A 113,954-nucleotide genomic window follows, 5' to 3' on the forward strand; every position below is an offset into this window, starting at 1 on the left:
GGTATCCTGGAGAACCTGGGCGACCCCTCGACCAACCGCTGGGGCTTCGGCCCGCAGATCAGCTGGAGCATCCCCACCAACGGCACCCGTGCCCGCATCCGCGAAGCCGAAGCGTCGACCCAGGCGGCGCTGGCCCATTTCGATGGCGTGGTGCTCAACGCCATCCGCGAGACCCAGACCCGCCTGGCACAGTACAGCGCCTTGCTGGACCGTCGCGATGCCCTGGCCGACGCCGAGCGCTCGGCGAAGGAATCGGCCGAGCAGGTCCACCTGCGCTACCAGGCCGGGCGCGAGTCGTTCCTGGCCGACCTGCAGGCTACTCGGGCCTACACCGATGTCCGTGCGCAGCTGGCGGCGGCCAACAGCCAGGTGGCCATGGGGCAGATCGGTGTGTTCCTGGCGCTGGGTGGTGGTTGGAAGCCATCCGCAGAAAAATGACCCCCAGGTAAAGGCGCCACCTCCGGGCCATGCTGCCCCCTGTAGGAGCGGCCTTGTGCCGCGAATCGAGGGCAAAGCCCTCGCCCATCTTCCAAAATTTGTCACAAGATTTTTCATGAAATCCGTCCGCGAGCCTTGAGCGAAAGGGAGTGGAAGTGAACAATGTTCTCTTTCGCATTTACTTCGAGACTGGCCATGACTTCCCGCCCCCGTCCGTTCGCCTGGCTGCCGGCCCTGTTGCTGGCGCCAGTGTTGGCGCTGTGCAGCACTTCGGCACTCGCCGAATCCCCCGCCGAGGCTGCCAAAGCGTTGCACCTGCTCGATTACATCGGTGCCGACTACCCTCCGACCGTGCACGACGGCAAGGTGGTGGACGAAGGTGAGTACCGCGAGCAGCAGGAGTTCAGCACTGTACTGGCCGACTTGCTCGAGGGCCTGCCGGAAAATGCCGAGCGCCCGGGGTTGGAGCAGGGCGTCGCGGCGCTGCGCCAGGCCATCGACCAGCGCCAGGACGGTGCGCTGGTCGCCAAGCAGGCTCGCCAACTGGGCGCACGCCTGGCGGTTGCCTATGAAGTCAGCCAGGCACCGGTCATCACCCCTGATCCGGCCCGCGGCGCCGCGTTGTACGCGCAGAACTGCGCGATCTGCCATGGCGACAGCGGCTCCGGCGACGGTCCTGCCGGGGTCGGGCTCGAGCCACCGCCTGCCAACCTGCGCAGTGTCGAACGGCTCGACCAGCTGAGCCTGTTCGACCTCTACAACACCCTGGCCCTGGGGATAGATGGCACCGAGATGCCGTCGTTCGCCGATCAACTCGACGAGCGCCAGCGCTGGGACGTGGCGGCCTATGTGGCCAGCCTGACCGCCGATCCGCAGGCCGCCAAGGCGGACGCGGCCTGGAACCTGGCTGACCTGGCGCGCCAGACGCCGGCCGAAGTCGCGGCCAGCGAAGGCGCCGGTGCCGTGGCCGCCTTCCGCGCCCAGCGGGCCCAGCCTCCGCAGGTCCAGCGGGGGCCGGCGCAGTTGCTCGAGTACACCGCCAGTACCTTGGACAAGAGCCTTGCCGCCTACCGCGATGGCGATCATGACCAAGCCTATGACCTGTCGGTGGCCGCCTATCTGGAAGGTTTCGAACTGGTCGAAAGCTCGCTGGACAACATCGATACCCAGGCCCGCAAGGACACCGAAAAGGCCCTGATGGCGTACCGTCAGGCGCTGCAGGACGGCCTGCCGGTCGCCCAGGCCGAACGACGCCTGGCCGAGGCCAAGGCCAAGCTCGATGGCGCGGCCAAGTTGCTGGGCAGCGATGGGCTGAGCTTGTCCCTGAGCTTCGTTTCCGGCCTGCTGATCCTGTTGCGCGAAGGGCTCGAGGCGATCCTGGTGCTGGCGGCGATCCTGGCCTTCCTGCGCAATACCGGCCAGCAGTCGGCGGTGCGCAGCGTCAATATCGGCTGGGGTCTGGCGCTGGTCGCAGGCTTTGCCACCTGGGCCCTGGCCGCTTATGTGATCGACGTCGGCGGCGCCCAGCGCGAGCTGCTGGAAGGCTGCACGGCACTGTTCGCCGCAGTGATGGTGCTGTGGCTCGGTGTGTGGATGCATGATCGGCGCCATGCCGCGGCCTGGCAGGACTACATCAAGAGCAGCCTGGTCAGCGGCGGGGGGCGCTTTGGCTTTGCCGTGCTGGCGTTCTTCTCGGTGTATCGCGAGCTGTTCGAGGTGATCCTGTTCTACGAAACCCTGTGGCTGCAGGCAGGCCCAGCTGGCCACAACGCCGTGCTGGCCGGTGGCGCCACGGCGTTGGTGCTGCTGGTGGGCCTGGCCTGGGTGATCCTGCGCGGGTCGGCCAAGCTGCCGCTGGCGCTGTTCTTCAGCATCAACGCGGCGCTGCTGTGCGCGTTGTCGGTGGTGTTCGCCGGGCATGGCGTCAAGGCGCTGCAGGAAGCCGGCGTGCTGGGGACCCGGCCGGTGCCCTTCTTCGAGTTCGATTGGCTGGGCATCCATGCCGACGCCTACTCGCTGGGCGCACAGGTGGTGGCGTTGCTGGCTATCGTCGTGCTGTACGGGCGCAGCCGTCTGGCCGAAAAGCGCCGGCCCGCGGCGAGCTGAAGGCGTACTATGGGCACTTTCAGCCCCAGTTTCCAAGGAATACCCATGCGTGTATGGATCGACGCCGACGCCTGCCCCAAGGCAGCCAAGGACCTGATCGTCAAATTCGCCCTCAAGCGCAAGTTCGAGGTCGTCCTGGTGGCCGGCCAGGCCCAGGTCAAGCCCGCGTTCGCCTGTGTACGGTTGATCGTGGTTCCCAGCGGCATGGATGCGGCTGATGACTACTTGGTGGAGAACGCTGTGCCGGGCGAGTTGGTGATCTGCAGCGACGTGCCGTTGGCCGACCGGCTGATCAAGAAAGGTGTGGCAGCGCTGGACCCGCGCGGGCGCGAGTTCGACGAGCGCAACATGGGCGAGCGGCTGGCGGTGCGCAACCTGTTCACCGAACTGCGCGAGCAGGGGCAGGTCGGGGGAGGGCAGGCGCCTTATGGCGAGCGGGAGAAACAGGCGTTCGCCAATTCGCTGGACCGGATACTGACTCGGCTATCCAAGGGGTGAGTGCTGCAGCACCCTGTGGGAGCGGCGCACCGTCGCTCCCACAGGGTGTCAGGCGCCTATTACTGCTCACCTTCGTGAGTCAGCTCCAGCACCCTATCCACCAGCTTGTAGATCCCACTGGCCGCCTCGCTGATCGATTTGGCGAGCATGTAGGCTGGGGTGGTCACCAGCTTGCGCTGGGTATCTTCGACGATGTCATGTACATCACAGTCTTCGTGGGTACCGCCCATTTTCACCACCGCTGCGCTGGTATCGGCATCGTTGCCGATGGTGCAGACCACGCCTGGGCCATAGATCTTCGCCGCCAGCGCCGGGGAAATGCAGATCAGGCCAACCGGCTTGCCGGCTTCGGCAAACGCTTCAGCCAGGGCCAGCACGTCCGGGTTCACCGTGCAGTTGGCGCCTTCGACCGCAAAGTTGGACAGGTTCTTCGCCGCGCCGAAGCCACCCGGGACGATCAAGGCGTCGAAGTCCTCGGCCTTGGCCTCGCGGATATCCTTGATGTCACCGCGGGCGATGCGCGCCGATTCCACCAGCACGTTGCGCGATTCCGGCATTTCCTGGCCGGTCAGATGGTCGATCACGTGCATCTGCGCAATGTTCGGCGCAAAGCACTGCACCTGTGCGCCGCGTTGATCCAGGCGCAGCAGGGTGATCACGCTTTCATGGATCTCGGCGCCATCGTAGACGCCGCAGCCAGACAGAATCACCGCAACTTTTTTTTGCATGCTCATTACTCCAGTGTCGAGGCGCTAACTGTCCTCTAGTTTGGCAGAACTCGTCACAGGGTTTCCCGCGCAGAGGCCGAAATCCTGTCTATTTGGAGTGCAGCGGCGGGGGCATGTTCCACGCCTGAACAGCGCATTGGCTGGCGCGAGGGGCGCTAGTGTTGGTCTGGGCCCTGTTCCTGGGAAACCGCCTCCGAGGCTTGGCCTGCAGCCGCCGCCTTGCGCTCGGCACGCAGGGTGCGGAAGCGTCGGCGCAGCCAGAGCAGGCCACCCAGCAGCAACAGGCCGCCGAGTACCCAGAGTTCATATTTCTTGACGTTGCCCAGCATGCCTTCGAGGATGGCGCCGAAGTGGTAGGCCGCCGCGCCCAAGGCCAGGGCCCAGACCGCCGCGCCGATGCCGTTGAGCAGCAGGTAGCGGCGTGGCGGATAGCCGGACAGGCCGATGGCAACCGGCATCACCGTGCGCAGGCCATAGACGAAGCGGAAGCTCAGTACCCAGATGTCCGGGTGGCGCCGAATGTGGTCCAAGGCCCGGTCGCCCATCGCTTGCCAGCGCGGCTTGCGTGCCAGGATCGCGCGGCCATGGCGACGGCCCATGAAGTACCACAGCTGGTCGCCGGCGTAGCTGCCGAAGAATGCCGTGAGCACCACCAGATTGATGTCCATGTAACCGCGGAACGCAAGGAAGCCCGCAAGAACCAGGATGGTCTCGCCTTCAAAAAACGTGCCGAGAAAAAGGGCAAAATAGCCGAAATCCTGCAGGAATTGTTGAAGCATTTTCTGGGGTGCTAGCGAAATGAACGCGAAGCCTACCCCTTCGCGCGCGTTCGGGAAAGTGTCCAACTGTGTCTCGGCGTGAACATTTCCTACAAGAAAGGCGACTTCGGCCGTCAGTCACAAGGTGCCTTCGGCTGTCATCCAGGCGTCATAATGGCTGCTTATAACTGTCGCGCCAGCCCGCCAGCGCGGGTTCAGGAGCCTTATCGTGAGCTTGCCTCGCTACCCATTCGTCCCAGGTCGCCTTCTTGCGCCGCGACGTTCGGTCCCATTCCCCGCCCGGCGGGCCCGCAAAAATGACAAAGCGGTCTTTTCGCGTCGCAATGGACTTCAAACCAGCGAACACCGATGGCATCCTGACTCATTTCACCGCGCGTGCCGCTCAATTATCGAGAGGGTCGTAACGCCCTCCAGGAACGTCAGATGAATAACGAAGTGCTAACACCTGTCGCGATCAAGGATGCCCAGGCGGTTCCCGAAGAAATGGTACAGACCCCGCCGGACCTGCCGGAGGCTGCACAACCTGAAGCTGCGGCTCCAGCGCCTGCTCCGGCCCCGGCGGTCACCATTCCAAGCCTGGACGACAGCAGCCTGTACATTCATCGCGAGCTTTCGCAACTACAGTTCAACATCCGTGTGCTGGAGCAGGCACTGGACGAGTCCTATCCACTGCTCGAGCGCCTGAAATTCCTGCTGATCTTCTCCAGCAACCTGGACGAGTTCTTCGAGATCCGCGTGGCTGGCCTGAAGAAGCAGATCACCTTCGCCCGTGAACAGGCCGGGGCCGACGGCCTGCAGCCGCACCAGGCCTTGGCGCGTATCAGCGAGCTGGTGCACAGCGAGGTGGAGCGCCAGTATGCGATTCTCAACGATGTGCTGCTGCCGGAGCTGGAAAAGCACCAGATCCGCTTCATCCGCCGTCGCCACTGGAACACCAAGCTCAAGACCTGGGTGCGCCGTTTCTTCCGCGACGAGATCGCGCCGATCATCACCCCCATCGGCCTCGACCCGACCCACCCGTTCCCGCTGCTGGTCAACAAGAGCCTGAACTTCATCGTCGAGCTCGAGGGCGTCGATGCCTTTGGCCGTGACTCGGGCCTGGCCATCATCCCGGCACCTCGCCTGCTGCCCCGGGTTATCCGCGTGCCGGAGGAAGTCGGTGGCAGCGGCGACAATTTCGTGTTCCTGTCGTCGATGATCCACGCCCACGCCGATGACCTGTTCCAGGGTATGAAGGTCAAGGGCTGCTATCAGTTCCGCCTGACCCGCAATGCGGACCTGGCGCTCGATTCCGAAGATGTCGAAGACCTGGCCCGCGCCTTGCGCGGTGAGCTGTTCTCGCGTCGTTATGGTGACGGCGTGCGCCTGGAAGTGGCCGACAATTGCCCGAAACACCTGTCCGACTACCTGCTCAAGCAGTTCAGCCTGAGCGAAAGCGAGCTGTACCAGGTCAACGGCCCGGTCAACCTGACCCGCCTGTTCAGCATCACCGGCCTGGACAGCCACCCGGAGCTGCAATACACGCCATTCACCCCGGCCATTCCGAAAATCCTGCAAAACGCCGACAACATCTTCAGCGTGGTCGGCAAGCAGGACGTCTTGCTGATGCACCCGTTCGAATCCTTCACCCCGGTGGTCGACCTGCTGCGCCAGGCCGCCAAGGATCCGCATGTGCTCGCCGTGCGCCAGACCTTGTACCGCAGTGGTGCCAACTCCGAGATCGTCGATGCGCTGGTGGATGCCGCGCGTAACGGCAAGGAAGTCACGGCAGTGATCGAGCTGCGTGCGCGTTTCGACGAAGAGTCCAACCTGCAGATGGCCAGCCGCCTGCAGGCCGCGGGCGCGGTGGTGATCTATGGCGTGGTCGGTTTCAAGACCCACGCCAAGATGATGCTGATCCTGCGCCGCGAGCAGGGCGAGATCGTGCGCTATGCCCATCTGGGGACCGGCAACTACCACGCCGGCAACGCCCGTCTGTATACCGACTACAGCCTGCTGACTTCCGACGATGCCCTGTGCGAAGACGTCGGCAAGCTGTTCAGCCAGCTGATCGGCATGGGCAAGACCCTGCGCATGAAGAAGCTGCTCCATGCACCCTTCACACTGAAGAAGGGCATGCTCGACATGATCGCGCGGGAAACCCAGTTCGCAGTCGAGGGCAAACCGGCGCACATCATCGCCAAGTTCAACTCGCTGACAGACGCCAAGGTGATCCGCGCGCTGTACAAGGCCAGCCAGGCCGGTGTGCGCATCGACCTGGTGGTGCGTGGCATGTGCTGCCTGCGCCCTGGCATCCCGGGGGTTTCGCACAACATCCAGGTGCGCTCGATCATCGGCCGCTTCCTGGAACACACGCGGGTGTTCTACTTCCTCAATGGGGGCGAGGAGCAGATGTTCCTGTCCAGCGCCGACTGGATGGAGCGCAACCTCGACAAGCGTGTCGAGACCTGCTTCCCGGTGGAGGGCAAGAAGTTGATCCTGCGGGTGAAGAAGGAACTCGAAGGCTACCTCACCGACAACACCCACGCGTGGATCCTGCAGCCGGACGGCCGCTATGTGCGCAGTACGCCGACCGGTAACCAGAACCCGCGCAATGCCCAGGCGGCCTTGCTCGAGCGCCTGAGCAACCCGGTGCTCAACGTTCGATAGCGGGGGCCGCGTTGCGGCCCTTTCGCGGCACAAGGCCGCTCCAGAGAACGCAACACCCTGTAGGAGCGGCCTTGTGCCGCGAAGGGGGGCGAAGCCCCCCTTGCTAAACTCAGGTCAAACCGACTTCGAACCTAACGCACGCTAAGCACGAAATTGACCCGCGCCAGCCACTGCGCCTCGTTGGCGAAGTCGGCCTGGGTCAGCTGGTTCTCTTCCAGCCAGCCGTCGGGGAACACCACCTCAAGGCTTTCGTCGCCAGCATGCAGCTCCACTTTCGGCATCTGCTGGTTGCCACGGATGTGGTGGAACAAGATGGCGAAGCGCAGCAGTACGCACAGGCGGATCAGCTGGATGCCTTCGTCGCCGAATTCAGCGAACTTGTCTTTGGGAATGTTGCGCCGGTGGCCGCGCACCAGCAGGGCGAGCATCTGTTGGTCTTCGCGGGAGAAGCCGGCCAGGTCGGAGTGCTCGATCAGGTAGGCGCCGTGCTTGTGGTAGTGATAATGCGCGATATCCAGGCCTATTTCATGCACCTTGGCTGCCCAACTCAGTAGATCGCGCCAGTTCCCTTCCTCGAGGTTCCATGCCTTGGCCACCTGGTCGAAGGCATGCAATGCCTTGCGCTCGACCCGTGCCGCCTGGCCGTTGTCCACGTGGTAGCGTTCCATCAGCGAGTTCAAGGTGCGCTCGCGCACGTCCTCGTGGTGATGGCGGCCCAGCAGGTCATACAACACACCTTCGCGCAGGGCGCCGTCGCAGTGATCCATGCGCTGCAGTTCCAGGGCATCGAAGATAGCCTCGAGGATCGCGAGGCCTGCCGGGAAGATGGCGCGGCGGTCCGGCTTGACGCCCTCGAAGTCGATCTTGTCGGTTTCGCCCAGCTTGAACAGCTTGCGTTTGAGCGCGGCCAGGCCGTCGGCGTTGACCTCGCCGCTGCCCATGCCGTTGGCCTTGATGGCCGCACCGATGGCGCGGATAGTGCCCGAGGAGCCAATGGCCTCGTCCCAGGTCAGGCGGTGCAGGGCATTCTCGATGCTCATCAGCTCCAGGCGCGCGGCAGTATAGGCCTGGGCGTAGCGCGCCGGGGTGATCTTGCCGTCGCGGAAGTAGCGCTGGGTGAAGCTGACGCAGCCCATCTGCAGGCTCTCGCGCAGCAGGGGTTCGAAGCGTTGGCCGATGATGAACTCGGTGCTGCCGCCGCCGATGTCGGCGACCAGGCGTTTGCCAGGGGTGTCGGCCAGGGTATGGGAGACGCCCAGGTAGATCAGGCGCGCTTCCTCGCGGCCGGAAATCACTTCGACCGGGTGGCCGAGGATGGCTTCGGCGCGCTGGATGAATTCGTTGCGGTTGCGGGCTTCGCGCAGGGCGTTGGTGCCGACGATGCGCACGGCGCCCGCGGGCATGCCGTTGATCAGTTGGGCGAAGCGCTTGAGGCAGTCCAGGCCCCGTTGCATGGCTTCTTCGCTGAGCTGGCGTTCTTCGTTGATGCCGGCGGCCAGCTGCACTTTTTCCCCGAGCCGCTCGAGAATGCGGATTTCGCTGAGGTGGGCCTTGGCCACGACCATATGGAAGCTGTTGGAGCCAAGGTCGATGGCGGCGATCAGAGACAGGTTCTTCGCGTTGGTATGCGGCATGATCTCGATGTTCTCGGTCGATAACCCAGCAATCCTGCCATGATCCATGGCTGGCGCCAACGCATTACAATGCCGGGTCTTGATGCAGGGCAAGGTGCCACGTACTGCCAAGACATTCATGTGTCTGCTTCGATACGTGGCGTCTTGCACAACTATAGTTACCCTCAATCGCCAACGACTTCCTGTAGGGCGTGGCTGCGGCTATGATGGGCAACGTTTTTTATTGCTTACGACCTTGGAGATTTCCATGAGCGACAAAATCAAACACGTCACCGACGCCAGCTTCGAAGCCGAGGTACTGCAGGCTCAAGGCCCGGTGCTGGTCGACTACTGGGCCGAATGGTGCGGCCCATGCAAGATGATCGCTCCGGTCCTGGACGACATCGCTGCCACCTACGAAGGCAAACTGACCGTCGCCAAGCTGAACATCGACGAAAACCAGGAAACTCCGGCCAAGCACGGCGTGCGCGGCATCCCGACGCTGATGCTGTTCAAGAACGGCAACGTCGAGGCGACCAAGGTCGGCGCCCTGTCCAAGTCCCAGCTGGCTGCGTTCCTCGACGCCCACCTGTAAGACGAGAAGGCCCCGGAAATCCCGGGGCTTTTCTTTTTTCACCCACTAGACGTCGAAAAAAGCAAGTGTTACATTCGGCCTCGCACTGCTTCTCCAGTGCCCTCTGCACGCCGTCGCCGAAGCATCCCTAATTCGAATCAGTACGCGATCCTGTCGCCATCTTGCGGCGCGGCCTCATTAAGCCAACGCTTAATTTCTCCCTTCTTACATGATTACGTCACTCCCCTTATGAACCTGACAGAACTCAAGCAAAAGCCGATTACCGATCTGCTGGAAATGGCCGAACAGATGGGCATCGAAAACATGGCCCGTTCGCGCAAGCAGGACGTGATTTTCGCCCTGTTGAAGAAGCACGCGAAAAGCGGCGAAGAGATCTCGGGTGACGGCGTGCTGGAAATTCTCCAGGATGGTTTCGGTTTCCTGCGTTCGGCAGATGCGTCCTATCTGGCCGGCCCTGACGACATCTATGTCTCGCCCAGCCAGATCCGTCGCTTCAACCTGCGCACCGGCGACACCATCGTCGGCAAGATCCGCCCACCGAAGGAAGGGGAGCGTTACTTCGCCCTGCTGAAGGTCGACACCATCAACTTCGACCGTCCGGAAAACGCGAAGAACAAGATCCTGTTCGAGAACCTGACGCCGCTGTTCCCCAACGAGCGCCTGAAGATGGAGGCCGGCAACGGCTCCACCGAAGACCTCACCGGCCGCGTCATCGACCTGTGTGCCCCGATCGGCAAGGGCCAGCGTGGCCTGATCGTCGCCCCGCCGAAGGCGGGCAAGACCATCATGCTGCAGAACATCGCGGCCAACATCACCCGTAACAACCCCGAGTGCCACCTGATCGTCCTGCTGATCGACGAGCGCCCGGAAGAAGTGACCGAGATGCAACGCACCGTGCGTGGCGAAGTGGTCGCTTCCACCTTCGACGAGCCGCCGACCCGCCACGTGCAGGTAGCCGAGATGGTCATCGAGAAGGCCAAGCGCCTGGTCGAGCACAAGAAGGACGTGGTCATCCTGCTCGACTCCATCACCCGTCTGGCCCGTGCCTACAACACCGTGATCCCGAGCTCCGGCAAAGTGCTGACCGGTGGTGTCGATGCCCATGCCCTGGAAAAGCCAAAACGCTTCTTCGGTGCCGCCCGTAACATCGAGGAAGGCGGTTCGCTGACCATCATCGCCACCGCGCTGGTCGAAACCGGCTCGAAGATGGACGAGGTGATCTACGAAGAATTCAAGGGTACCGGCAACATGGAACTGCCGCTGGATCGCCGCATCGCCGAGAAGCGCGTGTTCCCGGCTATCAACATCAACAAGTCCGGTACCCGCCGCGAAGAGCTGCTGACCGCCGACGACGAACTGCAGCGCATGTGGATCCTGCGCAAGCTGCTGCACCCGATGGATGAAGTCGCGGCCATCGAGTTCCTGGTCGACAAGCTCAAGCAGACCAAGACCAACGACGAGTTCTTCCTGTCGATGAAGCGCAAGTAAGCGTTTCAAGCTGGAATTGATTGGGGCTGCTTTGCAGCCCATCGCGGGACAAGCCCGCTCCTACAGGTATCACACCGATCCTGTAGGAGCGGGCTTGTCCCGCGATGGGGCGCGAAGCGGCCCCGATTCATTTTCGCCCCAACAAAACGCCGAACGGCGCTACACTCAGCACCCCAACCGATACGGCCAACCACGAGGCACATGCATGCAGTATCGCGACTTGCGCGACTTCATCCGTGGCCTGGAACAGCGCGGTGAACTCAAGCGCATCCAGGTTCCGATCTCCCCTGTCCTGGAAATGACCGAAGTCTGCGACCGCACGCTGCGCGCCAAGGGCCCGGCGCTGCTGTTCGAAAAGCCCACCGGCTTCGACATGCCGGTGCTGGGCAACCTGTTCGGTACGCCGGAGCGCGTGGCCATGGGCATGGGGGCCGAATCGGTCGACGAACTGCGTGAAATCGGCAAGCTGCTGGCCTTCCTCAAGGAGCCAGAGCCGCCGAAGGGTCTGAAGGACGCCTGGTCCAAGCTGCCGATCTTCAAGAAAGTCGTGTCGATGGCCCCGAAGGTGGTCAAGGATGCGGTGTGCCAGGAGGTGGTGGTCGAAGGCGAGGACGTCGACCTCACCCAACTGCCCATCCAGCACTGCTGGCCGGGCGACGTAGCGCCGCTGATCACCTGGGGGCTGACCGTCACCCGTGGCCCCAACAAGGACCGCCAGAACCTCGGCATCTACCGTCAGCAGCTGATCGGCCGCAACAAGGTGATCATGCGGTGGCTGAGCCACCGGGGCGGTGCCCTGGACTACCGTGAGTGGTGCGAAAAGCACCCCGGCCAACCGTTCCCGGTGGCCGTGGCCCTGGGCGCGGACCCGGCGACCATCCTCGGCGCCGTGACGCCGGTGCCGGATACGCTATCGGAATATGCCTTCGCCGGCCTGCTGCGCGGTAACCGCACCGAGCTGGTCAAGTGTCGGGGCAGCGACCTGCAAGTGCCGGCCACCGCCGAGATCATTCTCGAAGGCGTGATCCACCCGGGCGAAATGGCCCCGGAAGGCCCTTATGGCGACCATACCGGCTACTACAACGAAGTGGACAGCTTCCCGGTGTTCACCGTCGAACGCATCACCCACCGCCAGAAGCCGATCTACCACAGCACCTACACCGGCCGTCCGCCGGATGAACCGGCGATCCTGGGCGTGGCGCTGAACGAAGTGTTCGTGCCGATCCTGCAGAAGCAGTTCCCGGAAATCGTCGACTTCTACCTGCCGCCTGAAGGGTGCTCGTACCGCATGGCGGTGGTGACCATGAAAAAGCAGTACCCGGGGCACGCCAAGCGCGTGATGCTGGGTGTCTGGTCGTTCCTGCGACAGTTCATGTACACCAAATTCGTTATCGTCACCGACGACGACATCAACGCCCGCGACTGGAACGACGTGATCTGGGCCATCACCACGCGCATGGACCCCAAGCGTGATACGGTGATGATCGACAACACGCCGATCGACTACCTGGACTTCGCGTCACCGGTATCGGGCCTGGGGTCGAAGATGGGCCTGGACGCCACGCACAAGTGGCCGGGCGAGACTACACGCGAATGGGGCCGTGCCATCGTCAAGGACGAGGCCGTCACCCGCCGTATCGATGAGCTGTGGGATCAGTTGGGAATAGATTGATGCAGGTAACCTTGCAGCCGTCCGGGGCGGTATTGGCAATCAAGCCCGGGGAGAGAATTCTGGACGCCGCGCGGCGCCTGGGCTACGACTGCCCGAACAGCTGCCGCAACGGCAACTGCCATGTCTGTGCCGCCTTGCTGGTGGAAGGGCGGGTGCGCCAGGAAGGTGAAGTGCGCGACCACGGCGAGCTGTTCACCTGCATCGCCGAGCCGCTGGAAGATTGCGTATTGCTCTGGGACGGCGTATTGGCCCTGGGTGAGCTGCCGGTGCGCAAGCTGGCCTGCACCGTGAGCGAATGCGTAGAGGTCGGTGGCGACGTCTGGCGTGTTCGCCTGCGTGCACCGGCCGGCAAGCCGCCCCGCTACCATGCCGGGCAATACCTGATGATCGAGCGCGACGGCGCCGACAAGGCCGCCTTCTCCCTGGCCTCGGCGCCCCATGGCGGGAGGGACTTGGAGCTGCACGTGCTGGCGCGGGAAAACAGCGCTCTGCAACTGTTGGCCCAATTGCAGCGCGACGGTGTCGCGCGCATCGAAATGCCGTTCGGCGACACTCATCTGGCTGAACTGCCGGACGGGCCACTGGTGCTGATCGCCGCCGGTACCGGTATGGGCCAGATGCACAGCCTGGTCGAGCATTGCCGTGCCCAAGGGTTCAAGCATCCGGTGCACCTCTATTGGGGTGTGCGCCGGCCCGAGGATTTCTACCAGATCGAGCACTGGGCCGAATGGCAACGCCTGCCCAACCTGTTCCTGCACAAGGTGGTGAGCGACCTGTGCAGTTGGGAGGGGCGCTGCGGGTTGCTGCATGAGGCGGTCTGCGAAGACATCGCCGACCTGAACCAGGTGCATGTCTATGCCAGTGGTTCGCCGAACATGGTCTACGCCACTCTGGATGCCCTGGTCGAGGCGGGCATGGACGCGCATCGCATGCGTGCCGATGTGTTTGCCTACGCCCCCCGAGGCTGAACGTGCACGGCACACTGCAACGGTGTGCCGTTCTTTATAACTCGTGTTACCCCAAAGGATTATAAGGCGCTTATTGTTACTGGCGCCGTTAATAACTTTCATCCTTCACGGAACAATACCTGTCTATATTGATTTCATGGCAGTCAAGTACGGGGCACAGGCGGTGCAAAGGGCTTGAATGCTCAGTGCTTTCTGCCGTACGGTAAGTCCAGCGAAGCGCCATTGCGTTACAGTGATGGCCTTCGGAAGTTTACGGGGAATCATGGCGGCAGCATCATGTCGACACTTGAAAGTTCGTCCTGGCAGGTAACTTATCCTCCTTCGCTGGATTTCGGCCAGCAACTGACCCGCGACCAATTGCACCATTCAATGAAACTGACCATGTCGCGCCATGAAGGCGGGCCGGTGTGGTTGTTCGCCTATGGGTCATTGATCTGGCGGCCAGAGTGCAATTCGGTCGAGCGTCAGCGGGCCCGGGTACATGGCTATCACCGAGGGCTGTATTTGTGGTCCCACGAGCACCGTGGCACACCGGAGTGTCCAGGGTTGGTGTTCGGGCTGGACCGAGGTGGTTCGTGCAGCGGCTTTGCCTACCGCCTGGATGAACGCAACCTGGACGATTCGTTGATGGCCCTGTGGCAGCGGGAGATGCCTTACCCCGCCTACCGACCGCACTGGCTCAGCTGCCGGTTGGGTGATGGCAGCAAGGTCCAGGCGCTGGGCTTCGTGTTGGAGCGTCACCTGCCGTGCTATGCGGGGAACCTGCCGGACACCCTGCTCAGCCAGATCCTGGCCAGCGCCAAGGGGCGTTATGGCAGCACCCGCGACTATGTCGAGCAGACACTAAATGCCTTGCGCAGCCACCAGATGCCGGATCGCAACCTAGAGGCGCGCTTCCACCGGTGCCATAACCTGCGTGAGGTATAGGCAGGCCTGACCCATCGCGGGACAAGCCCGCTCCCACAAGGGCTGCAAAGCCGCCCTGTGCCTAGCGAGCCACCACCACCAACTTGCCCATCGCCTGGCGCTGCGCCAACCGCTCGATGGCCACTCCAGCCTCGGCCAATGGATAGGTCTGCGACACCAGCGGCTTGAGCTTGCCCTCGGCATGCCAGGCAAACAGCTGACGGAAGTTGGCCGCATTGTCCTCGGGCTGGCGCTGGGCAAAGGCACCCCAGAAGACGCCCACCACCGCAGCACCCTTGAGCAATGTCAGGTTAACCGGCAGCTGCGGGATGGACCCGCTGGCAAAGCCCACCACCAGCAACCGCCCGTTCCAGGCCAGGCCGCGCACCGCCTGTTCGAACAGCTCGCCACCTACAGGGTCGTAGACCACGTCCACGCCCTGGCCGCTGGTCAGGCGCTTGATCTCGTCCCGCAGGCTGGCCTGGCGGTAGTCGATCAGCTCGTCGGCCCCTGCTGCCTTGGCGATCGCGAGCTTTTCGGCGCTGCTGGCAGCGGCAATCACACGGGCGCCCATGGCCTTGCCGATCTCCACCGCTGCCAGGCCAACGCCTCCGGATGCACCCAGTACCAACAAGGTCTCGCCGGCCTTGAGCTGGCCACGTTGGGCCAGTGCGTGCATCGAGGTGCCGTAGGCCATGCCGAAGGCCGCAGCGGTGGTGAAATCCATGGTGGTGGGAATCGGCAACACATTGTAGAAGGGCACGGCCACCTGCTCGGCGAAGGCCCCCCAGCCGGTCAGGGCCATGACCCGGTCGCCGACCTTGAAATCGCCTGCCTTCTCGCCGATAGCAGCCACCACGCCCGCCGCCTCGCCGCCTGGCGAGAAGGGCAGAGGCGGTTGGAACTGGTACTTGCCTTCGATGATCAAGGTGTCGGGGAAGTTGACGCCTGCGGCGTGCACGTCCAGCACGATCTCGTTGCGCTTGGGGGCCGGGCTCGCCACCTCTTCGAGCACCAGGTCGCTCGCCGGGCCGAGGGTCTTGCACAACACTGCTTTCATCGGGGCTATTCCTTTGCGTGCGTTGGCCGATAAGTGTAGGAGGGGGGCAGGCCAGGTCAACGAGCATGGCCCGCCCTGATGGGGCGGCATAAGCCCGGGCTTGGGTTTGAGCGGTGTGCTGGGTAAGCTGGCGCCAATTGTATTGAGGAGCGAATTCGTGAAAGCGTGGATCTTGATGATGCTGGCCCTGCTGCTGCCGACCATGGCGATGGCCGAGGAAGGCAAGGACGGTGAGCCCAAGGTTTCCTACATCAACCTCAGCCCACCTTTCGTTGGCAACTACGCCCTTGATGGCGGCCCCAAGCTGCGCGTGTACAAGGCCGACGTGGCCTTGCGTGTGACCGGTGACGCTGCGGCTGCCGCGGTCAAGCACCACGAGCCGCTGATTCGCAACCAGCTGGTGGCACTGTTCACCCAGCAGGGGTTGGAGAACATGAGCAATGTCGAGGCCAAGGAGAAGCTGCGCCAGGAAGCGCTCAAGCAGGTGCAGCAGGTGATGGAAACCGAGGAAGGCAAGCCGATCGTCGAAGACCTGTTGTTCAACAACCTGATCGTGCAGTGAATGGCTTCAGAGATTTGTGAGCCGTGCGATTGCGCGCCGCGCGGGCGGCGCTCGGTCGAAAGCGCGGCGCAACACTCAAGCCAAGCTCAGCGCGCCAGCGCAACAATCGCCGCCCACTGCTCGGCAGTCACCGGCATCACCGACAACCGGCTGCCCTTTTGCACCAGCGGCAATTCGGCAAGCGCGGCTTGTTGCTTGAGCTGCCCAAGCCCCAGTACCTGCTTGAACGTTTTCACGTGAGTGACGTCGACCGCGCTCCAAGGGTTCTTCTCGGCGTTGGCCTTGGCGTCGAAGTAGTGGCTTTCGGGATCCAGGGCGGTTGGGTCGGGGTAGGCCGCTGCGCTGATGCGGGCGATCCCGGCGATCCCGGGCTGTGGGCAGCTGGAGTGATAGAAGAAGAACTCGTCACCGACGTTCATGGCACGCAGGAAGTTGCGCGCCTGGTAGTTGCGCACCCCGTCCCAGCGCGCCTGACCAAGGCGTGCCAGGGCATCGATGGAAAGCTCGTCGGGCTCGGATTTCATCAGCCAATAGGCCATGGAGACGGCTCCTGAAAAAATTTGAAATAACATGTTGCATGAAACCGACAGTCGGTTGACGTCAAGGTTTGCGTGTCGCCTCACGTTGTCGGAAAATGCGCCGATTTTAAAGCTCGATGCTCCGGCAGCACCAAGAAGGTTGCCGAGCCTGACTGTTTGCCTTAGGGGGGCATTCATCCATGAACCAACGCAAACCGGACTTGCTCTGGATCCTGGTCTTCATCTTCGGCCTGGGTGTCGTCACCACGGGCTATGCGCAGAGTTTCTGGGAGCGTAAGGCTGACGCTGCCTATCAAATGCCGGTCGAGCCTATCCAGCAGCAGCGCTGATTCCGTCGCGGGCACCGGTCAAGCCGGTGCCAGGTACCAACCGCGGTCCGAGACCGTCCCCTTGAGCGGTACATCCCAACTGGCCTGGGCCAGGCGTTCCACCTTCTGGCATTCGTGGGCAAGGCCCAGCAGCAGCGGTTTCTTCCACGCCTTGCGTCGTGCCTGGTAGGCCAGGCTACGGTCATAGAAGCCGCCACCCATGCCCAGGCGCCCACCGATTTCATCGAAGCCGACCAATGGCAACAGGATCAGGTCCAGCGACCAGATCGGCCGTTGGCGCTTGCGCTCGATCAGCGGCTCTGGAATGCGGAAACGGTTGGGCCGCAGCTTCTCGCCTTGCTCGAAGCGCTGGAAGACCATGCGCGTGCGTGGCCAGGCATGCAGCACCGGCAGATAGGTGTGCTTGCCGCGTCGCTGGGCCTCGCGCAGTAGCAGGCGCGGGTCTATCTCGCCGTCATTGGGAAGGTACAGGGCGATGTGCCGGGCGCGGCGAAACAGGGGATGCTGGGCCAGCTGACGATACAGGCCGAGCGAAGCCTGGCGTTGCTGGGCAGGTGTCAGCGCGCGGCGGGCATTGCGAAGCAGGCGGCGGAGTTGAGGGCGGGTGAGCGGCGCGGTGTCGGTCATGGCACGTGCGTTCCCAGGTGTACCGGCCGCCATGGCGGCCAGACGAAATTGCCCGCCGGGGGCGGCGGGCAAGCAAGAATTCAGGCTCCCCGATGGAACCGCTATCGGTGTAGCCCTTGAACCCGAAAGTTCAAGGTGGAGATTGCAGGGGGCGTTAAGGCTTTCCGTCGGGCGGACATGCACACCGGCCCCAGCGTGCAACCCCCGTGGTTGTGCGTATCGGCTCAGGGACATAACCGACTGGCGCATCCCCCAGGGAGTGGCGCCAGTATACCAATCTCAGCCGATTTTGGTATCCGCGTCGTCGGACAGTGCCTGGTCGACCCGCTCCAGCAAGTCGCGCACCTGCTCGCGGGTGGTACCGCTGGCAGCGACATCCGGGCGCTCCTGGCGATGCAGCAGTTCGTGGGTGATGTTCAGCGCGGCCATGACCGCGATACGGTCGGCGCCGATCACCTTGCCGCTGCTGCGGATCTCGCGCATCTTGCCGTCCAGGTAGCGCGCGGCGCTGACCAGGTTGTTGCGTTCTTCCGGCGGGCAGATGATCGAGTATTCCTTGTCGAGGATCTGGACGGTGACGCTATTGCTTGAACTCATGAGTCTTGCTCCAGGGCCTTGAGGCGTAAAATCATCGACTCGACCTTGCGCCTTGCGATCTCGTTCTTTTCGATGAGGTGGGCGCGCTCCTCGCGCCAGGATTTTTCCTGAGCTACTAGGAGTGCATTTTGGCGTTTTAGTTGCTCGACACGCTCGATGAGCGATTCGAATCGGCTCATCAGTGCCTGCAGGTCGTTCTCTGGCATGGGTTGCACTCGATTCGCTCCCTCGTTGGCTGCCCGGCGATCATGCCTGTTCCGGGGGCGGTACGGCCAGTGCTGATGGTCTTGGCGCGCCTGCCGGTGCTAGGATACAAGGTCTTCATTCTAGTCATTGCGCCGCTTGGCGCCTAGCTGCCCATGCCCAATACCCAATCGCCCTACACCGCCTTCGCCTCGCTGCTCGCCAGCAACGGCCACACTGTTTCCCCAGCCGAACTGCACGGCCTGCTGATCGGCCGCAGCTGCGCCGGCGCAGGTTTCGATGCCGACGCCTGGCTGGCCGATGCCGCCGGCGCGCTGGAAAACGAGCCTGAAGACAATGTGCGCGCCGCACTGATCGGCCTGCAGGAAATGGTCAAGGCCGAGCTCACCGGCGAAGACGTCGCCATCGTCCTGCTGCTGCCCAGCGACGAGGCTCCGCTCGCCGAGCGTGCCACTGCGCTGGGCCAATGGTGCCAGGGCTTCATCACCGGCTTCGGCTTGAACGCTGGTGGCAAGGACTTGTCCACCGATGCGAAGGAGGTGCTCCAGGACCTGGTGGCCATTTCGCAGGTCCAGGAAGCGCTGGAGGAGTCCGAAGACGGCGAGAGCGACTACATGGAAGTCATGGAGTACCTGCGTGTCGCGCCCCTGCTGCTGTACACGGAGCTGGCCAAGCCGGCCGCGCCCGCGCCCAAGCCATCGCTGCACTGATATCCCGGGGGTTGTCGTGCCCATGAGCCGTATTCCGAAGGCCGAGTATGCCCGTCGGCGCAAGGCGCTGATGGCGCAGATGGTCCCCAACAGTATCGCCATCCTGCCCGCCGCCGCGGTTGCCATCCGCAACCGCGACGTCGAGCATGTGTATCGCCAGGACAGCGACTTCCAGTACCTCAGCGGCTTCCCCGAGCCCGAGGCGGTGATCGCCCTGATTCCGGGGCGTGAACATGGCGAGTACGTGCTGTTCTGCCGCGAGCGCAACCCTGAGCGCGAACTGTGGGATGGCCTGCGTGCCGGCCAGGAAGGCGCGATCCGCGACTTTGGCGCGGACGATGCGTTTCCCATCACCGATATCGACGAGATCCTCCCGGGCCTGATCGAAGGCCGCGACCGGGTCTACACCGCCATGGGCAGCAACCCGGAGTTCGATCGCCGCCTGATGGAGTGGATCAACGTGATCCGCTCCAAGGCGCGCCTGGGCGCCCAGCCACCGAACGAATTCGTTGCCCTGGATCATCTGCTGCACGACATGCGCCTGTATAAATCGGCGGCGGAGGTGAAGGTGATGCGCACGGCGGCGGACATTTCTGCGCGTGCCCATGTACGGGCCATGCAGGCCTGTCGAGCGGGTTTGCACGAATTCAGCCTGGAAGCCGAGCTCGACTACGAGTTCCGCAAGGGCGGCGCGAAGATGCCGGCCTACGGCTCGATCGTCGCGGCGGGGCGCAACGCCTGTATCCTGCATTACCAGCAGAACGATGCGCCGCTCAAGGATGGCGACCTGGTGTTGATCGACGCGGGCTGCGAGATCGATTGCTACGCCAGCGACATCACCCGCACCTTTCCGGTCAGCGGGCGTTTCTCGCCAGAGCAGAAGGCCATCTACGAGTTGGTGCTCAAGGCCCAGGCGGCCGCCTTCGCCGAGATCGCCCCGGGCAAGCACTGGAACCACGCCCACGAGGCGACCGTGCGGGTCATCACCGAAGGGCTGGTGGAACTGGGGCTGCTCAAGGGTGATGTGCAGGCCCTGATCGACAGCGAGGCCCACCGTGCGTTCTACATGCACCGCGCCGGCCATTGGCTGGGCATGGATGTGCACGATGTGGGCGAATACAAGGTCGGTGGCCAGTGGCGCGTGCTCGAGCCGGGCATGGCGCTGACGGTCGAGCCGGGTATCTACATTGCAGCCGACAACCCGAACGTCGCGAAGAAATGGCGCGGCATCGGCGTACGAATCGAGGACGACGTAGTGGTGACCAGGCAAGGCTGTGAAATCCTGACCAACGGTGTGCCGCGCACGGTCGCCGAGATCGAGGCGCTGATGGCCGACGCCCGCAGGGGCGTGGCATGAACCGGGTCAACCTGGCGATCGTCGGTGGCGGCCTGGTCGGCGCCAGCCTGGCTCTGGCCCTGCAGGCAGGCGCCAAGGCGCGGGGCTGGAAGATCCTGCTGATCGAACCATTCGCCCCGGGCGACAGCTTCCAGCCCAGCTATGACGCCCGCTCCTCCGCGCTGTCCTACGGCACCCGGCAGATCTACGAACAGCTTGGCCTGTGGCAGGTCATCAGCCGCCGCGCCGAGCCCATCAGCCAGATCCAGGTGTCCGACCGTGGTCGCTTCGGCGCCACCCGCCTGGATGCCATCGAGGAAGGTGTACCAGCCCTCGGCTACGTGGTGGAGAACGCCTGGCTCGGCCAATGCCTGTGGCAGGGCCTGGATACCGAGGTGGTGAGCTGGCGCTGCCCGGCCGAGGTCAAGGCCCTGCAGGCTATCGCCGGCGGCTATCGCCTGCAACTGGACGACGACACCAGTCTGGAGTGCGACCTGGCGGTGCTGGCCGACGGCGGCCGCTCCGGCCTGCGCGAGCAGTTGGGCATCCATGTGCGCCGTACCCCCTACGAGCAGAGCGCACTGATCGCCAATATCACCCCGGGCGAGGCCCATCGCGGCCAGGCCTTCGAACGCTTCACCGAGCAGGGCCCGATGGCGCTGCTGCCCTTGCCGGAGAACCGCTGCGCGCTGGTCTGGACCCGCCAGGGGATGGATGCCCAGCGCCTGGCGGACATCGACGAGCGCAGTTTCCTGCGCGAGCTGCAGGGCGCCTTCGGCTATCGCCTGGGGGCCCTGCGCCAGGTAGGGGTGCGCCACCTGTACCCGCTTGCGCTGGTCGAGGCCGAGGAGCAGGTACGCCCGCACCTGGTGGTGCTGGGCAATGCCGCCCATAGCCTGCACCCGATCGCCGGGCAAGGGTTCAACCTGTCCCTGCGTGATGTGCAGTCCCTGGCCGATGCCTTGCTGGCCGGGCCGCAGCAGCCCGGCGACCTGGCGACGCTCCAGGCCTACCACCAACGGCAACAGTTGGACCAGGCCCTGACCATCGGTTTCTCCGACCAGGTCACCCGGCTGTTCGGCAGCAGCCAGCCGCTACTGGCCGCCGGGCGCAACATCGGCCTGCTGGGGCTCGACCTGCTACCGCCGGCCAAGCGCTGGTTCGCCCGCCAGGCCATGGGCCTGGGCACCCGACCCGATCCGCGGGGGCGGGCATGAGCCACTCACCTCGACTGGCCCGCAGGGCGCGCCTGCTGCGCTGGGTACTGAATCTCTACCCCCCTTACCTGGGCGCAGGCATCCGGGTGCAGCACATCAGCCCGGACATGCGCAGCATCAAGGTACGCATGAACCTGACCCGCTGGAACCGCAACTACGTCGGCACCCAGTTCGGCGGCAGCCTGTACTCGATGGTCGATCCGTTCTACATGTTGTTGCTGATCGAGCGGCTCGGGCGTGACTACATCGTCTGGGACAAGGCTGCCAGCATCGATTTCATCGCACCGGGCAAGGGCCCTGTATTCGCCGAGTTCCACGTCGATGACGCGTTGCTGGAAGACATTCGCCAGCAGACCGCCGGCGGCAAGAAGTACCTGCCCCGTTTGCAGGTCGATATCCGCGACGGCGCCGGCGAGCTGGTGGCGCGGGTCGATAAAACCCTTTATGTGCGGCTCAAGCCGCAAGCGAGGCAGGCGTAAGGCATGGAAATGCGCGCAGATCTGTTGATTGTCGGTGCCGGTATGGTCGGCAGCGCCCTGGCCCTGGCGCTGCACCACAGCGGCCTGGAAATCCTCCTGCTCGATGGCGGCCCGCTGTCGGTAAGACCCTTCGATGCCCAGGCGCCTTTCGAACCGCGGGTCAGCGCCTTGTCGGCGGCCAGCCAGCGCATCCTCGAGCGCCTGGGGGCCTGGGAAGGCATCGCCGGCCGGCGCGTCTCTCCGTATTCGGACATGCACGTCTGGGACGGCAGCGGCACCGGGCAGATCCACTTCTCGGCGGCCAGCGTGCATGCTCAGGTGCTTGGCCATATCGTCGAGAACAGGGTGGTGCAGGACGGCCTGCTGGAGCGCTTGCACGACAGCGATGTGGGGCTGCTGCCCAATGCCCGGCTGGAGCAGATGCGCCGTTCCGGCGATGAGTGGCTGCTGACCCTGGCCGATGGCCGGCGCCTGCGCGCACCGCTGGTGGTGGCTGCCGACGGCGCCAACTCCGCGGTGCGCAAACTGACCGGCTGCGAAACCCGTGAGTGGGATTACCTGCATCACGCCATCGTCACCAGCGTGCGCTGCAGCCAGGCGCACCAGGCCACGGCCTGGCAGCGTTTCACCGATGAAGGGCCGTTGGCGTTCCTGCCGCTGGATCGCGGGGACGGGCAGGTTTGGTGCTCGATCGTCTGGTCGACCACGCCGGAGCAGGCCGACAAGCTCATGGCGCTGGATGACGTGGCTTTCTGCGAAGCCTTGGGCCGCGCCTTCGAAGGGCGCCTGGGCGAGGTGCTGGGAGCCGACCCGCGGGTGTGTGTGCCGCTGCGCCAGCGTCATGCCAAGCGTTATGTCGACGAAGGGTTGGCGTTGATCGGCGATGCCGCCCATACCATCCACCCGCTGGCTGGGCAGGGCGTCAACCTGGGCTTCCTGGATGCCGCGGTGCTGGCCGAGGAGCTGGAGCGTGCCTGCGGGCGAGGTGAGCGGCTGGCGGATGTGAAGGTGCTGAGTCGCTTCGAGCGTCGGCGCATGCCGCACAACCTGGCATTGATGGCGGCGATGGAAGGCTTCGAGCGCCTGTTCCAGGCCAATCCGCTGCCGCTGCGCTGGTTGCGCAACAGCGGGCTGAAGCTGGTGGAGCAGGTGCCAGAAGCCAAGGCACTGTTCGTGCGCCAGGCGCTGGGGCTTTCCGGAGACCTGCCTGAGTTGGCGAAGGCCTGAGGGCCCAATCGCGGGACAAGCCCGCTCCCACAGAAGTGCACAAAGGGCCCTGAGGGAGCGAGCTTGTCCCGCGATTGGGCTGCGAAGCAATATCTTTGGCAACATTCGGTAACGTCTGCGTAGGTGAGAGGCAAAATGGGATTCACTACCATTTGCACCTCCCAACTCAGCGAGGAATACCCGATGTTGCCACGCAAGCCCCTACTGGCCGCCCTGGCCCTGACCCTGTTCGGCGGCACCGCCCAGGCGGCGGACGAAGTGGTGGTGTATTCCTCGCGCATCGACGAGCTGATCAAGCCGGTGTTCGACGCCTACACCGCCAAGACCGGCGTGAAGATCAAGTTCATCACCGACAAGGAAGCCCCGCTGATGCAGCGCATCAAGGCCGAGGGCGAGAACGGCGTCGCCGACCTGCTGCTCACCGTCGATGCCGGCAACCTCTGGCAGGCCGAGCAGATGGGCATCCTGCAGCCGATCAAGTCGGACGTCATCGATAACAACATCCCGCCACAGTACCGCGCCTCGTCCCATGACTGGACCGGCCTGAGCCTGCGCGCGCGGACCATCGCCTACTCCACCGACCGGGTCAAACCCGAGGAGCTGACCACCTACGAGGCCCTGGCCGACAAGCAGTGGGAAGGCCGCCTATGCCTGCGCACGGCGAAGAAGGTCTACAACCAGTCGCTGACCGCCACCCTGATCGAGACCCACGGCGAAGCCAAGACCGAGGAAATCATCAAGGGCTGGGTCAACAACCTGTCCACCGACGTGTTCTCCGACGACACCGCCGTGCTCCAGGCCATCGAGGCCGGCCAGTGCGACGTGGGCATCGTCAACACCTACTACTACGGCCGCCTGCACAAGGAAAAGCCCAGTCTGCCGGTCAAGCTGTTCTGGCCTAACCAGGGCGACCGTGGCGTGCACGTGAACCTCTCCGGCATCGGCCTGACCAAGCATGCGCCTCACCCGGAGGCCGCCAAGAAGCTGGTGGAATGGATGACCGGCGACGAAGCGCAAAAGCTGTTCGCCGATATCAACCAGGAGTTTCCGGCCAACCCGAAGGTCAAGCCATCGGACGAAGTGGCGGCCTGGGGTAGCTTCAAGGCCGACAGCATCCCGGTGGAAGTGGCTGGCAAGCGCCAGGCCGAGGCCATCCGCTTGATGGACCGGGCTGGCTGGAACTAAGCGCCAGGCTTTATCCTTCTGGGCCTGCGAAGGCCCTTTCGCGGGTAAACCCGCTCCCACAGCATTAGCCTGCCGCCAGACTCTGTGGGAGCGGGTTTACCCGCGAACGACCGCGCAGCGGTCGCCATCAGTACAGAGACATTTGCCTTGTCCCACGCCCCCCAACGCCGCTGGTACCTCCCGGTTTCCCTGGTTGCCGCCCTGGTGCTGCTGCCCCTGAGCGTCCTGCTGCTGTCCTGGCAGTCGATCGACATGCAGATCTGGTCGCACCTGCTCGACACCCAAATGAGCCGCCTGCTGGGCAATACGCTCACGCTGGTGCTGGGCGTCGGTGCCGGTGTGACCGTGCTGGGCGTGAGCCTGGCTTGGCTCACCAGCCTGTGCGAGTTCCCTGGCCGGCGCTGGCTCGACTGGGCGCTGATGCTGCCCTTTGCCATTCCCGCCTATGTGCTGGCGTTCGTTTTCGTCGGCCTGCTGGACTTCGCAGGCCCGGTGCAGACGGCCCTGCGTGAGGTGTTCGGGCCCATGCGCCTGCCACGGGTGCGCTCCACCGGCGGGGTGATCACGGTCTTGGTGCTGGTGTTCTATCCCTATGTCTACCTGCTGGCGCGCAGTGCGTTCCTGGCCCAGGGCAAAGGCCTGATGGAAGCGGCGCGGGTGCTGGGCCTGTCGCCGCTGCAGGCGTTCTGGCGGGTGGCCTTGCCCATGGCCCGGCCGGCCATTGGCGCGGGGATCGCCTTGGCACTGATGGAGACCCTGGCGGATTTCGGCGCTGTGGCCGTGTTCAATTTCGATACCTTCACCACTGCCATCTACAAGACCTGGTACGGGTTCTTCAGCCTTTCCAGCGCTGCCCAGCTGGCCAGCCTGCTGTTGCTGGTGGTGATGCTGGTGTTGTACGGCGAGCGTCGCGCCCGCGGTGCCTCCCGCAGCGCCAGCGAGCGCCCGCGGGGGCAGGCGCTCTACCACCTGCGTGGGGCCAAGGCAGTGGCGGCCACCGGGTGGTGCCTGCTGGTGTTCGCCTGTGCCTTCGTCATCCCCGTATTGCAGCTGCTGGCGTGGTTCTGGCAGCGCGGTCGACATGACTTGGACGAACGCTATGTCGGGCTGGTCCTGCACACCCTCTACCTGGGCGGCATGGCCGCGCTGGTCACGGTCTGCGTGGCGCTGATGCTGGCGTTCGCCCGGCGCCAGGCGCCGACCGGTGGCATCCGCGCCGGGGTGGGCCTGGCCAACCTGGGGTATGCCTTGCCTGGCTCGGTACTGGCCGTGTCGATCATGCTGGCCTTCAGTTACCTGGACAACCAGCTGGTGGTGCCGCTTTCCCAATGGCTTGGGGGCGCGGGCAGGCCTTTACTGCTGGGTAGCCTGTCGGCCTTGCTGCTGGCGTACCTGGTGCGCTTCATGGCCGTGGCCTATGGCCCGCTGGAAAGCAGCCTGGAGCGTATCCGGCCGTCGTTGCCGGAAGCCTCGCGTAGCCTGGGCGTGGGCGGTGCAGGGTTGTTTTTCAAGGTTTACCTGCCTTTGCTGGTTCCCGGAGCGCTGAGCGCCGCCTTGCTGGTATTCGTCGATGTGCTCAAGGAAATGCCGGCTACCCTGCTGATGCGACCGTTCGGCTGGGATACCTTGGCCGTGAGGGTGTTCGAGATGACCAGCGAGGGTGAGTGGGCGCGGGCCTCGCTGCCTGCGTTGACACTGGTCCTGGTGGGCTTGCTGCCGGTCATCGGTTTGATCCGGCGTTCGGCACGGCGCCCCGGCCATCGCCACTGAGGGTGCCAGGGCTCGTCCTTGCGGCTACAATGCGCGGCATTCGCTGCGGTGGGTCTACAAGATCAGGTGACGAGCAAACGTCGCCGACCGCCGCCGCTTCGCCACGCCCGGAAGGAGAAACCCATGGGACAGCGTACGCCTCTGTATGACCTGCACCTGGCGCTTGGTGCCAAGATGGTCGATTTCGGTGGCTGGGACATGCCCCTGCACTATGGCTCGCAAGTCGAGGAGCACCACCAGGTGCGCAGTGACTGCGGGGTCTTCGATGTATCCCACATGACCGTGATCGACGTTGCCGGCGATGCGGCCACGCCTTGGCTGCAGCGCTTGCTGGCCAACGACGTGGCCCGCCTGGACAGCCTCGGCAAGGCACTGTACAGCCCGCTGCTCAACGCCGACGGCGGGGTCATCGATGACCTGATCGCCTACCGCACCGAAAGCGGCTATCGCCTGGTGGCCAACGCCGCCACCCGCGACAAGGTTCTGGCTTGGCTGCAGGCGCAGAGCGCCGGCTTTGCCATCAACTTCGTCGAGCGCTCCGAGCTTGCCATCCTCGCCATCCAGGGCCCTCATGCCCGGGAAAAGGTCGCCCAGTTGCTCAGTGCCTCGCGCGCCGCGCTGGTCCGCGAGTTGCGCCCGTTCGAAGGCGTCGCTGAAGGTGACTGGTTCATCGCTCGCACTGGTTACACCGGTGAAGACGGCCTGGAAATCATCTTCCCCGGGCAACAGGCCCCAGCCTTCTTCAACGACCTGGTCGGCGCGGGTATCGCGCCCAGCGGCCTGGGGGCGCGCGACACCCTGCGCCTGGAAGCCGGGATGAACCTCTACGGGCAGGATATCGACGAAACCCATACCCCCCTGACCTCCAACCTGGGCTGGAGCATCGCCTGGGAGCCGGCCGAGCGCGACTTCATCGGCCGGGCTGGCCTGCTGGCGGAAATCGAGCAGGGCGTGCAGGAAAAACTGGTCGGCCTGGTGCTGGAGGAACGTGGCGTGCTGCGGGCCCACCAGGTGGTGCGGGTTGCCGGGATTGGCGAAGGAGAGATCACCAGTGGTAGTTTCTCGCCTACGCTGAGCAAGTCCATTGCCTTGGCGCGCGTACCCATGGCCACGGGCGATCGTGCCGAAGTGGAAATCCGTGGCAAGTGGTACCCGGTGCGGGTGGTCAAGCCGACCTTCGTGCGCCATGGCAAGATCCTGATCTGAATACCCAACGGCGGGCCGACCGCTGACCCTAACGAGGAATACAAGACAATGAGCCATATCCCCGCCGACCTGCGTTTTGCCGAGAGCCACGAGTGGGCTCGCCTGGAAGCCGACGGCAGCGTGACCGTAGGTATCAGCGACCATGCCCAGCAAGCCCTGGGTGACGTGGTGTTCGTCGAACTGGCCGAAGTCGGCAAGGTGTTCGCTGCCGGCGACGCCGCGGGCGTGGTCGAGTCGGTCAAGGCCGCTTCGGACATCTATGCACCGGTGGCCGGTGAGGTGATCGCGGTCAACGAAGAGCTGACCGACAGCCCGGAACTGCTTAACGAAGCGCCTTACGACGCCTGGATCTTCAAGCTCAAGCCAAGCAACCCTGCCGAGCTGGACAAGCTGCTGGATGCTGCTGGCTACCAGGCTGCCATCGGCGAGTAAGCGTCCTTGCCATACCTACCCATTGGCGGGTAAACCCGCCAATGCATGAAGTGGGTGAAACAAGTTTTCCCGCAGCATCGGCAATCCCTTCCTAGACTTGTAAGTTTCCAAGAGAACGGGTCCAGGAAGAGATCGTCGCCATGTCCCAGTCGCCATCGCTGAGTCAACTGCAAGAGCTCAACCCCTTCCTGCGTCGTCACCTGGGGCCTGATGCCTCGGAGCAGAAGGCCATGCTCGACGCCCTGGGCGTCGCCAGCCGCACCGAGTTGATCGAGCAGACCGTGCCACCCGGCATTCGCCTCGGGCGCCCACTCGACCTGCCGCCTGCGCTGGACGAACAGGCCGCCCTGGCCAAGCTCGCCGGCTATGCCGAGCAGAACCAGGTGTGGACCAGCCTGATCGGCATGGGCTACCACGCCACCCTCACGCCAACCGTCATCCTGCGCAATGTGCTGGAGAATCCCGGCTGGTACACCGCCTACACGCCCTACCAGCCGGAAATCGCCCAAGGTCGCCTGGAGGCGCTGCTGAACTTCCAGCAGATGGTCATCGACCTCACGGGCCTGGCCCTGGCCAACGCGTCGCTGCTCGACGAAGCCACTGCGGCAGCCGAGGCCATGGCGCTGGCCAAGCGGGTGGCCAAGAACAAGAGCAATGTCTTCTTCGCCGACGAGCACTGCCACCCGCAGACGCTCTCGGTGCTGCGCACGCGTGCCGAAGGCTTCGGCTTCGAGTTGGTCGTCGACTCAGTGGACAACCTGGGCAAGCACCAGGTGTTCGGCGCCCTGCTGCAATACCCGGATACCCACGGCGAGGTGCGCGACCTGCGCCCGCTGATCGACCAGTTGCACGGCCAGCATGCCCTGGCCTGCGTAGCCGCGGACATCCTCAGCCTGGTGGTGCTCACGCCGCCCGGCGAGCTGGGCGCCGATGTGGTGCTGGGCTCGACCCAACGCTTTGGCGTGCCTATGGGGTATGGCGGCCCCCATGCCGCCTACTTTGCCTGCCGCGACGAGTACAAGCGGGCCATGCCCGGGCGCATCATCGGTGTGTCGCGCGACGCCCGGGGCAACACGGCCCTGCGCATGGCCTTGCAGACCCGCGAGCAGCATATCCGCCGCGAGAAGGCCAACTCGAACATCTGCACGGCCCAGGTGCTGTTGGCCAATATCGCCGGTTTCTATGCCGTCTATCACGGCCCGGAGGGGCTGCGACGCATCGCACAGCGGGTGCATAGGCTGACCTTCATCCTGGCCGCAGGCCTGCAAGCCAAAGGCATCAAGCGCTTGAACCAGCACTTCTTCGATACCCTGACCCTCGAGGTCGGTGGCGCCCAGGCGGCGATCATCGAGAGCGCCGAGGACGCACGCATCAACTTGCGGATTCTCGGGCGCGGGCATCTGGGCGTGAGCCTGGACGAAACCTGCACCGAGGCCACGGTGCTGCGCCTGTTCGATATCTTCCTGGGCGTCGACCACGGCCTGAGCATCGCCGAGCTGGATGGCCAGGCCCTGCCCGAAGGCATCCCTGGTGCGCTGGTGCGGCGCACGCCGTTGCTCACCCACCCGGTGTTCAACCTGCACCACAGCGAAACCGAGATGCTGCGCTACCTCAAGCAGCTGGAGAACAAGGATTTGGCGCTGAACCAGTCGATGATCCCGCTGGGTTCCTGCACCATGAAGCTCAACGCCACCAGCGAGATGATCCCCATCACCTGGCCTGGCTTCGCCCTGTTGCACCCGTTCGTTCCGGCGGCCCAGGCCCAGGGCTACAAGGCCATGATCGACGAACTGGAAAGCTGGTTGTGCGCCATCACCGGCTTCGATGCGATCTGCATGCAGCCCAATTCCGGCGCCCAGGGCGAATATGCCGGCCTGATGGCGATCACCCGCTATCACCACAGCCGGCACCAGCCGCAGCGAACCTTGTGCCTGATCCCTTCATCCGCCCACGGCACCAACCCGGCCTCGGCACAGATGGCCGGCATGGAAGTGGTGATCGTCGAGTGCGACGACGCTGGCAACGTCGACCTCGAGGACCTCAAGACCAAGGCCCATGCGGCCGGCACGCGGCTGTCATGCCTGATGATCACCTATCCCTCGACCCACGGGGTTTACGAAGAAGGTATCCGCGAGATCTGCGACGTGATCCACCAGCACGGTGGCCAGGTGTACATGGATGGCGCCAACCTCAACGCCCAGGTCGGCCTGGCGCGGCCGGCGGACATCGGTGCCGACGTCTCGCACATGAACTTGCACAAGACGTTCTGCATCCCCCACGGCGGGGGCGGTCCGGGCATGGGGCCGATCGGTGTGCGCGCCCACCTCAAACCATTCGTTGCCAGCCACCCTGTGGTGCCGGTACCAGGGCTCGATCCGAACAACAGTGCCGTCAGCGCAGCCCCGTGGGGCAGTGCCAGTATCCTGCCGATCAGCTGGATGTACATCGCCATGATGGGGCCGCAACTGGCCGACGCCAGCGAGGTGGCGATTCTTTCGGCCAACTACCTGGCCCGCCGGCTCGAAGGGGTCTTCCCGGTGCTCTACCGTGGACGCAACGAGCGCGTGGCCCATGAGTGCATCCTCGACCTGCGCCCCCTCAAGGCCCTGACTGGTATCACCGAGGAAGATGTCGCCAAGCGCCTGATGGACTACGGCTTCCACGCGCCGACCATGTCGTTCCCGGTGCCGGGCACGCTGATGGTCGAACCGACGGAGAGCGAATCCAAGGCCGAGCTGGACCGTTTCGTCGAGGCGATGCTGGCGATTCGTGCGGAAATAGATCAAGTGCAGGAGGGCAACTGGCCGGCCGATGACAACCCGCTCAAGCATGCGCCGCATACCTTGGCCGATGTATTGGCGCCATGGACGCGACCGTACAGCCTGGAGCAGGCGGTTGCCCCCAGTGCCCACGTTCGGCAGCACAAGTACTGGCCGGCGGTGAACCGGGTCGACAACGTGTATGGCGACAGGAACCTGTTTTGCGCGTGTGTGCCGGTGGAGGCGTACCGCTGAGTGCGGGAGATTCTCTTCGGCCCTGTGGGAGCGGATTTATCCGCGAAGAAAGAGACACTGTGTGTCGGCTTTCGCGGGTAAACCACTCCCACACCGACCTGCGAAGCCTGATAGGCCGGCGGTGGGGTTATTCGACGACGGCGTTCTTGGCCAGGATCGCGTTGGCCAGTTCCATGTCGCTCGCCTTCATGCCTGGGTTGTCGGCGCGTACCTTGCGGATCGCAGCTTCCAGGTAAGGGCCGCGGATTGCACCTTCGCTGGCAACGAAGCTGCCGGCGTCGTCCTGGGCGGCCAGGACCATCTTGTGGTCGGCTGAGGTCAGGTAGCTCGATGCGGTGGTCGCGCCGGAAGAAATAACGTTGCGCCAGAAGGTTTCATCATCGGCCATGGCGGAGCCGAGGGGCAGCGAGAGCAGGGCAGCGGCTGCGATGGCGGTTTTGAGACGCATGATGCATTCACCTCGAATGGTGAGGGTTGTGGGATGGCCGCTTTGATCTTGCCCAGGTGACGCAAGTTCCCTGAATACAAGGGTTTTTCCTCAGGAGCAGACGCGTAGCACCTCCGCCAGGCTGGTTGTGCCGGCATCGACTTTCGCCTCGCCGCAACGACGCAGATCCTGCAGCCCTTCGGCAAGCGCCTGTTGTCGCAAGGTGGCCAGGTCGCAGCTCGGGCCGATGCTGGCGCGCAGCTGTGCACTGGGCGCCAACAGTTCGAACAGGCCCGTGCGACCGTGGTACCCGGTGCCGCGGCAGGTGCGGCAGGGCAGGGCTTCGTGGGCCGCTGCACCCCGGCAGTCGACACATAGCGTGCGTACCAGGCGCTGGGCCATGACGCCGAGCAGCGTGGCCTTGATCAGGTAGTCGGCCACACCTAGCTCTTGCAGACGGGTGATCGCGCTGCAGGCGTCGTCGGTGTGCAGCGTGGAAAGCACCAGGTGTCCGGTCAGTGCGGCCTGGACCGCGACCTGTGCGGTTTCGCGGTCTCGTATTTCGCCGATCATGATGATATCCGGGTCCTGGCGCAGCAGGGCCCGCACGCCGTTGGCAAAGCCCAGGTCCAGGCCCGGCTGGACCTGCAACTGGTTGAACGCCGGCTCCAGGCGCTCGATAGGGTCTTCGATGGTGCACAGGTTGACCTGGGGCGTGGCCAGTTGCCGAAGGCTGGCGTAGAGCGTGCTGGTCTTGCCCGACCCGGTGGGGCCTGTGACCAGCAGGATGCCCTGGCGGTGGCCCAGCAGGGTTTGCCACTGCTGCAGTTGCTCACCCTCCAGGCCCAGGCGGTCGAAGTCCTGGTGCAACTGTTGCGGGTCGAACAGGCGCAGCACGAGTTTCTCGCCGAAGGGCGTGGGCAGGGTGGACAGACGCAGCTCCACTTCGTCACCACTGGGCAGGCGGCTTTTCAGGCGACCGTCCTGGGGGCGGCGTTTTTCAGCTACGTCCATACGCCCCAGGTGCTTCAGGCGGCTGACCAGGGCCAGGGTGACACCTGCGGGAAAGGCATAGACCCCATGCAGCAGGCCGTCGATGCGATACCGCAGCTGCCCCTGCTCGCGGCGCGGTTCGAGGTGGATATCGCTGGCCCTTTGCTCGATGGCGTACTGCAGCATCCAGTCGACGATATGCACGATATGCGCATCGTCGGCACTGGCTTCGGTATGGCGCTGGCCCAGTTCGAGCAACTGTTCCAGCTCTCCCAGGCCGGTGGGCTGCTGGTGCTGGGCGCCTTGGACCGAGTGGGCCAGGCGAAAGAAGGTCTGGGCCAATTGACGGATCTGCACCGGGCTTGCCAGTACCCGCCGTACCGGCTTGCCCAGGCTTCGGGTGAGGTCTGCCTCCCATTCGCGTTGGTAGGGCTGGGCGCTGGCCACCGTGACGCCGTTGTCGTCCACGGCCACGGCAAGGATGCCATGGCGCTGGGCGAAAGCCGGGGACATCAACCCACTGACCTTCTGCACGTCGACCTGCAGCGGGTCGATGCGCAGGAACGGCTGGTTGGCCTTGTTGGCGAGCCACTGGCAGAGGGTGTCCAAGTCCAGACGCCTGCCAGGGCGCTGGCGATCCTCGAGGGCCAGGCTGGCGATACGTTCCAGTGGGTGGAGGCTTGGCTGGCCGCTGGGCTGTTCGAGGACGCGCAGGGTATCGCTGGCGTCCAGGCGCTGGTCGAGCAGCAGGGTATCGAGCAGCCGGCCCAGATCGAGGGCGTGGGTATCGTCGGTGTACATGTTTGGCTTCCTTGCCAGGTAGGTCGGTGCTGGTAAGGCTAGCCGGCAGGACAAGGTGCAGGCGGGTTAAAGGGTTTCGGGATCTTGCCGACTTCATCGCGGGGCAAGCCCGCTCCCACAGACCCAGTCCAGCCGTGAAGCTACGCAGTCCTTGTGGGCTTGTCCCGTGATGAGGCGGCAGCTCAACCCGCCGCCAGGCCAGTTATGCGCGGTAGGCTCTCCAAGCTGACTTCGCCGACGCACACCAGGTTGCGCAGCTTCTGGGCGATGACCTCGGCCCGGTGCCAGCTCAGGCCACCCACGCCAACCTCGATGCCCAGCACGTCATCCTGCTGTTGCACATGCACGCTGTGCGGTGTGAGGAACTGCAGCGCGAACAGGTTGAGCACGCGGCACAGGCTGTCCGGCTCGGCCTCGGCTTGCAGGCGATAGCGCACGGTGGCGTGGGCGGCATTGGCGGCCCAGGTGTCGATGCGTTGCGGGGTGTCGGGCCGTTCGAGTGCGTTCATGCCGGTCTCCATCTGTGAGAGGGAAATTCTTGCAGGTCGACCGGGGTATTTCTTCGCTATGATTCGATAAATTCCCCTCTGGGGCGAATTGAGCAATTCAAATTCAAATAGGTAAAGGAATTATTCATGCAAGGCGAACTGGACGCCTATGACCGGCGCATCCTGGCGTTGCTGCAAGAAGACGCTTCGTTGTCCAGCGCGCAGATCGCCGAACGCGTCGGGCTGTCGCAATCGCCCTGCTGGCGGCGCATTCAGCGGTTGAAGGACGAAGGGGTGATCCGCGGGCAGGTGACCCTGCTTGACCGCAAGAAGGTCGGCCTGAACACGCAGATCTTCGCTGAGGTCAAGCTCAATGCGCACGGGCGCTCGAACTTCACCGAGTTCACCGAGGCGATCCGCGGTTTTCCGGAGGTGCTGGAGTGTTACGTGCTGATGGGCTCGGTGGACTTCCTGCTGCGCATCGTTACCTCGGACATCGAAGCCTACGAGCGATTCTTCTTCGAGAAGCTGTCGAATGTGCCGGGCATCCAGGAGGTCAATTCGATCGTGGCCTTGTCCGAGATCAAGTCCACGACCAGCTTGCCCTTGGTCTAGACAGCAGGGGCCGCACCTACAAGGGCGGCGTCACGCGGGGGTCATGTAGGAACGGCCTTGTGCCGCGAAAGGGCTGCAAAGCAGCCCCGTTGGCCACTGGGTCAACGCGTGGACGCAGACTTGAGCAGGTACTTCCAGGCGCGGTTCTGGTCCACCGCGCGAGCCTGCTCGACGCGGGCTTCCAGCAACTCGTCCGACAACGGTTGCTCGGCCAGCTGGTGAAGCTTGTTCAGCTCGCCATAGAGGCGGTCGAGTTGCGGTACGTCCAGCACCTGGCGGGCATGGTGCAGCCAGGCTTGCAGGCGCTCGATGCGCGGCAGCTGTTCGGCCAGGTCCTCGGGGCGCTGCTTGTACAACGGCAACTGCAGTGCCCGGGCTTCCTCGCCGAGCAGGTGCACCAGCCAGCTGGCCAGGTGCGCCTTACCTTGGCGTTCGCCACGGCCTTTGCGCTCTTCGGTCCAGGCGCGAGCCAACAGCCAGCGCGAGGTTTCCAGGGAGAACTGGCCCCAACGGGTATCTTCCAGTTCTTCGGCGAACTGCTCGGGGGCGACGCGGCGAACATCTTCGTCGTCGTTGCCGGCCTGCACCAGTGGGCGCCAATCTTCCAGGAGTGCATCCAGGCGGCTGCGCAGTTCACGGGTAGTGGCCCGAGGTGCAGCCTGGCCGAGGGTGCTGACCAGGGCGCGCAGTTCTGCCAGGCACTGCACCCACGCCTGCAGCAGGCTCCAATGGCCATTATGGCGGTACTGCTCGGCCAGGCGCTGGCTGCTGCCCAGCAACTGCCAGGCGAGGGCGGCGAAGGCGTCGTCCAGTGCGGTTTCGGCTTCAAGCTGGGAGGTCGGCAGGCTCAGCTCATAGCTGTCGGGCTCGAGCAGGCGATAGCCACGCTCGGCCTTGCTGATGTCGCACGGCATCAGGGGCAGGCTGGCGGCCAGTTCGGCGGCGAGCTCGAGCAGCGCCTCGGGCGCGCCTTCGCGTAGCTCCAGTTCCAGCTCGCAGATTTCTTCCTTGCGCTTGCCGGCAATGACGAAGCCCTGGTCCAGGGCGGCTTCGATCACCACCTTGGCTTTGCCACGGCCCCAGGCGATCTCGGCGTATTCGCGGGTAAAATCAGTGGTGAACAGCGGTTTGATGGTCTTTTTGTCCAGCCCCGCCAGTTGCGCCGGCCAGCAGGTGTCGTCGAGCTTCTTCAGGTCGAGCTTGACCTTGTCCAGGTGCCATTCGTACTCGTTGCGCTCGGACAGGCCGGCCACGCTCTGGCCACGGCACTTGAGGGTCTGGATGACGTCCTCGCCATCGCGGCGCAGGCGCAGGGCGACCCGGGCTGCAGAGAGTTCACGCTCCGGCGTGTCGAAGTACTGGTTGAGCAGCTCGCGGGTCTGCCAGCCGGACTTGTTGCGCTTTTTCAGCAGGGGGTGCTCGCGCAGGGCGGCCAGGGTCTGGCGGCTGGCGCGGAGCTTGAGTTCGGTTTCTTTGTGCATCGCAGGCTCGAAGGAGGGCATCTTTGGCGTGCAGTCTACAGGAGTCGGCTCTCGGCTGTTGGGTTGCGGAGGCTTCTTCGCGGGTAAACCCGCTCCCACGGCAATACGTGGTTGTTCTGGGGTTGGGATGCGTTGTTATGATGGGCCTCGAGCCCGAGGAGAGCGCCTATGCCGTTGCCGTCGCTGAAAGACCAGTTCACCGCCTTGATCGCCGCGCCCTCGGTCAGCTGCACACAGCCTGCGCTGGACCAATCCAACCGCCAGGTCATCGAACTGTTGGCCGGCTGGCTGGGCGACCTTGGCTTTGCCTGCGAAATTCGCCAGGTGACCCCCGGCAAGTTCAACCTGCTGGCCAGCCGTGGCAGCGGCCCGGGCGGGCTGGTCCTGGCCGGCCACAGCGACACCGTGCCCTATGATGAACAGCTGTGGACCAGCGACCCGCTCAAGCTGACCGAGGTCGACGGCCGTTGGGTGGGCCTCGGCAGTTGCGACATGAAAGGCTTCTTCGCCCTGGTCATCGAGGCGGTCTTGCCGTTGCTGGAGCATGACTTCAAGCAACCCTTGCTGATCCTCGCCACCTGCGATGAAGAAAGCTCGATGTCGGGTGCACGCGCCCTGGCCGAGGCTGGCCAGCCCCTGGGCCGCGCGGCGGTGATCGGCGAGCCCACCGGGCTGCGGCCGATCCGCATGCACAAGGGCATCCTCATGGACCGTATCGACATCCTCGGGCGCAGCGGCCATTCGTCGGACCCCAGCCTTGGGCACAGTGCCCTGGAGGCCATGCACGCGGTGATGGGCGAGCTGATGGGCTTGCGCCGGCAATGGCAGCAGGCCTACCGCAACCCGCAGTTCAGCGTGCCGACCCCGACCCTGAACTTCGGCTGCATCCATGGCGGTGACAACCCCAACCGCATCTGCGGCCAGTGCGCCCTGGAGTTCGACTTGCGCCCCTTGCCGGGCATGGACGTCGCCCAGTTGCGCGCGGCCATCCGCGAGAAGCTGGTACCGGTGGCCGAGCGCCTGGAGGTGCGTATCGACTACGCGCCACTGTTCCCGGAGGTGCCGCCCTTCGAGCAGCCGGCCGATACCGAGCTGGTGCAACTGGCCGAGCGTCTTACCGGGCATCGTGCCGAAGCGGTGGCCTTTGGCACCGAAGCACCTTATCTTCAGCAGCTGGGTTGCCAGACCATCGTGCTCGGCCCTGGCGACATTGCCTGTGCGCACCAACCCGGCGAATACCTTGAAATGTCACGAATCGAGCCTACCGTGCGTCTATTGCGTGACCTGATCCGGCACTATTGCCTGAGCTAAACGTCCATTGACCTGATTCGTTCCTGCCTAGAGGAGACCGCGCGTGACCGCAAGCCTGTTCCGACGATGATTTTGAACGCCGCCGTTTGCTTCGCCGTTCTCCGTTCACTTATCCACAGGCCCTGTCATGCCCGAATACGTCAACTGGCTACGCCATGCGTCCCCCTATATCAATGCCCATCGCGATTGCACCTTCGTGGTCATGCTTCCCGGCGATGGCGTGGAACACCCCAATTTCGGCAACATCGTCCATGACCTGGTGCTGTTGCACAGCCTGGGTGTGCGGCTGGTGCTTGTGCATGGCTCGCGCCCGCAGATCGAAAGCCGCCTGGCCACCCGTGGGCTGACGCCGCACTATCACCGTGGCATGCGCATCACCGATGCAGCGACCCTTGATTGCGTGATCGATGCCGTCGGTGCCTTGCGCCTGGCCATCGAAGCGCGGTTGTCCATGGACATCGCCGCTTCGCCGATGCAGGGCTCGCGGCTGCGGGTGGCGTCCGGCAACCTGGTCACCGCCCGCCCGATCGGCGTGCTCGAAGGCATCGACTACCACCATACCGGTGAGGTGCGGCGTATCGACCGCAAGGGTATCAACCGTCTGCTCGACGAACGCTCCATCGTGCTGCTTTCGCCCCTGGGCTACTCGCCTACCGGCGAGATCTTCAACCTGGCCTGCGAAGACGTCGCCACCCGCGCCGCCATCGAGCTGGGGGCCGACAAGCTGCTGCTGTTCGGTGCAGAGCCGGGCCTTCTGGATGAGCACGGCAAGCTGGTGCGCGAGTTGCGGCCGCAGCAGGTCGCACCGCACCTGCTGCGCCTGGGCAGCGACTACCAGGCCGAGCTGCTCGATGCTGCCGCCGAGGCCTGCAAGGGCGGCGTGGCGCGTAGTCATATTGTCAGCTATGCCGAGGACGGCGCGCTGCTTACCGAGCTGTTCACCCGCGAGGGTGGCGGCACGTTGGTGTCCCAGGAGCAGTTCGAGGTCGTGCGCGAGGCGACCATCGACGATGTCGGCGGTCTGTTGGAGCTGATCAGCCCGCTGGAAGAGCAGGGCATTCTGGTGCGGCGTTCGCGCGAGGTACTGGAGCGGGAGATCGAGCAGTTCAGCGTGGTCGAGCGCGAGGGCATGATCATCGCCTGCGCCGCGCTGTACCCGATCGCTGACTCCGACGCCGGGGAACTAGCGTGCCTGGCGGTGAATCCGGAGTATCGCCATGGTGGGCGGGGGGACGAGCTGCTCGAGCGCATCGAAAGCCGGGCGCGCCAGCAGGGGCTCAGCACTTTGTTCGTACTGACGACCCGTACCGCGCACTGGTTCCGTGAACGGGGCTTTGCGCCCAGCGGTGTGGAGCGTCTGCCTGCCGCAAGGGCTTCGCTGTACAACTACCAGCGTAATTCGAAGATCTTCGAGAAACCGTTGTAGTAGGTACCTGCCAGCCTTGCGCTCCTACAGGGGATCGAGGCTGGCGCCAATGAAAAACGCCGCCCCTGAGGGCGGCGTTTTCGTTTACACGGTATGCAGGTACCAGTTGTACTCGAGGTCGGAGATCGAGTGCTCGAACTCCTCCAGCTCGCTTTCCTTGCACGCGACGAAGATGTCGATGTACTTCGGATCGATGTACTTGTTCAGGATTTCGCTGTCGTCCAGCTCACGCAGTGCGTCGCGCAGGTTGTTCGGCAGGCTCTGCTCCAGTTGCTCGTACGAGTTGCCTTCGATCGGCTCGCCCGGCTCGATCTGGTTGGTCAGGCCATGGTGCACACCGGCCAGCACGGCAGCCATCATCAGGTACGGGTTGGCGTCGGCGCCAGCCACGCGGTGCTCGATGCGCACGGCATCCGGCGAGCCGGTCGGCACGCGCAGGGCCACGGTGCGGTTGTCCAGGCCCCAGCTCGGTGCGTTCGGCACATAGAACTGCGCACCGAAACGGCGGTACGAGTTGACGTTCGGGCAGAGGAAAGCCATGGACGCGGGCAGGGTCTCGAGCACACCGCCGACCGCGTGACGTAGCGCGGCGTTCTGCTCGGGATCCTCGCTGGTGAAGATGTTGTTGCCATCTTTGTCCAGCACGGAGATATGCACATGCAGGCCGTTGCCAGCCTGGCCCGGGTAGGGCTTGGCCATGAACGTGGTGTCCATTTCATGGTCGTAGGCGATGTTCTTGATCAAGCGCTTGAGCAGCACCGCATAGTCACAGGCCTTGAGCGGGTCGGCGACGTGATGCAGGTTGACCTCGAACTGGGCCGGGGCGCTTTCCTTGACGATGGCGTCGGCCGGGATGCCTTGCTCCTTGGCGCCTTCGAGGATGTCCTGCAGGCAGTCGGCGTATTCGTCCAGGTCGTCGATCAGGTACACCTGGGTCGACTGCGGGCGCTTGCCTGAAATCGGCGAGCGAGGCGGCTGCGGACGACCGTTCACGTTCTCCTGGTCGATGAGGTAGAACTCCAGCTCGAACGCCGCGCAGATGGTCAGGCCCATCTCGGTGAACTTGCTGACCACCTGGCGCAGGACCTCGCGCGGGTCGGCGAAGAACGGCTCGCCTTCCAGCTCGTGCATGGTCATCAGCAACTGGGCAGTGGGGCGCTTTTGCCAGGGTTCGTTGGAAAGGGTGCCGGGAATTGGGTAACAGATGCGGTCGGCATCGCCGATGTCCAGGCCGAGCCCGGTGCTTTCGACGGTGGAACCGTTGATATCCAGGGCGAAGAGGGAGGCGGGCAGGTTGATGCCTTTCTCGTAAACCTTGTGGAGGCTGGTGCGCTCGATGCGCTTACCGCGCACCACACCATTCATATCTGCAATCAGAAGGTCAACGTAGAGAACCTCAGGATGTTCCTTAAGGAACGCGTTCGCTTCGTTAAGCTGAACGGCACGCGGGGGTACCGACATGATGCAACACCTTTGTTGTTAAAAATATCAATCAAGGGGGGCTTGCAAGCCCAGTCAATCCGAAAGACCTGGCGAAGTCAAGCCAACCCCATGATGCCCCTAAATGGCACAGCAACGGCAGAAATGCTGCATCTGGGGGCGAATCATTATCCGCTATTTTGGGCTCAAAGAGCTATCTCGCGCTGAGCGTGTTTTATTTTTTACGGAGGTGTTGTGTAAAAAAATGAACAAGGCTAAGCTCGGCCACAACCCAGAACACAATAATACGAGGGTCATATGGTCCGCTTGCCGCGACCTGCAAGCGCTGCCCGCGCCGCGCTGTCAGGTACCCCCAGCATTCGTCGCGAGGGCATGGCCCGCTTTGGAGCCGGTGCGCGTGCGCTGCTCGCAATAATTGACGGCTGGCCCGGATCATCCTCCTTTCGTAGCAGTTTCCTGCACGACTTTTCGCTTTTCTGCCCTTCATTCGCTTCACGGACAACCTTGTTTCGAGTGTATCCGCTGCCGTCCCGTGCATGGGCTTTTGCTTTAGCCAAGCACTGCATCCAGAATCAAGGCGCGGGTCTGCCAAGGCACTTGCAGCCAGGCAGCGCCCGCCTTGATCGACGCCAGACGTCAGCGGCGCCCGACCTTCATCAGCCGGGCCACATTACCTCCTGAGGTATTTATGAGTAACAACCTCGACCAGCTCACCGATTGGTTGAAAGAGCACAAGATCACCGAAGTGGAATGCCTGATCAGCGACCTGACCGGCATCACCCGCGGCAAGATTTCGCCGACCAACAAGTTCATCGCCGAAAAAGGCATGCGCCTGCCCGAGAGCGTGCTGCTGCAGACGGTCACCGGCGACTATGTCGACGACGACATCTATTACGAACTGCTCGACCCGGCCGACATCGACATGATCTGCCGCCCCGACGAGAACGCGGTGTTCCTCGTCCCTTGGGCGATCGAGCCGACCGCCCAGGTGATCCACGACACCTACGACAAGAAGGGCAACCCGGTCGAGCTGTCGCCGCGCAACGTGCTCAAGAAGGTCCTCAAGCTATACGCCGACAAAGGCTGGCAGCCGATCGTCGCGCCGGAAATGGAGTTCTACCTGACCAAGCGCAGCGAAGACCCGGACTTCCCGTTGCAGCCACCGGTAGGCCGCTCCGGCCGCCCGGAAACCGGTCGCCAGTCGTTCTCCATCGAGGCCGCCAACGAATTCGACCCACTGTTCGAGGATGTCTACGACTGGTGCGAACTGCAGCAGTTGGACCTGGATACATTGATCCACGAGGACGGCACGGCGCAGATGGAGATCAACTTCCGTCACGGCAGCGCCCTGCACCTGGCCGACCAGATCCTGGTGTTCAAGCGCACCATGCGCGAGGCGGCGCTCAAGCACAACGTGGCCGCGACCTTCATGGCCAAGCCCATGACCGGCGAGCCGGGCAGCGCCATGCACCTGCACCAGAGCGTGATCGACGTGGCCACCGGCAAGAACATCTTTTCCAACGATGACGGCAGCATGAGCGAGCTGTTCCTGCACCACATCGGTGGGTTGCAGAAGTTCATCCCCGAAGCGCTGCCGCTGTTCGCCCCCAACGTCAACTCGTTCCGCCGCTTCCTGCCGGATACCTCGGCACCGGTGAACGTCGAATGGGGCGAGGAAAACCGCACCGTAGGCCTGCGCGTGCCGGATGCCGGCCCGCAGAACCGCCGCGTGGAGAACCGCCTGCCAGGCGCCGACGCCAACCCCTACCTGGCCATCGCCGCGAGCCTCCTGTGCGGCTATATCGGCATGGTCGAGGGGATCGGCGCCAGCGCGCCGGTCCAGGGGCGCGGCTATGAGCGGCGCAACCTGCGCCTGCCGCTGACCATCGAGGATGCCCTGGAGCGGATGGAGAACTGCCGCGCCCTGGACCAGTACCTGGGCAAGAAATTCATCACCGGCTACGTCGCCACCAAGCGTGCCGAACACGAGAACTTCAAACGGGTAATCAGCTCCTGGGAACGCGAGTTCCTGCTGTTTGCCGTCTGATCAACCCTGGGGCCGCTGGAGCGCGGCTGTCGGATAACGGAGAAGCCCATGAGCGTCAACAACCCGCAAACCCGTGAATGGCAAACCTTGAGCGGTGAGCACCACCTGGCTCCCTTCAGCGACTACAAGCAGCTGAAGGAAAAAGGGCCGCGCATCATCACCAAGGCCCAGGGCGTGCACTTGTGGGACAGCGAGGGGCACAAGATCCTCGACGGCATGGCGGGCCTGTGGTGCGTGGCGGTCGGCTATGGTCGCGAGGAACTGGTGCAGGCGGCGGAAAAACAGATGCGTGAACTGCCGTACTACAACCTGTTCTTCCAGACCGCCCACCCACCGGCGCTGGAGCTGGCCAAAGCGATCACCGACGTGGCGCCCAAGGGCATGACCCATGTGTTCTTCACCGGCTCCGGCTCCGAAGGCAATGACACCGTGCTGCGCATGGTGCGCCATTACTGGGCGCTCAAGGGCAAGCCCGGCAAGCAGACCATCATCGGTCGCATCAATGGCTACCATGGCTCCACCGTCGCCGGCGCCAGCCTCGGCGGCATGAGCGGCATGCACGAGCAGGGCGGCCTGCCGATCCCCGGCATCGTGCATATTCCCCAGCCGTACTGGTTCGGTGAAGGTGGCGACATGACGCCGGACGAGTTCGGCGTCTGGGCCGCCGAGCAGCTGGAGAAGAAGATCCTGGAAGTCGGCGAGGACAACGTCGCCGCCTTCATCGCCGAGCCGATCCAGGGTGCAGGTGGGGTGATCATCCCGCCTGAGACCTACTGGCCGAAGATCAAGGAAATCCTCGCCAAGTACGACATCCTGTTCGTCGCCGACGAAGTGATCTGCGGCTTCGGTCGCACCGGCGAATGGTTCGGCTCCGACTACTACGGCCTTGCGCCCGACCTGATGACCATCGCCAAGGGCTTGACCTCCGGTTACATCCCCATGGGGGGTGTGATCGTTCGTGACGAAGTGGCCAAGGTGCTCGCCGAAGGCGGTGACTTCAACCACGGCTTCACCTACTCCGGCCACCCGGTCGCGGCTGCCGTGGGCCTGGAAAACCTGCGCATCCTGCGTGACGAGAAAATTATCGAGCGCGCCAAGGCAGACACGGCACCCTATTTGCAAAAGCGTCTGCGTGAGCTTCTGGATCACCCGCTGGTGGGCGAGGTTCGCGGCCTGGGCCTGCTCGGCGCGATCGAGCTGGTCAAGGACAAGGCCACCCGCAGCCGCTTCGAGGGCAAGGGCGTTGGCATGATCTGCCGCCAGCATTGCTTCGACAACGGTCTGGTGATGCGTGCAGTGGGCGACACCATGATCATCGCGCCACCTTTGGTGATCAGCCGCGACGAGATCGATGAACTGGTGGAAAAGGCGCGCAAGTGCCTGGACCTGACCTATGAAGCGGTGCGCTAGCCGTTTGCTAGGCTAGCGATGTGACATTAAGCGGTTACAAGGCCCTGCTTTTCTTGAAACAGCGCCTTGTAACTTGCCAGACTAGCGACTGTTTCAGTCGCCCAGCGCTGTACCGTGGGATCTTGGCTGCTGAACAGATGGCTTGATAATAAATTCTGGAGCATTTCGCATGAAGAAATTGGGCAAGACGTTGCTGGCCACGGCCCTGATGGGTGCCATGGCAACCGCTGTTCAGGCTGAAGACAAGGTATTGAACGTCTACAACTGGTCGGACTACATCGCACCGGACACCATCGCCAAGTTCGAGAAACAAAGCGGCATCAAGGTCAAGTACGACGTCTTCGACAGCAACGAAACCCTGGAAGCCAAGTTGCTGGCCGGCAAGTCGGGTTATGACGTGGTCGTGCCGTCCAACAACTTCCTGGCCAAGCAGATCAAAGCGGGCGTCTACGAGGAACTGGACCGTTCCAAGTTGCCGAACTGGAAGAACCTGGACGAGGACCTGCTCAAGGCCGTGGGCGATGCCAGCGATCCGGGCAACAAGCATGCCTTCCCGTACATGTGGGGCTCCATCGGCATCGGCTATAACCCGGAGAAGGTCAAGGCCGCGCTGGGCGTGGACAAGATCGACTCCTGGGATGCCGTGTTCAAGCCTGAGAACATCGCCAAGCTCAAGAGCTGCGGTGTGAGCTTCCTCGACGCCCCGACCGAAATGATCCCGGCGGCGCTGCACTACCTCGGCCTGCCGAGCAACAGCACCAAGAAAGAAGACCTGAAGAAGGCCGAGGAACTGTTCCTGAGCGTTCGTCCTTCGATCACCTACTTCCACTCCTCCAAGTACATCGGCGACATGGCCAACGGCAACATCTGCGTAGCCGTCGGTTACTCGGGCGACCTGGAGCAGTCCAAGGCCCGCGCCCACGAAGCAGGCGACAAGGTCAAGGTCGACTACATCATTCCGAAGGAAGGTGCCGGTACCTTCTACGACATGGTCGCCATCCCTAAGGATGCCGAGCACAAGGATGCAGCCTACAAGTTCATGGACTTCCTGATGCAGCCGGAGGTCATGGCCGAGATCACCAACGCCGTACGCTTCCCGAACGGCAACAAGGCGGCCACCCCGTTCGTGGACAAGGAAATCACCAGCGATCCGAGCATCTATCCGCCTGCCGAGGTGAAGAAGCAGCTGTATGCGATCGCTGCACCTGAAGCCAGCGCACAGCGCTTGATCACCCGCAGCTGGACCAAGATCAAGTCGGGCAAGTAAGCCCGTCTCGAAGCCTTCTGGGCCGGGCTTCCCCGGCCCAGAAGGCATGCAAGGCAATTTAGTTTGCGGCATCGATGCAGCGAAGGTAAGTTGCGCGCCGGTTTTGCGTGTACGGCGGCGTCGCGCCGGCACCTGGAGGCACTGATCGTGAGGACCACCCACTTGTCTATTTCCTTATTTCGCAAGGCCATGATGGCTGGAGCGGGTCTGACGCTGGCATTCGGCGTCCAAGCAGCGCCGACGGTGCATATCTACAACTGGTCGGACTACATCGGGCCGACGACCCTTGCCGATTTCCACAAGGAAACTGGTATCGAGGCCAAGTACGACGTCTTCGATTCCAACGAAACCCTGGAAGGCAAGCTGCTGGCCGGTCGCACCGGCTATGACGTGGTGGTGCCGTCCAACCATTTCCTCGGCAAGCAGATCAAGGCGGGCGCTTTCCAGAAGCTCGACCGCAGCCTGCTGCCCAATTATTCCAACCTGGATCCTGCGCTGATGAAGCGCCTCGAGAAGAACGATCCGGGCAATCAGTACGCCGTGCCCTACCTGTGGGGTACCAACGGCATCGGCTACAACGTCGAGAAGGTCAAGGCCGCCTTGGGCACCGACACGATCGATTCCTGGGCCGTGCTGTTCGAGCCCGAGAACATGAAGAAGCTCTCCACGTGTGGTGTGGCCTTCCTCGACTCGGCCGACGAAATGCTGCCGGCGGTGCTCAACTACATGGGCCTGGACCCCAACAGCACCAACGCCAAGGACTACCAGAAGGCCGAGCAGAAGCTGCAGGCCGTACGTCCCTACGTGACCTACTTCCATTCCTCGAAATACATCACCGACCTTGCCAACGGCGATATCTGCGTCGCCGCCGGCTTCTCCGGCGATGTATTCCAGGCCAAGGCCCGTGCCGAAGAAGCCGGCAAGGGTGTGAAGCTGGCCTACGCCATCCCCAAGGAGGGCGGCAACCTCTGGTTCGACGTGCTGGCGATCCCCAAGGACGCCAACAACGTCAAGGAGGCCCACGCCTTCATCAACTATCTGCTGAAACCTGAGGTCATCGCCCAGGTCAGCGATTATGTCGGTTACGCCAACCCGAACCCCAAGGCTGGCGACCTGATGGACCAGGCCGTGAGGACTGACGCCGCGGTTTACCCACCGCAGGAAGTGCTGGACAAGATGTTCGTCAATGCCGAGTTGCCACCCAAGGTGCAACGTCTGATGACCCGCAGCTGGACCAAGGTCAAGTCGGGCAAATAACTATCCAGACCCGCCACGCCGGTTGCGAAAGCCGTGCGTGCGGGCATAAAAAATCTTGTTGGGAGTTTCACTCATGGCAGTTGCCTCCGGTGCCTATAAAAAAGCCCTCGAGGGTGGCCAGCAACCCAAGCAGGTGCTGGTCAAGATCGACCGGGTCACGAAAAAGTTCGACGAAACGGTAGCCGTGGACGATGTGTCCCTGGAAATCCGCAAGGGCGAGATCTTCGCCCTGCTCGGTGGCTCCGGCTCCGGCAAGTCGACCTTGCTGCGCATGCTGGCCGGCTTCGAGCGTCCGACCGAAGGGCGGATCTTCCTCGATGGTGTCGACATCACCGACATGCCGCCCTACGAGCGGCCGATCAACATGATGTTCCAGTCCTACGCGCTGTTCCCGCACATGACCGTGGCGCAGAACATCGCCTTCGGCCTGCAGCAGGACAAGATGCCCAAGGCCGAGATCGAGGCCCGCGTGGCCGAGATGCTCAAGCTGGTGCACATGACCCAGTACGCCAAGCGTAAGCCGCACCAGCTCTCCGGCGGCCAGCGCCAGCGCGTGGCCCTGGCCCGCTCCCTGGCCAAGCGCCCCAAGCTGTTGCTGCTCGACGAGCCGATGGGCGCCCTGGACAAGAAGCTGCGTTCGCAGATGCAACTGGAACTGGTGGAAATCATCGAGCGCGTGGGCGTGACCTGCGTGATGGTGACCCACGACCAGGAAGAGGCCATGACCATGGCCGAGCGCATCGCCATCATGCACCTGGGTTGGATCGCCCAGATCGGCAGCCCGGTGGACGTCTACGAGACCCCGACCAGCCGCCTGGTCTGCGAGTTCATCGGCAACGTCAACCTGTTCGACGGCGAAGTGGTCGACGATGCCGAGGGCCACGCCTTGATCGCCAGCCCGGAGCTCGAGCGCAATATCTATGTCGGCCACGGTGTCACGACCTCGGTCGAAGACAAGCACATCACCTATGCCCTGCGCCCCGAAAAGCTGCTGGTGACCACCGAGCAGCCGACCTGCCAGTACAACTGGTCGCGTGGCAAAGTCCACGACATCGCCTACCTGGGTGGCCACTCGGTGTTCTACGTCGAGCTGCCCAGCGGCAAGGTCGTGCAGTCGTTCGTCGCCAACGCCGAGCGTCAGGGCACCCGCCCGACCTGGGGTGACGACGTGTACGTGTGGTGGGAAGACGACAGCGGCGTGGTACTGCGCTCATGAACATCCGCAAGCTCAAGCGAGCGCTCAACAAGGTCACCCCGGAGGGGCGCCACCTGGTGATCGGCGTGCCGTTCATCTGGCTGTTCCTGTTCTTCATGCTGCCGTTCTTCATCGTGTTGAAGATCAGCTTCGCCGAAGCCGACGTGGCGATCCCGCCTTACACGGAGATCTACAGCTACGTCGAGGACAAGATCCAGCTGGTGCTCAACATGGCCAACTACGGCCTGTTGACCGAGGACGAGCTGTACATCTCGGCCTACCTCGGCTCGCTGAAGATGGCGTTCTTCAGCACCCTGCTATGCCTGCTGATCGGCTACCCGATGGCCTACGCCATCGCCAACGCACGCAAGGAGACGCAAACCGTCCTGCTGCTGCTGATCATGATGCCCACCTGGACTGCGATCCTGATCCGCGTCTACGCGTGGATGGGCATCCTCAGCAACAACGGCCTGCTCAATGGCTTCCTGCTGTGGACCGGCCTGATCGACCAGCCCTTGCAGATCCTCAATACCAACCTGGCGGTATACATCGGCGTGGTCTATTCGTACTTGCCGTTCATGATCCTTCCGCTGTACGCCAACCTGGTCAAGCACGACGCGAGCCTGCTCGAGGCGGCCAGCGACCTGGGTTCGAGCACATTCAATAGCTTCTGGAAGATCACCGTACCGTTGTCGAAGAACGGCATCATCGCCGGCTGCATGCTGGTGTTCATCCCGGTGGTGGGCGAGTTCGTGATCCCGGAACTGCTCGGCGGCCCGGAAACCCTGATGATCGGCAAGGTGCTGTGGCAGGAATTCTTCAACAACCGTGACTGGCCGGTGGCATCCGCCCTGGCGGTGGTGATGCTGGCGATCCTGATCGTGCCCATCCTGCTGTTCAACCGCAGCCAGGCCAAAGAAATGGAGGGCAGGGCATGAAGCGCTTCAGTTTCTCCAAGCTGATGCTGGTGCTCGGCTTGCTGTTCATCTACTTGCCGATGCTGATCCTGGTGATCTATTCGTTCAACGCCTCGAAGCTGGTGACGGTGTGGGGCGGCTGGTCGGTGAAGTGGTACGTCGGCCTGCTCGACAACGCCCAGCTGATGGGCTCGGTGATGCGCTCGCTGGAGATCGCCTGCTATACCGCGGTCGCTGCTGTGGCGCTGGGCACCCTGGCAGCCTTCGTGCTGACCCGGGTGACCCGCTTCAAGGGGCGCACGCTGTTCGGTGGCCTGGTCACCGCGCCGCTGGTGATGCCCGAGGTGATCACCGGCCTGTCGCTGCTGCTGCTGTTCGTGGCCATGGCGCAGATGATCGGCTGGCCGCAGGAGCGCGGCATCGTCACCATCTGGATCGCCCATACCACCTTCTGTGCTGCCTATGTGGCGGTGGTGGTGTCGGCGCGCCTGCGCGAGCTGGACCTGTCCATCGAAGAGGCTGCCATGGACCTGGGCGCCAAGCCGTGGAAGGTGTTCTTCCTGATCACCATCCCGATGATCGCGCCGTCGCTGGCGGCGGGCGGCATGATGTCCTTCGCCCTGTCGCTGGACGACCTGGTGTTGGCCAGCTTCGTATCCGGGCCAGGCTCGACCACCTTGCCGATGGAAGTGTTCTCCGCCGTACGCCTGGGCGTGAAGCCGGAGATCAACGCCGTGGCCAGCCTGATCCTGCTGTCGGTGTCGCTGATGACCTTCCTGATCTGGTACTTCAGCCGCCGCGCCGAAGAACGCCGTCGCCGCGCTATCCAGCAGGCAATCGAGGAAGGCGCCGCCGCCAATGTCCAGTCGACCCAGGTGAAACGCCCGACCCAGGTCGCAGCGTCCGCCTGAGCCATCCTGGGGCCGCTACGCGGTCCATCGCGGGGCAAGCCCGCTCCTACAGGTACAGCGCCTGTGAGAGCGGGCTTGCCCCGCGATTGCGTCAGGTGTCCTTGTGATTCAATCCGGCCAGTTCCAGGCCGGTTCGTCAAGCATCCCCTGCCCGACGATCGCTGTCTGCCCCAGCTCCTTGTGCAGACGGATCGAATTGCATGTCTCGTCTTCCTCCAGCGCCGCCACCAACCGTGGGGCATGGGACACCACCCAGACCTGGCACTGTTGCGATGCTCGCCGGATCAGCCGCGCCAGGGCGGGCAGCAGGTCCGGGTGCAGGCTGGTCTCCGGTTCGTTGAGCACCATCAGGCTGGGTGGCCTGGGGGTCAGCAGCGCGGCTATCAGCAGCAAGTAGCGCAGGGTGCCGTCGGACAGCTCCGCCGCACTCAAGGGGCGCAGTAGCCCCGCCTGCTGGAAGTGCAGGCTGAACAGGCCGCCGGGCGTGGCATCGATGCCGATGTACGAGCCGGGGAAGGCATCGCTGATCGCTGCCTGCAGGGCCTCGAAGTCGCCGATCTCCTTGATGGTCTGCAATGCTGCTGCCAGGTCTTTGCCGTCGTGATGCAGCACCGGCGTGCGGGTACCCAGACGGGCATGGCGGGCAGGGGCTTCGGCATCGGTGCGGAAGTGGTCATAGAAACGCCAACTGCGGATGCGCTCGCGCAGGTGCAGTACCTCAGGCGAGTCCTGCAAGCTGCCTACCTGGTCGAACAGGCTGTCGAACTCGGTCATATGTTGGCTCCTCACCTGCCACTGGCGCCCTGCGCGGGCGCGGCACATGGCAGCGCTACGCTCCACCAGCAAACTGGCGGGGCGGCATACCGGGCCTGCCCATATCGCTTCATGCTTGATCTGTGGATCGAGGGCGAACTTCGAGCGGCTTGGCTCCGGCAGCCCGAGGCCGATGGCATAGCCGAAGTCCTCGTCGCAAAAGCCCAATTTCAAACGCCGTACATGCTGGCGCGGCCCGCCCTGCACGGGTACCTCGCCGCGGAGCATACGCCGACTGATCTTCTCCGGCCCGGCCCAGAATGTCGATTCCAGCCCGCCTTCGGCGGCCAGTGCGTTGACCACCCCGCCTCGCGCTGTTTCCGCCAACAGGCGCAGGGCCTTGTAGAGGTTGGACTTGCCGCTGCCGTTGGCGCCGGTGATCACGTTCAACCGACCTAGGGGCATGACCACCTGGTTGATGGAGCGGTAGTTGGCGATGGCCAGGGTAGTGAGCATGGGCATTGTCCTTGTCCAAGTGAGTGGAAAGTATCCCCGATTCGATTACGAATGTTTTGATGGATCTGTATCAGTGCCAGTTACAAAACCCTGATCTACGCTTCACTGGCGTCCCTCAATCCATTTGGCACAAGCAAGGAGCCTGCATGACGGTAGCGCGTCCGCTGATGGTCGTTTGCCTGGGGCTGCTGTCCATGCTGTCGGGCTGTGGCAAGGAAGAATCCGCCGCCGAGTTGCCCAGGGTCGGCGTGCTGCAGGTACAACCCACCGATTTCGCCGCCCGGGTCACCCTCACCGGTGATGTCCAGGCACGGGTCCAGACTGACCTGTCGTTCCGCGTGGGTGGCAAGATCATTTCCCGCAGTGTCGATGTGGGTGACCACGTCAAGGCCAACCAGGTGCTGGCGCGCCTGGACCCCAAGGACCTGCAGAACACCGTCGACTCGGCCAAGGCCGAGGTGTTCGCCGAGCAGGCCCGGGTGACCCAGGCCAGCGCCGCCTTCGTACGTCAGCAGAAGCTGCTGCCCAAGGGCTATACCAGCCAGAGCGAGTACGACTCCGCCGAAGCGGCCCTGCGCAGCAGCCAGAGTGCACTCAAGGCAGCCCAGGCACAGCTGGCCAATGCCCGCGAACAACTGAGCTACACGGCCCTGGTGTCCGAGGCCGATGGGGTGATCACCGCGCGCCAGGCCGAAGTCGGCCAGGTGGTGCAGGCGACCATGCCGATCTTCAGCCTGGCCCGTGATGGCGACCGCGATGCGGTGTTCAATGTCTACGAGTCCCTCCTGGTGGCACCTCCCAGTGACGAAGGCGTGACCGTGAGCCTGTTGGACAACCCCCAGGTCAAGGCCGAGGGCCGTGTGCGAGAAATCACCCCGACGGTGTCCGCCCAGAGCGGCACGGTGCAGGTCAAGGTGGCCTTGCGCAACGTACCGGCGGGCATGCAGCTGGGCTCGCCGGTGACCGCCACGGCCAACGCCCAGGGCCGGCCGAGCATCGAGCTGCCCTGGTCGGCCCTGACCAAGGCGCTGCACGAGCCGGCGGTATGGGTGGTGGGCGAGGGCGACAAGGTGGACCTGCGCAAGGTCCAGGTTTCGCGGTACCTCACGGGTAAGATCGTGGTCGCCGATGGCCTCAAGGGCGGCGAAACCGTCGTCGTCAGCGGCGGCCAACTGCTGCACCCCGGCATGCAGGTGGAAAAGGTCGATGCCAAGGACGGAGGAGCCGCGCCATGAAACGCTTGCTGCTGATGCTGTGCGCTGGCGTATCGCTGGCTGCGTGCAGCAGTGATGAAGAAGCCCCCGTGCCGGTGCGGCCGGTGCTGTCGGTGGTGGTCGAGCCGCAGGTGCATTCCCAGCTGGGCCGTTTTGCCGGCAGCATCCAGGCACGCTTCGAGAGCACCCTGGGCTTTCGTGTGTCAGGGCGCATCGCGCGGCGCTGGGTCGACGTAGGTGCCCAGGTGCAGCCCGGCGATACCTTGGCCACGCTCGACCCGACCGACCAGCAGAACCAGCTGCGTGCCGCCGAAGGCGACCTGGCCAGGGTCCAGGCGCAGTGGATCAACGCCCAGGCCAATGCGCGTCGGCAGCAACAGCTCTACGACCGCGGCGTTGGTGCCCAGGCGCAGTTGGACATCGCCCAGACCGACCTGAAGACCACCGGTGCCGCGCTGGAACAGGCCCGCTCGGCGGTCAGCCAGGCCCGCGACCAGCTCGACTACAGCACCCTGCGCACCGACCATGCCGCAGTGGTCACCGCCTGGCAGGCCGAAGCCGGGCAGACGGTGAGCGCTGGCCAGGCCGTGGTCACCCTGGCGCGGCCGGACGTCAAGGAAGCGGTGATCGACTTGCCGATCGCCCTGGCCGAGCAGCTCAGCAAGGCGCTCACCTTCACCGTCGCCTCGCAGCTCGACCCTACCATCAATACCACTGCCACCCTGCGCGAACTGGAGCCCCAGGCCGATGCCACCACCCGCACCCGGCGCGCGCGGCTGACATTGGCCAGCACCCCGGATGCCTTCCACCTCGGCACCGCGATCAGCGTCACCCTGACCTCCGCCGTATCGCCGCGCAGCGAGCTGCCGCTCAGCGCCTTGTTCGAAGGCGCCGGCAAGCCCCAGGTATGGGTGATCGACCCGCAACAGAAGACCGTGGCGACCCGTGACGTCACCCTGATCGAGCGCACCACCAGCAGCATCGTCCTGGCGTCCGGCGTGCAGCCGGGCGAGCGTGTGGTCACCGCTGGCGTCAACAGCCTCAAGCCCGGCCAGAAGGTCGCATTCGACGAGGACGCGCAATGAAAGGAAGCTTCAACCTGTCGGAATGGGCGCTCAGGCATCAGTCCTTCGTCTGGTACCTGATGTTCGTCGGGCTGCTGATGGGCATCTTCTCCTACTTCAACCTCGGGCGAGAGGAAGACCCGTCCTTTACCATCAAGACCATGGTGATCCAGACCCGTTGGCCTGGCGCGACTCAGGACGAGATGCTGTACCAGGTCACCGACCGCATCGAGAAGAAGCTCGAGGAGCTCGATTCCCTCGACTACACCAAGAGCTATACCCGGCCGGGTGAGTCCACGGTCTATGTCAACCTGCTGGACACGACCAAAGCCAAGGACATTCCGCAAATCTGGTACCAGGTGCGCAAGAAGATCCAGGACATCCGTGGGCAGTTCCCGTCAGGTATCCAGGGGCCGGGCTTCAACGATGAATTCGGTGACGTGTTCGGCTCGATCTACGCCTTTACCACCGATGGCCTGACCATGCGCCAGTTGCGCGACTACGTGGAGCAGGCCCGGGCAGAGGTCCGTGATGTGCCCAACATCGGCAAGATCGAGATGGTCGGCACCCAGGACGAAGTGCTCTACCTGAACTTCTCGACCCGCAAGCTGGCGGCGCTGGGGATCGACCAACGCCAAGTCATGCAGGCCCTGCAATCGCAGAACGCCGTGACGCCGGCCGGGGTCATCGAGGCCGGCCCGGAGCGCATCTCGGTACGCACGACCGGGCAGTTCGCCTCGGAAAAAGACCTGCAGACCGTCAACCTGCGCATCAACGACCGTTTCTTCCGCCTGGCCGATATCGCCGACATCGAGCGCGGCTATGTCGATCCACCATCGCCGATGTTCCGCTACAACGGGCAGGACGCGATCGGCCTGGCCATCGGTATGAAGGCCGGTGGCAATATCCAGGTGTTCGGCCAGCGGCTCAAGGCGCGGATGGACCGGGTGATCAACGACCTGCCGGTGGGCATCGGTGTGCACACCGTGTCGGACCAAGCGGTGGTGGTCAAGCAGGCGGTCGGCGGCTTCACCAGTGCCCTGTTCGAGGCGGTGGTGATCGTGCTGGCGGTGAGTTTCGTCAGCCTAGGCGTCCGCGCGGGCCTGGTGGTGGCCTGCTCCATCCCGCTGGTGCTGGCCATGGTCTTCGTGTTCATGGAATACAGCGGCATCACCATGCAGCGGATTTCCCTCGGTGCGTTGATCATCGCCCTCGGCCTGCTGGTGGATGATGCGATGATCACCGTCGAAGTGATGGTCACACGCCTGGAGATGGGCGAGAGCAAGGAGCAGGCGGCGACCTTCGCCTACACCTCGACGGCCTTCCCCATGCTGACCGGTACCCTGGTGACCGTGGCCGGTTTCGTGCCGATCGGGCTCAACGCCAGTTCCGCTGGCGAATACACCTATACCTTGTTCGCGGTGATCGCGGTGGCGCTGCTGGTGTCTTGGGTGGTGGCGGTGTTCTTCGCCCCGGTGCTGGGCGTGCATATCCTCAACAGCAACAAGCTCAAGGCCCATGAGGCCGAGCCCGGGCGCGTGGGCCGGGCGTTCGAGCATGGCCTATTGTGGTGCATGCGCAACCGCTGGCTGACCGTGATCGGCACCATCGTGTTGTTCGTGCTGGCGGTGTTCTGCATGCGCTTCGTGCAGAACCAGTTCTTCCCGTCCTCGGACCGCCCGGAGATCCTCGTCGACCTCAACCTGCCGCAGAACGCCTCGATCGAAGAAACCCGCAAAGTGGTCGACCGCTTCGAAGCGACCCTCAAGGGTGACCCGACCATCGAGCGCTGGAGCACCTACATCGGCCAGGGCGCGATCCGCTTCTACCTGCCCCTGGACCAGCAATTGCAAAATCCCTATTACGCCCAGTTCGTGATCGTCAGCAAAGGCCTGGAAGAGCGCGGCGAGCTCATGGCGCGCCTGCAGGAGCGCTTGCGCAAGGACTTCGTCGGCATCGGCACCAACGTTCAGTCGCTGGAAATGGGCCCGCCGGTAGGCCGGCCGATCCAGTACCGGGTCAGCGGCAAGGACATCGACCAGGTGCGCCGGCATGCCATCGAGCTTGCGACCCTGCTCGATGCCAACGAGCATATCGGCGAAATGATCTATGACTGGAACGAGCCCGGCAAAGTGCTGCGGGTCGAGATCGCCCAGGACAAGGCACGCCAGCTGGGGCTGTCGTCCGAGGACGTGGCCAACGTGATGAACAGCATCGTCAGCGGTGTGCCGGTTACCCAGGTCAACGACAACATCTACCTGGTCAACGTGGTCGCGCGTGCCGAAGACAGCGAGCGCGGCTCGCCCGACACCTTGCAGAACCTGCAGATCCTCACCCCCAACGGCACGTCGATCCCGCTGCTGGCGTTCGCCACGGTGCGCTATGAACTGGAGCAGCCCTTGGTATGGCGTCGCGATCGCAAGCCGACCATCACCATCAAGGCCTCGGTCAACGGCGACATCCAGCCCACTGACCTGGTGGCCCAGCTCAAGCCGAAGATCGACGAATTCGCCAGCCAGCTGCCGGTCGGCTATGAAGTGGCCACCGGCGGTACGGTGGAAGAGAGCAGCAAGGCCCAGGGGCCGATCGCCAAGGTCATCCCGCTGATGCTGTTCCTGATGGCGACCTTCCTGATGATCCAGCTGCACAGTGTGCAGAAGCTGTTCCTGGTGGTCAGCGTGGCGCCGCTGGGGCTGATCGGCGTGGTCCTGGCCCTGGTACCGACCGGCACGCCCATGGGCTTCGTGGCGATCCTCGGCATCCTCGCCCTGGCCGGCATCATCATCCGCAACTCGGTGATCCTGGTCACCCAGATCGACGAGTTCCGCGAACAGGGGCTCTCGCCCTGGGATGCGGTGGTGGAGGCCACCAACCACCGACGCCGGCCGATCCTGCTCACCGCCGCGGCGGCCAGCCTGGGCATGATCCCGATCGCCCGGGAAGTGTTCTGGGGGCCGATGGCCTACGCCATGATCGGCGGCATCATCAGTGCAACGCTGCTGACGCTGCTGTTCCTGCCGGCGCTGTATGTGGCCTGGTACAAGATCCGCGAGCCGGAAAAAGCTTGACCAAAACGCGCGCCCTGTAGGAGCGGCCTTGTGCCGCGATGGGGCGCGAAGCGGCCCTGAAATCAGCTAACACGGTTCATCAGATATACCGAGCAAACTGGACTCAGGGCCGCTTCGCGCCCCATCGCGGCACAAGGCCGCTCCTACAAAAGGGGCGGTGTAGGATTTTTCAAAATAGTTATATAAAAATTCTTAAACAGTATTTTTCAGAATAAACGCCGCTCTCTAAGATTGCCCTCAAGCCAGGCGCAATCCCCTTCCTCTGCCCGGCACTTCATTGACAAGGAGAACGAGCATGAGTGCATCCGTGCGTAGCATCGACGGCCAGGACGAAGCCACCATTCTGCGTGAGATCCAGAGCGCCCTGCGTGACCTGCGCTTCGGCGCGGTAGAGATCACCGTGCACAACGCCCAGGTCGTGCAGATCGAGCGCAAGGAGAAGTTCCGCCTGCAGCAGCCCGGCAACAAGTCCGGCTGACCGCGCATCACCTACAAACTAGAAAAATGCCAATCGGGAGCTTCACCATGTCCATCCGCCGTTATGCGCTTGCCGCCCTGGCCAGTGCCGTTTTTGCCGGTTCCGCGATCGCCAAGGACTACGAACTGTTGAACGTGTCCTACGACCCGACCCGTGAGCTGTACCAGCAGTACAACGCCGAATTCATCAAGCACTGGCAGGCCACGCACCCAGACGACAAGGTGAAGATCCAGCAATCCCACGGCGGCTCGGGCAAGCAGGCGCGGGCCGTGATCGATGGCCTGCGTGCCGATGTGGTGACCCTGGCCCTGGCGGGTGATATCGACGAAGTGGCCAAGCTCGGCAAGAGCCTGCCCGCCGACTGGCAAAGCCGCCTGCCGGAGGCCAGCACGCCCTACACCTCGACCATCGTTTTCCTGGTGCGCAAGGGCAACCCCAAGGGCATCAAGGACTGGGGCGACCTGATCAAGCCAGATGTCTCCGTCATCACCCCCAACCCCAAGACCTCCGGCGGGGCCCGCTGGAACTTCCTGGCGGCCTGGGCCTATGGCCTGAAGACTGGCGGCAGTGAGGACAAGGCCAAGGAATACGTGCAGGCGCTGTTCAAGCATGTGCCGGTGCTCGATACAGGTGCCCGGGGCTCAACCATCACCTTCGTCAACAACGGCCAGGGCGATGTGTTGCTGGCCTGGGAGAACGAGGCATTCCTGGCATTGAAGGAAGACGGCGGCAGCGACAAGTTCGAGATCGTCGTGCCGTCTCTGTCGATCCTCGCCGAGCCCCCTGTGGCCGTCGTCGACAAGAACGCCGAGAAGAAGGGCAATACAGCCATCGCCACTGAATATCTCAAACACCTGTACAGCCCGGCCGGGCAGACGATCGCGGCGCAGAACTTCTACCGCCCGCGTGACGAGAAGGTCGCAGCGGAGTTCGGCAAGCAATTCCCGAAATTGGAGCTGGTGACCATCGACAAGGACTTCGGGGGCTGGAAGACTGCACAGCCCAAGTTCTTCAACGACGGCGGTGTCTTCGACCAGATCTATCAGGCACAGTAACCGGTAGGGAGAAGCGGGGCCGCTGTGCGGCGGTCATTGTAGGAGCGGCCTTGTGCCGCGAAGGGCTGCGCAGCAGCCCCAGGATTAGAAGCCTGCACCCGCCCGAGAGCGCTCTCGGGCTTCGTGCGTTCAACCAGGGACCTTTATGTCACGTCGAATTTCCCCCGTCATACCCGGCTTCGGGCTGACGCTGGGCTACACCTTGGTGTACCTCAGCCTGATTGTGCTCATACCGCTGGCTGCCATGTTCGTGCATGCCGCACAGCTGACCTGGGATCAGTTCTGGGCCGTGGTCAGTGCGCCGCGGGTACTCGCTGCGTTGAAACTGAGCTTCGGCACCGCGCTGTTCGCTGCCCTCATCAACGGTGTGATCGGCACCCTGCTGGCCTGGGTGCTGGTACGTTATGAATTTCCGGGGCGCAAGGTCATCGACGCGATGATCGACCTGCCGTTCGCCCTGCCCACGGCTGTGGCGGGTATCGCCCTGACGGCGTTGTACGCACCGGCCGGCTGGGTGGGGCAGTTCGCCACCGACCTGGGCTTCAAGATCGCCTACACCCCGCTGGGCATCACCCTCGCGCTGACCTTCGTCACCCTGCCGTTCGTGGTGCGCACGGTGCAGCCGGTATTGGCCGATATTCCGCGGGAAGTCGAAGAAGCCGCCGCCTGCCTGGGCGCCAAGCCGCTGCAGGTGTTCCGCCATGTGCTGGCGCCGGCGCTGCTGCCCGCCTGGTTGACTGGCTTCGCCCTGGCGTTTGCCCGTGGCGTGGGCGAGTACGGCTCGGTGATCTTCATTGCCGGCAACATGCCGATGAAGACCGAGATCCTGCCGCTGTTGATCATGGTCAAGCTGGACCAGTACGACTACACCGGCGCCACCGCCATCGGCGTGCTGATGCTGGTGGTTTCCTTCATCCTGTTGCTGCTGATCAACCTGCTGCAGCGCCGCATCGAAACCCCTTGAAGGAGGCCCGGTAGATGTCCAGTTCATCCCTTGGCGCCGCCGCTGCGGCCAACGCTGCCCGCAGGGGCAGCGCCACCTCGCGCCGCGTATTGATCGGCCTGGCCTGGCTGGTGTTCGTGCTGTTCCTGCTGCTGCCGCTGTTCATCGTGGTGTCCCAGGCGTTGAAGAACGGCTTCGGCACCTTCTTCGAGGCGATCTTCGAGCCTGACGCGCTTTCGGCCCTGAAGCTGACCTTGCTCGCCGTGGCCATCTCGGTGCCGCTGAACCTGGTGTTCGGCGTCAGCGCCGCATGGTGCGTGAGTAAGTACAACTTCCGGGGCAAGAGCCTGCTGGTCACCCTGATCGACCTGCCATTCTCGGTCTCGCCGGTGATCGCCGGCCTGGTATACGTCCTGATGTTCGGTGCCCAGGGCCTGTTCGGGCCGTGGCTGCAGGACCACGATATCCAGATCGTCTTCGCCTTGCCGGGCATCGTCCTGGCGACCATCTTCGTCACTGTGCCCTTCGTCGCCCGCGAGCTGATCCCGCTGATGCAGGAGCAGGGCACCCAGGAAGAAGAGGCCGCACGCCTGCTGGGCGCCAATGGCTGGCAGATGTTCTGGCATGTGACCCTGCCGAACATCAAGTGGGGCCTGATCTATGGCGTGGTGCTGTGCACCGCGCGGGCGATGGGTGAGTTCGGCGCGGTGTCGGTGGTGTCCGGCCATATCCGCGGTGTCACCAACACCCTGCCGCTGCACGTGGAGATCCTCTACAACGAGTACAACCATGTCGCGGCCTTCAGCGTGGCCAGCCTGCTGCTGATCCTGGCGCTCTTCATCCTGCTGCTCAAGCAGTGGAGCGAGAACCGTATTAACCGCCTGCGCCACGGCGCAGCGGAGGAATAATTCATGTCGATCGAAGTTCGTAACGTCAGCAAGCGCTTCAACGCCTTCCAGGCCCTGGACAACATCAACCTGGATATCAACAGCGGCGAGCTGGTGGCCCTGCTCGGCCCTTCGGGCTGCGGCAAGACCACCCTGCTGCGGATCATCGCCGGCCTCGAGACGCCCGACCAGGGCAGCATCGTGTTCCACGGCGAGGATGTGTCCGGCCACGATGTGCGTGATCGTAATGTCGGTTTCGTGTTCCAGCACTACGCCCTGTTCCGTCACATGAGCGTGTTCGACAACGTCGCCTTCGGCCTGCGCATGAAGCCCAAGGGCGAGCGCCCGAGCGAGAGCCGCATCGCCGAGAAGGTCCATGAACTGTTGAACATGGTCCAGCTCGACTGGCTCGCCGACCGCTACCCCGAGCAGCTTTCCGGCGGCCAGCGCCAGCGTATCGCCCTGGCCCGCGCCCTGGCGGTGGAGCCCAAGGTGCTACTGCTCGACGAGCCGTTCGGTGCCCTCGATGCCAAGGTGCGCAAGGAGCTGCGCCGTTGGCTGGCACGCCTGCACGAAGACATCAACCTGACCTCGGTGTTCGTGACCCACGACCAGGAAGAGGCCATGGAAGTGGCCGACCGCATCGTGGTGATGAACAAAGGCGTGATCGAGCAGATCGGCTCGCCGGGCGAGGTGTACGAAAACCCGGCCAACGATTTCGTCTACCACTTCCTGGGGGACTCCAACCGGCTGAGCCTGAGCGAAGGCCAGCATGTGCTGTTCCGCCCCCACGAGGTGTCGCTGTCGCGGCATGAGACCGAAGGCCACCAGGCCGCCGAGGTGCGCGACATCCGGCCGTTGGGCGCGACCACGCGTGTCACCTTGAAGGTGCCGGGGCAGAGCGAGTTGATCGAAGCCGAGGTGGTGAAGGACCACGACAGCCTGACTGGGCTGGCGCGCGGGGAGACGTTGTTCTTCCGCCCGAAGGTCTGGCAGAAGGTGCCGAATATCTAAGCCGCGACGGATCGCAGCAAGCGTTTCAGGGCCACTTTCCTTGGCAGGGGGTGGCCTTTTTTTATTTCGCTTTTTTCATAGGCTTCAACGGGATAAGACGATGTCGTTCTGTAACAAAATGCCAGTACGTTAGGCGCTCAGAGGCCCCAGGAGAGCGTGTGGACATGAATGCAGCAAGCGAGTCGTCTATTTCCCGTTCGGCGATGGACCCTGAGTCGTTCCGGCGCCTGGCGCACTGGTTGAGGCAGCATGGAAACACCCAGGCCGCAGCGACCGACCCAAGCCGGCTGCTGGATGGGCGATACCCGCAGGGCTTACTCAGCGAGGCCGAGCTCGAGGCCTTGATCGCGGTTTGGCATTGATCACCCCCATTGTGGGAGCAGGTTTGTCCCGCGATGGGGCGCACAGCGCCCCCAAAGATCCTCATCAGAACGCGTAGGTCCCCGTCACCACCAGGCTGCGCGGATCACCGAACTGGATCTGCCCGGCACTGGTCGCCGAACTGTAGTAGGTCTTGTCGGTGATGTTGCTCAAGGCTGCCCGCACATCCCAATCACGGGTGCGGTAGCCGGCCAGGGCATCCCAGCGGCCATACCCCGGCAGCAGGATGGTGTTCTGGGTGTCGGCATAACGCTCGCCCACCAGGGTCAGGCCGGTCTCGGCGTACCAGCCAAGCTCGGGCTTCCAGGTGACGAACAGGTTACCGTTGCGTTTGGCCACATCATTGATGCGATTGCCTTGCTGGCCGTTGTTGTCCTTTACGATGGTCGCATCCTGCAAGCCGATGCCACCGCGCAGATACCAGTTGCCGACCAGGTTGCCCATGGCGGTCAGCTCGATGCCGCGAGAGCGTTGCAGGCCGCTGAGCTGGATAAGGTCCGGGTTGTTCGGGTCGCGGGTGCGGCGGTTGTACAGCTCCAGTTCATAGAGGGCCAGGGTGGTGCTCAGGCGTTCATCGAACCAGTCGCTCTTGACCCCGATCTCCTTCTGCCGGGTCAGCTCTGGGCCCGCATCGTTGCCATTGCCGGGCGCACCGGGCGTGATGCCGATCAGGCCGCCGCCGACCGGCGAGAAGGTCTTGCTCCAGGAGGCATAGAAGGAGTGGTCGCGCCAGGGCGAATAGACCACGCCCAGGCGAGGGCTGGTACTGGTACTTTCCTGCTTCTCGGTGAGGTTCTTCAGCTTGCTGGTGGTTTTGACTTCGAAGCGGTCGAAGCGCACGCCGGCGAGCAGTTGCCATTGGTCGTTCAGGCGGACCTGGTCCTGCACATATAGGCCGGCACTTTCCACATCGGTATGGTTGTCGCTGAAAACCTTCATCGCACCGCTGTGCTGGTGCCCGCCGGTAGCGCCGGACAACGGCACCGCGGGAACGCCAACGCCCGAATGCAGCAGCGAATTGCGACGTTGCTCACCCACTTCCAGGCCAACCAGCAACGTGTGTTCGAGCCCGTAGGTGTGCACGTGGCCTTCCAGCTCCACGGTGTTGAACAGGTTGCGGGTGCTCAAGTCCTGCTGCCAGCGCTGGCGGCTGACCAAGCCGGTGCTGGGGTTGTAGGCGGTCTGGTAGGTGTTGTCGAAGTCGCTTTCCAGGGTGAACAGGCTCAGCGTGTGGCGTAGCTGCCATTGGTCGTTGAGCGCGTAGTTCAGGCGCGAGCGTAGCGTCTGTGCACGGTCGTCGATGTAGTCGCGCTGGGTATCGCCATAGGTGGTGTGGCGGCTGACATCGGCGGGTCGGCCGGTCAATGGGTTGCCGGGGATGCCCCGGTCGGGCGTGCGGTTGTAGCGGCTGTACTCGTATTGCACCAGCCAGTTCAGCTCGGGCGTCAGCTGCCAGCTCATGGACGGTGCGAACAGTTGGCGGCTGCCGTCGATGCCGTCGCGGAAACTGTTGTTGTCCTGGTTGCCCAGGTTCAGGCGCAGGCTGAGGGTATCGGTCGGGTCGGCGCTGAGGTCGGCATACAGACTGCGCAGGTCTTCGCTGCCGGCCTGGGCTTCGACGGTCGAACGGCGGCCGTGCTCCGGCGCCTTGCTCACCCGGTTGACGATACCGCCCTGGCTGCCGCGGCCATAAAGCACCGCGGCGGGGCCCTTGAGTACCTCGACCCGTTCGATGTTGTGCAGGTCGCGCACGTACTGGCTGTCGTCGCGCACACCGTCCAGGTAGAAGTCGTTGCTGGCGTCGAAGCCGCGGATGCGCAGGCTGTCGAAGCGGGTGTCGGCGCCGCTGCTGACGTTGGGGATGCCTTCGAGCGCCTTGTCCAGGCTGTAGTGGCCGTAGTCCAGGCTGTTGCGGGTCTTTACCGTGTCGATGGCCTGGGGCACGTCGCGTACCGGGGTCGAGGTGCGCGTGGCGGTGCTGACTTCGCGAACCTGCGGGTTGTCCTCTTCCCGCTCGCGGTCGGCAGTGACCGACAGTTCCGGCAGGACAGTGGTAGCGGCGCTGGCCAGGCCTGCGCCGCAGATCAGCGACAAGCCCAGGGTCAGGCGTGAAAGGTGACAAGGAACGAACATGGGGTACATCCGCGAACAAGGTCAATGAAAAAAGGGTGCGGATGTTAATGCGAGTGATTAGCAATTGCCCAGATGTTTGTCAGGATATGTCTTTACATGTGTTTCATTTTGTAAAAAATGCCCGTATCGATGCCCCTAGGGCGCCATTTCCTACGCTGGGAAGACGGGGTCTGAAGCAAATATTCCATGTGCGAAATAGCTTTCATCGTCGCGCCTTCATCGATAGAGGAAAATTCCTAAAGCCGCATGGATCTGTCTGCAAATGCTCTGATGAAGATAGGAATTTCGTTATAACAAATTGTATTTCACGATTTTTTGACATTCCGAAGCAGGGGCAGATAGGATTCGGTCAACGCCTGCTGGCCATGACTTGGCCATGCTGCTGGACAAGGCCCGCTCCCGACCATGGCGGGCCTTTCAGTTTGGATCCGCATAGCGTCGAACCTACGAAGGGGCGTTGGTTCCTGGCGTCAAATTGCAGAGCGTTTTTGATTAAGAAATAAGGAAAACAAGATGTTGAAAACCAGGATCAGCCTGGTCGCACTGGCGATGATCGCCGCGACCCAGGCCCAGGCCAACGAGCAGGCCGAAAGCAAGGGCTTCATCGAGGACAGCCACGCCAACGTCCTTCTGCGCAACGCTTACATCAATCGCGATAAGAAGCATGGCACCGACGACCAGATCGAGTGGGGCCAGGCTTTCATCGGCACCTTCAACTCCGGCTTCACTCAGGGCACCGTGGGCGTGGGCGTCGATGCCTTCGGCCTGTACGCCATCCGCCTGGATGGCGGCAAGGGCCACAACGGTGGTGCTGGCGTCGACTTCTTCAAGCCGAGCGACACCGCACCGACCAACTCCCCGCACAACCTCGCCCGTGGCGGCGCGGCAGTGAAGTTCCGTGTTTCCAACACCGTGCTCAAGTACGGTGACCAGATGCCGGCCCTGCCCGTGCTGCAATACGACGACGCCCGCCTGCTGCCAGAGAGCTTCACCGGCACCCTGATCACGTCCAAGGAGATCAAGGGCCTGGAGCTGAACGCCGGTCGCTTCACCCAGGAAGCGCGCAAGAGCGCCGAGGGCCGTGACAGCGGTGGCCTGAAGTCGATCAACGTGTTCGGCGGTAGCTACAAGTTCACCGACAACTTCACCGCGGCGCTGTACACCGCCGACAACGAAGATGTGATGAAGAAGCACTACCTGGGCCTGAACTATGTCTTCCCGATCGCGGCCGACCAGTCCCTGACCCTGGACTTCAACGGCTACAAGTCGGACATCGACAACAAATACGTACGTGCCGCCGGCCTGAACGGCGACTCCAACACCATCTGGAGCCTCGCTGCCACCTACGCCTTCGGCCCGCACTCGATCACCCTGGCACACCAGCGCAGCACCGGTGACACTGGCTACAACTACGGCTGGTACCAGAACCGTGGTGGCGTGGGTGACGGTGGTTCGACCATCTACCTGGCCAACTCCTACTGGTCCGACTTCAACGCCGAGGACGAACGCTCCTGGCAGCTGGGCTACGGCCTGGACTTCGGTGCCTTCGGCATTCCAGGCCTGACCTACAAGGTCGCCTATGTAGTGGGTGACAACATCAACACCCGCAACGCGGCCAACCCGCAGGGCTTCGGCGAGGGCAAGGAACGCGAGATCTTCAACCAGATCCGCTACGTCGTCCAGGAAGGCCCGGCCAAGGACCTGTCGGTCAAGCTGCGTAGCTCCTTCGTACGCACCAATACCGCAGTTCGCCAGAACGGCTACAACGACGACGGCAACGAAGTCCGCGTATTCGTCGAGTACCCGATCAGCATCTTCTGATCCTGAGCGTGTCTCGAAAGCCCCGGCTCGTCCGGGGCTTTTCTTTTTAAGTTTCTAATCCCACAGGAACCTAAGCGCTGGCGCAGTTCTTGTGGGAGATTACCCAGCCCTTCGGGCTGCGCTGTCTCGCAGAGAACAAGCGGCCAATGTTGCCCCTGTGGGAGCGGCGGTGCGGCGGTCCGACTTGTCCCGCGATCAAGGGCGAAGCCCTTGCCAGGCGACGGTGATATCGGGCCCGGCCTAATCGCGGGACAAGCCCGCTCCCACAGGTGCCGCAAAGAGAGCGAGCTTGTCCCCGCGATTGGAGCGCGCCGCGGCCCTTACGCTGGAGTCGTTTCCTTCCGGCGTGCCACAGCCGCTATCGGCGCCGCTTCTCCCGCTTGCGGCGCAAAACTGTCACTGCGCGCCATTCGCCACATCCGCCCATAGAACTCGCTCTCGATCGAGCCACCGAGCAACTCGCCCGGCTTGAGAAACTGATGCAGCTCCGAAAACAGGCTGATCTGGCTGGGGCTGATACGCCGCGCCAGATGCTTGGGCTTGAGCTCCGACGGATGTTCCAGGCCCGCCGCCGCGAGCATCTCGGCCAGGGCATGCAAGGTGTTGCGATGAAAGCTGGCCACCCGCTCGGCCTTCTCCGGCACCACCAGCGCGCGCTGGCGCAGCGGGTCCTGGGTGGCGACCCCGGTGGGGCACTTGTTGGTGTGGCAGCTCTGCGACTGGATGCAGCCGATGGCGAACATGAAGCCGCGGGCAGAATTGACCCAGTCCGCGCCGATGGCCAGCACGCTGGCGATGTCGAAGGCGCTGACGATCTTGCCCGCCGCACCGATGCGAATGCGATCGCGTAGGTTCAGGCCCACCAGGGTGTTGTGCACGAACATCAGCCCTTCGCGCATCGGCACGCCCATGTTGTCGCTGAACTCCCTGGGCGCTGCGCCTGTGCCCCCTTCCTTGCCATCGACGACGATGAAATCCGGGGTGATGCCGGTGGCCAGCATGGCCTTGGCGATCCCCATGAATTCCCAGGGGTGGCCCAGGCAGAACTTGAAGCCCACCGGCTTGCCGCCAGACAGTTCGCGCAGGCGACCAATGAACTGCAACAGCTCCACCGGCGTGCGGAAGGCGCTGTGGGCAGCAGGCGAAATACAGTCCTCGCCGACCCGAACGCCCCGGGTGGCGGCAATCTCCGGGCTGACCTTATGCCCTGGCAGGATGCCGCCATGGCCCGGCTTGGCGCCTTGGCTGAGCTTGATCTCGATCATCTTCACCTGCGGGGCGCGCGCCTGCTCGGCGAAGCGCGCCGGGTCGAAGCGGCCCTCTTCGGTACGGCAGCCGAAGTAGCCGCTACCGATCTCCCAGATCAGGTCGCCGCCATGCTCGCGGTGATAGGGGCTGATGCTGCCCTCGCCGGTGTCATGGGCGAACCGGCCCAGACGTGCGCCCTTGTTCAAGGCCCCGATGGCATTGGCGCTCAGGGCCCCGAAGCTCATGGCCGAGATGTTGAAGATCGACGCCGAATAAGGCAGCCGGCACTGCGGGCCGCCGATGGCGATGCGAAACGAGGCCGGGTCCGGCGTTGCCACCGGCAGCATCGAATGGCTGATGAACTCGAAGCCAGGCTTGTAGGCATCGTTGAGCGTACCGAAGGCCTTTTCCGCGCTTTCATTCTTGGCCCGGGCATACACCAGCGAACGTTGCGAACGAGAGAAGGGCAGTTTGTCGTCGTCGCCTTCGATCAGGTACTGGCGGATTTCCGGGCGGATGGTCTCGATCAAGTAACGGATATTGCCCAGGATCGGGTAGTTGCGCCGCACCGCGTGGTGGCTCTGGCGCAGATCGTTCAGGCCGACCAGGCTGAGCAGCGCCGTTACCAGCGTGAACGGCCAGATCCAGGCGTGCTGGGCAAGGAATGGGAGGCTGGCGAAGGTGAACAGCAGGCAGGCGGCCAGGCAGGCGTAACGGGTGGAGAATGCGTGTTTCATGGGTCCATCGCTGACGGGATGACCCGACCTAGGATAGGCAAAGCCCGCGCGGGGAAAACCAGGGGTTTCGGTAAAAGACTGTTACCTGGCCCGTTAAGCAGAACGCTGGAGATGCCTGGTCGACAGCAAGATCGTGCATCACTTCTCTCGGCCATGGCGCCGAAGTGCTCGGCATACTTGCCCAGAGCAGCCCCCTTCATGGTGGGTATGGTGTTGATAACTCCGTATCGGTGGTTATAATAACCACCGTTCGGCTGACCAAGGAAAGGTCGTGAACAGCCGCGAATTGATTTCACCCATAGAAGCCGACGGTTGGTACCTGGTGCGAAGCCGGGGGAGCCACCGCCACTTCAAGCATTCCTGCAAGAAAGGCTTGGTGACGATTCCTCATCCCAAGAAGGACCTGCTGCCGGCCACGATCGCCAGCGTGCTGCGCCAAGCGCAGATCAGGTATGCCAGCTGAACCAGGAGATATACGCACATGCTTTTCCCTATCGCGATCTTCCCCGGCGACGACAGCCATGCCTGGGGCGTAGAAGTACCGGATATACCGGGTTGCTTCTCGGCGGGCGAGGATCTGGACGACGCCATGGCCATGGCTCGCGAGGCCATTGAAGGCCACTTGGAACTGCTCGCGCAGGATGAACAGGAGATCCCCAAGGCCAGCAAGGTCACCGTGCACGCGGCCAACCCAACCTTCGCCGGTTGTACCTGGGCGCTGGTCGACATCGATATCACCCGTTACCTGGGCAAGGCGGAAAAACTCAATATCACCTTGCCGGCCTATCTGCTGAACCGCATCGATGCCTACGTGAAGAACCACCCCGAACAGAAAAGCCGTTCGGGGTTCCTGGCTGAGGCTGCGCTCAAGGTGCTGCAGGGGCAATAAGGCGCATCACCTCGTTGCCCTGCAACAGTCTGGTTGGCGTCAGCCTTTGTCCTGCCTCAGAGCGCGGACGCTGCCCGGCTCGGCGGTCTCACGCAGGTATTCCTCCAGCGAGTCGTCGAGCGCCTGCAGCCAGCGCGTGTGATGGGGCACGGCGGCGGTGCCGGTCATTACCGAGCGGTAGGAGCGGTCGCGGTAACCCATGATGTCGTGCTTCTTGTCGTTCTTCCATTTGAGGAAGATGCGGTTGACTGCATCGATGTCGAAGCTTGGGTAGTCGGTCTGGCTGATCAGGTGCTGGATATGCCGGCCCTGGAATTCATACATCGACGCAGTGGTTTCCAAAGCCTCCTCTTCGGCGCGCCAGCGCGCGCTGTCGGCCTGCATGGTGGCGTGGTCGGGCAGGCGGATGCGGCCGAGCATCACGTCGCGGGCGAACCAGGCCTGGGCATCGAACAGGTTGAAGCTGTACCACAGGTCCTGCATGCCCAGGTACATCAACTGCGGGTTGGCCTCCCACACCACGCCCTGATACAGGCCCAGCGGCCACAGGCGATTGTTGGTGCGCAGGGTCAACTCATCGGGCAGGAACGGGAAGTGGTGCTGGTAGCCGGTGCACAGGATGATCGCATCCACCCGCTTGCTGGAGCCGTCGGCGAAATACGCCACATCACCCTCGACCCGTTGCAGTTGCGGCCGCTCCTCCCAGCCTTTGGGCCATTGGTAGCCCATGGGCTGCGTGCGGTAGGCGCTGGTGATCGAGCGAGCGCCGTACTTGTAGCACTGCGAGCCGATGTCCTCGGCCGAATAGCTGCTGCCGACGATCAGCACATCCTTGCCGGCGAACTCCAACGCATCGCGGAAATCGTGGGCATGCAGGATGCGCCCGGAGAACCGCTCGAAGCCCGGGAACGACGGCACGTTCGGCGTCGAGAAATGCCCGCTGGCCACCACTACGTAGTCGAATTCCTGCTCGATGCCCTGGCCGGCGGCATAGTCGTGGGCGGTGACAGTGAAGGTACGGCGCTCGGCGTCGAAGCGCACCGCCTTGACCACGGTGTTGAAGCGGATGTACTGGCGCACATCGGCTTTCTTCACCCGGCCCTGGATGTAGTCCCAGAGCACCTCGCGAGGCGGGTAGGACGAAATAGGCCGGCCGAAATGCTCATCGAAGCTGTAATCGGCGAACTCCAGGCATTCCTTCGGCCCGTTCGACCAGAGGTAGCGATACATGCTGCCGTGAACCGGCTCGCCGTGCTCGTCCAGCCCGGTACGCCAGGTGTAGTTCCACATGCCGCCCCAGTCGGCCTGCTTCTCGAAGCAGACGATCTCGGGCATGGGTTCGCCCTTGGCATGGGCGGATTGGAAAGCACGCAGTTGCGCCAGGCCAGACGGGCCGGCGCCGATGATGGCGACACGAATAGTCATGAAGATGTCCTGTTAACACAAATCAAAGGCAAGACCTCCCCAACCCCGAACGGCAATGGGCCTAGGGTTGCGGATGGGCGAAGGCTTCAGGTGTCAGCAGGCAGGCGGAGGCACGGGGCGCTTGCGCTTGTGCGCCAGCAGCATGTCCCGAGGCGGGATCGACAGGGTGTGGAACAATGTCGAAAGTGGCGAACAGCCGAGGGTGGAGCGGACAACGGCAGGGAAGGGCCCGGTGGCCTTGCCGAGCAAACCGGCAAGCGGGCCATGGGACCGATAGATACGTGTGATCTCGTACATGGGGGCTTGTAATGCCTCTTTTCTTTATGGATGCCTTTTTAGCTATAACGCATCGAAGGAAAGCATTTCAAGGTTTGTCATTGTTCGCGCAAGAGAACGACGGTACCTCGCTTGCCTGTGATTCAGGCGCTTTGACGTCCTGGTTCCAATCTTCATCGAACAACTCCGCCGGGTGTTGGGTCCGCTCCGAACCGTTGCCACAGGCCAGTGCCTTGGCCGGGCAGTACAGGTCGCAGCCCCAGCAGATGCGTTCGGGGTGGCTGGGGTTTAGGGGGAATTTCTTGGCCATGTACCGGCCTTCGTTTGGGTGTGGATAACACCAGAGGCTAGGCGGTGGGGGAAAGGGGGCGTTGATTGGCGTCAACGGGGCGAAGCAAAAAAGGCCCACCTTTCGGTGAGCCTTTTGAGTACTGCGTATGGTGCGGCACCAGGAGTCGAAGATGGTCACAATCATCTGAATTAATTGATATTTCCGTGGTGCTCAATCTTTCCTATCCCTAAAACTATCCTTGGCCTCTCAGGCAACCGCTCAAATGTGTTTGCGGTGGTAAACCATGCAAAGCTGGCGTTCCAGCAAAGAGCGTTTTTAATCAACCTGTCGAAGTAAAGATTGATCGAAAGCGAGGTGCGATTAACCTGGGTCAGTAAAATTTTGTTAATGCTCCCCGGCACCGCTTCCTCCCCCCCATGTGCTATATGGGAGGGAGTGTATGGCAATGTCCAAATAGTCAGATTGAATTAAATTGTCGTATTTTCAGCTTGTGCTGGTTTATAGATTATAGAAGAAGACCAAGGCGCGCATAGAAATAAGCAGTCGAAATATCAGAGCTTCCCTTGATGGTAGGAGATTTCTTTATTTCAACATTCAAGCGTTTAAGGGAAGACATTTCTCGTTCTTCCTTTCCACGTAATCTCCAAGACAATGAACTATATCGATAAAGCTGCAAGAGATTGTGAATCTCTTTGTCGGCAGAAAAAATGTGCCACAGAATGTCATGGCATTTATTGAACTGGGTGTAAAAACCTTCATTGTAAAGGTAGTGGTATATTTTGATTAGTTCATTTTTGTCCTGAAGGGTCAAGAGAATTTGCCCTTTTGTTGCTAGCTCTCCCAGCGAAATCATTCCACGCATCACGTTGTAGTGGTCTTGGTTTTGTTTTGCCTCTCTAACTAACTTATAGAGAGTGTCGGCTTTTTGGTCAGGGTCGGAAATTGATTTTATTCGTGAGAACCCAATGTTGAACGCGACGGTTAGTGAATTTTGTTTTCTCGCTTTTGCCTCTAATTTGTCGAGCTTGGAATTTATGTCGAGCCCTTGTTCAGAGTTTTCTAGAATAATTTGGTTGGCGGTGAGTGCCCTTGAGCTACGTGGTTCTAGGGAAATGATTTTCTTCGCATAATCTATGGCCTCTTGGCCTTGGCCCAAATAGTTGTAACAGTGTGCCAGGTTCAGATAGGCGCTTATTTTCGTGGTTTTGTCAGATATGCCAGGCAGGACCGTGAGAAGCATCTCTTTAGCTTTTTCGGATGCGATCTTACCATCGATCATTCGCAGAGCTTTCGCATGCTGATATACCGCATATTCATATGAGGCTTGAGTGACTTTTCCTTGCAGCATTGGAAGTATATAATCGAACAGCTCGATTGCGCTTTTGAAATAGTCTCCTCTTAATAGCGCAGCTCCATGTGCTGATACAAGCTGCATGGCGTTCTGAAGCTTGCGAGTATTATCCGCAGCTTCAGTCACAATCTGCATGATAATTGTTCTTGCATTGTGCATCTCTGCAACAGCTTTATTGGGCTGGTCAAATCGATAAGCAGTTGGGGGCTTACTTTGACCACTACCCCAGTCAGTGCCGAAATACAGTTTGGCCGCACCATCATTCAGACGCTTTAGCTCAGCAGTATCTAAATTCGCATGTAGCCATTCTCTTGCCGCGCGAGTAATTATTAGTCGTTTAGGCCTATCTGTGCCGCCACCTCTGTCGAACTGTTCTATTTCTTCTGCGTATAGCAAGCCGCGCTGCTGAAGTATCTGTGCGTGTGCAAAGAACACAGGCTTGGTTTTGTCGAAATTCTTGATTCGACCAAGCTCTTCGCCGTGTGAGAAAACAGAAAGTGATTTTAGGAGGACGTAAGAGCGTTTGAGTGTCTCGTCTTTAGACTCAGATAATTCAAGTATCGCCCTTTGAAGCATTCCAGCAGGCGATGCTGAAGCGCCAGGCGGTGAAGTGGTAATTTCACTTAGTGAAGCCACATTAAGACTTCTTAAGTCCGTTTCTATTAAATTTGGCAAGCCATCGGTATGATTGTAAATCCTCAAGATATCTTCTGGGCTTAGAGCCTGTGCTGATCCCAAATGGTGATTTTCAATGAAGTATCTAGTGTCTGCTTTATCCAGAGCAGTTATTTCAACAAAATCAAGATCGTTTGCAGGTGGCCTAAGTCTGCTGCGTAGTATTACTTTCAGTGCTGGACAGTATGATAATACGATGCCCGCCAATTCTTCTAAGTCAAGCTGTAGCTTTAAAGCTTCATCGATTTCGTCGGTAAACGGAATGTCATCGAAAAGTAGGTATGAATCTTGATGTGTGGCGAGTGCTCCGCATAATGACTCGAAGCTAAATCCATACTTTATTCGTATGTTTTGATAAAATTCGCTCCGGTTGACGTAATCGCTCATGTCTATCTTATAGAATTGGCATCTGGTAGTTGATATTCTTTTCTGAGTGGACCAGATAAATCCGTTTTCGCCCATTCCCCAGTCGGCTGCTAACCAAAGCCGTCTTGAACTAGTCAGGATCTTACGAGCCTGCTCTTGCTGAACGAGTCTCACACCCATGGCTTCAGGAGCGGCTGGGAGTATAATTACTAAATTTTCTATGTTGGCTTTCAGTTCGCCGCTTGTAATTTCGGTGGAAATTATTGCGTCTGAGAATTTGTTTTCTAATTGAGCCGGTTTGATAGGTTCTTGGCGTCGATTAAGTTCGAATGAGTGCGCAATGTAGTTATCATTGTTAATGGGGAGTGTCATGTCAGGGCCCATGACACGCTCCCCTGTGCCTGATATAACGCGAGAAGCTCGTGGCCATATCTCTAAACTGGCAAGATGACCGTCTGTTATTTTTATTGAGTTGAAGGAATAACCGTGTGCTCTTTGTATGTTGTTTCCGAATGTTTCTAGTCCGAATAAAGATGCGCTCTGCATGGATCTTTTAGGAAGAGCACCCAAGTGTGTTTTTTGTATAGCGGCGGGCTCATGCATGTGCCCATAAAGGTGTGCATCGAATCTACCGCCGATGTCAATATCCTGATTAAAAAGGGTCAAGCTTTCTGAGTGCAGCCAGTCAAGCGGATGGTGGGTTACCAAAAAGTTTAGAACATTTTGTTTTGCCCAATCTGACGGATTGTTATCGGTAATTTCAAGAAGCTGTCGTGGATCTATGTGCAGTTGTCCTTTGAAATCGCCGGCCGCAACTTGTAGCCATGTCGAGTTAAGTCCAATAAAGCCTACTCGGAAATCGTCTTTCTCATACACCGCAGACACATCACCAGGGAAAGTTCCGGAAACTCCAGATAGCAAAGGAATTCCGTTTTTTTTCAATTCATTCAGCCAGTTCGTGTAGTTTGAAAAATATTCGCCTACAGTTTTTCTATAAATTTCACCCTTTGTGCCCCAAAAATCTGCTCTCAATTCTCCAAGGTCCCACCATCTTGTTAAAGCAAGACACATTGGGTCAATGCTTCCTGGACGAACCAAGTCATGGTTTCCTGGAACACAAAATAATTTTGGTGAGAATCCGTGTTCATTAAATATTTGCCATAGCTCTTTGATTATTCCATTCAGAACTTCATATTCATCAGGCGTCCCCTTCTGGGTTAGGTCGCCCGAAAATACAACAACGTCCCAGCTTTGGTGTTTGCTTATCAAATATCTAAGATCATCATGAATTTTGTCCCTCAACGATGGCCACATCCAAGATTGATGTTTCATTCCTGCATGAAGGTCGCTGAGATGGAGCCAAGAGAATGAGGATGTCAAGTGATAGTCCTTATCGTATTGATAAATTTTTTGGGAAGTGCTAGCGCGTTGTGATCCAGCTCACCAGTGAGCGCGGAGTTAAGTGAAAAATTGCATCGCCCTTAGCGTCTATACACGAGTTTGCGGGAAGGATTTGACTGAATCCGATAGATGAAGCTTACCTAGATGGCAATCTAGTATCAGGAATCTCCGTGTAGGTGCAATAGGCCTGTGGTCGAGAGAGAGGATTGATAGGCCTGGTGGAGGGGCTTGGCCTTTGCGCTGGAAGCCTGTACTGAGCTTTTGGGAGCTGCAATTTATCAACGTACGGCGACTCTTCATCCGTGCTGGTTCTAAGTAGCTGGGGGCTGAACGTTGGCAAAAGGCGCTCGGTCGTAACCATCAGGACCAGATGCTATTCAGAGATTGAAAACCCACGGCTTTCCCAAGCGTCGAGCGAGCAGCCGGACCGTCAAGGTGTAGTAGTACTGCGTCGCCTCACTTCGCTGGCTCAGATGGTGTTCGAGAAACCAGATCAGGTGCTTTCTCTGCCAAGCCCACGGCGTCGCTCGCTGCCAGCGCTTGGCGATTTCAACCTGAATGACCTTCGACTGTCGCACATGGCGTTGGCAAGTTGCATGCGAGCCGGTCAGTACTCCAGACAGGAACAACTCCATGTTGAACGGCTTACTCATGCCCGCCCACCAATGTAGGCCGAGATCACATCGATCCGAGCGTGCCCTAGCTCATAGCTGATTTGCCACCGGGCCTCACGATCAAGGTTCCTATTTACCAGGTAACATTGGCCGCCGTTGATAGGTGCGCGGTGATGCGTGATTTGCTCATAGCGCTCACATGCGTACGCTGCTCGTAGTTCATGAAAACCTTTGAGGTTGTGTGCATGCAGGATGTCCCGCGCAGGCCGGATGATTTCATGCAGAAGATTCAGGTAGCTCTCGTGTGGGGCAATCAGGTTGCGACTATCCGCAGGCGAAACCTGCCGTGCAAATCCAAGTGCACCTCGAACATGGTCGTCCACCGCAATCCAGCGGGGCGCTGAAGCCCCGGCGCGGCCTCCTTTGGTACCGTCCTGGATGTTAATCCTGCCTAGGTCGTCAGCCTCACGGATTAGTCGTTGCAGATCAGCCAAGATAGCCTCACGCAAGCGCATGCCGGTGGCTCGCGCCAGCAGAGCAATCGCAGCAGCCCGTAGCTGACGATGGCGGCAAAGCGCATTGACGACCTGCTTAACCTGTTCGCGGTTTTGGCCCTGCGGCACCGACTGGCGAACCCCGGTGCGCTGCATACCCAACGCCTTGCTCGGACTTGGCAATTTCACGTAGTGATCACCGCGAAGCGCCGCCATGGTCCTGTTAACGCTGGATAGGCGGTTTTGTGCGGTGCTGACTGCGAGGTCACCTCGCCCAACCACGTCACGCAGATACGCCGCATAGTCGGCCAACACTTTGCGATCAATCTGCCGCGCATCATTGATTCCGGGCCCCTGTTCGGAGCGGCACCATTTGACGAATGCCTGCCACCGTTCACTGTGCGCCTTGACCGTGCCGTAGTGGCCGCCGCCGAACATGTCCTTAAGCGCCTGCGGCCCTGCGTAGCTCAATTGTCTGCCGTAACCGAAATTGCGGCCATCGCGTCTACCCACCAATGCCATGTCAGTCACCTCATCTAACGTTCTCCGATCCTCGCCCCACGTCATCCCGCCAAGAATGTTGAGTGTTATCAGGGATCAAGGCCCCTGCGACCTGTGGGGATGTCCTCTAACGCGGGACTGGCGGCTCCTTACGTCCGGGAGCAAGGGCATCTCATGATCTGGCCTCCTGGACACCGTTACCGGTGGGCGGGTAGAGGCTGCATTGGCTGACGAGACCAGTGCCGCGAGATCCTGAGCCGGGTGAACGCAGCAATTCGATGACCGGGGCATGCCTGACTGTCAGTCAGGTGCAGTCCATTCCCTGGTCTGCGGCACCATCATCTGCATGGCTGTTGCTGGTGACATTGGCGTTTGTCACGCCGATTGTCACGAGGGGAATTGCCGCTGAGCCATGTGCGATCAGGGCTGCAGCAGTGTCAGGAGCGCCCGTCTCTTTCCAGTGAAAGAGACGGGCACAGGTTGGCGCACGCGAAATGGCCAAGCGAATAGGTTGCTGCTGAGCAGATGGGTAGGGTGGTTGCCGCAGGGGCAACGATATTGAGTTGGCATCCATCACATGGGTAGTGACCGTACGAGCTGCCGGACGCGAATCGTACTTGCGGGTGAACCACCGCGGGAGCGGCGTGACCTTTAAGGCTCGGGTCACCTGGGGTGCTGTCATCGACAGCTCTTGCGACTTCCGGTCTACGCTTGTGGACAATATTCGTCAAGCAGCGCGATATCAGGGATTTAGCGCCTGTGGATAAAACTATCCCCCGGTGGACATGAGTGGTTTTCCACAGACGTAAGCTGTGCCAGCAGTTTTTTTCTGAGGTATGGTCCTTTCAAACGGGGCGGCTTTGCAGCCCCGTTTGAAAGGACCCGCGCGGAGGAGCTTCACGGGGTGCTGTGGGTAACTTCACAGCGAGTTGAGGTGGTGGTGCGGCGGGTTACTCGGTCCTCTTGGCACTGCGAAGCCGCGTGACGTTCTCGCCCGTCTGCTTGGCAAACTCATGCGGCGTGACATGGTTCTCGCGGTTCGCCTCCAGAAACCGGCTCCACCAGGTCATGATCATCCGGCGCTCTTCGAGGAACTCGGCCTTGTGGGTATAAGCGGCCCGCACGTTGTTGCGTTCCTTGTGGCTCATCTGCCGTTCGATGGCCGTCTCTGACCACAGCCCGGACTCGACCAGCGCACTGCACGCCATGGCTCGGAACCCGTGGCCGCAAATATCCACCTTGGTGTCGTAGCCCATCGTCCTGAGCGCGGCATTCACCGTGTTCTCGGACATCGGTTTCCATGGCTTGGCATCGCCAGCGAACACCAGCTCAAATTTGCCGGTGATCGCGTGGATCTGCTCGAGCAAGGCCACGGCTTGCGGCGATAAGGGTACAACGTGAATGTCCCCGGCCATCTTCGTCCCCCTTGTGGAAAAGGGCACTCCGTCCAGCGCCGGGCGGGTGTCGGGGATTTCCCAAATTCCGCGCTTGAGGTCGAACTCATTCCAACGAGCGAAGCGCAGTTCGCTGGAGCGTACGAATACATGCAACGACAGCATCACCGTGAGGCGCGTGAGCGGGCGACCTCTGTAGTCCTCGATGCATGCCAGTAGCTCTGGCAGCCGCGATAAGGGTAGTGCGGGTCTGTGAGTTACCCGTGGTGTCTTGATCGAGCCGTCGAGGTCGTGAGCTGGGTTCGCTGTGATCAGCCGCAGCCGTTTGGCTTCACGCATGATGCTTTGCAGGTAGTTCTTGATCCTGAGCGCCACGTCGATGGTGCCGCGCTTCATTACGGCTTCCAGTGGCTGCATGAGGTCGTGGGTGTCCAGCTCAACGATTGCTCTAGCACCGATCAAAGGGAACACGTGAGTCTTCAATCGGCTGAGCACAGTCTTGGCGTGGCCGGGCGCCCACTTCGGCACCATGCTGGCATACCAGTCGAGCGCAACGCTTTCGAAGGTGCGGCCGTTGATCACGGCTTGGGTCTTGGTTTGTTGCTTGAACTGGATAGGGTCTATGCCGTTCGCGAGCTGCTGCTTGATCTCGAAGCGCTTGCGGCGTGCGTCGCCCAGCCCGACCACCGGATAGCTGCCAAGAGCAGTCAGGCCTTCGCGGCCATCGGGTTTCACGTACCTGAGCCGCCAGCCTTTGCGGCCGTTGGGTTGCACAAGCAGGTAAAGACCGTCGCCGTCGAAGAGCTTGTACTCGCGCTCTTTGGGCTTTGCCGTGCGACAGGCGGTGTCTGTAAGCGGGGCAGTGGTGCGGGCCATAAGGGTAGTCTCCGATATCGAAACGGACCTCTATCCTTAAAACTACCCTTATTAGCGCTGGCTACCCTCGGAATCCGACGGAACGCCAAAACGAAAAAACCCGCCAGAAGGCGGGTTCTTCGGGGGTTCCAGAGATTTCGAAAGCTTTCTATGGAACCTTGAATGGTGCCGGCACCAGGAATCGAACCCGGGACCTACTGATTACAAGTCAGTTGCTCTACCAGCTGAGCTATACCGGCAATGGGGCGTCATTATAGCGATCGGTTGGCGGCTGTAAACCTATTCCTTCCAATAGCTTACGTTGTCCCCTGCAAAGGAGATTTTTCCTACCAACCGCGGTGGATGCTGTTGACGCTCGGCTCGGGCGTAGCGGGGTTGAAGAACAGCTTGTCGTTGTCGCAACCGCGCTTGCGGCAGGGGGTGTCGACGCGCAGGGGCAGGCCGCGGTCGCCGCCCAGTTGCATGCCGGGGGTTTCCCAGCCCAGCGATGGGGTGTTGGGCGAGTAGGTGTTGCCGGCGCAGGCGGTCAGGGCCAGGGCGAGGGTGAACAGGGCAAGGGGCTTGGCTTGGGTCACGTGGGCAAAGTCCGTAGGTGGGTCAGTCTGTGTTCAAGATGCGCTGGATGGTGCCGCCGCAGGCCAGGTAGCAGCTGTCGTAGTCGCGGTCGCAACTGTAGCTTGCGCCGCTCGAGTACGGGTAGCTTGGGTAGTGGCATCTGTGACGTGCGTCCTTCCTGGTCTTGCTGTCCTGGCAATACTGGTAGCTGCGCAGCTCGGCCTGGTACAGGGCGCGCTGGCTGTTTTCCTCCAGGCGGGCCATCTGCTTGCAGTGGTTGCGCTCCATCTGGCAGCTGTTGATGCAATGGATGCCATGGGCGCTGGGCGGTGGCGAGTACCTATAGGTATAGGAGGGGCCGCAGCCGGCGAGCAGCAGGCCCGCCAGCACCAGGGTGGCGAGGCGTTTTTCTGGGGTGTCCACGGGTGTAACGGTCCTTGATCATTCCTCGCTGAACTCCAGCAGGTCGCCGGGTTGGCAGTTCAGCGCGCGGCACAGCTTCTCCAGGGTTTCGATCTTGAAACCCTTGATCTTGCCGTTCTTCAGCAGTGACAGGTTCGCTTCCGTTATGCCGATGATTTCCGCCAGGTCCTTGGAGCGGATCTTGTTCCTGGCCATGACAACGTCGAGGCGGATGATTATCGGCATAGGGGGCGGCTAGACATAACAGTTGTGTTCATCGCTGATGATCTTGGCGTCACGCATGACCAGCGAGAAGGCGCACAGCAGGATGCCCTTCATGATCTCGTAGACGGCCTCGGATGATACACCGATAGACACCACGAATGTGCGCTCCCCAGCCGGCAGGTCGATGGCCAGGGCCAGGCCCTGCAGGGTGTCGATCACCGGCCACAGCAGCGGTGTGCCGATGCAGATCAGGCCGACCCACCACAGCATCTTGATGTTCGCCGGGCTCCAGGTGTGGCCCTTGGACAGGCGCATGAAGAACAGCCCGGTCAGGAGCAGGGCGAATGCCGACAGCGCGGCGGGAATCATCGCTAGGGCCAGCACCAGGCCCATGGCCAGTTGCGAGGGCTGGTAGCCGTCTTCCAGCAGCAGGGGCATGTTGATGCCGTGGGTTTGCAGGTAGGCGGTGACGGTATCGGGGTAGTCGAATACCCAGAGCAGCGGCGTGCCGAAGAATTCCACCGCGGCGGTGGCCCAGGCCAGGAAAGCGGCGAAAATGCCAATGGTGCGCAAGCGCGAACGGGCATAGGCCACGGATCTGCTGTTGTTCATGGGATGCCTCCGTACAGTGATGAACGGGGCGGATTATTCGCGAAAAATTATCGCAATACAATAATTAGTTGCTGTTAATTTGATATCGCGGCGTTTTGCCGCAACGAATGGCTGCGATGAACAAGGAGTCATAGAGATAGGCCGCAAACCCTTGGTTCTTATGGACGCTGGAACCTTTATGCACAAGCGCATTGCCACGAACGAGCGAAAGGCATGCCAGCGGGGTGGACCATTGGTCTTTGCGCAAAGGCCTGTTTTTACTGGTTTTGATTCGACTGATGGAATAAGGAGAGAACCTGAAATAACAGTTGGATCCAAGATTTCGTGACGTTCATCACAAGCTTGTTCACAGAGTTATCCACAGGTTTCAGGTGGGTTGCGAGGGCTCGTCACGTTCGGCCAGCAGCAACAGGTTGCGAGGCGTCAGAGGGTAGTCGCAGAAGGTGCCGAGGCGCACGGTGTACCCGTGCTCTTCGAGCAGCAGGGCGCGATCGAGCACCAGCCACAACTCCAGCGGCCGGCGGAACAGGTTGCGCACCAGTTCCAGGTTGCGCACCTCGGCCAGGCGTTGCCAGCCGGCAGCCTCCAGCGCCGCCCAGTTCGGTTCGCCGTTGATGTCCACGTTCCTGAGTTCGGCCAGGTCGCGGCAATAGCTTGCGAATGGCTTTTCCAGCCAGGCGGTCGGAAGCGACGGTGTGGGCAAGTACTCGTCGCACTGGCGCTGCTCGCGTTGCAGCAGGTCGAACCCCAGGCGCCGGGCCATGGACATGTCCCGTTGGTGCCGTACGCGCAGGCTCGAGGTGACGGCTTCGTTCAAGGGCAGGCCGAGGTCGGCCACGTCCAGTCGCAGTTTCGAGGCCTGGGCGGCTGTGGATAACGGTTGGTAGCGCTCGCCGTGGATGCGGTTGTAGCAGCAGGGCGCTACGGCCAATTGGCGGCAGCCTTTCTGGCTGGCGAGCTGCAGGAGGCGCACATGCAGCTCGCCGCAGGCATGCAGGGCGATCACGCTCTGGTGTGCTTGCAGTTGGTCGGCGCTGTTATCGGCCAGTACGTCCTGTTGCACATGGGTGGCCGGCAGCTGGTGATGGTCGCTCAGCGCCTGGCCGGCGGCGACCAGCGTGGCGTCGTATTCCAGGCAGGTCAGGTGTTGCCCTGGCTGAAGCAGGCGACGGCCCAGGTGGCCTTTGCCGGAGCACCAGTCCAGCCATTGGTGGGTGCGCTCGCGAAACGTCAGGCGGCGGCTGAAGGCTTCGATCTGCTGCCATTTGCGGCCAGGCACATGCACGTCCAGGCGATGCCCGGCCGGAGGCAGGCCGGCGTCGGGCAGCTCGCCGATGGCGGCCAGGCGCCTGGCTTGCTCGGCGAGTTGGGGAAACGGGGCGGGCGCCGGGAGCTGTTCGGGGTGGTGCTGGAAGGCCTCGGCGTCTTCCAGGGAGCGCTGGCGAAGCCAGGTGGAGAGTTCGGGATGCTCGGCCTCCCAGGCCAGGCGCAGCTGGGTGAAGGGGCGTGGGTGCCAGAGATGCTGGTGCTCGACCAGGAAGCGGTCCAGGGCGTGAAAGCGTTCGAGGAGTTGGTCGGCTTGCAGGAAGGGAGGTGTGTTCATGGGAGCACCGGAGCGCAAATCGAAAAAGGGCCGCTGTGCGGCCCTTCGTCATGGATGTGGGATCGTTCTCATCGCCCTTGGCAGGCGTCCACGCGTAACCAGCGCTCCAACACCTTGAAACCCTGGACCAGCACGAAGGAAATGACCAGGTAGAACACCCCGGCGGCGAAGAAAATCTCCACCGGCAGGTAGGTACGGGCAATGATGGTCCGCGCCATGCCGGTCAGTTCCAGCAAGGTGACGGTACTGGCCAGGGCACTGGCCTTGAGCATCAGGATCACCTCGTTGCTGTAGGCCGGCAGGCCGATGCGTGTGGCACGCGGCAGCATGATGTAGAACAGCGTCTTGCCCCGCGACATCCCCAGCGCTCGGGCGGCCTCGATCTCGCCTTTGGGGATGGCCTGCAGTGCGCCACGCAGGATCTCGGCGATGTAGGCGGCCGTGTGCAGGGTCATGGTCAGCACGGTGCACCAGAACGGATCGCGCAGGTACGGCCACAGCGAACTGGTGCGCACCAGGTCGAATTGCGCCAGGCCGTAGTACACCAGGAACAGCTGCACCAGCAGCGGGGTGCCCCGGAAGAAGAAGATGTAGCCGAAGGGCAGGGCGCGTACGTACCAGTGCCGCGAGGAGCGGGCGATACCCAGCGGGATGGCCAGGATCAGGCCGGCGATCACGGCAATGGCCACCAGCTCCAGCGTGAGCGTGGCGCCCTGGGCCAGGCGTGGCAGCCACTTGATGATGACTTCCCAGTTCATTGTTCGGCCCTCACGAAGCCGCGAGCGGCGCGTTTTTCCAGGAAGTGCATGCCGGTCATGGCCACGATGGTCAGGCACAGGTAGATGCAGGCTGCGACCATGTAGAAGGTGAACGGCTCCTTGGTCACGGTCACGCCGATCTGCGCGTGGCGCATGATCTCTTCCAGGCCGATCACCGACACCAGCGCGGTGTCCTTCATCAGGATCATGAACAGGTTGCCCAGGCCAGGCAGGGCGACGCGCCACATCTGCGGCAGAATGATCCGCGACAGGATGCGGCCCTTGGACAGGCCCAGGGCCAGGCCGGCCTCACGGTGCCCCTTGGGAATGGCCAGGATGGCGCCGCGGAACACTTCCGTGGCGTAGGCGCCGAAGCACAACCCCAGGGCGATCACCCCCGCGGCAAAGGCACTGAGCTCCAGGCCAGGCATGTTCAGGGCTTCGCCGAGGCTGTTCATCAGCCCGACGGTGCCGAAATAGATGAGCAGGACCCAGAGCAGTTCGGGTACGCCGCGAACCAGGGTCGAGTAGGTGCTGCCAAGCCATTGCAGCGGCTTGACCGGGGACGTCTTGGCCAGGGCGCCGAGCAGGCCCAGGACCAGCCCCAGCAGCAGGGCGCAAAGCGCCAGTTTTACGGTCATCAGGGTGCCAGCCGCCAGGGCCGGACCGAATCCGTGCAGGTCGATATTCATGGGTAGCTGCGTTCAAGGGACCGGCGCCGCGCAGGGCGGCACCGGTCGGGGCGTATCATTCGATGCTGAACGGGAAGTACTTGTCGTTGATCTTCTTGTACGTACCGTCGGCTTTGATTTCTTTCAGGGCGGTGTTCAGCTTCTCGCGCAGCGGGTCACCCTTGCGCACGGCGATGCCGATCTTGTCGCTGTCGACCACAGGCTCGCCCTTGAACTCGAAGTTCTGGCCGTCCTTGCTCTTGAGCCATTCGTACTGCACGTACTTGTCGGCCAGGATGCCATCGATACGACCGGAGACCAGGTCGAGGTAGGCGTTTTCCTGGGTGTCGTACAGCTTGATCTCGACGTCGTCGCCGTAGTTGTCTTCAAGCCAGGTGCCGGCCAGGGTGGCGCGCTGGGTGCCGATCACCTTGCCCTTGAGCGAGGCCTTGTCGGTCTTGAAGTCGACGTTCTTCGGCGCGATGAACTGCAGCTTGTTGGAGTAGTAGGGGTCGGTGAAGTCCACGGCCTGCTTGCGCTCGTCGGTGATCGACAGCGACGACACCAGGAAGTCGAACTTCTTGGCGTTCAGGGCCGGGATGATGCCGTCCCAGTCGGAGGTCACGACCGAGCACTCGACTTTCATCTTGGCGCACAGGGCGTCGCCGATGTCCTTGTCGAAGCCGACCACGTTACCGCTGGCGTCCTTGTTGTTGAACGGCGGGTAGGCCGCTTCGATACCCATGCGCAGTTTTTCCGCGGCCATGGCGTTGGCCGAGACGACCAGCGTGGCGGCAGCGGCCAGGAGGAATTTCTTGTAGGTCTGCATGTGTTGCTCCGTTAGCGGTGGCTGGACATGAATTGCTTGCAACGCGCCGAGGTCGGGTTTTCGAACACCTGCTGCGGCGATCCCTGCTCTTCGACCAGGCCCTGGTGCAGGAACACGACTTCACTGGACACCTGGCGGGCAAAGTTCATTTCGTGCGTCACCAGCAGCATGGTACGGCCTTCTTCGGCCAAGGCGCGGATGACGTTAAGCACTTCCTGGACCATTTCCGGATCGAGCGCCGAAGTCGGCTCGTCGAACAGGATGACCTTCGGCTTCATGGCCAAGGTCCGGGCGATGGCGGCGCGTTGTTGCTGGCCACCGGAAAGCTGGGCGGGGTAGCTGTGGCGTTTGTCATGGATGCCGACCTTGGCCAGCAGCGCCTCGGCCGCCTCGATGGCCTCGGCCTTGCTCTGGCCGAGCACGCGGCGTGGGGCCTCGATGATGTTGTCGAGGATCGACATGTGCGGCCACAGGTTGAAATTCTGGAAGACGAAGCCGATCTCGCTGCGCAGGCGGTTGATCTGGCGATTGTCGGCGGCGATCAGGTCGCCGTTCTTGGTCGACTTGAGCTTGAGCTCCTCACCGGCCACGAGGATCTGGCCCTGGTGCGGGTTCTCCAGCAGGTTGATGCAGCGCAGCAGGGTGGACTTGCCGGAACCGGACGACCCCAGGATGGAGATCACGTCGCCGTCGCGAGCGGTCAGAGAAATGCCCTTGAGAATCTCCTGCTCGCCGTAGCGTTTATGCAGGTTGCGGATTTCCAGCGCGGGCGTGGCCTGGGCCATGTGCGGTCCTCATATGTTCGGGTGCGTTCCCAGCTGTTGGCGGCCTTCCTGGCGAGCGCCAAGCTAGCATAGCGGCGCAACGGCGGCCAACCAGGTCGCAGGCGGCTCGGGTCGCTGGCGGGACACTTTGTCGCATTGGCGCAGTGGACTGTCGCGAGGATGTCCGCAACGCGCTCGCCCAACACCGGAGCCTTGATGAAAAAAGGCGCGATGGTGCCAGCTTTGGACGTGCCTGGGAAGCCGTTTTTGGCCGGGTGGCACTTCCTGATCCGTTATGCGTGGCGCAGGTTGCGCCGTCGGGTTGCGCTTTGCTTGCTGCTTTTTTGTGCGCAGGTGTTACCCAGGCGCACCTTTGGTGCGTTTGTAAGTGGGTATTTCAGTAATCCATGGGCGGCAGGGAAATTTGACGCTCTTTCGGTCAAGCCGTGGCCGAAAGGCCTGCTGGACCTTGTTTTCGGGGGCGCCAGGGCATTCGGACGAACGTGATCGCCGAGTGGCGCGGTTATTGCCGTTGGGAAAGGGCCGACTGCAGCGACGCCTAAACCAACCCCAGGCGCGCTTCGTTCATGCAGGTCGGGTGGTCCACTCCTTACAAAGGTAGTTTTATGAGCGGTAAGCACAATTCCAATGACCTCGCTCAGGGGCTCAAGCAACGGCATGTAACCATGCTGTCCATCGCTGGCGTGATCGGCGCCGGCCTGTTCGTCGGCTCTGGCCATGCTATCGCCGCAGCCGGCCCCGCCGTGCTGCTGGCCTATGCGGCTGCCGGTACCCTGGTGGTGCTGGTGATGCGCATGCTCGGCGAGATGGCCATCGCCTCGCCGGACACCGGTTCCTTCTCTACTTACGCCGACCGCTCCATCGGGCGCTGGGCGGGCTTCACCATCGGCTGGCTGTACTGGTGGTTCTGGGTGCTGGTGATCCCGCTGGAGGCCAACGCCGCCGCAGCCATCCTGCATGCCTGGTTCCCCGCCGTGGACCTCTGGGCCTTCTCCCTCATCATTACCTTGGCGCTGACCCTGACCAACCTGTGCAGCGTGAAGAACTACGGTGAGTTCGAATTCTGGTTCGCCCTGCTCAAGGTGTTGGCGATCATCGGCTTCATCGTGGTCGGCTGCGTGGCCATGTTCGGCCTGGTGCCGGGCAGCCAGATCAGCGGTGCCAGCCACCTGTTCGACACCCAGGGCTTCATGCCCAACGGCCTGGGCGCGGTGCTGGCCGCCATGCTGACCACCATGTTCTCGTTCATGGGTACCGAGATCGTCACCATCGCCGCCGCCGAGTCGAAGGACCCGGGCAAGCAGATCAGCCGCGCCACCAACTCGGTGATCTGGCGTATCTGCCTGTTCTACCTGGTGTCGATCTTCCTGGTGGTGGCCCTGGTGCCGTGGAACGACCCGGCCCTGGCCGAAACCGGCTCCTACCAGACCGTGCTGAGCCGCATCGGCGTGCCGAACGCCAAGCTGATCGTCGACATCGTGGTGCTGGTTGCGGTGACCAGCTGCCTGAACTCGGCGCTGTACACCTCCTCGCGCATGCTGTTCTCCCTGAGCAAGCGTGGCGATGCCCCGGCCGTGGCCCAGCGCACCACTCAGGCGGGCACCCCGCACTGGGCGGTATTGCTGTCCACTGCGGCGGCGTTCCTGTGCGTGTTCGCCAACTACGTGGCGCCGGCGGCGGTGTTCGAGTTCCTGCTGGCCAGCTCCGGCGCCATCGCCCTGCTGGTGTACCTGGTGATCGCCGTGTCGCAACTGCGCATGCGCAGCCAGCGCGAGGCCCGTGGCGAGAAGATCGCCTTCAAGATGTGGCTGTTCCCAGGGCTGACCTGGGCGACCATCGCCTTCATCGTTGCCGTGTTGGCGGTGATGGCGCTGCGTGAAGACCACCGTGCCGAGATCATTGCCACTGCCTTGCTGAGCATTGGTGTGGTTGCGGCTGGCCTGCTGGTGCAGCGCAAGCGCAAGGCCCAGGGCCTGGCTGAAGGTCGGGCGGTGCTGGATAACTGATCCGGCTGGCTGAAATGAAAAGGCCGCGCCCGGTAAAGGGCGCGGCCTTTTTGTATCGTTATGTCCCAATCGCCGGCAATAGAAATACCGAAGGAAACCTCAGCCGAATTGTTTCTGCTGTTGCTGCTGCTTGGCCACCACTTCCGAAGCCGCCACGTAGGCCTCCTGGAACTCATCGCTCTCCAGCCAGGCCATGGTGGCGTCCTCGTCGGTGCCATCGAGCCACTTACGGTAGGCGGTGAACACCATGACGATGTAGTCGGTGGCGTGTTCTTCCTTGTGCCCCTTGAGCACCAGGGCCAGCAGCGGGTCGACCAGGAACACCGATATCATCGGCACCAGGCCGTTTTCCTGGGCTTCCTTCATCTTCTCGAACAGACTGCCGTAGCTGCCCGAGTCCATGGCTTTCTTGAACACCTGCTCGACACTGGCGCTGTCGCCGGCACTGGCCTTGACCGCCTGGCCGCTGCGCACCATGCGGTTCTGCTTGGCCTTGGTGGCGGCGCGCTTGGCGCGTTTCTGTTGCTTGGTATTGGAGGCCATGGGCGAATCCTTGGGTGTCTGGAAAATGCGCGTATTGAAGCGCAGATGCCGGAGAAACCCAAGCGTTGCAGGTCGGGGCCGCTGTGCAGCTATGAAGCTCGGCTGGAGGTATGCGGGTTTCCATCTGTCCACTTGCAGTCGTAGCGGTCTTTCAAACAGTTTGAAACAGCCGCAATTTGAGGTAGTGTGAACCATGGTTTACATTCCTTGTCATGCAAACACTTATACAAACCGAGGTATACAGAAGGTGGTTCGCTGCGCTGCGAGATGCTCGCGCACGGGCTCGCATCAATGTGCGGTTGCGTCGGGTGGAGCTTGGGGTGATGGGTGACTGTAAGCCTATTGATGAAGGAGTATCCGAGCTTCGGATTGACTACGGTCCAGGCTATCGGGTGTATTTCGTTCAGCGGGGCTACGAGGTGATCATTCTTTTGGCGGGAGGCGACAAAGCCAGCCAGGCCAGGGACATCAAGACCGCCCTCAAGTTGGCACGCGATCTTTAGGAGGCCGCCATGACAAATATGAAATTGACCAAGTGGGACGCTGCAGACCATCTGCGAACCGAGGAGGACATGGCCTTGTACCTTGAGGCTTGCCTTGAAGAAAACGACCCGGCATTGCTTGCCGCTGCCTTGGGTGATATCGCTCGTGCGCGAGGAATGGCGCAATTGGCGCGCGATACTGGGCTGACTCGAGAGGGGCTGTACAAGGCGTTGTCCGCAGATGGGAATCCCAGTCTGGCGACAATCATGAAAGTAATGGCGGCCCTTGGGGTCAGGTTGCATGCTGAGCTGATCGCTCCCCAGCCGGCAGGGTAGGCAGTGGCGATGGCAGTCACCTGCCAACCCTGACCCAAAATCCAAGACAACAAAAAACCCGCACTAGGCGGGTTTCTTGTTGTCGCTTCGGGTAACTTTGCAACCACCAGAAGCTGAAGGTGGTGCCCAGAGACGGAGTCGAACCGCCGACACGAGGATTTTCAATCCTCTGCTCTACCGACTGAGCTATCTGGGCGACGGGGCGAATTAAAAAGGTTTTCAGACCTTCCGTCAACGACTTTTTGAAAATTTTTTAAATTAATTCCGTCGCTTACGTTTTCCAGGGTCATTCGCTGGGTGGAACGTAGCCTTCGGCCTGGGCGTAGTCTTCGCCGGCGAAGAACTTGTCCATCTCCGCCTGGAGGAATTTGCGGTCCTCGGCGTTCATCATGTTCAGGCGCTTCTCGTTGATCAGCATGGTCTGGTGCTTCTGCCACTCGTCCCAGGCCTTCTGCGAGATATTGTCGAAGATGTCCTGGCCCTTGGCGCCCGGGTAGGGTGGGCGGGGCAGGCCGGGGAGTTCTTCGTTGTACTTGCGGCACTTCACGGTGCGGGTCATCGGGCGTCTCCTGCAATCAATTCGTCGGCCGCGCGTTTGAGCAGCTTCTTGACCGGGGCGGCGAGGCCCAGGCGCGGCGGGGTGGCCAGGTTATACCAGAGCCAGTCGGGCTCGGCCACGGGCGGGCCGAGCGGGTCGACGCGCACCAGCCACGGCTCGATGGCCAGCTGGAAATGGCTGAAGGTATGGGTCAGTCCGTCCAGGGCCTGGCTGGCGGTGGTACGCAGGCCATGCTGGTAGGCCAGGTCGTCGACCTGCTCGAGGGTGTCCAGCTCCGGCAGGCTCCACAAGCCGCCCCACAGGCCGCTGGAAGGTCGGCGGTAGAGCAGGATGGCGCCGTCCTGGTTGGCCAGCAGGGGCATCAGTGTGCGGCGCTGGGGCAGCGTCTTGCGCGGCTTGGGTTCAGGGTAGTGGGTTTCCTGGCCGAGCAGGTGGGCTTGGCAGCCGCGCTGCAGTGGGCAGATCAGGCAACTGGGCTTGCTGCGGGTACAGAGCGTCGCGCCCAGGTCCATCATCGCCTGGGTATAGTGGTTGGCCCTGTGTTGCGGCGTGAAGCGCTCCGCGGTAGCCCACAGCATGTTGGCCACCTTGGGCTCGCCGGGGTAGCCGGCCTGGGCGGTGTAGCGGGCCAGCACGCGCTTGACGTTGCCGTCCAGGATCGGTGCGCGGATGCCCATGCTGATGCTGGCGATGGCCCCGGCGGTGGAGCGGCCGATGCCGGGCAGCTCGGTGAGTTGCTCGACACTGCGCGGAAACTCACCCCCATGGCGCTCGACCACGATCTGGGCGGCCTTCTGCAGGTTGCGCGCCCGGGTGTAGTAGCCCAGGCCCGTCCACAGGTGCAGCACCTCGTCTTCCGGCGCCTCGGCCAGGGCCTGCACGGTGGGCAGGGCCTGCATGAAGCGGTCGAAGTAGTTGAGCACGGTGCTCACCTGGGTTTGCTGCAGCATGATTTCCGACACCCACACCCGGTAGGGGGTGATGCCCTGTTGCCAGGGCAGGTCGTGGCGGCCGTGCTGGTCGTACCACTGCAGTACGGCACTGGAGAACTGCTCGGGGCTCATCGCTTGAACAGCCCCTTGAGCACGTCCTTCACTTCCGGGCTCACCTTGTCACCGAGTTTTTCGTCGAGCTTTTCCTGCAGGCGGTTGCCAGCCAGCTTGGCCGCCACCTTGCCCAGGCCGTCCTGGTCCAGGCGGCAGGCCTTGGCGCCCAGCTCCAGCGGGCCGCGGCAGCGCAGCGGGATCTCGACGCCGACATAGCGCTCGTTGACCTGGCAGGCCGGGTCCGGCATGGCGCGCTGGTCACCTTCGACGATCACGCCGACGTTGTAATCCATGCCCAGCACGCGCAGGTCCACATCGCCGCGACCGTTGACGGTCAGGCCAGGGATGCGTGCCCTGAGGTCCGGGTTGCTGGCCACGCCATTACGCACCACCAGGCTTCCGCGCAGCTCCTGGAAAGGTGTGTCCTTGCCGCGGGGTTCGCCGCTCAGGGTCTTGCGGTTGAGCGTCGCGATGGCGTGGCACAACTGCTGCTCGAGGTTGGCATTGACCAGCACGCCATCGGTGATGGTGAAGTTGGCGTTGCCGTTGAGGGTGTCGACCAGCGCTTTCTGGCTGTTGCCGGTGGCGGTCAGGTCGCTGGCCAGGGTCAGCAGGCCCTTGAGCGGCGGTGCCTGGTCAGGACGTTCGCTTTTGATGAAGTGTTCCACCGACACGCGATTGATTTTGGTGGTCACGCCGACCTGTGGCACGGCTGGGCGCACGTCGACCGTGCCCTTGGCCTCGAAGGTGCCGTCGTACAGGCCGCCGCGCAAGGTTTCGAGGGTCAGCAGGCCGCCCTGGCCGTTGGCCTTGAGCTGGGCGTCGGTGATCGGCAGCTTGTCCAGAGTCAGGGCACCGAACGCCAGGTCGGCCTGCAGGTCGACCTGGCGCAGGCGGTCCACCGGCAGCAGCTTGTCGTTGCTCCAGGCCACCTGGGTCGGCGCCTTGGGCAGCGGCGTGGTGCTCGGCCCGGCCACGGCCGTGGTTTCCTGCTGCTTGACCTCGGCCTGGCGTGCGGCGGTGGCGCCCTTGGCCTGCTCGCTCTTGGCCAGCAGGTAGCGGTCAGCGTCGAACGTGTCGCCTTTCAGGCGTACACGCAGCGCTTGTTTGGCGAAGTCTTCGATGGCCACGCGGCCGCTGAAGGTGCTGTCGTCCAGCTTCACCGCCAGGTCTTCCAAGGCCAGGCTGGTGGGGTTGGCCTGCAAGCGGGTGACCAGCTCGAGCTTGGCGAACGCGGCCGGGTCGGCGGTGGCCGGCAGCGGGTGGCCGATACTGTCGAGGAAGGTGCGCAGGTCGAACTGGGCGATGGACAGGCCACCGCTCAACTGCGGCGTCTTGTCCAGGTCGCGCAGGTTCAGCTCGCCCAAGGCGCGCAGCTGGTTGGCGGACAGCTTCAGGCCGTTCCACGACGCCACGTTGGCCGCCAGGTCGACCAGCAGCTGGCCTTGGGCGGCGAAGGTCATGGTCTTGCCGGCCAGCGGCTCGCCGGAAGTCTCGCCGGTCAGGCGCAGGTCTTCGAGGTTGTAGCGCTTGAGCTTGCGATCGAAGCGCAGCTCGCCGGCCAGCTCCGTGCGTGCCTTGAGGCTTGGCTGGCCGACACTGAGGAAGGCACTGGCCTTGAGTGGAATGTTCGAGCCTTCGTGGACCGCGCCGGTGCTCAGCTGGATGCTCTCGGCGCTGAAGGTCTGGCCGGTCTTGGCATCGGTGTACTGCACCCGGGCGTTGTTGACGGTCAGGCTGTCGATGTCCAGCTTGACCATGCGCTCGCGGCTATCCTGCTTGTTCGCCGAGGCGTCGGCATCGGCGGTAGCGGGGGCAGGGGGCGTGTCGCCCGGCGTGGCGCTGGCGCCTGGCGCGGGCAGCGGTTTGCCGATGTCCTCCCAGTTGCCATGGCCGTGCTCGTCACGGGCCAGGGTCAGGTTCAGGCCTTCGACGCGTACATCGCTCATCTGCACTTCACGGCGCAGCAGCGGTAGCACGCGGACCGACAGGCCGAGCATCTGCAGGTCGGCGAAGGGTTCCTTGGGCTTGGTCAGGGTGGCGATGCTGGCTTCGTGCAATTCCAGGCCCAGCCAGGGGAACAGGCTCCAGCCGATATCGCCATTCAAGGTCAGCTCGACGTGGGCCTTGTCGCGGGCCAGCTGGCGAATCTCGTCTTTATAGTCGTTGGGATCGAAGAGGTGGGTCAGGGCGAAGCCCAGCGCCACGATGATCAGCAGCAACCCGAGAAGCCCCAGCCCCAGGATTTTGCCGAACGCTTTCATGGGCGAGTCCTTGTAGTCCGTTTTTGAAATTCAAGCGGGAGAGTATAGCGCTGTGGGTATGACGTCTGCGTAGTTTGTGGCCTCGGCGATGGCAGGCTCGGCCCAATCGCGGGACGAGCCGGCGCCCACAGGATCGACACTGGCCTGCTGTTCGCCACACCGTGCCGCGTGCGAAACAGGGAAATTACAGATATGCGACATTGCCATATGTCATTCGCGTTCCAAGCGAGCGCGTTCTAGGCCTATAATGGCAGCCTTTTCGCCCAATGATTTTGCGGAGCTGGTGATGGTCGAACGTAAGGCTTCCGTCGAGCGCAATACCCTGGAAACCCAGGTAAAAGCCTCGATCAACCTCGATGGCAGTGGCAAGGCCCGATTCGATATCGGTGTGCCTTTCCTTGAACACATGCTCGACCAGATCGCCCGGCATGGGCTGATCGATCTGGACATCGAGTGCAAAGGTGACCTGCACATCGACGACCACCATACCGTCGAGGACGTCGGCATCACCCTGGGCCAGGCATTCGCCCAGGCCATCGGTGACAAGAAAGGCATCCGCCGCTACGGCCATTCCTACGTGCCGCTGGACGAAGCCCTGTCGCGCGTGGTCATCGACTTCTCCGGCCGCCCGGGTCTGCAGATGCACGTGCCTTACACCCGCGCCAGCGTGGGTGGCTTCGATGTCGACCTGTTCCAGGAGTTCTTCCAGGGCTTCGTCAACCACGCCCTGGTGACCCTGCACATCGACAACCTGCGTGGCCACAACACCCACCACCAGATCGAAACCGTCTTCAAGGCCTTCGGCCGCGCCCTGCGCATGGCTGTCGAGCTGGACGAGCGCATGGCCGGGCAGATGCCTTCCACCAAGGGATGCCTGTAATGCAGACGGTTGCGGTAATCGACTATGGCATGGGCAACCTGCACTCGGTGGCCAAGGCCCTCGAGCACGTAGGGGCGGGCAAGGTGCTGGTCACCAGCGACGCCGATGTGATTCGTGAGGCCGACCGCGTGGTGTTCCCGGGTGTTGGCGCGATTCGCGATTGCATGGCCGAAATCCGCCGCCTGGGCTTCGACAGCCTGGTGCGCGAGGTCAGCCAGGACCGCCCGTTCCTCGGTATCTGCGTGGGCATGCAGGCGCTGCTCGACCGCAGCGAGGAAAACGACGGCGTCGATTGCATTGGCCTGTTCCCTGGCCAGGTGCGTTTCTTCGGCAAGGGCCTGCAGGAGGATGGCGAGCACCTGAAGGTGCCGCACATGGGCTGGAACGAAGTCAGCCAGGTCAATGACCACCCCCTGTGGCATGACATCCCGGACCGCGCGCGCTTCTATTTCGTGCACAGCTACTTCATCGAGGCCGGCAAGGCGAGCCAGGTGGTCGGTCGCGGCCACTATGGCGTCGATTTCGCCGCCGCGCTGGCCGATGGCTCGCGCTTTGCCGTGCAGTTCCACCCGGAGAAGAGCCATACCCATGGCCTGCAGCTGCTGCAGAACTTCGTCGCCTGGGACGGGCGCTGGTAACCCATAGCTCCAAGCTTCGCGCTGCAAGCCTCGAGCAAGCTTGCAGCGCGTGACTTTCTGAGGAACAAGCATGCTGATTATCCCCGCTATCGATCTCAAGGACGGTGCCTGCGTACGCCTGCGCCAAGGCCGCATGGACGACTCCACGGTATTTTCCGACGACCCGGTGAGCATGGCCGCCAAATGGGTCGATGGTGGCTGCCGTCGCCTGCACCTGGTGGACCTGAACGGTGCCTTCGAAGGCCAGCCGGTCAACGGTGAAGTGGTCACCGCCATCGCCAAGCGCTACCCGAACCTGCCGATCCAGATCGGCGGCGGCATCCGTTCGCTGGAAACCATCGAGCACTACGTCAAGGCTGGCGTGAGCTACGTGATCATCGGCACCAAGGCGGTCAAGCAGCCTGAGTTCGTGGCCGAGGCGTGCAAGGCCTTCCCTGGCAAGGTCATCGTCGGCCTGGATGCCAAGGACGGCTTCGTCGCCACCGACGGCTGGGCCGAGGTCAGCTCGGTGCAGGTCATCGACCTGGCCAAGCGTTTCGAGGCCGATGGCGTCTCGGCGATCGTCTACACCGACATCGCCAAGGACGGCATGATGCAGGGCTGCAACGTGCCCTTCACCAAGGCACTGGCCGAAGCCACCACGATCCCGGTGATCGCCTCGGGCGGCATCCACAACCTGGGCGATATCAAGGCCCTGCTGGACGCCAAGACCCCGGGCATCATCGGCGCCATCACCGGCCGTGCCATCTACGAAGGCACCCTCGATGTCGCCGAGGCCCAGGCCTTCTGCGACAACTACCAAGGCTGAGGACTCGATATGGCACTGGCCAAGCGCATCATCCCTTGCCTGGACGTGGACAACGGCCGGGTGGTCAAGGGCGTCAAGTTCGAGAACATCCGCGACGCCGGCGACCCGGTGGAAATCGCCCGCCGTTATGACGAGCAGGGTGCCGACGAGATCACCTTCCTCGACATCACCGCCAGCGTCGACGGCCGCGACACCACCCTGCATACCGTCGAGCGCATGGCCAGCCAGGTATTCATCCCGCTGACCGTCGGCGGCGGCGTGCGTACCGTGCAGGACATCCGCAACCTGCTCAACGCCGGTGCCGACAAGGTGTCGATCAACACCGCCGCGGTGTTCAACCCGGAGTTCGTGGGCGAGGCCGCCGACCGTTTCGGTTCGCAGTGCATCGTCGTCGCCATCGATGCCAAGAAGGTTTCCGGCCCTGGCGAAACGCCACGCTGGGAGATCTTCACCCATGGCGGGCGCAAGCCGACCGGGCTGGACGCGGTGGAGTGGGCGAAGAAGATGGAAGGCCTGGGTGCCGGTGAGATCCTGCTGACCAGCATGGACCAGGACGGCATGAAGAGCGGTTTCGACCTGGGCGTCACCCGGGCCATCAGCGATGCGCTGGGGATTCCGGTGATCGCCTCCGGTGGTGTGGGCAACCTGCAGCACCTGGCCGACGGGATCCTGGAAGGGCATGCCAGTGCCGTGCTGGCGGCCAGTATCTTCCACTTCGGTGAGTACACGGTGCCGGAGGCCAAGGCCTACATGGCTTCGCGTGGAATTGTCGTTCGCTGAACGTTGAACGGGGCTGCTTTGCAGCCCTTTCGCGGCACAAGGCCGCACCTACAGGACAAGCGGTACGCATTCGCCTGTAGGAGCGGCCTTGTGCCGCGAAAGGGCCGCAAAGCGGCCCCGATAGCGCAATCACCCGTGGCTTTTGCCCAGCAACGCGTGATACAGCTCGCTGTCGCCGAGAATCCCTACCACCTTGTCGTTCTCCTGCAGCACCAGCTTGTTGCCGGTGTGGTAGCGGATCTGCAAGGCATCGCGCATGCCGATGTTGGCACTGACCAGAGTCGGCTTGCGGCCCAAGGTCTCCACATCCTGCCCCGGCGCCCAATTCTGCAGGTCCAGACCATTCTGGCCCTGGCGGGCGCGCTTGATCGAACCGCCTTCGCCCAAGTCCAGCCAGGAGTCGCCGCTCGGGTCCAGGCATACCGAGCCGTTGACCCGCTTGCAGTTGTCCAGGCTGCGCATCAGGCTGCGGCCGCACAGGACGTTGAGCGGGTTGGTGTGGGCCACGAAGGTCCGCACGTAGTCGTCAGCTGGGTTGAGGACGATCTCCTCGGGCTTGCTGTACTGGATGATCCGGCCATCTTTCATGATGGCGATGCGGCTGCCCAGCTTCAGGGCTTCATCCAGGTCGTGGCTCACGAACACGATGGTCTTGCTCAGTTTGCTCTGCAGGGCCAGCAGTTCGTCCTGCAGGCCCTGGCGGATCAGCGGGTCGAGGGCCGAGAAGGGTTCGTCCATCAGCAGGATGTCGGCATCCATGGCCAGCGCACGGGCCAGGCCCACACGCTGCTGCATGCCGCCGGACAGCTCGTCGGGCTTCTTGTTGCGCCACTGGGTCAGGCCCACCAGCTCGAGCTTCTCGTCCACCAGCTTGCGCCGCTCCTTCTCGGGGCGGCCCTGCATCTCCAGGCCGAAGCTGATGTTCTCGCGCACCGTCAGCCAAGGCATCAGGGCGAACTTCTGGAACACCATGGCGATGCGCTTGGTGCGCATCATCTTCAGCTCTGCCGGGGTGCAGTGGGCGATGTCGATGTGCTTGCCTTCATGCTCGACGAACAGCTTGCCACGGCTGACGGTGTTCAGGCCGTTGATGCAGCGCAGCAGGCTGGACTTGCCCGAGCCGGACAGGCCCATGAGCACGCAGATCTCGCCTTTCTTGATATCCAGGTTGGCTTTTTCGACGCCCACCACCAGGCCGGTCTTCTTGAGGATCTGCTCGCGGGTTTGGCCCTGGTCGAGCAGCGACAGCGCTTCGCGTGGCTTGTTGGAGAAGATGACGTCGACGTCTTCGAAACGAATGATGCTCATGACTCACCTCGCGCCGGCAGCTCAGGTTGCTTGCAGATACGGTCCAGCATGATCGCCAGCAGCACGATCGCCAGGCCGGCCTCGAAGCCGAGGGCGATATCGGCGGTGTTCAGTGCGTTGACCACGGGCTTGCCCAGGCCGTCGGCGCCCACCAGGGCGGCGATCACGACCATCGACAGCGACAGCATGATGCATTGGGTGACGCCTGCGGCGATGCTCGGCATCGCGTGGGGCAGTTCGATGCGGGTCAGCAGCTGGCGGCGCGAGCAGCCAAAGGCCTTGCCGGCATCGAGCAGCTCCTGCGGCACATCGCAGATGCCCAGGTAGGTGAGGCGGATGGGCGCGGCGATGGCGAACACCACCGTGGAAATCAGCCCCGGAACCACGCCCAGGCCGAACAGGGTCAGGGTCGGGATCAGGTAGACGAAGGTCGGCACCGTCTGCATCAGGTCCAGGACCGGGCGCATGGCGGTGTAGAACATTGGCTTGTGCGCAGCGACGATGCCCAGGGGCACGCCGATGGCCACGCAGACCACCGTGGCGAAGGTCACCTGCGCCAGGGTTTCCATGGTTTCCTGCCAGTAACCCAGGTTGAAGATGAGCAGGAACGAGAGAGCGACGAAAGCGGTCAGCGCCCATTTGCGCTGGATGAAGTGCGCCAGGGCGGCGAACAGGGCGATGAGGACGTAGGGGTTGAACCAGGTCAGGGAGCTGGTAACTCCGCTGATCATGAACTCGAGGCCCTGGGCGATGGCATCGAAATAGCTGGCGCCGTTCTGGGTCAGCCATTCGACGAAGGAGGCGATGTACTGCCCCAGCGGTATTTTCTGATCGATAAGCATGATAGCGAGCTTCCACCTGCAAAGATTGAAATCAGTCCGGGGCGGGCGAGCCCACCCCGAGGTAGTGCCAATTGCTACTGCATCCTTGTTGTTATTGCGTCAGTTTGGCCTTGGCCGCCTCCAGCCCCGGTTTGCCGTCCACGGTCGTCACCCCGGCCAGCCAGGTGTCGAGCACTTGCGGATTGTTCTTCAGCCACGCCTTGGCGGCAGCCTCGGGCTTCATCTTGTCGTCCAGCACGTTACCCATCAGGGTGCTTTCCATGTCGAGGGTGAACGACAGGTTCTTCAGCAACTGGCCAACGTTGCTGCATTCCTGTGTGTAGCCCTTGCGGGTATTGGTCAGCACGGTCGCCTTGCCGAATTCGGGGCCGAAGAAATCATCCCCGCCGGACAGGTACTGCATCTTGAAACGCTTGTTCATCGGGTGCGGTTCCCAGCCCAGGAACACCACCGCCTCGCCGCGCTTCTGCGAACGGTCCACCTGCGACAGCATGCCTGCCTCGCTGGACTGGACCAGCTTGAAGCCGGCGTCCTTCAGGCCGAAGGCGTTCTTGTCGATCATGCCCTGGATGGTGCGGTTGCCATCGTTGCCAGGCTCGATGCCGTAGATCTTGCTGCCCAGTTCTTTCTTGAACTTGGGGATGTCGGCGAAATCCTTCAGGCCTTTGTCGTACAGCGCCTGGGGCACCGCCAGGGTGTACTTGGCGTTCTCCAGGTTGGCGCGCACCGTCTCGACCGTCCCGGCGTCGCGGTACTGCTTGATGTCGTTCTCCATGGTCGGCATCCAGTTGCCGAGGAACACGTCCAGGTCCTTGCCGGCGGCCAGCGACTTGTAGGTCACCGGTACCGAGATCATGTTGGTGTGGGTCTTGTAGCCCAGGGCTTCGAGGACAACGCTGGTGACGGCGGTGGTCACGGTGATGTCGGTCCAGCCGACATCCGAGAACCGTACCGTCTGGCACTGCTCGGGCTCTACGGCCTGAGCCAGCAGAGGTGTAGCGAGCATCGCGGCCAGCAAGAGCGAGGGTGAACCTTTCATGGTGGACTCCTGTGATTTTTTCTTCGGGTTTCTCGCGGGGCGCCGGGCTTTCTCTAGGCTCCGGTCGACCAGGCCTGCAGAGGGCAGGTTGCGAGGCCGTGTATTACGAGTCGCTTTCGATAATCCCCCAGCGTTCGGCAATCGCCTACTGGTGGGGTCGTAACCAGTACAGGACGGGTCGCATCCAGTAAGGGCAATGTCGCATATGGATTTTTCCACCCTCCGCCGGGTGTTTTTGCGTCGCCAGGCCCCCTGAAAACGGCGGTCATGTGACCCGGACAGAGCGGCGTTGGTGGACAAAAGTACGTCGGTTGCAGACGGCGGGTGGTGGGTCAAAAGCCTGATGATGCGTGCATTCGCGGCAACCCGCGTCATTAGCCTAGCAGTTGCTCATCCCGCCATATGCCGCGGGCAGACAAGCCCATCAAGAGGTGATTCGACAATGGCCATCAGCGTGTTCGACCTGTTCAAGATCGGTGTCGGGCCTTCCAGCTCCCATACCGTTGGCCCCATGCGTGCTGGCGCCCTGTTCGTCCAGGGCCTGCGTGAACGAGGCGAGCTGGAGCAGGTGCGGCGAGTGGAAGTGCGGCTGTACGGCTCGCTGTCGGCCACTGGTGTCGGCCACGGTACCGACAACGCCACGGTCATGGGCCTGATGGGCGAATGGCCTGACGCCATCGACCCCACGGTGATCGCCCCACGTATCGCCGAGCTGCGCGAAACCAATACCTTGCAGCTCGATGGCCGCCTGCCGGTCGAGTTCGTCTGGGCGCGCGACATGCTGCTGCTGGATGAGAATCTGCCCTACCACCCCAATGCCATGACCCTGATCGCCGAAGGCGCGCAGGGCGAGTTGCACCGCGACACCTACTATTCGGTCGGTGGCGGCTTCGTCGTCGATGCCGCCCAGGCCGCCAGCGGTGTGCTGGACGCCGACCAGACCGTGCTGCCGTACGATTTCAACAGCGCGGCCGAGCTGCTGCAGCTGTGCAAGCAAAACGACCTGCGCGTGTCGCAATTGATGATGGAGAACGAGAAGGCCTGGCGCAGCGAGGAAGAGATCCGTGCCGGCCTGCTCAAACTCTGGAACGCCATGCAGGAATGCGTGAACAACGGCCTCAAGTACGAAGGCACGCTGCCTGGCGGGCTGAATGTTCGCCGCCGCGCTGCCAAGTTGCATCGCAGCCTGCAGGAGCTGGGCAAGCCCAACGTCATCGGTTCGACCATGAGTGCCATGGAATGGGTGAACCTGTTCGCCCTGGCGGTCAACGAAGAGAACGCCGCTGGCGGGCGTATGGTCACCGCGCCCACCAACGGCGCGGCCGGTATCATCCCGGCGGTGTTGCACTACTACATGCGTTTCTCCGACGTGGTGGACGAATCCAACGTCGTGGACTTCTTCCTCAGTGCGGCTGCGGTCGGCATCCTGTGCAAGAAGAACGCTTCCATTTCGGGTGCCGAGGTCGGCTGCCAGGGTGAGGTCGGTTCGGCCTGCGCCATGGCTGCTGCAGGCCTTGCCGAAGTGCTGGGCGCGACCCCGCCGCAGGTGGAAAACGCCGCCGAGATCGCCCTTGAGCACAACCTGGGCCTGACCTGCGATCCGGTCGGTGGCCTGGTCCAGGTGCCGTGCATCGAGCGCAACGCCATTGCCGCTGTGAAAGCGATCAACGCCGTACAGATGGCCCTGCGTGGCGATGGCGAGCACTTCATCTCCCTGGATCAGGTGATTCGCACCATGCGTGACACCGGCGCCGACATGCACGACAAGTACAAGGAAACGTCCCGTGGCGGCCTTGCGGTCAGTGCCATCGAGTGCTGATGCGCCATTCTGGCCCAAATCTGACCGGTGTGCCGCCTGCTGGCGCACCGGCAGCCTACCGATCGTCGCGTGTCGCTACGCGAAAGGGCTTTGTCGGTGACACTTAAGTCTGTCGCTTCTGGGCAACCTTCCCACAAGTGCTACCGAATTGCTCAAACGTTACAGGTGAAGGCGCTGCCTCGCCTGTTTGCGCTTATTTATCCGACCCGAGAAAAGGCCCGAAAACCGCGCAGCGCGACGTCGTTTTTGGGTTTTTTTGAATAGCCGTTCAATTTAGGCACGGCGTTTGCGTTGAAGTTGGCAAAGCCCCTGCATACGAACTGGGGCCATGACAAGAAACAGTGCCCGCCTGAGGCACGCCCTGCATTGTGCGAGGAGAAATCCGCGATGACGACCTACACCTCCGGGAATCCGACCCAGAACCGCACCGCTCCCCAGTCCATCGGGTTTCTCCTGTTGGACAACTTCACCCTCATTTCCCTCGCTTCCGCCGTCGAGCCGCTGCGCATGGCCAACCAGCTGTCCGGCCGCGAGCTGTACCGCTGGCATACCCTGACCGTCGATGGTGGCCAGGTCTGGGCCAGCGACGGCCTGCAGATCACCCCGGATGCGGCGATGCACAGTGCGCCACCCATGGACACGGTGATCGTCTGCGGCGGTGTGGGTATCCAGCGCACGGTCACCCGTGAGCACGTCACCTGGCTGCAGGCCCAGGCCCGGCAGTCGCGCCGCCTGGGTGCGGTGTGCACCGGCAGCTGGGCGCTGGCCTGTGCCGGCCTGCTCGATGGCTTCGATTGCAGTGTGCACTGGGAATGTCTGGCGGCCATGCAGGAGGCCTTCCCGCGGGTCAACATGAGCACGCGCCTGTTCACCCTCGACCGCAACCGCTTCACCAGCTCCGGCGGCACCGCGCCGCTGGACATGATGCTGCACCTGATCAGCCGCGACCATGGCCGCGAGCTGTCGGCTGCGATCTCCGAGATGTTCGTCTACGAGCGCATCCGCAACGAGCAGGACCATCAGCGCGTGCCGCTCAAGCATATGCTTGGCACCAACCAGCCGAAGCTGCAGGAGATCGTGGCGCTGATGGAGGCCAACCTGGAAGAGCCGATCGACCTGGACGAACTGGCCGTGTACGTGTCGGTGTCGCGTCGTCAGCTCGAGCGGTTGTTCCAGAAATACCTGCACTGCTCGCCGTCGCGCTACTACCTGAAGCTGCGCCTGATCCGCGCGCGTCAGCTGCTCAAGCAGACGCCCATGTCGATCATCGAGGTGGCCTCGGTATGCGGCTTCGTTTCAACGCCGCACTTCTCCAAGTGCTACCGCGAATACTTCGGCATTCCGCCGCGTGACGAGCGTGTGGGCTCCAACACTGCCCAGCAGGTAGCGATGATGCCGATCCCGCAGGCCATGGCCCTGACCCCGCACGCCGGCCCGATGGCTTCGCTGAGCCAGGCGCGCAACGAGTCGACGTTCGCCAGCGTAAGGCTCTGAAGCAAACGCATACCCCCTGTGGGAGCGGGCTTGCCCCGCGATTGCGTCGACAGGAACAACACTGTTGTTGCTACTGACGCCATCGCGGGACAAGCCCGCTCCTAAGGGGGTTTTTGTATGCGATGAAAAGGTAGATCAGGGGCGTTTGTTGAATTGGGCCAATGCCGGCAGCAACTGCTTTTCGATGGCCTGGCGCACCGCCGGCAGGATGGTGGCGCTGCTGGTGTACATTTGTTCGACCATCCCTTTGAGGGCCCGTGCGTTGGGCTCGGTCAAGCCGCGTACCACCGCTTCGCAAGCCTGCTCGGCCGTGGCGCCTGCCGGCATCTCGAAGCCCAGGGCGCGCAGGTGGCCCAGCAGGTCGTCTTGGTCAATCAAATCCGCATGCATCATGGTTTCTTGTCCTTGTTTGCCGCTGTGATTTACGACCGATTCTGTGTTCATGGCGACACACCCGCAAGGGCAGAATATCGCAATGGCCGCTTTGGCTAAGAACAGGTCGTTCCCGGCTAAATCCATTGTCGGGGAAGCCAGCAAACTGGCCTCATTCACGGTACGGAGGGCTTGGTCACCCTCACTCGTTAAAGTGGATGTTTGCTCGCTCTTGGCCCCGGATGCTCACGGCTTTCCGGGGTTATTTTTTTGTGCAAGCCGTGAGTTCTGCCAGTGATGCTTGCCTGGCCTCCTGCGATTCAATCGAGCTGAATTCTTTCGCTCGAGCAGGACTATGAAAAATTTCTGGAATAAAAGTTTATTGCTTTCAGGCGCGTTTGCCCTGGTGGCAAGCGTCTCCTCGTTCAGCCACGCACAATCCTCCAACCCTCGCTTGTTCGAGATTGACGGGCAAGGCGCCCTGCGGACTCTGCAGAGTGAGGCGGGCATTCATGACTATCTGGGTACGTTGATGAACGACCCGTCCACTGTGCAGATTCAGCGGGTTAATGTGAAGGCTGCGCTGATTGCGGCCGACACACAAATGCTTTCCCTACCGTTGCCGGACGGCAGGGAAGTGAACTTCCAGTTGAAGCGTTTCAATACCTCTGTTCCGGGAATGGACGGTTGGGTAGGCGACGTCCCATCGGACCGAACGCAGAGATTCACCTCGGACGCGGAGGTGGATATGGATCCCTTCAACTGGATCTCATTGGTTCGCGATGGTGACCAGCTGGTGGGAAGTATCCATGTCGATGGGCAGGCATACCGGCTGGAATATGTGGGGGCTGGACAACATGTACTGGTCAAGGTTGACGAGTCCAAATTGCCTCCGGAGGCAGAGCCCATGCCAAGCCCCGAAATAGATAATGTCGATCTCACGGTGGGCCATATTCCGCAATCGGCGCACAGTACAATCCGTGTTTTATTTGTATCCACGGAGCTGTCTCGGGCGAAATACCCGAATTATCGAGCGCAATTGGTAAAGGCCCTACAAGATGCCAACCAGTCCATGATCAATAGCCGAGTCAATATTACTTATGAATTGGCTGGATTTCATGATGCTGATTACAACGAAGAGGGGCACTCCTACGGGGCCCAGCTGAGCAGCCTAACAAAACGTGAAACTGATCTGGGTAGGGAGGTATACCGAACCCGTGATGCTTTAAGAGCAGATCTGGTTTCCATGCTATCGACGGGGCGGGAATATTGTGGGTTGGCCTATGTAAACGCAGGCAAGAGTTCAGCCTATTCGGTCATAAGCTGCCTGGGTTCTCTGGCTCATGAGCTTGGCCACAATCTGGGGGCCACGCATAACTGGGAGCCTGGTCAGGCAGAAGGCAACCCACCTTATATGTATGGGTACCGTTACACCGGTACGCCTCGTTTTCGTACTCAGCTGTCATATGACTGCTCTGGTGGCACTTGTCCAAGGGTTCTCTACCACTCGAACCCACGGGTGACCTATCAAGGCATACCCGTTGGGACGGCGAGAAATCATGATGTCGCGCGGCGTTTCAATGAGCGCAGGGAAACGGTTGAGAATTTCTATCCGCCCGTTCTCGACGTGACGCTTTACGAACATAGCCATCACGCTGGGCGCGCTTGTCGCTTTATTCAAGAAGTCGGTTCTGCCATCGACGTACGCCAGCAGTGTGGGGCGGAATGGGGGTCTATTGTAAGTTCTGCCAAAGTTTTAGGGTTGGCGCCAGGTATCACGGTGAGATTCGAAGGTGCGCCAGGCCACTATGAAGAATTTATCAGTAAGGCCTATAGAGGGGCGTTGCCTGTTTATCTGTTTGGCGAATATCCAGATATGAGCTCTGATATTGACTGGGTTAAAACAGGTTTCTCCATAAATGACAAGGTCAGCAGGGTAAGCATTTCTCGATAGCGCATGCGGCGTTGACTGAGCACAGACCGGGACATCTTCATGTCCCGGTCTTGGTCGCTAATGGCCCAGTCGGATCAAGCGCCCCACGAATTGTGGGGGCGAATGGTCCACAGCGCTGTTCATCAGCTGCTGCAGTGACGCTGCGCTTGATTCACTGAACGGTGCCGACTTCGGCCCCGCCAGGTCCACATGCAGCAGCATCTGTTCGCTGGCCGCCAGGGCCTCGTCGAAGCCTACCCGGTGCAGGCTGTGGTACAGGTGCAGGCGCTTCTTGTCGAAGCCGATGATCTGCGTCTGCACCCACACCTCGGTGCCGAGCTTCACTTCGTGCAGGTAGTTGATGTGCGCCTCCAGGGTGAACAGCGAATTGCCGCTCTGCCCACGACTGTCGGCATCCAGGCCGATGCGCTCCATCAGCGCATCGGTGGCGAAGCTGAAGATCAGCAGGTAATAGGCGTCGCGCAGGTGTCCGTTGTAGTCGACCCAGTCCTCCTGGACTGGGGTACGGTAGGTGATCAGTGCTGGCATGGCCGTCTCCTCAGTCGCCGAAGGCCATGCCGTGGCTTGCCTTGCTGTTCTTCACGGCGTCCAGCACCGCCAGCAGGGTGTCGTCGCGGTAGCGCTCAAGGGCCGCGATGCTGCGCTCGCCCAGTTGCTCGGCGGTGCCCTCGACCACATCGTCGATCAGCTTGTCAGTGAGCTCCGGTGCCGGCAGGTAGGTCCAGGGCAGCTTCAGCGCCGGGCCGAACTGGGCCATGAAGTGGCGCATACCAGCATCGCCACCGGCCAGGGTGTAGGTCAGGAAGGTGCCCATGAATGACCAGCGCAGGCCGGCGCCGAAGCGGATCGCGTCGTCGATTTCCCCGGTGCTGGCCACGCCATCGTTGACCAGGTGCAGGGCTTCGCGCCACAGGGCTTCGAGCAGGCGGTCGGCGATGAAGCCGGGGACTTCCTTGCGTACATGCAGGGGGCGCATGCCCAAGGCGGTGTAGATGACCTTGGCGGCTTCGATGGCCTCGGGCGCGGTGTGTTTGCCACCGACGATTTCCACCAGAGGCAGCAGGTACACCGGGTTGAACGGGTGGCCCACCACGCAGCGCTCGGGGTGGGTGGCCGACTCGTAGAATTCGCTGGGCAGCAGGCCCGAGGTGCTGGAGCCGATGATCGCGTTCGGCTTGGCTGCGGCGCTGATCTTGGCGTGCAGGTCGAGCTTCAGGTCCAGGCGCTCCGGGGCGCTTTCCTGGATGAAGTCAGCGTCACGTACGCATTCCTCGATGGTGGCCACGAACCGCAGGCGATCTTGTGAGGCGCCTGGCGCCAGGCCTTGTTTTTCCAAGGCTGGCCAGGCATTGGCGATACGTTTGCGCAAGGCTTGCTCGGCGCCTGGGGCTGGGTCCCAGGCGATCACGTCCAGGCCGTGGGCCAACGCGCGGGCGACCCAGCCGCTGCCGATCACGCCGCTACCGAGGGCGGCGAAGGTCTTGATCTCGGTGATGAAAGACATAGTGATACTCCAGGTGGCTTTAGCGGCGCTTGAGGTTCATTTTTTCGCGGCCTTCGGCCGGGGTCAGTACACGCGCGCCGAGGCGGGTGATGATTTCCACCGCACGCTCGACCAGTTGGCCGTTGCTGGCCAGCACGCCACGGTCCAGGTACAGGTTGTCTTCCAGGCCGACGCGCACGTTGCCGCCCAGCAGCACGGCTTGCGCCGCCATGGGCATTTGCATGCGGCCGATACCGAAGCCGGCCCAGGTGACGCCGGCTGGCAGATTGTCGACCATCGCCTTCATGGTGGTGGTGTCGGCCGGCGCGCCCCACGGGATGCCCAGGCACAGCTGGAACAGCGGGTCGTCCAGCAGGCCTTCCTTCATCATCTGCTTGGCGAACCACAGGTGGCCGGTGTCGAAGATTTCGAGCTCGGCCTTCACGCCCAGCTCAGTGATGCGCTTGGCGCCGGCGCGCAGTTGGCTGGGGGTGGAGACGTAGATGGCATTGCCGTCGCCGAAATTGAGCGTGCCGCAGTCCAGGGTGCAGATCTCCGGCAGCAGCGCCTCGACGTGGGCCAGACGCTCCAGCGGGCCGATCAGGTCGGTGCCTGGGCCGAACTCCATGGGCGTTTCGCCAGCGCCGATTTCGAGGTCGCCGCCCATACCGGCGGTGAGGTTGACGATCACATCGACGTCGGACTCGCGGATGCGCTCCATGACTTCGCGGTACAGCGCCACGTCACGGCTGAAGCGGCCGGTCTGTGGGTCGCGAACATGGCAGTGGACCACGGTGGCGCCGGCCTTGGCGGCTTCGATGGCGGACTCGGCGATCTGTTTGGGGGTGACCGGGACCAGGTGGCTCTTGGCAACGGTGTCGCCGGCCCCGGTCAGGGCGCAGGTGATGATGACGTCATGGTTCATGATGGTTCCTCGAGATGTCGGTGGCGGCCTGGGTGCCGTAGGAGCGGCCTTGTGCCGCGAAAGGGCTGCGTAGCGGCCCCATGTTCTTTCAGTGGGGTGCACGAATCCTTGGGGCTGCTTTGCAGCCCTTTCGCGGCGCAAGGCCGCTCCTACAGGCCGATGTGGCCGTGAAAATCGGTGTCAGTTGGCAGTGAGCTTGAGGTTCTCGGCGGCGGGTTTTCCGTCGAAGGTGGTCACCCCTTCGAGCCAGCGGGCCTTGTCCTCGGGGTGGTCCTTGAGCCACTGGCGGGCAGAATCCAGCGGGTCCTTGTGGTCGAGCAGCGGCTGCATCATGCGGCTCTCGTCCTCGGCGCTGAAGGTCAGGTTGGCCAGCAGCCGGTGGGCGTTGGGGCAACGTTCGGCGTAGTCCGGCGCGGTGACGGTCCATACCGTGGCGCGGCCTTCGTCAGGCCCCAGGGCATCCTGGCTGCCGCCCAGGTAAACCATGTCGAGGTTGACGTTCATCGGGTGCGGCGCCCAGCCGAAGAACACCACGGCCTGCTTGCGCCGCACGGCGCGGTCGACAGCGGCGAGCATGCCCGCTTCGCTGGACTCGACCAGCTGGAACTTGCCCAGGCCGAACTGGTTCTTGGCGATCATCGCCTTGATCTGGGTATTGGCGCCGGAGCCTGGCTCGATGCCGTAGATCTTGCCGCCCAGCTCCTTCTCGAACTTGTGGATATCGGCGAAGCTCTTCAGGCCCTCGTCGGCCAGGTATTTCGGCACCGCCAGGGTGGCCCGAGCGTCTTCCAGGCTGGGTTTATCCAAGACCTTGACCTGCCCCGCCTGGACGAACGGCGTGATGGTCTGGGTCATGATCGGGTTCCAGTAGCCCAGGAACATGTCCAGGCGCTTGTCGCGGATACCAGCGAAGATGATCTGCTGGGACGCGCTGGTCTGCTTGGTCTGGTAACCCAACCCGTCGAGCAGCACCTGGGCCATGGCGCTGGTGGCGATGACGTCGGTCCAGTTGACCACGCCCAGGCGCACGTTCTGGCAGGCGGCGGGCTCGGCGGCGAGGAGGGGCGTGGCGAGGGTGCTGCTCAACGCGAGGGACAACAAGCTGCGGCGGATGAAGCTGTGCATGGTGGCTCTCCAACGGCAGTGCATATTGTTATTGGGTCCGGCCTCTGCGGGCCGTGTGAACACGCTACGCTGGTGACGGGGTGGAAATTCGCACCCTGGCGACCAACAATTGCACGGAGGCGACCACTTTTGCCGTGGAGCATGCGATGCCGGAAACCATTCATTTCCTCTTGTTGCCGGGCTTCTCGGCAATGGGGTTCATCAGCGCCCTGGAACCGCTGCGCGTGGCCAACCGGTTCCGCGGCCCGCTGTACCGCTGGCGTGTACTGAGCCTGGACGGCGGCGCGGTGGAGGCCAGCAATGGCATGTCGGTGAACGCCGATGGGGTGCTGGGGGAGGGGGAATCTGCGCGCATGCTGTTGATCGTGGCAGGCTTTGACCCCTTGGCCTGTTATGGCGTGGCGTTGCATCAGGCGCTGCGGCGTCTGGACCATGAAGGTGTGTTGCTGGGGGGCATCGACACCGGTGCGATGGTATTGGCCGAGGCTGGGCTGCTCGACGGCCATCGGGCGACCGTGCATTGGGAAGCGCTGGAGGCGTTCAAGGAGCGCTATCCACGATTGCAGGCGACCCAAGAGCTGTTCGAGATCGATCGTCGGCGCATCACCTGTGCTGGGGGGACCGCGTCCATCGACCTGATGCTCGACCTCATTGGCCAGGGCCATGGCAGCGAGCTGGCGGTGCAGGTGTCGGAGCAGTTCGTGCTCGGACGTATCCGTCCGCGACAAGACCATCAGCGCATGGAGATCGCCACCCGCTATGGCCTGCGCAACAAGAAGCTGGTGCGGGTGATCGGCGAGATGGAGCGCAATACCGAGCAGCCGCTCAACACCGAGGTGCTGGCCGACGGTGTGCAGATCACCCGGCGCCAGCTGGAGCGGTTGTTTCGCCTGCACCTGAACGACACGCCCAGTGGTTTCTATTTGCGACTGCGCCTGGACAAGGCGCGGCAACTGTTACGCCAGACCGACATGAGCGTGCTGGAGGTGAGCATCGCCTGTGGCTTCGAGTCGGCGTCGTATTTCACCCGTTGCTATCGGGCACGGTTCGAGCGTTGCCCGCGGGAAGATCGGCGGGTCCAGGCCGCGACCTGAATGTGGCCCCCATCGCGGGACAAGCCCGCTCCCACAGGGTTATCGCTGTTCATACGGTTTGCGCGGTACCTGTGGGAGCGGGCTTGTCCCGCGATGGGGCACCGCCGCTGTCACTGCTGGGCGATGGACTGCAGATACTCCGACCGCTCATCGCTACGCTGCGCCAAGCAGGTGTTCCAGGCCGCTTCGAACGCCTTGCCGCCCGGTTTCTCGGCAAAGGTCTCGACCTTGCAGTCGGCGTCGCGCAATTGGGTCCACAGGGCCTGGGCAGCCTGCAGGCGGCTGGTCAACTGCCGCACCTTGTCGTTTTCGTCCGGGTACTGGTCGGTAATGCGCTGGATGAGATCGTCGAACGCCGCCGCGAGCTCCCGTTCGGCGGTCTGCTTGTTGTAGGCCGCACAGGCATAGCTTTGCGTGTCGTTTTCGACAGTGTCGCAAGGCGTGCTTTCGTCCTCGTTGGCCTGGGCGCCCAGGGCCACGGCCACCAGGGCCAGCCATGCCATTGATTTCATCCGTTTTCTCCTCAACAGGCTGACGAATCGCCGGGATTCTCGCTCACTCCGGGGGCGCTTGGTAGCTCTCTGAAGAAAAGTTCATAAAGCCTGAAAACGCCGTTGTCGAGACCGCCTCTCATCGCCGTATGGCGCACCAGAGGGCGCCTTGTCGGCCTTTGACGCTTTCGGCAAACCCCCTGTCGTTTTTGCACCGGGGCGCCTCGGGCCGCAGGCATATGCTGGCCCCCAAAGCGCCGGCACAAGGTTTGGCGCGAGCAAACTCAATAAAAGGGGACAGCCTGATGAGCCCAGCCGAATTGCACGCCGACAGCATCGTCATCGACGGTCTGATCATCGCCAAGTGGAACCGCGAACTGTTCGAGGACATGCGCAAAGGTGGCCTCACTGCGGCCAACTGCACGGTGTCGGTCTGGGAAGGCTTCAAGGCGACCGTCGACAACATCGCTTCCAGCCAGAAACTGATCCGCGAGAACAGCGACCTGGTCATGCCGGTGCGTACCACCGCCGACATCCGCAAGGCCAAGGAGCTGGGCAAGACCGGCATCCTCTTCGGCTTCCAGAACGCCCATGCCTTCGAAGACCAGATCGGCTACGTGGAAGTGTTCAAGCAGCTGGGCGTGGGCATCGTGCAGATGTGCTACAACACCCAGAACCTGGTGGGCACCGGCTGCTACGAGCGCGATGGCGGCCTGTCGGGCTTCGGTCGTGAGATCGTCGCCGAGATGAACCGCGTCGGCATCATGTGCGACCTGTCCCACGTCGGCTCCAAGACCAGCGAGGAAGTCATCCTCGAGTCGAAGAAGCCGGTCTGCTACTCCCACTGCCTGCCTTCGGGCCTGAAGGAACACCCACGCAACAAGTCGGACGAAGAGCTGAAGTTCATCGCCGACCACGGCGGCTTCGTTGGCGTGACCATGTTCGCACCGTTCCTGGCCAAGGGCATCGACTCGACCATCGACGACTACGCCGAGGCCATCGAATACACCATGAACATCGTCGGTGAAGACGCGATCGGTATCGGTACCGACTTCACCCAGGGCCACGGCCAGGACTTCTTCGAGTACCTGACCCACGACAAGGGCTACGCCCGTCGCCTGACCAATTTCGGCAAGATCATCAACCCACTGGGGATCCGCACTGTCGGCGAATTCCCGAACCTCACCGAGACCTTGCTCAAGCGCGGCCACTCCGAGCGTGTGGTGCGCAAGATCATGGGCGAGAACTGGGTAAACGTCCTCAAGGATGTGTGGGGCGAATAAGCCGCACTCCGAGCCTGAAGGCCCCGGCCAGCAACGTCGGGGCAACCAATAAAAATTTTTCTGGAGTTGAGTTTCCATGGCCAAGATCGCCCCGCAATTGCCAATCGAAGTCGATACCGAGACCGGTGTATGGACCACAGACGCCCTGCCGATGCTGTATGTGCCGCGTCACTTCTTCGTCAACAACCACATCGGTATCGAAGAAGTACTGGGCGCTGACGCCTACGCCGAGATCCTCTACAAGGCCGGCTACAAGTCCGCCTGGCACTGGTGCGAAAAAGAAGCCGAATGCCATGGCCTGGAAGGCGTCGCGGTGTTCGAGCACTACATGAAGCGCCTGTCGCAGCGCGGCTGGGGCCTGTTCGAGATCCAGGACATCGATCTGGACAAGGGCACCTGCAGCGTCAAGCTCAAGCACTCTGCATTCGTCTACGTCTATGGCAAGTGCGGCCGCAAGGTCGACTACATGTTCACCGGCTGGTTCGCCGGCGCCATGGACCAGATCCTCGCCGCCCGTGGCAGCTCCATCCGTACCGTGGCCGAGCAGGTCTACGGTGGTTCGGAAGAAGGCCACGACGACGGCCTGTTCATCGTCAAGCCGTTGTAAGTCGGAGTAAGCGACATGGCATTCGAAGCAATGTTCCAGCCGATCCAGATCGGCAAACTGACCATCCGCAACCGCGTGCTCAGCACCGCGCACGCCGAGGTCTACGCCACCGACGGCGGCATGACCACCGAGCGTTACGTCAAGTACTACGAGGAGAAGGCCAAGGGCGGCATCGGCCTGGCCATCTGCGGCGGTTCGTCCGTGGTCGCCATCGACAGCCCGCAGGAGTGGTGGTCGTCGGTGAACCTGTCGACCGACCGGATCATCCCGCACTTCCAGAACCTCGCCGACGCCATGCACAAGCATGGCGCCAAGATCATGATCCAGATTACCCACATGGGCCGTCGCTCGCGTTGGGACGGTTTCAACTGGCCGACCCTGATGTCGCCGTCCGGTATCCGTGAACCCGTTCACCGCGCCACCTGCAAGACCATCGAGGTCGAAGAGATCTGGCGGGTGATCGGCAACTACGCCCAGGCCGCGCGCCGGGCGAAGGAAGGCGGCCTGGACGGCGTCGAGCTGTCGGCCGTGCACCAACACATGATCGACCAGTTCTGGAGCCCACGCGTCAACAAACGTACCGACGAGTGGGGCGGTACCTTCGAAGGCCGCATGAAGTTCGGCCTGGAAGTGCTCAAGGCCGTGCGCGCCGAGGTCGGTGACGACTTCTGCGTGGGCATGCGTATCTGTGGCGACGAATTCCACCCCGATGGCCTGAGCCACGAGGACATGAAGCAGATCGCCGCGTACTACGATGCCACCGGCATGCTCGACTTCATCGGCGTGGTCGGTTCGGGTTGCGACACCCACAACACCCTGGCCAACGTCATTCCGAACATGAGCTACCCGCCGGAGCCGTTCCTGCACCTGGCGGCCGGCATCAAGGAAGTGGTCAAGGTCCCGGTACTGCACGCGCAGAACATCAAGGACCCGAACCAGGCTACCCGTATCCTGGAGGGCGGTTACGTCGACATGGTCGGCATGACCCGTGCGCACATGGCCGACCCGCACCTGATCGCCAAGATCAAGATGGGCCAGGTCGACCAGATCAAGCAGTGCGTCGGCGCCAACTACTGCATCGACCGCCAGTACCAGGGCCTGGATGTACTGTGCATCCAGAACGCCGCGACCTCCCGTGAATACATGGGCGTGCCGCACATCATCGAGAAGACCACCGGGCCCAAGCGCAAGGTGGTGGTGGTCGGTGCCGGCCCTGCCGGCATGGAAGCTGCCCGCGTCGCCGCCGAGCGTGGCCACGACGTGACCCTGTTCGAGAAGAAGGACCAGATCGGTGGCCAGATCACCATCGCGTCCAAGGCACCGCAGCGTGACCAGATCGCCGGTATCACCCGTTGGTACCAGCTGGAGCTGGCCCGCCTGAAGGTAGACCTGCGCCTGGGCACTGCGGCCGACGCCGAGACCATCATGGACCTGCGTCCGGATGTGGTGGTGCTGGCGGTGGGCGGCCATCCGTTCGTCGAGCAGAACGAGCACTGGGGTGCTGCCGAAGGCCTGGTGGTCAGCAGCTGGGACGTGCTGGACGGCAAGGTCGCACCGGGCAAGAACGTGCTGGTGTACGACACCATCTGCGAATTCACCGGCATGTCGACCGCGGACTTCCTGGCCGACAAGGGCGCCCAGGTAGAGATCGTCACCGACGACATCAAGCCGGGCGTAGCGATGGGCGGTACCACCTTCCCGACCTACTACCGCAGCCTGTACCCCAAGGAAGTGATCATGACCGGCGACATGATGCTGGAAAAGGTCTACCGCGAGGGCGACAAGCTGGTGGCGGTGCTCGAGAACGAGTACACCGGCGGCAAGGAAGAGCGCGTGGTCGACCAGGTCGTGATCGAGAACGGCGTGCGTCCTGACGAAGCGCTGTACTACGCACTGAAGGATGGTTCGCGCAACAAGGGCCAGATCGACGTCGAGGCGCTGTTCGCCATCAAGCCGCAGCCGATCCTCAGCCAGCCGGGCGAAGGTTACCTGCTGTATCGCATCGGCGACTGCGTGGCCCAGCGTAACGTCCACGCCGCGATCTACGACGCCCTGCGCCTGTGCAAGGACTTCTGATCGCACCGCCTCGCTAGAGGCGGGATTGGCTCCCCTGTAGGAGCGGCCTTGTGCCGCGAAAGGGCTGCACTGCAGCCCCAGCAAGTTCGCAGCACTGCTGGAATGCTGGGGTCGCTTCGCGACCCTTTCGCGGCACAAGGCCGCTCCTACAGGGGTCCGCGCCACCCTCGAGGGCAGCGCAAGAATCCAGCTGTTGTGGGAGCCTCCCATGTTGAACACCCTTCTACCCATCCTGCTGTTCGCTGCCCTTGGCCTGGCGGTGCTCGGCGCCCTGCGCCGGGTGCGCATGTGGCGGCGCGGCCGGCCGTCCAAGGTCAACCTGATCGGCGGCCTGCTGGCCATGCCGCGTCGCTACCTGGTGGACCTGCACCACGTAGTCGAGCGCGACAAGTACATGTCCAAGACCCACGTGGCCACCGCCGGCGGCTTCGTGCTGTCGGCCGTGCTGGCGATCCTGGTGCATGGCTTCGGCCTGCAGAGCAAGATCCTCGGCTACGCCTTGCTGGTCGCCACCGTGATCATGTTCAGTGGCGCCATCTTCGTCTTCAAGCGTCGCCTGAACCCGCCCGCGCGCCTGTCCAAGGGCCCGTGGATGCGCCTGCCCAAGAGCCTGCTGATATTCGCAGCGAGCTTCTTCATCGCGACCCTGCCGGTCGCCGGCATCCTGCCTGAAGGCACCGGTGGCTGGCTGCTGGTGGCCGTGCTGGGCGTCGGTGTGCTGTGGGGCGTGTCGGAGCTGTTCTTCGGCATGACCTGGGGCGGCCCGATGAAGCACGCCTTCGCCGGTGCCCTGCACCTGGCCTGGCACCGCCGTGCCGAACGTTTCGGTGGTGGCCGCTCCACCGGCCTCAAGCCGCTGGACCTGGAAGACCCGAACGCGCCCCTGGGCGTGGAAAAGCCGGTGGACTTCACCTGGAACCAGCTGCTGGGCTTCGATGCCTGCGTGCAGTGCGGTAAGTGCGAAGCCATGTGCCCGGCCTTCGCCGCTGGCCAGCCGCTGAACCCGAAGAAGCTCATCCAGGACATGGTCATTGGCCTGGCCGGGGGTACCGACGCCAAGTTCGCCGGCAGCCCCTACCCGGGCAAGCCGATCGGCGAGCACGGCGGCCACCCGCACCAGCCGATCGTCAACGGCCTGGTCGATGCCGAGACCCTGTGGTCGTGCACCACCTGCCGCGCGTGCGTGGAAGAGTGCCCGATGATGATCGAGCACGTCGACGCCATCGTCGACATGCGCCGCCACCTCACCCTGGAAAAGGGCGCGACCCCGAACAAGGGCGCCGAGGTGCTGGACAACCTGATCGCCACCGACAACCCCGGCGGTTTCAACCCCGGTGGCCGGATGAACTGGGCGGCCGACCTCAACCTCAAGCTGTTGTCTGACGTGAAGAGCACCGAGGTGCTGTTCTGGGTGGGTGACGGCGCCTTCGACATGCGCAACCAGCGTACCCTGCGTTCGTTCGTCAAAGTGCTCAAGGCCTCGGGCGTCGACTTCGCCGTGCTCGGCCTGGAAGAGCGCGACAGCGGCGACGTGGCGCGCCGCCTGGGCGACGAAGCGACCTTCCAGCAGTTGGCCAAGCGCAACATCCAGACGCTGAACAAATACCGCTTCCAGCGCATCGTCACCTGCGACCCGCACAGCTTCCATGTGCTGAAGAACGAGTACGGCGCCTTGGGTGGCGAGTACCAGGTGCAGCACCACAGCACCTACATCGCCGAACTGATCGCAGCCAACAAGCTCAACCTGGGCCAGCACAAAGGTGGCAGCGTCACCTACCATGATCCGTGCTACCTGGGCCGCTACAACGGCGAATACGAAGCACCGCGCGACGTGCTCAAGGCCTTGGGTATCGAAGTGCGCGAGATGGAGCGTTCGGGCTTCCGTTCCCGCTGCTGCGGCGGTGGAGGCGGCGCGCCGATCACCGATATCCCGGGCAAGCAGCGTATCCCCGACATGCGCATGGACGATATCCGCCAGACCGAAGCCGAGGTGGTGGCCGTGGGTTGCCCACAGTGCACCGCGATGCTCGAAGGTGTGGTCGAGCCACGCCCGCTGATCAAGGATATCGCCGAGCTCGTGGCCGACGTGCTGATCGAAGACGAAGCGCCTGCGGCGGGAAAGTCGCAAGCGGCCAAACGTGAAACTGCGGAGGTGCACTGATGAGCGACATCATCCGCCGCGACCCACGCGCCGAGTGGATCGCCCGTAACCGTCTGCATCCGCTGCACGCAGCGATGCAGACGCAACAGACCAGCTGGATGGGCCCCAACGGCATCATCCGCAAGAACCCCCATGCGATCGCCGCGGGCTTCATTGGCCCCAATGGCCTCAAGCGCATCGACCGCAGTGGTGCCCAGCAGGGTACCACCGGTGGTGCGCGGCGTACGGCTGCGGCCGAGGTGCAACTGCCGTTGCACCAGGTCGCGGACCCGGCGTTCTACATCGCCGTGGTCCCGGACATGGTCGGTGGCCG

At 62.5% G+C, this 113,954-nt stretch carries 104 protein-coding genes, 2 tRNA genes and 1 other RNA gene (2 of these 107 running past the window's edge); 59 read left to right on the forward strand and 48 right to left on the reverse strand.

Annotated features, from left to right (window positions below):
* From K8374_RS00755 to K8374_RS00765, 3 genes are all read left to right on the forward strand, one after another.
* Positions 1-438: the 3' portion of an efflux transporter outer membrane subunit gene (locus K8374_RS00755; protein ID WP_224457585.1), read on the forward strand. Its footprint begins 981 nt before the window's first position; only the last 438 of its 1,419 coding nucleotides appear in the window; the start codon falls outside the window, past its left edge; the stop codon is at positions 436-438.
* Between the two features lie 162 nt (positions 439-600).
* Positions 601-2,544 carry a cytochrome c/FTR1 family iron permease gene (locus K8374_RS00760; protein WP_224457586.1) on the forward strand — a complete coding sequence of 648 codons (1,944 nt, stop codon included), beginning with the start codon at positions 601-603 and terminating at the stop codon, positions 2,542-2,544.
* Between the two features lie 45 nt (positions 2,545-2,589).
* The gene (locus K8374_RS00765) at positions 2,590-3,042 is read left to right on the forward strand and encodes a YaiI/YqxD family protein (protein ID WP_224457587.1); all 453 of its coding nucleotides are present in this window, start codon (positions 2,590-2,592) and stop codon (positions 3,040-3,042) included.
* A gap of 59 nt (positions 3,043-3,101) precedes the next feature.
* Here the strand turns inward: K8374_RS00765 and elbB are convergent, their stop codons facing one another.
* Both elbB and K8374_RS00775 read right to left on the reverse strand, forming a co-directional pair.
* The gene (gene elbB / locus K8374_RS00770; RefSeq protein ID WP_224457588.1) at positions 3,102-3,770 is read right to left on the reverse strand and encodes an isoprenoid biosynthesis glyoxalase ElbB; all 669 of its coding nucleotides are present in this window, start codon (positions 3,768-3,770) and stop codon (positions 3,102-3,104) included.
* A 155-nt stretch (positions 3,771-3,925) separates the two neighbouring features.
* The gene (locus K8374_RS00775) at positions 3,926-4,549 is read right to left on the reverse strand and encodes a DedA family protein (RefSeq protein WP_224457589.1); all 624 of its coding nucleotides are present in this window, start codon (positions 4,547-4,549) and stop codon (positions 3,926-3,928) included.
* 423 nt (positions 4,550-4,972) lie between these two features.
* Between K8374_RS00775 and ppk1 the strand changes: the two genes are divergently transcribed.
* A complete protein-coding gene (gene ppk1, locus K8374_RS00780) occupies positions 4,973-7,198 on the forward strand; it encodes a polyphosphate kinase 1 (RefSeq protein ID WP_084856580.1) in 2,226 nt (741 codons plus the stop codon).
* A 131-nt stretch (positions 7,199-7,329) separates the two neighbouring features.
* On the opposite strand, the gene ppx is transcribed toward ppk1, so the two are convergent.
* Positions 7,330-8,832, reverse strand: coding sequence for an exopolyphosphatase (ppx, locus tag K8374_RS00785; protein WP_224459240.1), 1,503 nt, complete (start codon positions 8,830-8,832; stop codon positions 7,330-7,332).
* Positions 8,833-9,079: 247 nt separating this feature from the next.
* Here ppx and trxA point away from each other — a divergent pair, with 247 nt between their 5' ends.
* The 5 genes from trxA (at position 9,080) to K8374_RS00810 (ending at position 14,461) form a co-directional block, all read left to right on the forward strand.
* Positions 9,080-9,406: a thioredoxin TrxA gene (gene trxA / locus K8374_RS00790; RefSeq protein ID WP_056794137.1), complete on the forward strand. Its 327-nt coding sequence runs from the start codon at positions 9,080-9,082 to the stop codon at positions 9,404-9,406.
* A 228-nt stretch (positions 9,407-9,634) separates the two neighbouring features.
* On the forward strand, positions 9,635-10,894 hold the full coding sequence (gene rho, locus K8374_RS00795) for a transcription termination factor Rho (protein ID WP_043212134.1): 1,260 nt from the start codon (positions 9,635-9,637) through the stop codon (positions 10,892-10,894).
* A 205-nt stretch (positions 10,895-11,099) separates the two neighbouring features.
* Complete coding sequence (ubiD, locus tag K8374_RS00800; protein ID WP_023382977.1) at positions 11,100-12,566, forward strand: 4-hydroxy-3-polyprenylbenzoate decarboxylase; 1,467 nt, start codon at positions 11,100-11,102, stop codon at positions 12,564-12,566.
* Positions 12,566-13,534 (forward strand): CDP-6-deoxy-delta-3,4-glucoseen reductase, encoded by a 969-nt coding sequence (locus K8374_RS00805; RefSeq protein ID WP_224457590.1) that lies wholly within the window; start codon positions 12,566-12,568, stop codon positions 13,532-13,534. Before ubiD ends, K8374_RS00805 begins: the two co-directional genes overlap by 1 nt.
* Positions 13,535-13,810: 276 nt before the next feature.
* Complete coding sequence (locus tag K8374_RS00810; RefSeq protein WP_084856575.1) at positions 13,811-14,461, forward strand: gamma-glutamylcyclotransferase; 651 nt, start codon at positions 13,811-13,813, stop codon at positions 14,459-14,461.
* Between the two features lie 61 nt (positions 14,462-14,522).
* Here the strand turns inward: K8374_RS00810 and K8374_RS00815 are convergent, their stop codons facing one another.
* A complete protein-coding gene (locus tag K8374_RS00815; RefSeq protein WP_224457591.1) occupies positions 14,523-15,500 on the reverse strand; it encodes an NADPH:quinone oxidoreductase family protein in 978 nt (325 codons plus the stop codon).
* A gap of 157 nt (positions 15,501-15,657) precedes the next feature.
* Here K8374_RS00815 and K8374_RS00820 point away from each other — a divergent pair, with 157 nt between their 5' ends.
* Positions 15,658-16,062, forward strand: a complete 405-nt coding sequence (locus K8374_RS00820) for a flagellar basal body-associated protein FliL (protein WP_224457592.1) — start codon at positions 15,658-15,660, stop codon at positions 16,060-16,062.
* A gap of 86 nt (positions 16,063-16,148) precedes the next feature.
* Here K8374_RS00820 and K8374_RS00825 read toward each other — a convergent pair whose 3' ends face one another.
* The gene (locus K8374_RS00825) at positions 16,149-16,601 is read right to left on the reverse strand and encodes an EVE domain-containing protein (RefSeq protein WP_224457593.1); all 453 of its coding nucleotides are present in this window, start codon (positions 16,599-16,601) and stop codon (positions 16,149-16,151) included.
* Between the two features lie 179 nt (positions 16,602-16,780).
* Here K8374_RS00825 and K8374_RS00830 point away from each other — a divergent pair, with 179 nt between their 5' ends.
* Positions 16,781-16,930 carry a hypothetical protein gene (locus K8374_RS00830; protein WP_224457594.1) on the forward strand — a complete coding sequence of 50 codons (150 nt, stop codon included), beginning with the start codon at positions 16,781-16,783 and terminating at the stop codon, positions 16,928-16,930.
* 18 nt (positions 16,931-16,948) lie between these two features.
* On the opposite strand, the gene K8374_RS00835 is transcribed toward K8374_RS00830, so the two are convergent.
* From K8374_RS00835 to K8374_RS00850, 4 genes are all read right to left on the reverse strand, one after another.
* Positions 16,949-17,557: a 5-formyltetrahydrofolate cyclo-ligase gene (locus K8374_RS00835; RefSeq protein ID WP_224459241.1), complete on the reverse strand. Its 609-nt coding sequence runs from the start codon at positions 17,555-17,557 to the stop codon at positions 16,949-16,951.
* Between the two features lie 82 nt (positions 17,558-17,639).
* Positions 17,640-17,819: non-coding RNA, 6S RNA (ssrS, locus tag K8374_RS00840), on the reverse strand.
* 17 nt (positions 17,820-17,836) lie between these two features.
* The gene (locus K8374_RS00845; RefSeq protein ID WP_043212146.1) at positions 17,837-18,154 is read right to left on the reverse strand and encodes a cell division protein ZapA; all 318 of its coding nucleotides are present in this window, start codon (positions 18,152-18,154) and stop codon (positions 17,837-17,839) included.
* Entirely contained in the window at positions 18,151-18,360 is a 210-nt protein-coding gene (locus K8374_RS00850; protein ID WP_084856565.1) for a TIGR02449 family protein, read from the reverse strand. The genes K8374_RS00845 and K8374_RS00850 overlap by 4 nt, the downstream gene beginning before the upstream one ends.
* Before the next feature lie 153 nt (positions 18,361-18,513).
* Here K8374_RS00850 and K8374_RS00855 point away from each other — a divergent pair, with 153 nt between their 5' ends.
* From K8374_RS00855 to gcvP, 10 genes are all read left to right on the forward strand, one after another.
* Positions 18,514-19,068, forward strand: coding sequence for a YecA family protein (locus K8374_RS00855; RefSeq protein WP_224457595.1), 555 nt, complete (start codon positions 18,514-18,516; stop codon positions 19,066-19,068).
* A 22-nt stretch (positions 19,069-19,090) separates the two neighbouring features.
* The gene (gene pepP / locus K8374_RS00860; protein ID WP_224457596.1) at positions 19,091-20,425 is read left to right on the forward strand and encodes a Xaa-Pro aminopeptidase; all 1,335 of its coding nucleotides are present in this window, start codon (positions 19,091-19,093) and stop codon (positions 20,423-20,425) included.
* Positions 20,422-21,621, forward strand: coding sequence for a 2-octaprenyl-6-methoxyphenyl hydroxylase (ubiH, locus tag K8374_RS00865; RefSeq protein WP_224457597.1), 1,200 nt, complete (start codon positions 20,422-20,424; stop codon positions 21,619-21,621). The genes pepP and ubiH overlap by 4 nt, the downstream gene beginning before the upstream one ends.
* Complete coding sequence (locus tag K8374_RS00870) at positions 21,618-22,100, forward strand: DUF4442 domain-containing protein (protein ID WP_224457598.1); 483 nt, start codon at positions 21,618-21,620, stop codon at positions 22,098-22,100. Before ubiH ends, K8374_RS00870 begins: the two co-directional genes overlap by 4 nt.
* Positions 22,101-22,109: 9 nt before the next feature.
* Entirely contained in the window at positions 22,110-23,327 is a 1,218-nt protein-coding gene (locus K8374_RS00875) for a 2-octaprenyl-3-methyl-6-methoxy-1,4-benzoquinol hydroxylase (protein WP_172403015.1), read from the forward strand.
* 183 nt (positions 23,328-23,510) lie between these two features.
* On the forward strand, positions 23,511-24,512 hold the full coding sequence (locus tag K8374_RS00880) for an extracellular solute-binding protein (RefSeq protein WP_224457599.1): 1,002 nt from the start codon (positions 23,511-23,513) through the stop codon (positions 24,510-24,512).
* A 147-nt stretch (positions 24,513-24,659) separates the two neighbouring features.
* The gene (locus K8374_RS00885) at positions 24,660-26,282 is read left to right on the forward strand and encodes an ABC transporter permease (protein ID WP_411969581.1); all 1,623 of its coding nucleotides are present in this window, start codon (positions 24,660-24,662) and stop codon (positions 26,280-26,282) included.
* A 123-nt stretch (positions 26,283-26,405) separates the two neighbouring features.
* On the forward strand, positions 26,406-27,488 hold the full coding sequence (gene gcvT, locus K8374_RS00890; RefSeq protein WP_224457600.1) for a glycine cleavage system aminomethyltransferase GcvT: 1,083 nt from the start codon (positions 26,406-26,408) through the stop codon (positions 27,486-27,488).
* A gap of 48 nt (positions 27,489-27,536) precedes the next feature.
* Positions 27,537-27,920, forward strand: a complete 384-nt coding sequence (gcvH, locus tag K8374_RS00895) for a glycine cleavage system protein GcvH (RefSeq protein WP_224457601.1) — start codon at positions 27,537-27,539, stop codon at positions 27,918-27,920.
* Between the two features lie 140 nt (positions 27,921-28,060).
* Positions 28,061-30,934 (forward strand): aminomethyl-transferring glycine dehydrogenase, encoded by a 2,874-nt coding sequence (gene gcvP, locus K8374_RS00900; protein WP_224457602.1) that lies wholly within the window; start codon positions 28,061-28,063, stop codon positions 30,932-30,934.
* A gap of 127 nt (positions 30,935-31,061) precedes the next feature.
* Here the strand turns inward: gcvP and K8374_RS00905 are convergent, their stop codons facing one another.
* The 3 genes from K8374_RS00905 to K8374_RS00915 form a co-directional block, all read right to left on the reverse strand.
* On the reverse strand, positions 31,062-31,382 hold the full coding sequence (locus K8374_RS00905; RefSeq protein ID WP_224457603.1) for a DUF2388 domain-containing protein: 321 nt from the start codon (positions 31,380-31,382) through the stop codon (positions 31,062-31,064).
* Positions 31,383-31,472: 90 nt separating this feature from the next.
* The gene (locus tag K8374_RS00910; protein ID WP_224457604.1) at positions 31,473-33,155 is read right to left on the reverse strand and encodes a GspE/PulE family protein; all 1,683 of its coding nucleotides are present in this window, start codon (positions 33,153-33,155) and stop codon (positions 31,473-31,475) included.
* 182 nt (positions 33,156-33,337) lie between these two features.
* Entirely contained in the window at positions 33,338-33,664 is a 327-nt protein-coding gene (locus tag K8374_RS00915; RefSeq protein ID WP_224457605.1) for a hypothetical protein, read from the reverse strand.
* A gap of 126 nt (positions 33,665-33,790) precedes the next feature.
* Here K8374_RS00915 and K8374_RS00920 point away from each other — a divergent pair, with 126 nt between their 5' ends.
* Positions 33,791-34,258 carry an Lrp/AsnC family transcriptional regulator gene (locus K8374_RS00920; protein WP_224457606.1) on the forward strand — a complete coding sequence of 156 codons (468 nt, stop codon included), beginning with the start codon at positions 33,791-33,793 and terminating at the stop codon, positions 34,256-34,258.
* A gap of 101 nt (positions 34,259-34,359) precedes the next feature.
* On the opposite strand, the gene K8374_RS00925 is transcribed toward K8374_RS00920, so the two are convergent.
* Entirely contained in the window at positions 34,360-35,739 is a 1,380-nt protein-coding gene (locus K8374_RS00925; RefSeq protein WP_224457607.1) for an inorganic triphosphatase, read from the reverse strand.
* A gap of 168 nt (positions 35,740-35,907) precedes the next feature.
* Between K8374_RS00925 and argE the strand changes: the two genes are divergently transcribed.
* Both argE and argA read left to right on the forward strand, forming a co-directional pair.
* On the forward strand, positions 35,908-37,050 hold the full coding sequence (gene argE / locus K8374_RS00930) for an acetylornithine deacetylase (RefSeq protein ID WP_224457608.1): 1,143 nt from the start codon (positions 35,908-35,910) through the stop codon (positions 37,048-37,050).
* Between the two features lie 127 nt (positions 37,051-37,177).
* Complete coding sequence (gene argA, locus K8374_RS00935; protein WP_224457609.1) at positions 37,178-38,476, forward strand: amino-acid N-acetyltransferase; 1,299 nt, start codon at positions 37,178-37,180, stop codon at positions 38,474-38,476.
* Between the two features lie 84 nt (positions 38,477-38,560).
* Here argA and K8374_RS00940 read toward each other — a convergent pair whose 3' ends face one another.
* Positions 38,561-39,937, reverse strand: coding sequence for a glutamine synthetase family protein (locus K8374_RS00940; protein WP_084856533.1), 1,377 nt, complete (start codon positions 39,935-39,937; stop codon positions 38,561-38,563).
* Between the two features lie 667 nt (positions 39,938-40,604).
* On the opposite strand from K8374_RS00940, the gene K8374_RS00945 reads away from it, so the two are divergent.
* The 7 genes from K8374_RS00945 to K8374_RS00975 all read left to right on the forward strand — a co-directional run bounded on the left by K8374_RS00945 (position 40,605) and on the right by K8374_RS00975 (position 48,920).
* A complete protein-coding gene (locus tag K8374_RS00945; RefSeq protein ID WP_084856531.1) occupies positions 40,605-41,963 on the forward strand; it encodes a glutamine synthetase family protein in 1,359 nt (452 codons plus the stop codon).
* A 48-nt stretch (positions 41,964-42,011) separates the two neighbouring features.
* Positions 42,012-43,373: an aspartate aminotransferase family protein gene (locus tag K8374_RS00950; RefSeq protein WP_224457610.1), complete on the forward strand. Its 1,362-nt coding sequence runs from the start codon at positions 42,012-42,014 to the stop codon at positions 43,371-43,373.
* A gap of 169 nt (positions 43,374-43,542) precedes the next feature.
* Entirely contained in the window at positions 43,543-44,640 is a 1,098-nt protein-coding gene (locus K8374_RS00955; RefSeq protein WP_224457611.1) for a polyamine ABC transporter substrate-binding protein, read from the forward strand.
* 162 nt (positions 44,641-44,802) lie between these two features.
* Positions 44,803-45,897: a polyamine ABC transporter substrate-binding protein gene (locus tag K8374_RS00960; protein ID WP_318010856.1), complete on the forward strand. Its 1,095-nt coding sequence runs from the start codon at positions 44,803-44,805 to the stop codon at positions 45,895-45,897.
* 73 nt (positions 45,898-45,970) lie between these two features.
* A complete protein-coding gene (gene potA, locus K8374_RS00965; protein WP_224457612.1) occupies positions 45,971-47,113 on the forward strand; it encodes a polyamine ABC transporter ATP-binding protein in 1,143 nt (380 codons plus the stop codon).
* Positions 47,110-48,030: an ABC transporter permease subunit gene (locus tag K8374_RS00970; RefSeq protein WP_224457613.1), complete on the forward strand. Its 921-nt coding sequence runs from the start codon at positions 47,110-47,112 to the stop codon at positions 48,028-48,030. The genes potA and K8374_RS00970 overlap by 4 nt, the downstream gene beginning before the upstream one ends.
* The gene (locus K8374_RS00975) at positions 48,027-48,920 is read left to right on the forward strand and encodes an ABC transporter permease subunit (RefSeq protein WP_224457614.1); all 894 of its coding nucleotides are present in this window, start codon (positions 48,027-48,029) and stop codon (positions 48,918-48,920) included. Before K8374_RS00970 ends, K8374_RS00975 begins: the two co-directional genes overlap by 4 nt.
* A gap of 108 nt (positions 48,921-49,028) precedes the next feature.
* Here the strand turns inward: K8374_RS00975 and K8374_RS00980 are convergent, their stop codons facing one another.
* On the reverse strand, positions 49,029-50,189 hold the full coding sequence (locus K8374_RS00980) for an AAA family ATPase (protein WP_224457615.1): 1,161 nt from the start codon (positions 50,187-50,189) through the stop codon (positions 49,029-49,031).
* 146 nt (positions 50,190-50,335) lie between these two features.
* On the opposite strand from K8374_RS00980, the gene K8374_RS00985 reads away from it, so the two are divergent.
* The 9 genes from K8374_RS00985 (at position 50,336) to K8374_RS01025 (ending at position 60,274) form a co-directional block, all read left to right on the forward strand.
* Positions 50,336-51,424 carry an efflux RND transporter periplasmic adaptor subunit gene (locus K8374_RS00985; RefSeq protein ID WP_224457616.1) on the forward strand — a complete coding sequence of 363 codons (1,089 nt, stop codon included), beginning with the start codon at positions 50,336-50,338 and terminating at the stop codon, positions 51,422-51,424.
* Complete coding sequence (locus K8374_RS00990) at positions 51,421-52,488, forward strand: efflux RND transporter periplasmic adaptor subunit (protein ID WP_224457617.1); 1,068 nt, start codon at positions 51,421-51,423, stop codon at positions 52,486-52,488. Before K8374_RS00985 ends, K8374_RS00990 begins: the two co-directional genes overlap by 4 nt.
* Positions 52,485-55,535, forward strand: coding sequence for an efflux RND transporter permease subunit (locus K8374_RS00995; RefSeq protein ID WP_224457618.1), 3,051 nt, complete (start codon positions 52,485-52,487; stop codon positions 55,533-55,535). The genes K8374_RS00990 and K8374_RS00995 overlap by 4 nt, the downstream gene beginning before the upstream one ends.
* 295 nt (positions 55,536-55,830) lie before the next feature.
* On the forward strand, positions 55,831-56,013 hold the full coding sequence (gene oscA / locus K8374_RS01000) for a sulfur starvation response protein OscA (RefSeq protein WP_070092048.1): 183 nt from the start codon (positions 55,831-55,833) through the stop codon (positions 56,011-56,013).
* Positions 56,014-56,060: 47 nt separating this feature from the next.
* Complete coding sequence (locus K8374_RS01005) at positions 56,061-57,068, forward strand: sulfate ABC transporter substrate-binding protein (protein WP_084856511.1); 1,008 nt, start codon at positions 56,061-56,063, stop codon at positions 57,066-57,068.
* Positions 57,069-57,213: 145 nt separating this feature from the next.
* Complete coding sequence (cysT, locus tag K8374_RS01010; protein WP_084856509.1) at positions 57,214-58,032, forward strand: sulfate ABC transporter permease subunit CysT; 819 nt, start codon at positions 57,214-57,216, stop codon at positions 58,030-58,032.
* A gap of 14 nt (positions 58,033-58,046) precedes the next feature.
* Positions 58,047-58,919 (forward strand): sulfate ABC transporter permease subunit CysW, encoded by an 873-nt coding sequence (gene cysW / locus K8374_RS01015; protein ID WP_084856507.1) that lies wholly within the window; start codon positions 58,047-58,049, stop codon positions 58,917-58,919.
* 3 nt (positions 58,920-58,922) lie between these two features.
* Positions 58,923-59,912, forward strand: coding sequence for a sulfate/molybdate ABC transporter ATP-binding protein (locus tag K8374_RS01020; RefSeq protein ID WP_224457619.1), 990 nt, complete (start codon positions 58,923-58,925; stop codon positions 59,910-59,912).
* Positions 59,913-60,076: 164 nt separating this feature from the next.
* On the forward strand, positions 60,077-60,274 hold the full coding sequence (locus K8374_RS01025; protein WP_224457620.1) for a hypothetical protein: 198 nt from the start codon (positions 60,077-60,079) through the stop codon (positions 60,272-60,274).
* A 64-nt stretch (positions 60,275-60,338) separates the two neighbouring features.
* Here the strand turns inward: K8374_RS01025 and K8374_RS01030 are convergent, their stop codons facing one another.
* The gene (locus tag K8374_RS01030; RefSeq protein WP_224457621.1) at positions 60,339-62,426 is read right to left on the reverse strand and encodes a TonB-dependent receptor; all 2,088 of its coding nucleotides are present in this window, start codon (positions 62,424-62,426) and stop codon (positions 60,339-60,341) included.
* A gap of 513 nt (positions 62,427-62,939) precedes the next feature.
* Here K8374_RS01030 and K8374_RS01035 point away from each other — a divergent pair.
* Entirely contained in the window at positions 62,940-64,247 is a 1,308-nt protein-coding gene (locus tag K8374_RS01035; protein WP_224457622.1) for an OprD family porin, read from the forward strand.
* A 320-nt stretch (positions 64,248-64,567) separates the two neighbouring features.
* Here K8374_RS01035 and K8374_RS01040 read toward each other — a convergent pair whose 3' ends face one another.
* Positions 64,568-66,232: an FMN-binding glutamate synthase family protein gene (locus K8374_RS01040; RefSeq protein WP_224457623.1), complete on the reverse strand. Its 1,665-nt coding sequence runs from the start codon at positions 66,230-66,232 to the stop codon at positions 64,568-64,570.
* A 271-nt stretch (positions 66,233-66,503) separates the two neighbouring features.
* On the opposite strand from K8374_RS01040, the gene K8374_RS01045 reads away from it, so the two are divergent.
* Both K8374_RS01045 and K8374_RS01050 read left to right on the forward strand, forming a co-directional pair.
* Complete coding sequence (locus K8374_RS01045; protein WP_224457624.1) at positions 66,504-66,695, forward strand: type II toxin-antitoxin system HicA family toxin; 192 nt, start codon at positions 66,504-66,506, stop codon at positions 66,693-66,695.
* A gap of 18 nt (positions 66,696-66,713) precedes the next feature.
* Positions 66,714-67,121: a type II toxin-antitoxin system HicB family antitoxin gene (locus tag K8374_RS01050; protein ID WP_224457625.1), complete on the forward strand. Its 408-nt coding sequence runs from the start codon at positions 66,714-66,716 to the stop codon at positions 67,119-67,121.
* Positions 67,122-67,160: 39 nt separating this feature from the next.
* Here the strand turns inward: K8374_RS01050 and K8374_RS01055 are convergent, their stop codons facing one another.
* The 17 genes from K8374_RS01055 to K8374_RS01135 form a co-directional block, all read right to left on the reverse strand.
* Entirely contained in the window at positions 67,161-68,546 is a 1,386-nt protein-coding gene (locus K8374_RS01055) for a flavin-containing monooxygenase (protein WP_224457626.1), read from the reverse strand.
* 93 nt (positions 68,547-68,639) lie between these two features.
* Positions 68,640-68,843, reverse strand: coding sequence for a hypothetical protein (locus K8374_RS01060; RefSeq protein WP_143515193.1), 204 nt, complete (start codon positions 68,841-68,843; stop codon positions 68,640-68,642).
* A 67-nt stretch (positions 68,844-68,910) separates the two neighbouring features.
* Complete coding sequence (locus K8374_RS01065; protein ID WP_224457627.1) at positions 68,911-69,132, reverse strand: DUF3079 domain-containing protein; 222 nt, start codon at positions 69,130-69,132, stop codon at positions 68,911-68,913.
* A 487-nt stretch (positions 69,133-69,619) separates the two neighbouring features.
* The gene (locus K8374_RS01070) at positions 69,620-72,886 is read right to left on the reverse strand and encodes a metallophosphoesterase (RefSeq protein ID WP_224457628.1); all 3,267 of its coding nucleotides are present in this window, start codon (positions 72,884-72,886) and stop codon (positions 69,620-69,622) included.
* A 398-nt stretch (positions 72,887-73,284) separates the two neighbouring features.
* Positions 73,285-73,560 carry a hypothetical protein gene (locus K8374_RS01075; RefSeq protein ID WP_213883245.1) on the reverse strand — a complete coding sequence of 92 codons (276 nt, stop codon included), beginning with the start codon at positions 73,558-73,560 and terminating at the stop codon, positions 73,285-73,287.
* On the reverse strand, positions 73,557-74,537 hold the full coding sequence (locus tag K8374_RS01080; RefSeq protein WP_224457629.1) for an integrase domain-containing protein: 981 nt from the start codon (positions 74,535-74,537) through the stop codon (positions 73,557-73,559). The genes K8374_RS01075 and K8374_RS01080 overlap by 4 nt, the downstream gene beginning before the upstream one ends.
* A gap of 929 nt (positions 74,538-75,466) precedes the next feature.
* Entirely contained in the window at positions 75,467-76,786 is a 1,320-nt protein-coding gene (locus tag K8374_RS01085; RefSeq protein ID WP_224457630.1) for a tyrosine-type recombinase/integrase, read from the reverse strand.
* Between the two features lie 163 nt (positions 76,787-76,949).
* A tRNA-Thr gene (locus K8374_RS01090) sits at positions 76,950-77,025 on the reverse strand.
* Between the two features lie 87 nt (positions 77,026-77,112).
* Entirely contained in the window at positions 77,113-77,361 is a 249-nt protein-coding gene (locus tag K8374_RS01095) for a hypothetical protein (protein WP_224457631.1), read from the reverse strand.
* Positions 77,362-77,383: 22 nt separating this feature from the next.
* Positions 77,384-77,764 (reverse strand): hypothetical protein, encoded by a 381-nt coding sequence (locus tag K8374_RS01100; protein WP_224457632.1) that lies wholly within the window; start codon positions 77,762-77,764, stop codon positions 77,384-77,386.
* Between the two features lie 18 nt (positions 77,765-77,782).
* A complete protein-coding gene (locus tag K8374_RS01105; protein ID WP_043211003.1) occupies positions 77,783-77,989 on the reverse strand; it encodes a helix-turn-helix domain-containing protein in 207 nt (68 codons plus the stop codon).
* 9 nt (positions 77,990-77,998) lie between these two features.
* Positions 77,999-78,580, reverse strand: a complete 582-nt coding sequence (locus K8374_RS01110) for a hypothetical protein (protein WP_224457633.1) — start codon at positions 78,578-78,580, stop codon at positions 77,999-78,001.
* Between the two features lie 367 nt (positions 78,581-78,947).
* A complete protein-coding gene (locus K8374_RS01115) occupies positions 78,948-80,183 on the reverse strand; it encodes a methyltransferase (RefSeq protein ID WP_224457634.1) in 1,236 nt (411 codons plus the stop codon).
* Between the two features lie 68 nt (positions 80,184-80,251).
* The gene (locus K8374_RS01120; protein ID WP_224457635.1) at positions 80,252-80,941 is read right to left on the reverse strand and encodes an ABC transporter permease; all 690 of its coding nucleotides are present in this window, start codon (positions 80,939-80,941) and stop codon (positions 80,252-80,254) included.
* Entirely contained in the window at positions 80,938-81,633 is a 696-nt protein-coding gene (locus tag K8374_RS01125) for an ABC transporter permease (RefSeq protein ID WP_084856420.1), read from the reverse strand. The genes K8374_RS01120 and K8374_RS01125 overlap by 4 nt, the downstream gene beginning before the upstream one ends.
* 55 nt (positions 81,634-81,688) lie before the next feature.
* Positions 81,689-82,441: an ABC transporter substrate-binding protein gene (locus K8374_RS01130; protein ID WP_084856418.1), complete on the reverse strand. Its 753-nt coding sequence runs from the start codon at positions 82,439-82,441 to the stop codon at positions 81,689-81,691.
* An 11-nt stretch (positions 82,442-82,452) separates the two neighbouring features.
* A complete protein-coding gene (locus K8374_RS01135) occupies positions 82,453-83,226 on the reverse strand; it encodes an ABC transporter ATP-binding protein (RefSeq protein ID WP_196143925.1) in 774 nt (257 codons plus the stop codon).
* 605 nt (positions 83,227-83,831) lie between these two features.
* On the opposite strand from K8374_RS01135, the gene gabP reads away from it, so the two are divergent.
* Positions 83,832-85,232: a GABA permease gene (gabP, locus tag K8374_RS01140; RefSeq protein WP_224457636.1), complete on the forward strand. Its 1,401-nt coding sequence runs from the start codon at positions 83,832-83,834 to the stop codon at positions 85,230-85,232.
* Positions 85,233-85,331: 99 nt separating this feature from the next.
* Here gabP and K8374_RS01145 read toward each other — a convergent pair whose 3' ends face one another.
* Positions 85,332-85,775 (reverse strand): hypothetical protein, encoded by a 444-nt coding sequence (locus tag K8374_RS01145; RefSeq protein ID WP_224457637.1) that lies wholly within the window; start codon positions 85,773-85,775, stop codon positions 85,332-85,334.
* Between the two features lie 212 nt (positions 85,776-85,987).
* On the opposite strand from K8374_RS01145, the gene K8374_RS01150 reads away from it, so the two are divergent.
* Positions 85,988-86,278, forward strand: coding sequence for a type II toxin-antitoxin system RelE/ParE family toxin (locus K8374_RS01150; RefSeq protein WP_224457638.1), 291 nt, complete (start codon positions 85,988-85,990; stop codon positions 86,276-86,278).
* 9 nt (positions 86,279-86,287) lie between these two features.
* Entirely contained in the window at positions 86,288-86,593 is a 306-nt protein-coding gene (locus K8374_RS01155) for an addiction module antidote protein (RefSeq protein WP_224457639.1), read from the forward strand.
* A 120-nt stretch (positions 86,594-86,713) separates the two neighbouring features.
* Here K8374_RS01155 and K8374_RS01160 read toward each other — a convergent pair.
* From K8374_RS01160 to K8374_RS01175, 4 genes are all read right to left on the reverse strand, one after another.
* Positions 86,714-86,789: transfer RNA gene (locus tag K8374_RS01160), tRNA-Phe, on the reverse strand.
* A gap of 90 nt (positions 86,790-86,879) precedes the next feature.
* Complete coding sequence (locus K8374_RS01165; protein ID WP_196143928.1) at positions 86,880-87,152, reverse strand: oxidative damage protection protein; 273 nt, start codon at positions 87,150-87,152, stop codon at positions 86,880-86,882.
* On the reverse strand, positions 87,149-88,216 hold the full coding sequence (mutY, locus tag K8374_RS01170) for an A/G-specific adenine glycosylase (protein ID WP_224457640.1): 1,068 nt from the start codon (positions 88,214-88,216) through the stop codon (positions 87,149-87,151). Before mutY ends, K8374_RS01165 begins: the two co-directional genes overlap by 4 nt.
* A complete protein-coding gene (locus K8374_RS01175) occupies positions 88,213-90,462 on the reverse strand; it encodes an AsmA family protein (RefSeq protein ID WP_224457641.1) in 2,250 nt (749 codons plus the stop codon). Before K8374_RS01175 ends, mutY begins: the two co-directional genes overlap by 4 nt.
* A 286-nt stretch (positions 90,463-90,748) precedes the next feature.
* On the opposite strand from K8374_RS01175, the gene hisB reads away from it, so the two are divergent.
* From hisB to hisF, 4 genes are all read left to right on the forward strand, one after another.
* Positions 90,749-91,342: an imidazoleglycerol-phosphate dehydratase HisB gene (gene hisB, locus K8374_RS01180; protein WP_084856616.1), complete on the forward strand. Its 594-nt coding sequence runs from the start codon at positions 90,749-90,751 to the stop codon at positions 91,340-91,342.
* Entirely contained in the window at positions 91,342-91,980 is a 639-nt protein-coding gene (gene hisH, locus K8374_RS01185; protein ID WP_224457642.1) for an imidazole glycerol phosphate synthase subunit HisH, read from the forward strand. The genes hisB and hisH overlap by 1 nt, the downstream gene beginning before the upstream one ends.
* Before the next feature lie 70 nt (positions 91,981-92,050).
* Entirely contained in the window at positions 92,051-92,788 is a 738-nt protein-coding gene (gene hisA / locus K8374_RS01190) for a 1-(5-phosphoribosyl)-5-[(5-phosphoribosylamino)methylideneamino]imidazole-4-carboxamide isomerase (protein WP_224457643.1), read from the forward strand.
* 9 nt (positions 92,789-92,797) lie between these two features.
* Positions 92,798-93,568, forward strand: a complete 771-nt coding sequence (gene hisF / locus K8374_RS01195) for an imidazole glycerol phosphate synthase subunit HisF (protein WP_084856393.1) — start codon at positions 92,798-92,800, stop codon at positions 93,566-93,568.
* Between the two features lie 129 nt (positions 93,569-93,697).
* On the opposite strand, the gene choV is transcribed toward hisF, so the two are convergent.
* From choV to K8374_RS01210, 3 genes are all read right to left on the reverse strand, one after another.
* Positions 93,698-94,876: a choline ABC transporter ATP-binding protein gene (choV, locus tag K8374_RS01200; protein WP_224457644.1), complete on the reverse strand. Its 1,179-nt coding sequence runs from the start codon at positions 94,874-94,876 to the stop codon at positions 93,698-93,700.
* Positions 94,873-95,721, reverse strand: coding sequence for a choline ABC transporter permease subunit (gene choW, locus K8374_RS01205; protein ID WP_172403014.1), 849 nt, complete (start codon positions 95,719-95,721; stop codon positions 94,873-94,875). Before choW ends, choV begins: the two co-directional genes overlap by 4 nt.
* 88 nt (positions 95,722-95,809) lie before the next feature.
* Positions 95,810-96,757, reverse strand: a complete 948-nt coding sequence (locus tag K8374_RS01210; protein ID WP_224457645.1) for a choline ABC transporter substrate-binding protein — start codon at positions 96,755-96,757, stop codon at positions 95,810-95,812.
* Positions 96,758-97,199: 442 nt separating this feature from the next.
* Here K8374_RS01210 and K8374_RS01215 point away from each other — a divergent pair, with 442 nt between their 5' ends.
* Both K8374_RS01215 and K8374_RS01220 read left to right on the forward strand, forming a co-directional pair.
* Positions 97,200-98,576 (forward strand): L-serine ammonia-lyase, encoded by a 1,377-nt coding sequence (locus tag K8374_RS01215; RefSeq protein WP_224457646.1) that lies wholly within the window; start codon positions 97,200-97,202, stop codon positions 98,574-98,576.
* Between the two features lie 387 nt (positions 98,577-98,963).
* Complete coding sequence (locus K8374_RS01220) at positions 98,964-100,070, forward strand: GlxA family transcriptional regulator (protein ID WP_084856383.1); 1,107 nt, start codon at positions 98,964-98,966, stop codon at positions 100,068-100,070.
* A gap of 135 nt (positions 100,071-100,205) precedes the next feature.
* Here K8374_RS01220 and K8374_RS01225 read toward each other — a convergent pair whose 3' ends face one another.
* Positions 100,206-100,463, reverse strand: coding sequence for a hypothetical protein (locus K8374_RS01225; RefSeq protein ID WP_224457647.1), 258 nt, complete (start codon positions 100,461-100,463; stop codon positions 100,206-100,208).
* A gap of 334 nt (positions 100,464-100,797) precedes the next feature.
* Here K8374_RS01225 and K8374_RS01230 point away from each other — a divergent pair, with 334 nt between their 5' ends.
* Complete coding sequence (locus K8374_RS01230) at positions 100,798-102,396, forward strand: zinc-dependent metalloprotease family protein (RefSeq protein ID WP_224457648.1); 1,599 nt, start codon at positions 100,798-100,800, stop codon at positions 102,394-102,396.
* Between the two features lie 57 nt (positions 102,397-102,453).
* On the opposite strand, the gene K8374_RS01235 is transcribed toward K8374_RS01230, so the two are convergent.
* The 4 genes from K8374_RS01235 to choX all read right to left on the reverse strand — a co-directional run bounded on the left by K8374_RS01235 (position 102,454) and on the right by choX (position 105,929).
* Positions 102,454-102,924, reverse strand: coding sequence for a thioesterase family protein (locus K8374_RS01235; RefSeq protein WP_224457649.1), 471 nt, complete (start codon positions 102,922-102,924; stop codon positions 102,454-102,456).
* A 10-nt stretch (positions 102,925-102,934) separates the two neighbouring features.
* Entirely contained in the window at positions 102,935-103,900 is a 966-nt protein-coding gene (locus K8374_RS01240) for an L-carnitine dehydrogenase (protein WP_224457650.1), read from the reverse strand.
* Between the two features lie 19 nt (positions 103,901-103,919).
* Entirely contained in the window at positions 103,920-104,804 is an 885-nt protein-coding gene (locus tag K8374_RS01245; protein WP_196143940.1) for a 3-keto-5-aminohexanoate cleavage protein, read from the reverse strand.
* 180 nt (positions 104,805-104,984) lie between these two features.
* Positions 104,985-105,929, reverse strand: a complete 945-nt coding sequence (gene choX / locus K8374_RS01250) for a choline ABC transporter substrate-binding protein (protein WP_224457651.1) — start codon at positions 105,927-105,929, stop codon at positions 104,985-104,987.
* A 146-nt stretch (positions 105,930-106,075) separates the two neighbouring features.
* Between choX and K8374_RS01255 the strand changes: the two genes are divergently transcribed.
* A complete protein-coding gene (locus K8374_RS01255) occupies positions 106,076-107,023 on the forward strand; it encodes a GlxA family transcriptional regulator (RefSeq protein ID WP_224459247.1) in 948 nt (315 codons plus the stop codon).
* Positions 107,024-107,133: 110 nt separating this feature from the next.
* On the opposite strand, the gene K8374_RS01260 is transcribed toward K8374_RS01255, so the two are convergent.
* On the reverse strand, positions 107,134-107,535 hold the full coding sequence (locus K8374_RS01260; protein WP_224457652.1) for a lysozyme inhibitor LprI family protein: 402 nt from the start codon (positions 107,533-107,535) through the stop codon (positions 107,134-107,136).
* A gap of 284 nt (positions 107,536-107,819) precedes the next feature.
* On the opposite strand from K8374_RS01260, the gene K8374_RS01265 reads away from it, so the two are divergent.
* The 5 genes from K8374_RS01265 to K8374_RS01285 form a co-directional block, all read left to right on the forward strand.
* Positions 107,820-108,797: a dipeptidase gene (locus K8374_RS01265; RefSeq protein ID WP_084856366.1), complete on the forward strand. Its 978-nt coding sequence runs from the start codon at positions 107,820-107,822 to the stop codon at positions 108,795-108,797.
* A 76-nt stretch (positions 108,798-108,873) separates the two neighbouring features.
* The gene (locus K8374_RS01270; RefSeq protein WP_043211077.1) at positions 108,874-109,404 is read left to right on the forward strand and encodes a DUF5943 domain-containing protein; all 531 of its coding nucleotides are present in this window, start codon (positions 108,874-108,876) and stop codon (positions 109,402-109,404) included.
* Positions 109,405-109,419: 15 nt separating this feature from the next.
* A complete protein-coding gene (dgcA, locus tag K8374_RS01275; RefSeq protein ID WP_224457653.1) occupies positions 109,420-111,480 on the forward strand; it encodes a dimethylglycine demethylation protein DgcA in 2,061 nt (686 codons plus the stop codon).
* A gap of 208 nt (positions 111,481-111,688) precedes the next feature.
* Positions 111,689-113,641, forward strand: a complete 1,953-nt coding sequence (dgcB, locus tag K8374_RS01280) for a dimethylglycine demethylation protein DgcB (RefSeq protein WP_224457654.1) — start codon at positions 111,689-111,691, stop codon at positions 113,639-113,641.
* Positions 113,641-113,954: the start of an electron transfer flavoprotein subunit alpha/FixB family protein gene (locus K8374_RS01285; RefSeq protein ID WP_224457655.1), read on the forward strand. 919 nt of this gene lie beyond the right edge of the window; only the first 314 of its 1,233 coding nucleotides appear in the window; the start codon lies at positions 113,641-113,643; its stop codon lies off the right edge, out of view. The genes dgcB and K8374_RS01285 overlap by 1 nt, the downstream gene beginning before the upstream one ends.

Origin of the sequence: Pseudomonas sp. p1(2021b), from assembly GCF_020151015.1 — a bacterium.
Lineage (GTDB): Bacteria > Pseudomonadota > Gammaproteobacteria > Pseudomonadales > Pseudomonadaceae > Aquipseudomonas > Aquipseudomonas putida_K.

Bases quoted from the DNA above. Each gene is read 5' to 3' on its own strand.
- K8374_RS00760 (WP_224457586.1), top strand. From the start codon at position 601: ATGTTCTCTTTCGCATTTACTTCGAGACTGGCCATGACTTCCCGCCCC.
- K8374_RS00765 (WP_224457587.1), top strand. From the start codon at position 2,590: ATGCGTGTATGGATCGACGCCGACGCCTGCCCCAAGGCAGCCAAGGAC.
- elbB (WP_224457588.1), bottom strand. From the start codon at position 3,770: ATGCAAAAAAAAGTTGCGGTGATTCTGTCTGGCTGCGGCGTCTACGAT.
- K8374_RS00775 (WP_224457589.1), bottom strand. From the start codon at position 4,549: ATGCTTCAACAATTCCTGCAGGATTTCGGCTATTTTGCCCTTTTTCTC.
- ppk1 (WP_084856580.1), top strand. From the start codon at position 4,973: ATGAATAACGAAGTGCTAACACCTGTCGCGATCAAGGATGCCCAGGCG.
- ppx (WP_224459240.1), bottom strand. From the start codon at position 8,832: ATGCCGCATACCAACGCGAAGAACCTGTCTCTGATCGCCGCCATCGAC.
- trxA (WP_056794137.1), top strand. From the start codon at position 9,080: ATGAGCGACAAAATCAAACACGTCACCGACGCCAGCTTCGAAGCCGAG.
- rho (WP_043212134.1), top strand. From the start codon at position 9,635: ATGAACCTGACAGAACTCAAGCAAAAGCCGATTACCGATCTGCTGGAA.
- ubiD (WP_023382977.1), top strand. From the start codon at position 11,100: ATGCAGTATCGCGACTTGCGCGACTTCATCCGTGGCCTGGAACAGCGC.
- K8374_RS00805 (WP_224457590.1), top strand. From the start codon at position 12,566: ATGCAGGTAACCTTGCAGCCGTCCGGGGCGGTATTGGCAATCAAGCCC.
- K8374_RS00810 (WP_084856575.1), top strand. From the start codon at position 13,811: ATGTCGACACTTGAAAGTTCGTCCTGGCAGGTAACTTATCCTCCTTCG.
- K8374_RS00815 (WP_224457591.1), bottom strand. From the start codon at position 15,500: ATGAAAGCAGTGTTGTGCAAGACCCTCGGCCCGGCGAGCGACCTGGTG.
- K8374_RS00825 (WP_224457593.1), bottom strand. From the start codon at position 16,601: ATGGCCTATTGGCTGATGAAATCCGAGCCCGACGAGCTTTCCATCGAT.
- K8374_RS00830 (WP_224457594.1), top strand. From the start codon at position 16,781: ATGAACCAACGCAAACCGGACTTGCTCTGGATCCTGGTCTTCATCTTC.
- K8374_RS00835 (WP_224459241.1), bottom strand. From the start codon at position 17,557: ATGACCGACACCGCGCCGCTCACCCGCCCTCAACTCCGCCGCCTGCTT.
- K8374_RS00845 (WP_043212146.1), bottom strand. From the start codon at position 18,154: ATGAGTTCAAGCAATAGCGTCACCGTCCAGATCCTCGACAAGGAATAC.
- K8374_RS00850 (WP_084856565.1), bottom strand. From the start codon at position 18,360: ATGCCAGAGAACGACCTGCAGGCACTGATGAGCCGATTCGAATCGCTC.
- K8374_RS00855 (WP_224457595.1), top strand. From the start codon at position 18,514: ATGCCCAATACCCAATCGCCCTACACCGCCTTCGCCTCGCTGCTCGCC.
- pepP (WP_224457596.1), top strand. From the start codon at position 19,091: ATGAGCCGTATTCCGAAGGCCGAGTATGCCCGTCGGCGCAAGGCGCTG.
- ubiH (WP_224457597.1), top strand. From the start codon at position 20,422: ATGAACCGGGTCAACCTGGCGATCGTCGGTGGCGGCCTGGTCGGCGCC.
- K8374_RS00870 (WP_224457598.1), top strand. From the start codon at position 21,618: ATGAGCCACTCACCTCGACTGGCCCGCAGGGCGCGCCTGCTGCGCTGG.
- K8374_RS00875 (WP_172403015.1), top strand. From the start codon at position 22,110: ATGCGCGCAGATCTGTTGATTGTCGGTGCCGGTATGGTCGGCAGCGCC.
- K8374_RS00880 (WP_224457599.1), top strand. From the start codon at position 23,511: ATGTTGCCACGCAAGCCCCTACTGGCCGCCCTGGCCCTGACCCTGTTC.
- gcvT (WP_224457600.1), top strand. From the start codon at position 26,406: ATGGGACAGCGTACGCCTCTGTATGACCTGCACCTGGCGCTTGGTGCC.
- gcvH (WP_224457601.1), top strand. From the start codon at position 27,537: ATGAGCCATATCCCCGCCGACCTGCGTTTTGCCGAGAGCCACGAGTGG.
- gcvP (WP_224457602.1), top strand. From the start codon at position 28,061: ATGTCCCAGTCGCCATCGCTGAGTCAACTGCAAGAGCTCAACCCCTTC.
- K8374_RS00905 (WP_224457603.1), bottom strand. From the start codon at position 31,382: ATGCGTCTCAAAACCGCCATCGCAGCCGCTGCCCTGCTCTCGCTGCCC.
- K8374_RS00910 (WP_224457604.1), bottom strand. From the start codon at position 33,155: ATGTACACCGACGATACCCACGCCCTCGATCTGGGCCGGCTGCTCGAT.
- K8374_RS00915 (WP_224457605.1), bottom strand. From the start codon at position 33,664: ATGAACGCACTCGAACGGCCCGACACCCCGCAACGCATCGACACCTGG.
- K8374_RS00920 (WP_224457606.1), top strand. From the start codon at position 33,791: ATGCAAGGCGAACTGGACGCCTATGACCGGCGCATCCTGGCGTTGCTG.
- K8374_RS00925 (WP_224457607.1), bottom strand. From the start codon at position 35,739: ATGCACAAAGAAACCGAACTCAAGCTCCGCGCCAGCCGCCAGACCCTG.
- argE (WP_224457608.1), top strand. From the start codon at position 35,908: ATGCCGTTGCCGTCGCTGAAAGACCAGTTCACCGCCTTGATCGCCGCG.
- argA (WP_224457609.1), top strand. From the start codon at position 37,178: ATGCCCGAATACGTCAACTGGCTACGCCATGCGTCCCCCTATATCAAT.
- K8374_RS00940 (WP_084856533.1), bottom strand. From the start codon at position 39,937: ATGTCGGTACCCCCGCGTGCCGTTCAGCTTAACGAAGCGAACGCGTTC.
- K8374_RS00945 (WP_084856531.1), top strand. From the start codon at position 40,605: ATGAGTAACAACCTCGACCAGCTCACCGATTGGTTGAAAGAGCACAAG.
- K8374_RS00950 (WP_224457610.1), top strand. From the start codon at position 42,012: ATGAGCGTCAACAACCCGCAAACCCGTGAATGGCAAACCTTGAGCGGT.
- K8374_RS00955 (WP_224457611.1), top strand. From the start codon at position 43,543: ATGAAGAAATTGGGCAAGACGTTGCTGGCCACGGCCCTGATGGGTGCC.
- potA (WP_224457612.1), top strand. From the start codon at position 45,971: ATGGCAGTTGCCTCCGGTGCCTATAAAAAAGCCCTCGAGGGTGGCCAG.
- K8374_RS00970 (WP_224457613.1), top strand. From the start codon at position 47,110: ATGAACATCCGCAAGCTCAAGCGAGCGCTCAACAAGGTCACCCCGGAG.
- K8374_RS00975 (WP_224457614.1), top strand. From the start codon at position 48,027: ATGAAGCGCTTCAGTTTCTCCAAGCTGATGCTGGTGCTCGGCTTGCTG.
- K8374_RS00980 (WP_224457615.1), bottom strand. From the start codon at position 50,189: ATGCTCACTACCCTGGCCATCGCCAACTACCGCTCCATCAACCAGGTG.
- K8374_RS00985 (WP_224457616.1), top strand. From the start codon at position 50,336: ATGACGGTAGCGCGTCCGCTGATGGTCGTTTGCCTGGGGCTGCTGTCC.
- K8374_RS00990 (WP_224457617.1), top strand. From the start codon at position 51,421: ATGAAACGCTTGCTGCTGATGCTGTGCGCTGGCGTATCGCTGGCTGCG.
- K8374_RS00995 (WP_224457618.1), top strand. From the start codon at position 52,485: ATGAAAGGAAGCTTCAACCTGTCGGAATGGGCGCTCAGGCATCAGTCC.
- oscA (WP_070092048.1), top strand. From the start codon at position 55,831: ATGAGTGCATCCGTGCGTAGCATCGACGGCCAGGACGAAGCCACCATT.
- K8374_RS01005 (WP_084856511.1), top strand. From the start codon at position 56,061: ATGTCCATCCGCCGTTATGCGCTTGCCGCCCTGGCCAGTGCCGTTTTT.
- cysT (WP_084856509.1), top strand. From the start codon at position 57,214: ATGTCACGTCGAATTTCCCCCGTCATACCCGGCTTCGGGCTGACGCTG.
- cysW (WP_084856507.1), top strand. From the start codon at position 58,047: ATGTCCAGTTCATCCCTTGGCGCCGCCGCTGCGGCCAACGCTGCCCGC.
- K8374_RS01020 (WP_224457619.1), top strand. From the start codon at position 58,923: ATGTCGATCGAAGTTCGTAACGTCAGCAAGCGCTTCAACGCCTTCCAG.
- K8374_RS01025 (WP_224457620.1), top strand. From the start codon at position 60,077: ATGAATGCAGCAAGCGAGTCGTCTATTTCCCGTTCGGCGATGGACCCT.
- K8374_RS01030 (WP_224457621.1), bottom strand. From the start codon at position 62,426: ATGTTCGTTCCTTGTCACCTTTCACGCCTGACCCTGGGCTTGTCGCTG.
- K8374_RS01035 (WP_224457622.1), top strand. From the start codon at position 62,940: ATGTTGAAAACCAGGATCAGCCTGGTCGCACTGGCGATGATCGCCGCG.
- K8374_RS01040 (WP_224457623.1), bottom strand. From the start codon at position 66,232: ATGAAACACGCATTCTCCACCCGTTACGCCTGCCTGGCCGCCTGCCTG.
- K8374_RS01050 (WP_224457625.1), top strand. From the start codon at position 66,714: ATGCTTTTCCCTATCGCGATCTTCCCCGGCGACGACAGCCATGCCTGG.
- K8374_RS01055 (WP_224457626.1), bottom strand. From the start codon at position 68,546: ATGACTATTCGTGTCGCCATCATCGGCGCCGGCCCGTCTGGCCTGGCG.
- K8374_RS01060 (WP_143515193.1), bottom strand. From the start codon at position 68,843: ATGTACGAGATCACACGTATCTATCGGTCCCATGGCCCGCTTGCCGGT.
- K8374_RS01065 (WP_224457627.1), bottom strand. From the start codon at position 69,132: ATGGCCAAGAAATTCCCCCTAAACCCCAGCCACCCCGAACGCATCTGC.
- K8374_RS01075 (WP_213883245.1), bottom strand. From the start codon at position 73,560: ATGAGTAAGCCGTTCAACATGGAGTTGTTCCTGTCTGGAGTACTGACC.
- K8374_RS01080 (WP_224457629.1), bottom strand. From the start codon at position 74,537: ATGGCATTGGTGGGTAGACGCGATGGCCGCAATTTCGGTTACGGCAGA.
- K8374_RS01085 (WP_224457630.1), bottom strand. From the start codon at position 76,786: ATGGCCCGCACCACTGCCCCGCTTACAGACACCGCCTGTCGCACGGCA.
- K8374_RS01105 (WP_043211003.1), bottom strand. From the start codon at position 77,989: ATGCCGATAATCATCCGCCTCGACGTTGTCATGGCCAGGAACAAGATC.
- K8374_RS01110 (WP_224457633.1), bottom strand. From the start codon at position 78,580: ATGAACAACAGCAGATCCGTGGCCTATGCCCGTTCGCGCTTGCGCACC.
- K8374_RS01115 (WP_224457634.1), bottom strand. From the start codon at position 80,183: ATGAACACACCTCCCTTCCTGCAAGCCGACCAACTCCTCGAACGCTTT.
- K8374_RS01120 (WP_224457635.1), bottom strand. From the start codon at position 80,941: ATGAACTGGGAAGTCATCATCAAGTGGCTGCCACGCCTGGCCCAGGGC.
- K8374_RS01125 (WP_084856420.1), bottom strand. From the start codon at position 81,633: ATGAATATCGACCTGCACGGATTCGGTCCGGCCCTGGCGGCTGGCACC.
- K8374_RS01130 (WP_084856418.1), bottom strand. From the start codon at position 82,441: ATGCAGACCTACAAGAAATTCCTCCTGGCCGCTGCCGCCACGCTGGTC.
- K8374_RS01135 (WP_196143925.1), bottom strand. From the start codon at position 83,226: ATGGCCCAGGCCACGCCCGCGCTGGAAATCCGCAACCTGCATAAACGC.
- gabP (WP_224457636.1), top strand. From the start codon at position 83,832: ATGAGCGGTAAGCACAATTCCAATGACCTCGCTCAGGGGCTCAAGCAA.
- K8374_RS01145 (WP_224457637.1), bottom strand. From the start codon at position 85,775: ATGGCCTCCAATACCAAGCAACAGAAACGCGCCAAGCGCGCCGCCACC.
- K8374_RS01150 (WP_224457638.1), top strand. From the start codon at position 85,988: ATGCAAACACTTATACAAACCGAGGTATACAGAAGGTGGTTCGCTGCG.
- K8374_RS01155 (WP_224457639.1), top strand. From the start codon at position 86,288: ATGACAAATATGAAATTGACCAAGTGGGACGCTGCAGACCATCTGCGA.
- K8374_RS01165 (WP_196143928.1), bottom strand. From the start codon at position 87,152: ATGACCCGCACCGTGAAGTGCCGCAAGTACAACGAAGAACTCCCCGGC.
- mutY (WP_224457640.1), bottom strand. From the start codon at position 88,216: ATGAGCCCCGAGCAGTTCTCCAGTGCCGTACTGCAGTGGTACGACCAG.
- K8374_RS01175 (WP_224457641.1), bottom strand. From the start codon at position 90,462: ATGAAAGCGTTCGGCAAAATCCTGGGGCTGGGGCTTCTCGGGTTGCTG.
- hisB (WP_084856616.1), top strand. From the start codon at position 90,749: ATGGTCGAACGTAAGGCTTCCGTCGAGCGCAATACCCTGGAAACCCAG.
- hisH (WP_224457642.1), top strand. From the start codon at position 91,342: ATGCAGACGGTTGCGGTAATCGACTATGGCATGGGCAACCTGCACTCG.
- hisA (WP_224457643.1), top strand. From the start codon at position 92,051: ATGCTGATTATCCCCGCTATCGATCTCAAGGACGGTGCCTGCGTACGC.
- hisF (WP_084856393.1), top strand. From the start codon at position 92,798: ATGGCACTGGCCAAGCGCATCATCCCTTGCCTGGACGTGGACAACGGC.
- choV (WP_224457644.1), bottom strand. From the start codon at position 94,876: ATGAGCATCATTCGTTTCGAAGACGTCGACGTCATCTTCTCCAACAAG.
- K8374_RS01210 (WP_224457645.1), bottom strand. From the start codon at position 96,757: ATGAAAGGTTCACCCTCGCTCTTGCTGGCCGCGATGCTCGCTACACCT.
- K8374_RS01215 (WP_224457646.1), top strand. From the start codon at position 97,200: ATGGCCATCAGCGTGTTCGACCTGTTCAAGATCGGTGTCGGGCCTTCC.
- K8374_RS01220 (WP_084856383.1), top strand. From the start codon at position 98,964: ATGACGACCTACACCTCCGGGAATCCGACCCAGAACCGCACCGCTCCC.
- K8374_RS01225 (WP_224457647.1), bottom strand. From the start codon at position 100,463: ATGATGCATGCGGATTTGATTGACCAAGACGACCTGCTGGGCCACCTG.
- K8374_RS01230 (WP_224457648.1), top strand. From the start codon at position 100,798: ATGAAAAATTTCTGGAATAAAAGTTTATTGCTTTCAGGCGCGTTTGCC.
- K8374_RS01235 (WP_224457649.1), bottom strand. From the start codon at position 102,924: ATGCCAGCACTGATCACCTACCGTACCCCAGTCCAGGAGGACTGGGTC.
- K8374_RS01240 (WP_224457650.1), bottom strand. From the start codon at position 103,900: ATGTCTTTCATCACCGAGATCAAGACCTTCGCCGCCCTCGGTAGCGGC.
- K8374_RS01245 (WP_196143940.1), bottom strand. From the start codon at position 104,804: ATGAACCATGACGTCATCATCACCTGCGCCCTGACCGGGGCCGGCGAC.
- choX (WP_224457651.1), bottom strand. From the start codon at position 105,929: ATGCACAGCTTCATCCGCCGCAGCTTGTTGTCCCTCGCGTTGAGCAGC.
- K8374_RS01255 (WP_224459247.1), top strand. From the start codon at position 106,076: ATGCCGGAAACCATTCATTTCCTCTTGTTGCCGGGCTTCTCGGCAATG.
- K8374_RS01260 (WP_224457652.1), bottom strand. From the start codon at position 107,535: ATGAAATCAATGGCATGGCTGGCCCTGGTGGCCGTGGCCCTGGGCGCC.
- K8374_RS01265 (WP_084856366.1), top strand. From the start codon at position 107,820: ATGAGCCCAGCCGAATTGCACGCCGACAGCATCGTCATCGACGGTCTG.
- K8374_RS01270 (WP_043211077.1), top strand. From the start codon at position 108,874: ATGGCCAAGATCGCCCCGCAATTGCCAATCGAAGTCGATACCGAGACC.
- dgcA (WP_224457653.1), top strand. From the start codon at position 109,420: ATGGCATTCGAAGCAATGTTCCAGCCGATCCAGATCGGCAAACTGACC.
- dgcB (WP_224457654.1), top strand. From the start codon at position 111,689: ATGTTGAACACCCTTCTACCCATCCTGCTGTTCGCTGCCCTTGGCCTG.